Source organism: Streptomyces sp. NPDC102360, from assembly GCF_044766085.1.
GTDB lineage: Bacteria > Actinomycetota > Actinomycetes > Streptomycetales > Streptomycetaceae > Streptomyces.
In genome coordinates this window covers 240,613-352,370 of the sequence record NZ_JBIWLG010000009.1, presented here as the reverse complement: position 1 = coordinate 352,370, position 111,758 = coordinate 240,613, and the positions used below count along the sequence as shown (strand labels likewise).

103 protein-coding genes and 1 pseudogene (1 of these 104 running past the window's edge) are annotated in these 111,758 nt (G+C 70.3%); 66 read left to right on the top strand and 38 right to left on the bottom strand.

Annotated features, from left to right (window positions below; genetic code table 11):
* Positions 1-368, top strand: partial view of a PQQ-binding-like beta-propeller repeat protein gene (locus tag ACIRHA_RS31245; protein ID WP_403852799.1) — the end only. The gene continues 2,032 nt to the left of window position 1, outside the view; 368 of the gene's 2,400 nt are visible here — the last part of the coding sequence; the start codon falls outside the window, past its left edge; its stop codon occupies positions 366-368.
* A 91-nt stretch (positions 369-459) separates the two neighbouring features.
* Positions 460-951, top strand: coding sequence for a hypothetical protein (locus ACIRHA_RS31240; protein WP_403852797.1), 492 nt, complete (start codon positions 460-462; stop codon positions 949-951).
* A 6-nt stretch (positions 952-957) separates the two neighbouring features.
* Here ACIRHA_RS31240 and ACIRHA_RS31235 read toward each other — a convergent pair whose 3' ends face one another.
* The 3 genes from ACIRHA_RS31235 to ACIRHA_RS31225 form a co-directional block, all read right to left on the bottom strand.
* On the bottom strand, positions 958-1,734 hold the full coding sequence (locus tag ACIRHA_RS31235; protein WP_403852795.1) for an enoyl-CoA hydratase/isomerase family protein: 777 nt from the start codon (positions 1,732-1,734) through the stop codon (positions 958-960).
* Complete coding sequence (locus ACIRHA_RS31230) at positions 1,731-2,189, bottom strand: Zn-ribbon domain-containing OB-fold protein (RefSeq protein ID WP_403852793.1); 459 nt, start codon at positions 2,187-2,189, stop codon at positions 1,731-1,733. The genes ACIRHA_RS31235 and ACIRHA_RS31230 overlap by 4 nt, the downstream gene beginning before the upstream one ends.
* Before the next feature lie 128 nt (positions 2,190-2,317).
* A complete protein-coding gene (locus tag ACIRHA_RS31225; protein ID WP_403852791.1) occupies positions 2,318-3,466 on the bottom strand; it encodes a lipid-transfer protein in 1,149 nt (382 codons plus the stop codon).
* 108 nt (positions 3,467-3,574) lie between these two features.
* On the opposite strand from ACIRHA_RS31225, the gene ACIRHA_RS31220 reads away from it, so the two are divergent.
* The gene (locus ACIRHA_RS31220) at positions 3,575-5,143 is read left to right on the top strand and encodes a FadD3 family acyl-CoA ligase (protein ID WP_403852789.1); all 1,569 of its coding nucleotides are present in this window, start codon (positions 3,575-3,577) and stop codon (positions 5,141-5,143) included.
* Positions 5,144-5,161: 18 nt separating this feature from the next.
* On the opposite strand, the gene ACIRHA_RS31215 is transcribed toward ACIRHA_RS31220, so the two are convergent.
* The gene (locus ACIRHA_RS31215) at positions 5,162-5,527 is read right to left on the bottom strand and encodes a PH domain-containing protein (RefSeq protein ID WP_326021061.1); all 366 of its coding nucleotides are present in this window, start codon (positions 5,525-5,527) and stop codon (positions 5,162-5,164) included.
* A 32-nt stretch (positions 5,528-5,559) separates the two neighbouring features.
* Positions 5,560-7,323, bottom strand: coding sequence for an arginine--tRNA ligase (gene argS / locus ACIRHA_RS31210; RefSeq protein WP_403852787.1), 1,764 nt, complete (start codon positions 7,321-7,323; stop codon positions 5,560-5,562).
* 140 nt (positions 7,324-7,463) lie between these two features.
* On the opposite strand from argS, the gene lysS reads away from it, so the two are divergent.
* On the top strand, positions 7,464-9,239 hold the full coding sequence (lysS, locus tag ACIRHA_RS31205) for a lysine--tRNA ligase (RefSeq protein WP_403852897.1): 1,776 nt from the start codon (positions 7,464-7,466) through the stop codon (positions 9,237-9,239).
* A gap of 68 nt (positions 9,240-9,307) precedes the next feature.
* Here lysS and ACIRHA_RS31200 read toward each other — a convergent pair whose 3' ends face one another.
* From ACIRHA_RS31200 to ACIRHA_RS31190, 3 genes are all read right to left on the bottom strand, one after another.
* Positions 9,308-10,666: a DUF2637 domain-containing protein gene (locus ACIRHA_RS31200; RefSeq protein WP_403852785.1), complete on the bottom strand. Its 1,359-nt coding sequence runs from the start codon at positions 10,664-10,666 to the stop codon at positions 9,308-9,310.
* A gap of 137 nt (positions 10,667-10,803) precedes the next feature.
* Positions 10,804-11,631, bottom strand: coding sequence for a DUF3558 domain-containing protein (locus ACIRHA_RS31195; RefSeq protein WP_403852783.1), 828 nt, complete (start codon positions 11,629-11,631; stop codon positions 10,804-10,806).
* 149 nt (positions 11,632-11,780) lie between these two features.
* The gene (locus ACIRHA_RS31190; protein WP_403852781.1) at positions 11,781-12,644 is read right to left on the bottom strand and encodes a DUF3558 domain-containing protein; all 864 of its coding nucleotides are present in this window, start codon (positions 12,642-12,644) and stop codon (positions 11,781-11,783) included.
* 201 nt (positions 12,645-12,845) lie between these two features.
* On the opposite strand from ACIRHA_RS31190, the gene ACIRHA_RS31185 reads away from it, so the two are divergent.
* Positions 12,846-14,039: an RtcB family protein gene (locus ACIRHA_RS31185; RefSeq protein WP_403852779.1), complete on the top strand. Its 1,194-nt coding sequence runs from the start codon at positions 12,846-12,848 to the stop codon at positions 14,037-14,039.
* Positions 14,040-14,083: 44 nt separating this feature from the next.
* On the opposite strand, the gene ACIRHA_RS31180 is transcribed toward ACIRHA_RS31185, so the two are convergent.
* Complete coding sequence (locus ACIRHA_RS31180) at positions 14,084-14,884, bottom strand: LAGLIDADG family homing endonuclease (protein ID WP_403852777.1); 801 nt, start codon at positions 14,882-14,884, stop codon at positions 14,084-14,086.
* Between the two features lie 244 nt (positions 14,885-15,128).
* On the opposite strand from ACIRHA_RS31180, the gene ACIRHA_RS31175 reads away from it, so the two are divergent.
* Together ACIRHA_RS31175 and ACIRHA_RS31170 are read left to right on the top strand one after the other, a co-directional pair.
* Positions 15,129-15,899, top strand: coding sequence for an SDR family NAD(P)-dependent oxidoreductase (locus tag ACIRHA_RS31175; RefSeq protein WP_403852775.1), 771 nt, complete (start codon positions 15,129-15,131; stop codon positions 15,897-15,899).
* Positions 15,886-16,077, top strand: a complete 192-nt coding sequence (locus ACIRHA_RS31170) for a hypothetical protein (RefSeq protein ID WP_403852773.1) — start codon at positions 15,886-15,888, stop codon at positions 16,075-16,077. The genes ACIRHA_RS31175 and ACIRHA_RS31170 overlap by 14 nt, the downstream gene beginning before the upstream one ends.
* 23 nt (positions 16,078-16,100) lie before the next feature.
* Here the strand turns inward: ACIRHA_RS31170 and ACIRHA_RS31165 are convergent, their stop codons facing one another.
* The gene (locus ACIRHA_RS31165) at positions 16,101-16,904 is read right to left on the bottom strand and encodes a DUF6597 domain-containing transcriptional factor (protein ID WP_403852895.1); all 804 of its coding nucleotides are present in this window, start codon (positions 16,902-16,904) and stop codon (positions 16,101-16,103) included.
* A gap of 106 nt (positions 16,905-17,010) precedes the next feature.
* Here ACIRHA_RS31165 and ACIRHA_RS31160 point away from each other — a divergent pair, with 106 nt between their 5' ends.
* The 3 genes from ACIRHA_RS31160 to ACIRHA_RS31150 all read left to right on the top strand — a co-directional run bounded on the left by ACIRHA_RS31160 (position 17,011) and on the right by ACIRHA_RS31150 (position 19,459).
* The gene (locus ACIRHA_RS31160; protein WP_403852771.1) at positions 17,011-17,613 is read left to right on the top strand and encodes a TIGR03086 family metal-binding protein; all 603 of its coding nucleotides are present in this window, start codon (positions 17,011-17,013) and stop codon (positions 17,611-17,613) included.
* A gap of 98 nt (positions 17,614-17,711) precedes the next feature.
* Positions 17,712-18,815, top strand: a complete 1,104-nt coding sequence (locus ACIRHA_RS31155; protein WP_403852893.1) for an LLM class flavin-dependent oxidoreductase — start codon at positions 17,712-17,714, stop codon at positions 18,813-18,815.
* A complete protein-coding gene (locus tag ACIRHA_RS31150) occupies positions 18,812-19,459 on the top strand; it encodes a CE1759 family FMN reductase (protein WP_403852769.1) in 648 nt (215 codons plus the stop codon). Before ACIRHA_RS31155 ends, ACIRHA_RS31150 begins: the two co-directional genes overlap by 4 nt.
* A 236-nt stretch (positions 19,460-19,695) precedes the next feature.
* On the opposite strand, the pseudogene ACIRHA_RS31145 reads toward ACIRHA_RS31150, so the two are convergent.
* A pseudogene (locus ACIRHA_RS31145) lies at positions 19,696-20,907 on the bottom strand (glycosyltransferase family 4 protein); the annotation flags it as partial.
* Between the two features lie 205 nt (positions 20,908-21,112).
* Between ACIRHA_RS31145 and ACIRHA_RS31140 the strand changes: the two are divergent.
* Entirely contained in the window at positions 21,113-21,979 is an 867-nt protein-coding gene (locus ACIRHA_RS31140) for an LLM class flavin-dependent oxidoreductase (RefSeq protein WP_403852767.1), read from the top strand.
* Between the two features lie 7 nt (positions 21,980-21,986).
* Here the strand turns inward: ACIRHA_RS31140 and ACIRHA_RS31135 are convergent, their stop codons facing one another.
* Complete coding sequence (locus ACIRHA_RS31135) at positions 21,987-22,583, bottom strand: hypothetical protein (RefSeq protein WP_403852766.1); 597 nt, start codon at positions 22,581-22,583, stop codon at positions 21,987-21,989.
* A gap of 207 nt (positions 22,584-22,790) precedes the next feature.
* Between ACIRHA_RS31135 and hemL the strand changes: the two genes are divergently transcribed.
* The 7 genes from hemL to ccsB all read left to right on the top strand — a co-directional run bounded on the left by hemL (position 22,791) and on the right by ccsB (position 30,495).
* Complete coding sequence (gene hemL / locus ACIRHA_RS31130) at positions 22,791-24,116, top strand: glutamate-1-semialdehyde 2,1-aminomutase (RefSeq protein WP_403852765.1); 1,326 nt, start codon at positions 22,791-22,793, stop codon at positions 24,114-24,116.
* Complete coding sequence (locus tag ACIRHA_RS31125; protein WP_403852763.1) at positions 24,113-24,805, top strand: histidine phosphatase family protein; 693 nt, start codon at positions 24,113-24,115, stop codon at positions 24,803-24,805. The genes hemL and ACIRHA_RS31125 overlap by 4 nt, the downstream gene beginning before the upstream one ends.
* Before the next feature lie 177 nt (positions 24,806-24,982).
* Positions 24,983-26,230, top strand: coding sequence for a hypothetical protein (locus ACIRHA_RS31120; protein ID WP_403852761.1), 1,248 nt, complete (start codon positions 24,983-24,985; stop codon positions 26,228-26,230).
* A gap of 66 nt (positions 26,231-26,296) precedes the next feature.
* Positions 26,297-26,917, top strand: coding sequence for a TlpA family protein disulfide reductase (locus tag ACIRHA_RS31115; RefSeq protein WP_403852759.1), 621 nt, complete (start codon positions 26,297-26,299; stop codon positions 26,915-26,917).
* Positions 26,918-26,923: 6 nt separating this feature from the next.
* On the top strand, positions 26,924-27,688 hold the full coding sequence (locus ACIRHA_RS31110; protein WP_403852757.1) for a cytochrome c biogenesis CcdA family protein: 765 nt from the start codon (positions 26,924-26,926) through the stop codon (positions 27,686-27,688).
* Between the two features lie 3 nt (positions 27,689-27,691).
* Positions 27,692-29,416, top strand: a complete 1,725-nt coding sequence (locus tag ACIRHA_RS31105; protein WP_403852755.1) for a cytochrome c biogenesis protein ResB — start codon at positions 27,692-27,694, stop codon at positions 29,414-29,416.
* Positions 29,413-30,495 (top strand): c-type cytochrome biogenesis protein CcsB, encoded by a 1,083-nt coding sequence (ccsB, locus tag ACIRHA_RS31100; protein WP_403852753.1) that lies wholly within the window; start codon positions 29,413-29,415, stop codon positions 30,493-30,495. Before ACIRHA_RS31105 ends, ccsB begins: the two co-directional genes overlap by 4 nt.
* Positions 30,496-30,557: 62 nt before the next feature.
* Here ccsB and ACIRHA_RS31095 read toward each other — a convergent pair whose 3' ends face one another.
* Positions 30,558-31,538: an isopenicillin N synthase family dioxygenase gene (locus ACIRHA_RS31095; protein WP_403852751.1), complete on the bottom strand. Its 981-nt coding sequence runs from the start codon at positions 31,536-31,538 to the stop codon at positions 30,558-30,560.
* A gap of 112 nt (positions 31,539-31,650) precedes the next feature.
* On the opposite strand from ACIRHA_RS31095, the gene ACIRHA_RS31090 reads away from it, so the two are divergent.
* Positions 31,651-32,919, top strand: a complete 1,269-nt coding sequence (locus tag ACIRHA_RS31090) for a PucR family transcriptional regulator (protein WP_403852750.1) — start codon at positions 31,651-31,653, stop codon at positions 32,917-32,919.
* Here ACIRHA_RS31090 and ACIRHA_RS31085 read toward each other — a convergent pair.
* Entirely contained in the window at positions 32,868-33,461 is a 594-nt protein-coding gene (locus tag ACIRHA_RS31085) for a TetR/AcrR family transcriptional regulator (protein WP_403852748.1), read from the bottom strand. The two genes, ACIRHA_RS31090 and ACIRHA_RS31085, sit on opposite strands and share 52 nt — an antisense overlap.
* A 102-nt stretch (positions 33,462-33,563) precedes the next feature.
* Here ACIRHA_RS31085 and ACIRHA_RS31080 point away from each other — a divergent pair, with 102 nt between their 5' ends.
* On the top strand, positions 33,564-35,384 hold the full coding sequence (locus ACIRHA_RS31080) for a protein kinase (protein ID WP_403852746.1): 1,821 nt from the start codon (positions 33,564-33,566) through the stop codon (positions 35,382-35,384).
* A gap of 96 nt (positions 35,385-35,480) precedes the next feature.
* Here the strand turns inward: ACIRHA_RS31080 and ACIRHA_RS31075 are convergent, their stop codons facing one another.
* From ACIRHA_RS31075 to ACIRHA_RS31065, 3 genes are all read right to left on the bottom strand, one after another.
* Positions 35,481-36,884, bottom strand: a complete 1,404-nt coding sequence (locus ACIRHA_RS31075; RefSeq protein WP_403852744.1) for a purine-cytosine permease family protein — start codon at positions 36,882-36,884, stop codon at positions 35,481-35,483.
* A 99-nt stretch (positions 36,885-36,983) separates the two neighbouring features.
* Entirely contained in the window at positions 36,984-37,433 is a 450-nt protein-coding gene (locus ACIRHA_RS31070; protein WP_403852891.1) for a nucleoside deaminase, read from the bottom strand.
* Positions 37,434-37,438: 5 nt separating this feature from the next.
* Positions 37,439-37,735, bottom strand: a complete 297-nt coding sequence (locus ACIRHA_RS31065; protein ID WP_403852742.1) for a PLD nuclease N-terminal domain-containing protein — start codon at positions 37,733-37,735, stop codon at positions 37,439-37,441.
* Between the two features lie 69 nt (positions 37,736-37,804).
* Here ACIRHA_RS31065 and ACIRHA_RS31060 point away from each other — a divergent pair, with 69 nt between their 5' ends.
* On the top strand, positions 37,805-39,262 hold the full coding sequence (locus ACIRHA_RS31060; RefSeq protein WP_403852740.1) for a menaquinone biosynthesis decarboxylase: 1,458 nt from the start codon (positions 37,805-37,807) through the stop codon (positions 39,260-39,262).
* On the top strand, positions 39,262-40,167 hold the full coding sequence (mqnP, locus tag ACIRHA_RS31055; protein WP_403852738.1) for a menaquinone biosynthesis prenyltransferase MqnP: 906 nt from the start codon (positions 39,262-39,264) through the stop codon (positions 40,165-40,167). Before ACIRHA_RS31060 ends, mqnP begins: the two co-directional genes overlap by 1 nt.
* Here mqnP and ACIRHA_RS31050 read toward each other — a convergent pair.
* A complete protein-coding gene (locus ACIRHA_RS31050; protein ID WP_403852736.1) occupies positions 40,164-40,793 on the bottom strand; it encodes a rhomboid family intramembrane serine protease in 630 nt (209 codons plus the stop codon). The two genes, mqnP and ACIRHA_RS31050, sit on opposite strands and share 4 nt — an antisense overlap.
* A gap of 81 nt (positions 40,794-40,874) precedes the next feature.
* Here ACIRHA_RS31050 and ACIRHA_RS31045 point away from each other — a divergent pair, with 81 nt between their 5' ends.
* From ACIRHA_RS31045 to mqnE, 3 genes are all read left to right on the top strand, one after another.
* A complete protein-coding gene (locus tag ACIRHA_RS31045) occupies positions 40,875-41,558 on the top strand; it encodes a UbiX family flavin prenyltransferase (protein WP_403852734.1) in 684 nt (227 codons plus the stop codon).
* Positions 41,559-41,728: 170 nt separating this feature from the next.
* On the top strand, positions 41,729-42,184 hold the full coding sequence (locus ACIRHA_RS31040) for an Lrp/AsnC family transcriptional regulator (RefSeq protein WP_266712846.1): 456 nt from the start codon (positions 41,729-41,731) through the stop codon (positions 42,182-42,184).
* Between the two features lie 51 nt (positions 42,185-42,235).
* Positions 42,236-43,399 carry an aminofutalosine synthase MqnE gene (gene mqnE / locus ACIRHA_RS31035; protein WP_403852732.1) on the top strand — a complete coding sequence of 388 codons (1,164 nt, stop codon included), beginning with the start codon at positions 42,236-42,238 and terminating at the stop codon, positions 43,397-43,399.
* Between the two features lie 126 nt (positions 43,400-43,525).
* Here mqnE and ACIRHA_RS31030 read toward each other — a convergent pair whose 3' ends face one another.
* Positions 43,526-44,071 (bottom strand): GNAT family N-acetyltransferase, encoded by a 546-nt coding sequence (locus ACIRHA_RS31030; RefSeq protein WP_403852730.1) that lies wholly within the window; start codon positions 44,069-44,071, stop codon positions 43,526-43,528.
* 198 nt (positions 44,072-44,269) lie between these two features.
* Here ACIRHA_RS31030 and ACIRHA_RS31025 point away from each other — a divergent pair, with 198 nt between their 5' ends.
* The 4 genes from ACIRHA_RS31025 (at position 44,270) to ACIRHA_RS31010 (ending at position 47,884) form a co-directional block, all read left to right on the top strand.
* Entirely contained in the window at positions 44,270-44,848 is a 579-nt protein-coding gene (locus ACIRHA_RS31025; RefSeq protein ID WP_403852728.1) for a DoxX family protein, read from the top strand.
* A 143-nt stretch (positions 44,849-44,991) separates the two neighbouring features.
* Positions 44,992-45,297, top strand: a complete 306-nt coding sequence (locus ACIRHA_RS31020; protein WP_403852726.1) for a DUF4229 domain-containing protein — start codon at positions 44,992-44,994, stop codon at positions 45,295-45,297.
* A 445-nt stretch (positions 45,298-45,742) separates the two neighbouring features.
* Positions 45,743-47,062, top strand: coding sequence for a dicarboxylate/amino acid:cation symporter (locus ACIRHA_RS31015; protein ID WP_403852724.1), 1,320 nt, complete (start codon positions 45,743-45,745; stop codon positions 47,060-47,062).
* Between the two features lie 207 nt (positions 47,063-47,269).
* Entirely contained in the window at positions 47,270-47,884 is a 615-nt protein-coding gene (locus tag ACIRHA_RS31010) for a TetR/AcrR family transcriptional regulator (RefSeq protein ID WP_403852889.1), read from the top strand.
* On the opposite strand, the gene ACIRHA_RS31005 is transcribed toward ACIRHA_RS31010, so the two are convergent.
* Both ACIRHA_RS31005 and ACIRHA_RS31000 read right to left on the bottom strand, forming a co-directional pair.
* Complete coding sequence (locus tag ACIRHA_RS31005; protein WP_403852722.1) at positions 47,881-48,741, bottom strand: MaoC family dehydratase; 861 nt, start codon at positions 48,739-48,741, stop codon at positions 47,881-47,883. The genes ACIRHA_RS31010 and ACIRHA_RS31005 overlap by 4 nt on opposite strands.
* A gap of 300 nt (positions 48,742-49,041) precedes the next feature.
* Complete coding sequence (locus ACIRHA_RS31000) at positions 49,042-50,364, bottom strand: 3-oxoacyl-ACP reductase (RefSeq protein ID WP_403852720.1); 1,323 nt, start codon at positions 50,362-50,364, stop codon at positions 49,042-49,044.
* Between the two features lie 100 nt (positions 50,365-50,464).
* Between ACIRHA_RS31000 and ACIRHA_RS30995 the strand changes: the two genes are divergently transcribed.
* Positions 50,465-51,784, top strand: a complete 1,320-nt coding sequence (locus ACIRHA_RS30995; RefSeq protein ID WP_403852718.1) for an acetyl-CoA C-acetyltransferase — start codon at positions 50,465-50,467, stop codon at positions 51,782-51,784.
* 183 nt (positions 51,785-51,967) lie between these two features.
* Here ACIRHA_RS30995 and ACIRHA_RS30990 read toward each other — a convergent pair whose 3' ends face one another.
* Complete coding sequence (locus tag ACIRHA_RS30990; RefSeq protein ID WP_403852716.1) at positions 51,968-52,810, bottom strand: helix-turn-helix domain-containing protein; 843 nt, start codon at positions 52,808-52,810, stop codon at positions 51,968-51,970.
* A gap of 175 nt (positions 52,811-52,985) precedes the next feature.
* Here ACIRHA_RS30990 and ACIRHA_RS30985 point away from each other — a divergent pair, with 175 nt between their 5' ends.
* Positions 52,986-54,467, top strand: coding sequence for an MFS transporter (locus ACIRHA_RS30985; protein WP_403852714.1), 1,482 nt, complete (start codon positions 52,986-52,988; stop codon positions 54,465-54,467).
* A gap of 53 nt (positions 54,468-54,520) precedes the next feature.
* Here the strand turns inward: ACIRHA_RS30985 and ACIRHA_RS30980 are convergent, their stop codons facing one another.
* Positions 54,521-55,342, bottom strand: a complete 822-nt coding sequence (locus tag ACIRHA_RS30980; protein ID WP_403852712.1) for a helix-turn-helix domain-containing protein — start codon at positions 55,340-55,342, stop codon at positions 54,521-54,523.
* Positions 55,343-55,391: 49 nt separating this feature from the next.
* On the opposite strand from ACIRHA_RS30980, the gene ACIRHA_RS30975 reads away from it, so the two are divergent.
* Positions 55,392-55,859, top strand: a complete 468-nt coding sequence (locus ACIRHA_RS30975; RefSeq protein WP_403852710.1) for a DUF2000 family protein — start codon at positions 55,392-55,394, stop codon at positions 55,857-55,859.
* Between the two features lie 110 nt (positions 55,860-55,969).
* Entirely contained in the window at positions 55,970-57,193 is a 1,224-nt protein-coding gene (locus ACIRHA_RS30970; protein WP_403852708.1) for an MFS transporter, read from the top strand.
* Here ACIRHA_RS30970 and ACIRHA_RS30965 read toward each other — a convergent pair.
* The gene (locus ACIRHA_RS30965; RefSeq protein WP_403852706.1) at positions 57,159-57,473 is read right to left on the bottom strand and encodes an AzlD domain-containing protein; all 315 of its coding nucleotides are present in this window, start codon (positions 57,471-57,473) and stop codon (positions 57,159-57,161) included. The two genes, ACIRHA_RS30970 and ACIRHA_RS30965, sit on opposite strands and share 35 nt — an antisense overlap.
* Positions 57,470-58,213, bottom strand: a complete 744-nt coding sequence (locus tag ACIRHA_RS30960; protein WP_403852704.1) for an AzlC family ABC transporter permease — start codon at positions 58,211-58,213, stop codon at positions 57,470-57,472. Before ACIRHA_RS30960 ends, ACIRHA_RS30965 begins: the two co-directional genes overlap by 4 nt.
* An 86-nt stretch (positions 58,214-58,299) precedes the next feature.
* Here ACIRHA_RS30960 and ACIRHA_RS30955 point away from each other — a divergent pair, with 86 nt between their 5' ends.
* Complete coding sequence (locus ACIRHA_RS30955) at positions 58,300-58,878, top strand: helix-turn-helix domain-containing protein (protein ID WP_403852702.1); 579 nt, start codon at positions 58,300-58,302, stop codon at positions 58,876-58,878.
* 150 nt (positions 58,879-59,028) lie between these two features.
* On the opposite strand, the gene ACIRHA_RS30950 is transcribed toward ACIRHA_RS30955, so the two are convergent.
* On the bottom strand, positions 59,029-59,232 hold the full coding sequence (locus ACIRHA_RS30950; protein WP_100836743.1) for a cold-shock protein: 204 nt from the start codon (positions 59,230-59,232) through the stop codon (positions 59,029-59,031).
* A gap of 292 nt (positions 59,233-59,524) precedes the next feature.
* Here ACIRHA_RS30950 and ACIRHA_RS30945 point away from each other — a divergent pair, with 292 nt between their 5' ends.
* The 6 genes from ACIRHA_RS30945 to ACIRHA_RS30920 all read left to right on the top strand — a co-directional run bounded on the left by ACIRHA_RS30945 (position 59,525) and on the right by ACIRHA_RS30920 (position 66,218).
* Positions 59,525-60,397 (top strand): menaquinone biosynthetic enzyme MqnA/MqnD family protein, encoded by an 873-nt coding sequence (locus ACIRHA_RS30945; protein ID WP_403852700.1) that lies wholly within the window; start codon positions 59,525-59,527, stop codon positions 60,395-60,397.
* Between the two features lie 261 nt (positions 60,398-60,658).
* Complete coding sequence (locus tag ACIRHA_RS30940; RefSeq protein WP_403852698.1) at positions 60,659-62,296, top strand: serine/threonine-protein kinase; 1,638 nt, start codon at positions 60,659-60,661, stop codon at positions 62,294-62,296.
* Between the two features lie 32 nt (positions 62,297-62,328).
* The gene (locus tag ACIRHA_RS30935) at positions 62,329-63,039 is read left to right on the top strand and encodes a prepilin peptidase (protein WP_403852696.1); all 711 of its coding nucleotides are present in this window, start codon (positions 62,329-62,331) and stop codon (positions 63,037-63,039) included.
* Positions 63,040-63,116: 77 nt separating this feature from the next.
* A complete protein-coding gene (gene mqnC / locus ACIRHA_RS30930; protein WP_403852694.1) occupies positions 63,117-64,316 on the top strand; it encodes a cyclic dehypoxanthinyl futalosine synthase in 1,200 nt (399 codons plus the stop codon).
* A gap of 7 nt (positions 64,317-64,323) precedes the next feature.
* Positions 64,324-64,920 (top strand): imidazolonepropionase-like domain-containing protein, encoded by a 597-nt coding sequence (locus ACIRHA_RS30925; protein ID WP_403852692.1) that lies wholly within the window; start codon positions 64,324-64,326, stop codon positions 64,918-64,920.
* A 602-nt stretch (positions 64,921-65,522) separates the two neighbouring features.
* Positions 65,523-66,218: a demethylmenaquinone methyltransferase gene (locus ACIRHA_RS30920; protein WP_403852690.1), complete on the top strand. Its 696-nt coding sequence runs from the start codon at positions 65,523-65,525 to the stop codon at positions 66,216-66,218.
* A gap of 61 nt (positions 66,219-66,279) precedes the next feature.
* On the opposite strand, the gene ACIRHA_RS30915 is transcribed toward ACIRHA_RS30920, so the two are convergent.
* Positions 66,280-66,582 carry a PASTA domain-containing protein gene (locus ACIRHA_RS30915; RefSeq protein ID WP_403852887.1) on the bottom strand — a complete coding sequence of 101 codons (303 nt, stop codon included), beginning with the start codon at positions 66,580-66,582 and terminating at the stop codon, positions 66,280-66,282.
* Between the two features lie 285 nt (positions 66,583-66,867).
* Positions 66,868-67,371, bottom strand: coding sequence for a GNAT family N-acetyltransferase (locus ACIRHA_RS30910; RefSeq protein WP_403852688.1), 504 nt, complete (start codon positions 67,369-67,371; stop codon positions 66,868-66,870).
* A 96-nt stretch (positions 67,372-67,467) separates the two neighbouring features.
* Between ACIRHA_RS30910 and ACIRHA_RS30905 the strand changes: the two genes are divergently transcribed.
* Positions 67,468-68,769 (top strand): geranylgeranyl reductase family protein, encoded by a 1,302-nt coding sequence (locus tag ACIRHA_RS30905; RefSeq protein ID WP_403852686.1) that lies wholly within the window; start codon positions 67,468-67,470, stop codon positions 68,767-68,769.
* A gap of 83 nt (positions 68,770-68,852) precedes the next feature.
* Entirely contained in the window at positions 68,853-69,179 is a 327-nt protein-coding gene (locus ACIRHA_RS30900) for a putative quinol monooxygenase (protein WP_351341630.1), read from the top strand.
* A gap of 193 nt (positions 69,180-69,372) precedes the next feature.
* On the opposite strand, the gene ACIRHA_RS30895 is transcribed toward ACIRHA_RS30900, so the two are convergent.
* A complete protein-coding gene (locus ACIRHA_RS30895; protein ID WP_403852684.1) occupies positions 69,373-70,206 on the bottom strand; it encodes a C40 family peptidase in 834 nt (277 codons plus the stop codon).
* Between the two features lie 711 nt (positions 70,207-70,917).
* On the opposite strand from ACIRHA_RS30895, the gene ACIRHA_RS30890 reads away from it, so the two are divergent.
* From ACIRHA_RS30890 to recQ, 15 genes are all read left to right on the top strand, one after another.
* A complete protein-coding gene (locus tag ACIRHA_RS30890; protein WP_266712909.1) occupies positions 70,918-71,277 on the top strand; it encodes an NADH-quinone oxidoreductase subunit A in 360 nt (119 codons plus the stop codon).
* A gap of 34 nt (positions 71,278-71,311) precedes the next feature.
* Positions 71,312-71,866: a NuoB/complex I 20 kDa subunit family protein gene (locus tag ACIRHA_RS30885; protein ID WP_403852682.1), complete on the top strand. Its 555-nt coding sequence runs from the start codon at positions 71,312-71,314 to the stop codon at positions 71,864-71,866.
* Positions 71,863-72,615: an NADH-quinone oxidoreductase subunit C gene (locus ACIRHA_RS30880; protein ID WP_403852680.1), complete on the top strand. Its 753-nt coding sequence runs from the start codon at positions 71,863-71,865 to the stop codon at positions 72,613-72,615. The genes ACIRHA_RS30885 and ACIRHA_RS30880 overlap by 4 nt, the downstream gene beginning before the upstream one ends.
* Positions 72,615-73,937, top strand: coding sequence for an NADH-quinone oxidoreductase subunit D (locus ACIRHA_RS30875; protein WP_403852678.1), 1,323 nt, complete (start codon positions 72,615-72,617; stop codon positions 73,935-73,937). Before ACIRHA_RS30880 ends, ACIRHA_RS30875 begins: the two co-directional genes overlap by 1 nt.
* Positions 73,934-74,794, top strand: coding sequence for an NADH-quinone oxidoreductase subunit NuoE (gene nuoE / locus ACIRHA_RS30870; protein WP_403852676.1), 861 nt, complete (start codon positions 73,934-73,936; stop codon positions 74,792-74,794). The genes ACIRHA_RS30875 and nuoE overlap by 4 nt, the downstream gene beginning before the upstream one ends.
* Positions 74,794-76,161, top strand: a complete 1,368-nt coding sequence (nuoF, locus tag ACIRHA_RS30865; RefSeq protein WP_403852674.1) for an NADH-quinone oxidoreductase subunit NuoF — start codon at positions 74,794-74,796, stop codon at positions 76,159-76,161. Before nuoE ends, nuoF begins: the two co-directional genes overlap by 1 nt.
* A complete protein-coding gene (locus tag ACIRHA_RS30860) occupies positions 76,158-78,659 on the top strand; it encodes an NADH-quinone oxidoreductase subunit G (RefSeq protein WP_403852672.1) in 2,502 nt (833 codons plus the stop codon). Before nuoF ends, ACIRHA_RS30860 begins: the two co-directional genes overlap by 4 nt.
* Positions 78,656-80,029 (top strand): NADH-quinone oxidoreductase subunit NuoH, encoded by a 1,374-nt coding sequence (gene nuoH, locus ACIRHA_RS30855; RefSeq protein WP_403852670.1) that lies wholly within the window; start codon positions 78,656-78,658, stop codon positions 80,027-80,029. Before ACIRHA_RS30860 ends, nuoH begins: the two co-directional genes overlap by 4 nt.
* Entirely contained in the window at positions 80,022-80,645 is a 624-nt protein-coding gene (gene nuoI, locus ACIRHA_RS30850) for an NADH-quinone oxidoreductase subunit NuoI (protein WP_403852668.1), read from the top strand. The genes nuoH and nuoI overlap by 8 nt, the downstream gene beginning before the upstream one ends.
* Positions 80,642-81,469, top strand: coding sequence for an NADH-quinone oxidoreductase subunit J (locus ACIRHA_RS30845; RefSeq protein WP_403852666.1), 828 nt, complete (start codon positions 80,642-80,644; stop codon positions 81,467-81,469). Before nuoI ends, ACIRHA_RS30845 begins: the two co-directional genes overlap by 4 nt.
* The gene (nuoK, locus tag ACIRHA_RS30840; protein ID WP_003974374.1) at positions 81,466-81,765 is read left to right on the top strand and encodes an NADH-quinone oxidoreductase subunit NuoK; all 300 of its coding nucleotides are present in this window, start codon (positions 81,466-81,468) and stop codon (positions 81,763-81,765) included. Before ACIRHA_RS30845 ends, nuoK begins: the two co-directional genes overlap by 4 nt.
* A 17-nt stretch (positions 81,766-81,782) precedes the next feature.
* Entirely contained in the window at positions 81,783-83,684 is a 1,902-nt protein-coding gene (gene nuoL / locus ACIRHA_RS30835; protein WP_403852664.1) for an NADH-quinone oxidoreductase subunit L, read from the top strand.
* A gap of 5 nt (positions 83,685-83,689) precedes the next feature.
* Complete coding sequence (locus tag ACIRHA_RS30830) at positions 83,690-85,264, top strand: NADH-quinone oxidoreductase subunit M (RefSeq protein WP_403852662.1); 1,575 nt, start codon at positions 83,690-83,692, stop codon at positions 85,262-85,264.
* A gap of 8 nt (positions 85,265-85,272) precedes the next feature.
* Positions 85,273-86,937: an NADH-quinone oxidoreductase subunit NuoN gene (gene nuoN / locus ACIRHA_RS30825; RefSeq protein WP_403852660.1), complete on the top strand. Its 1,665-nt coding sequence runs from the start codon at positions 85,273-85,275 to the stop codon at positions 86,935-86,937.
* 216 nt (positions 86,938-87,153) lie between these two features.
* Positions 87,154-89,094, top strand: a complete 1,941-nt coding sequence (gene recQ, locus ACIRHA_RS30820; protein WP_403852658.1) for a DNA helicase RecQ — start codon at positions 87,154-87,156, stop codon at positions 89,092-89,094.
* Positions 89,095-89,285: 191 nt separating this feature from the next.
* Here the strand turns inward: recQ and ACIRHA_RS30815 are convergent, their stop codons facing one another.
* Positions 89,286-90,623, bottom strand: a complete 1,338-nt coding sequence (locus ACIRHA_RS30815) for a fumarylacetoacetate hydrolase family protein (RefSeq protein WP_403852657.1) — start codon at positions 90,621-90,623, stop codon at positions 89,286-89,288.
* Positions 90,624-90,911: 288 nt separating this feature from the next.
* Between ACIRHA_RS30815 and ACIRHA_RS30810 the strand changes: the two genes are divergently transcribed.
* The 3 genes from ACIRHA_RS30810 to ACIRHA_RS30800 all read left to right on the top strand — a co-directional run bounded on the left by ACIRHA_RS30810 (position 90,912) and on the right by ACIRHA_RS30800 (position 94,401).
* Positions 90,912-92,189: an ATP-grasp domain-containing protein gene (locus ACIRHA_RS30810; RefSeq protein WP_403852655.1), complete on the top strand. Its 1,278-nt coding sequence runs from the start codon at positions 90,912-90,914 to the stop codon at positions 92,187-92,189.
* A 48-nt stretch (positions 92,190-92,237) separates the two neighbouring features.
* Positions 92,238-93,440 (top strand): FAD-dependent oxidoreductase, encoded by a 1,203-nt coding sequence (locus ACIRHA_RS30805; RefSeq protein WP_403852653.1) that lies wholly within the window; start codon positions 92,238-92,240, stop codon positions 93,438-93,440.
* Between the two features lie 157 nt (positions 93,441-93,597).
* Positions 93,598-94,401: an HAD family hydrolase gene (locus tag ACIRHA_RS30800; protein WP_403852651.1), complete on the top strand. Its 804-nt coding sequence runs from the start codon at positions 93,598-93,600 to the stop codon at positions 94,399-94,401.
* Between the two features lie 174 nt (positions 94,402-94,575).
* On the opposite strand, the gene ACIRHA_RS30795 is transcribed toward ACIRHA_RS30800, so the two are convergent.
* The gene (locus ACIRHA_RS30795; protein WP_403852649.1) at positions 94,576-96,585 is read right to left on the bottom strand and encodes a CocE/NonD family hydrolase; all 2,010 of its coding nucleotides are present in this window, start codon (positions 96,583-96,585) and stop codon (positions 94,576-94,578) included.
* Positions 96,586-96,594: 9 nt separating this feature from the next.
* Positions 96,595-98,091, bottom strand: a complete 1,497-nt coding sequence (locus ACIRHA_RS30790; protein WP_403852647.1) for a peptide MFS transporter — start codon at positions 98,089-98,091, stop codon at positions 96,595-96,597.
* A gap of 224 nt (positions 98,092-98,315) precedes the next feature.
* Between ACIRHA_RS30790 and ACIRHA_RS30785 the strand changes: the two genes are divergently transcribed.
* The 5 genes from ACIRHA_RS30785 to ACIRHA_RS30765 all read left to right on the top strand — a co-directional run bounded on the left by ACIRHA_RS30785 (position 98,316) and on the right by ACIRHA_RS30765 (position 103,750).
* The gene (locus tag ACIRHA_RS30785) at positions 98,316-99,326 is read left to right on the top strand and encodes a polyprenyl synthetase family protein (protein ID WP_403852645.1); all 1,011 of its coding nucleotides are present in this window, start codon (positions 98,316-98,318) and stop codon (positions 99,324-99,326) included.
* 184 nt (positions 99,327-99,510) lie between these two features.
* Entirely contained in the window at positions 99,511-100,374 is an 864-nt protein-coding gene (locus ACIRHA_RS30780; RefSeq protein WP_403852643.1) for a CHRD domain-containing protein, read from the top strand.
* A 252-nt stretch (positions 100,375-100,626) separates the two neighbouring features.
* Positions 100,627-101,871 carry an outer membrane lipoprotein carrier protein LolA gene (locus ACIRHA_RS30775; RefSeq protein WP_403852641.1) on the top strand — a complete coding sequence of 415 codons (1,245 nt, stop codon included), beginning with the start codon at positions 100,627-100,629 and terminating at the stop codon, positions 101,869-101,871.
* A gap of 66 nt (positions 101,872-101,937) precedes the next feature.
* Positions 101,938-102,894: an ABC transporter ATP-binding protein gene (locus tag ACIRHA_RS30770; protein ID WP_403852639.1), complete on the top strand. Its 957-nt coding sequence runs from the start codon at positions 101,938-101,940 to the stop codon at positions 102,892-102,894.
* Positions 102,881-103,750, top strand: coding sequence for an ABC transporter permease (locus tag ACIRHA_RS30765; protein ID WP_403852637.1), 870 nt, complete (start codon positions 102,881-102,883; stop codon positions 103,748-103,750). Before ACIRHA_RS30770 ends, ACIRHA_RS30765 begins: the two co-directional genes overlap by 14 nt.
* Before the next feature lie 19 nt (positions 103,751-103,769).
* Here the strand turns inward: ACIRHA_RS30765 and ACIRHA_RS30760 are convergent, their stop codons facing one another.
* The 4 genes from ACIRHA_RS30760 to ACIRHA_RS30745 all read right to left on the bottom strand — a co-directional run bounded on the left by ACIRHA_RS30760 (position 103,770) and on the right by ACIRHA_RS30745 (position 108,089).
* Entirely contained in the window at positions 103,770-105,368 is a 1,599-nt protein-coding gene (locus ACIRHA_RS30760) for a hypothetical protein (RefSeq protein ID WP_403852635.1), read from the bottom strand.
* 271 nt (positions 105,369-105,639) lie between these two features.
* Positions 105,640-106,089 (bottom strand): VOC family protein, encoded by a 450-nt coding sequence (locus ACIRHA_RS30755; protein WP_403852633.1) that lies wholly within the window; start codon positions 106,087-106,089, stop codon positions 105,640-105,642.
* Complete coding sequence (rarD, locus tag ACIRHA_RS30750; protein ID WP_403852631.1) at positions 106,086-107,099, bottom strand: EamA family transporter RarD; 1,014 nt, start codon at positions 107,097-107,099, stop codon at positions 106,086-106,088. The genes ACIRHA_RS30755 and rarD overlap by 4 nt, the downstream gene beginning before the upstream one ends.
* A 132-nt stretch (positions 107,100-107,231) precedes the next feature.
* Positions 107,232-108,089, bottom strand: a complete 858-nt coding sequence (locus ACIRHA_RS30745) for an SDR family oxidoreductase (RefSeq protein ID WP_403852629.1) — start codon at positions 108,087-108,089, stop codon at positions 107,232-107,234.
* Positions 108,090-108,224: 135 nt separating this feature from the next.
* Here ACIRHA_RS30745 and ACIRHA_RS30740 point away from each other — a divergent pair, with 135 nt between their 5' ends.
* Positions 108,225-108,563, top strand: coding sequence for a winged helix-turn-helix transcriptional regulator (locus ACIRHA_RS30740; RefSeq protein WP_403852885.1), 339 nt, complete (start codon positions 108,225-108,227; stop codon positions 108,561-108,563).
* Positions 108,564-108,665: 102 nt separating this feature from the next.
* On the opposite strand, the gene ACIRHA_RS30735 is transcribed toward ACIRHA_RS30740, so the two are convergent.
* Together ACIRHA_RS30735 and ACIRHA_RS30730 are read right to left on the bottom strand one after the other, a co-directional pair.
* Positions 108,666-109,667, bottom strand: coding sequence for a 2-oxoacid:ferredoxin oxidoreductase subunit beta (locus ACIRHA_RS30735; RefSeq protein ID WP_403852883.1), 1,002 nt, complete (start codon positions 109,665-109,667; stop codon positions 108,666-108,668).
* A gap of 121 nt (positions 109,668-109,788) precedes the next feature.
* Positions 109,789-111,747: a 2-oxoacid:acceptor oxidoreductase subunit alpha gene (locus ACIRHA_RS30730; protein ID WP_403852627.1), complete on the bottom strand. Its 1,959-nt coding sequence runs from the start codon at positions 111,745-111,747 to the stop codon at positions 109,789-109,791.
* Positions 111,748-111,758 lie beyond the last annotated feature (11 nt).

Genomic DNA, 111,758 nt, shown 5'->3' with positions numbered 1-111,758 from the left:
GCATCGCGACCGAGGCCCGGCCCGCGTCGGTCGACCCTGTCCTGGTCGCCCAGGGCCACGTCCACGTCGGCTCCGGCCAGGGGCTCTACACCCTGGACGCCGTGACCGGCACCCCGAAGTGGCGCTTCCAGGCCGGCGGCGAGATCGTCGGGGCGCCCGTGGTGGCGGACGAGCGCATCCACTTCGGCTCCACGGACCACCTGCTCTACACGCTGAAGGCCGACGACGGCCGGCTGCGCTGGAAGCTCGCCACGGGCGGCGAGATCACGGGCACGCCCGTCGTCAGGGACGGCGTCGTCTACGCGTGCAGCAAGGACCGCTGCGTGTACGCGCTGGACGCGGAGAAGGGGACGGGGACCAGCAAGTGACCCCGGGGCCCGCCCCCGTGCGCCCTGCTGTGCGGCGTCCGGCCCCGATAGGGTGCCCCGCGTGATGAAACGGGGACTGAAACTGACAGCCGTGGCGACCCTGGTCGTGGTGGCCCTCACGGGGTTCACCACCGGCCGGAGCCACGGACACTCCAAGAGCCGGAGCAGCAGCAGCAGCGGTGGCGGCTGCAGCAGCTCGTCGCAGAAGCACGACTCGTCGTCGTCCGGCTACTCCGGGAGCGGCAGCGGCTACACCCGGCACACCAGGCACCGCACCCCCACGACGACCTCGTCCTCCTCCTCGTCGAACCTGCGGGACGGCAGGGTGAAGCTGATCAAGTGCGCGGACGCACGGCAGGCGTACGCGACCGTGGAGGTCACCAACCCCAAAAGCAGGCGCGCGCGGTTCGACGTCCGCGCCGAGTTCCTCGACGCGAGCGGCGCCACGGTGACCTCCGTCGGCCACGAGGTCGAGGTGCCCGCGAAGGGCAGGACGACCGCCAGGGTGCCGGTCGGCAGCGCGGATCTCGCCGCGAAGGTCGACCACTGCGACATCACCCCCGACGCCTACGTGCGGCGCTGACCGCGCTCAGCGCACCCTGAACTCCCGGTTCTGCGTACGGGAGTTGAAGAGGTCGGCCTGCCGCTCCGGCGGCAGATTGCCCAGCTTGATCAGGTCGGGGGCGTGCGCGAAGGCGCGCTCGCGGGTGGCCGCGGTGGCCGCCCAGACCGCCTTCACGGTGCCCTGGACGGCCTCCGTCGGATACGAGGCGATGGTGGTGGCGCACCGTACCGCCGCCGCCAACGCCCCGCCGGGGCCGGTGACTTCGGACACGAGACCCACCTCGTACGCCCGCCGCGCCGACATCCGTTCCGCCGAGCCCATCAGCGCGAGCCGGGCCACCTCGCCCGGCGGCATCCGTTGGGCCAGGTGGATCGCCTCGAAGGCGTTGACCATGCCGTACGTGGTGTGCGGGTCGAAGAACGTCGCCGTCTCGTCCGCGACCACGAACTCCGATTCGCCGATCAGGTAGAACGCCCCGCCGCACGCCATGCCGTTGACCGCGGCGACGACCGGTTTCCACAGGTCGTTGGCCTTCGGGCCGACCGTGGGGAGCGGATCGTCCGCCGAGTACGGGGAGCCCGGCTGCGGCACGTCCCAGCCGCGGTCGATGCCCGTGCAGAACGCCCGGTCGCCCGCCCCGGTCAGGACGACCGCCCGCACGGTGTCGTCGAAGCGGAACTCCCGCCAGGTCTGCGCCAGTTGGGCGACCGTGGCCTGATCCAGGGCGTTGTGGCGGTGCGGGCGGTCGAGGGTGACGGTGGCGACGCCCGTGCCCTTGTCGATCTCCGCGATCACGCTCATGAGCGCTCCAGCACCCAGCGCGGCACCGCCACCCCGTCGACCTCCGCGAACACCACCTGCACCCGCGCGCCGATCTTGATGCGGTCCGGGTCGACGGAGTTGAGCGGGGCGTCGGCGGCGGAGACCAGATTGCCGACGAGCCGGATCCGGGGCGCCTCCGCCAGTTCGACGACGATCGCGTTGTACGGGGCCTGGGCGGCGTAGGCGGGGAGCAGTGGCGGGTGGGGGATGACGTAGGACCAGACGCGGCCGCGGCCGCTCATCCTGCGCCATTCGCTGTCGAAGGACTGGCAGTGCGGGCAGCAGGGGCGGGGCGGGAAACGGAGTTCTCCGCAGGTGGGGTTGGCGCAGGCCTGTATGCGCAGCTCGCCGCGGGCCGCGTACTCCCAGAAGGGGGCGCCGTCGTCGTCGGGGGTGGGGGTCAGGAGTTGTGAGGTGGTCGTCGCGTCTGCCATGAGCTGTCCTCCGGTGTGACTCGTAATCCCTTGCGACGGGTGGGCAAATCAAGCCCCTGCGGCGATTGAGCAGCGGGGTCCGGGGCGGAGCCCCGCGACCGCAACACCGTCACGGCGCAAGGTGACGATCAGGCGCGCAGCAGAAGCGCCGACGTGGGCACCCCCTCGCCCGCCGTCACCAGACAGGTTTCCGCGTCCGGGACCTGCGCCGTACTGACCCCCCGCAACTGCTTCACGCCCTCGTTGATGAGGTTGAACCCGTGGACGTACGCCTCGGACAGGCCCCCGCCACCCGTGTTGATGGGAAGACGCCCGCCGATCTCGAGCGCCCCGCCCTCCGTGAACGCCGCCCCCTCGCCGCGCCCGCAGAACCCGTACCCCTCAAGGGAGAGCGGGATGAGCGGGGTGAACGCGTCGTAGATCTGGGCGACGTCGACGTCCTCGGGGGTGACGTCCGCGTTCTTCCACAGGTGGCGGGCCGCCGTCCACGCGGGCCCGGTCAGCGGGTCGTCGTTCCAGTAGTTGACCATGCCGTGGTGCTGCGCGGGCAGGCCCTGCGCCGCCGAGTGGACGTAGACCGGCTTCTGCCGGCAGTCGCGGGCCCGCTCGGCGGAGACGATGACGCAGGCCAGCGCCCCGTCCGTCTCCAGGCAGTTGTCGAAGAGGCAGAGCGGCTCGCTGATCCACCGCGAGGTCATATAACTGTCGCGGGTCATGGGGCGCTCGTACATCATCGCGGCCGGGTTCTGGTTGGCCCGGTTGCGGCAGGCGAGCGCGACGTTGAAGAGGTGGTCGCGCGTCGCGCCGTACTCGTGCATGTAGCGGCGGGCCAGCATGCCGATCTCGTCGGCCGGGCGGAGCAGCCCGTACGGCCGCGTCCACTGCGCGGGGGTGGGGAGTTGGACGGCCGTGTTCTTCCAGGGGCGCGGCCCGCTGCCGCGCTTTCGGGAGCGCCATGCGATACCGACGCTCGCCTGTCCGGTGGCGATCGCCGCGACCAGGTGGGCGACCGTCGCGCACGAACCGCCGCCCCCGTAACCGACCTTGGAGAAGAAGGTGACGTCGCCGGCCCCGATGGACTTGGCCACCTCGACCTCGTCCGTCTCCTCCATCGTGTAGGACGCGAAGGCGTCGACCTCGGACGGGGATATCCCCGCGTCGTCGAGCGCGTCGATGATCGCGCGGCACGCCAACGTCTTCTCGGATTCCGGGAGTTGCTTCGCGAACGCCGTCTGTCCGATACCGACGATGGCCGTCGCGTCCTTGAGTCCCGCCATGGGCACCCCCACTTGGTTCCGTCTGCCGCCTGTCCGGTGTGCTGACAGCGCGTCAGGCTACAGCTAATCTGACGGATAGTCAGCTACGGCGTTGTGGGAGGTCGTTCGATGCGTACGGATGGCGAGTGGGGAACGGTCCCGGAGCTGGTACGGGACGCTGCCGAACGGTACGGCGAGCGTGAGGCCGTGGTCGAGGGGCGTACCCGTATCTCGTACGCGGAACTCGGCGAGCGCGTCGAGCGGGCCGCGGCGGCGTGCATGGCGGCGGGTGTTCGGGCGGGGGACCGGATCGCGGTCTGGGCGCCGAACACGCTGGACTGGATCGTCTCGGCGCTGGGTGCGGTGAGCGCCGGGGCCGTGCTCGTACCGCTCAACACCCGCTTCAAGGGCGGTGAGGCCGCCGACATCCTGGCCCGCTCCAGGGCCCGGCTGCTGTTCGTCACGGGAACCTTCCTCGGCACGTCCTACGTGGCGTCACTGCGCCGCGCGCAGGAGGCGGGCGCCGAACTGCCCTCCCTGGAACAGGTGGTGGTGTTCGGCGACGGAGCTCCCGATGCTCCCGGCTACCGGAGCTGGAAGGAGTTCCTTGCCGCCGGCGACAAGATCACGGCGGCCGAGGTCCGCGAACGCTCCGCCGCGGTCGACCCCACCGCCCCCTCGGACATCATCTTCACCTCCGGCACCACAGGACGCCCCAAGGGCGCCGTCATCACCCACGCCCAGACGCTGCGCGGCTACGAGATCTGGGCCGACCTCGCGGGGCTGCGCGAGGGCGACCGCTATCTGATCGTGAACCCGTTCTTCCACACGTTCGGCTACAAGGCCGGGGTCCTCGCCTGCCTGATGCGGGGCGCGACGATGGTGCCGCAGCCCGTTTTCAACGTCGACACGGCCCTCGCCAACATCGCGTCCGAGCGCATCTCGGTCCTGCCGGGCCCGCCCACGCTCCACCAGTCCCTCCTCGACCACCCCTCGCGCGACTCCCACGACCTGTCGGCGCTGCGGCTCGTCGTGACGGGCGCCGCCGTGGTCCCCCTGCGCCTCGTGGAACGGCTGCGCGGCGAGCTGCACGTGGCCACGGTCCTCACCGCGTACGGCCTCTCCGAGTCCAGCGGCATCGCCACGATGTGCCGCCGCGGCGACCCGGCGGAGCTGATCGCCGAGACGTCGGGGCGGGCGATACCGGGCACGGAGGTGCGGGTCGACTCGGCAGCCCCCGGAGAGCCGGGCGAGGTCCTGGTCCGCGGCTTCAACGTCATGCGCGAGTACTTCGAGGACCCCGCCGCCACCGCAGAGGCGATCACCGCGGACGGTTGGCTGCACACCGGCGACGTCGGGGTCATGGACGCGGCCGGCTATCTCCGGATCACCGACCGCATCAAGGACATGTTCATCGTCGGAGGCTTCAACGCCTACCCGGCCGAGATAGAGCAACTCCTCGGCCTGCACCCGGAGGTGGCCGACGTCGCGGTGGTCGGCGTGCCCGACGGGCGGCTCGGCGAGGTCGGCAAGGCGTACGTGGTGCGCCGGCCGGGCGGCGTCCTCACCGAGGACGATCTCATCGCCTGGGCGCGCCGCGAGATGGCGAACTACAAGGTGCCGAGGTACGTGGAGTTCGCGGCCGACCTCCCACGCAACGCCTCCGGCAAGGTCGTCAAGGGCGAGCTGCGGGGCTGACCGCAGCTCGCCGAGACCTCAGCGTGCGACGAACTGCGTCAGAATCGCCTGCACCTCGTAGATGTCGACCCCCTTGGTGAAGGTCTTCTCGATCGGCACCGAGTTCCCCGAGATCCAGATCTTGAGTTCGGCGTCCAGATCGAAGTGACCGGCCGTCTCCACGGCGAAGTGGGAGATGCTGCGGTACGGCACCGAGTGGTACTCGACCTTCTTGCCCGTCATCCCCTGCTTGTCGATGAGGATCATGCGCCGGTCCGTGAGCAGGATCGCGTCACGTATCAACTGATAGGCGCCGTATATCTGTTCACCCTGGCCGAGCAGCCGACCGTAGTCCTGTGCCGCCTTGGCCGGGTCGATCGGATGAGCGTTGCCGAACAGTGCCATGGGAACCCCCCGTTTCGTCGTTCAGATCGTCGTCAGAGCTTTTCGGGCGTGCGGATGCCGAGCAGCGCCATGCCGCGGTGCAGCGTCCGGGCCGTCAGGTCGCACAGGAACAGGCGGTTCTCCACCTGCTCCGCCGAATCCGCCTTCAGGACCGGGCACTTGTCGTAGAACGTCGTGTAGAGGGAGGCCAGCTGGTACAGGTACGCCGCCAGCTTGTGCGGCGCGTACTCGGCGGCCGCCTCGAAGACCGTGTCACCGAACGCGTCCAGGTGCAGTCCCAACGCCCGCTCCGCCGGGGCGAGTTCGAGCTCCGCGTGCGCGGCCGGAGCCACGCCGGAGCCCGCCTTGCGCAGGATCGACTGGATACGGGCGTACGCGTACTGGAGGTAGACGGACGTGTCACCGTTCAGCGACACCATCTGATCCAGGTCGAACTTGTAGTCACGGCTCGGCGACGTCGACAGGTCCGCGTACTTCACCGCGCCGATGCCGACCTGCTGCGCCCGCTCCTGGATCTCCTCCTCGGTGAGGTCCCGCGCCTTCTCCCGTACGACCTCGGCGGCACGCTGCACCGCCTCGTCGAGCAGGTCCTCCAGGCGCACCGTCTCGCCCGCACGCGTCTTGAACGGCTTGCCGTCCGCACCGAGCACCGTGCCGTACGCCATGTTGTGCGCACTCACCTCGTCGGAGAGCCAGCCCGCGCGCCGCGCCGTCTCGAAGACCATCTTGAAGTGCAGCGACTGACGGACGTCGACCACGTAGAGGAGCGACGTGGCGTCGAGGTCCTGGACACGGTTGCGGATCGCGGTCAGGTCGGAGGCCGCGTAGCCGAAGCCGCCGTCCGCCTTCTGCACGATCAGCGGGACCGGCTGGTCGTCCTTGCCCTTGATGTCGTCGAAGAAGACCACGAGCGCGCCCTCGGAACGGACGGCGACGCCCGACTCCTCAAGCAGGCGGGCCGTCTCCGGCATGCCGTCGTTGTACGCGGACTCGCCGACGATCTCGTCGTCCCGGATCTCCATGTCGAGCTTCTCGAAGACCGAGTAGAAGTAGACCTTCGACTCGTCGACGAACCGCTGCCAGAGGGCAAGGGTCTCCTTGTCGCCGGACTGGAGATCCACGACCCGCTTACGGGCCCGCTCCTTGAAGTCCTCGTCCGCGTCGAAGACCGCGCGCGAGGCCTTGTAGATCCGGTTCAGCGTCGACATGGCCTGCTCGCCGTCGGCGTCCGCACCGGCCTTCGGCAGCTCGTCCGGGTGCTCGATCACGTACTGGATGAGCATGCCGAACTGCGTGCCCCAGTCACCGATGTGGTGCCGGCCGATCGTCCGCTCGCCCGTGAAGTCGAGCATGCCGCGCAGCGCGTCGCCGATCACGGCGGACCGCAGGTGGCCGACGTGCATCTCCTTCGCCACGTTCGGCTGTGCGTAGTCGATGACCGTCGTGCCGGGGACGTCCTTCAGCGGCACGCCGAGCCGGTCCGTGTCGGCGGCGCGTGCCGCGAGCGTTTCGGTGATCGCCTTGTCGGTGACCGTCACGTTCAGGAAGCCGGGGCCCGAGACCTCGACGTCGGCGATCAGCTCGCCGTTCGTGATCTTCTCGACGACCTGCGTGGCGAGCTCCCGCGGGTTCGCCTTCGCCTTCTTGGCGAGCGCCAGGATCCCGTTGGCCTGGTAGTCGGCCCGGTCACTACGTCGCAGCAGCGGGTCCGCGCCGCCGGCCTCCGGCAGGGCGGAGGTCAGGGCGTCGGCGAGGCGTGCGTTGACGTTGGCGGTGATGGACTTGACCGGGGCCATGTAGGGGGCTGCCGTTCTGGTCGGGGTGGGTGGAATGCACGTCCAGTATCCCAGAGCCGCGCCGCGACGCCGTAACGCGTTTTCGTTCCGCACCGGGAAGCTGGGAGAATGGGCCGGGCAGAGGTGAAGCCCCACCCCGGATTCGAAGAGAGGGACAACCGATCGTGGCCCAGAGCACAGGCGCGGAGACCCAGGACTGGGTCTCCCGATATGCGGACGATGTCATCGCCGAGTCCGAGCGTCGTGCCCCCGGCAAACCGGTCGTCGTCGCGTCCGGCCTCTCCCCGTCGGGCCCGATCCACCTCGGCAACCTCCGCGAGGTCATGACCCCGCACCTGGTCGCCGACGAGATCCGGCGCCGCGGGTACACCGTGCGGCACCTGATCTCCTGGGACGATTACGACCGGTACCGCAAGGTTCCGAACGGCGTCCCCGGCACCGACGCGTCCTGGGCGGACCACATCGGCAAGCCGCTGACCTCGGTCCCGGCCCCGCAGGGCTCCGCGTACCCGAACTGGGCGGAGCACTTCAAGGCCGCCATGGTCGAGGCCCTCGCCGAGATGGGCGTCGAGTTCGACGGCATCAGCCAGACCGAGCAGTACCAGGCCGGTACGTACCGCGAGCAGATCTTGCACGCGATGAAGCACCGCGGCGACATCGACGCGATCCTCGACCAGTACCGCACGAAGAAGGACCCGGCCAAGGCCGGTAAGAAGCAGCAGCAGAAGCCGCTCGACGAGGCCGAGCTGGAGGCCGCCGAGGGCTCCGGCGCCGCGTCCGAGGACGACGGCAGCGGCGGCGCGAGCGGTTACTACCCGTACAAGCCGTTCTGCGGCCAGTGCGGCAAGGACCTCACCACCGTCACCTCGTACGACGACGAGACGACGGAGCTGTCCTACACCTGCACGCTCGACGGCTTCACCGAGACCGTCCCGCTGTCGGAGTTCAACCGCGGCAAGCTGGTCTGGAAGGTCGACTGGCCGATGCGCTGGGCCTACGAGGGCGTGATCTTCGAGCCGTCCGGCGTCGACCACTCCTCGCCAGGGTCGAGCTTCCAGGTCGGCGGCCAGATCGTCGACCAGATCTTCGGCGGCAAGCAGCCCATCGGCCCGATGTACGCCTTCGTCGGTATCAGCGGCATGGCGAAGATGTCGTCGTCGAAGGGCGGGGTCCCCACCCCCGGCGACGCGCTGCAGATCATGGAGCCGCAGCTGCTGCGCTGGCTGTACGCCCGCCGCAGGCCCAACCAGTCGTTCAAGATCGCCTTCGACCAGGAGATCCAGCGGCTCTACGACGAGTGGGACAAGCTCGCCGCGAAGGTCGCCGACGGCACCGTGCTGCCCGCCGACGCCGCCGCGTACAGCCGCGCCATCGGCGTCGCGGGCCGCGAGCTGCCCCGCACGCCGCGCCCGCTGCCGTACCGCACGCTCGCCTCCGTCGCCGACGTCACCGCCGGGGACGAGGAGCAGACCCAGCGGATCCTCTCCGAGCTGGACCCGGCGAACCCGGTCACCGACCTGGACACCGTCCGCCCCCGGCTCGACAAGGCCGAGGCCTGGATCACCAAGTACGTGCCCGCCGAGTCCCGCACCATCGTGCGCACCGAGCCCGACGCGGAGGCGCTCGCCGCGCTCGACGAGCAGGGGCACGAGTCCATCCGCCTCCTCCTCGACGGCCTCGACGACCACTGGTCGCTCGACGGCCTGACCCACCACGTGTACGGCGTTCCGAAGGTGCAGGCAGGCTTCCCCGCCGACGCCACCGCCAAGGAACTCCCCGCCGAGATCAAGGTCGCCCAGCGCTCGTTCTTCGCGCTGCTCTACCACCTGCTCGTCGGCCGTGACACGGGGCCGCGACTGCCCACGCTGCTCCTCGCCGTCGGCGCGGACCGCGTGCGCAAGCTGCTCGGGGCGTAACCGGTCCCCGGACATACGGGAGGGGCGGCACTGGAGTCGATCCGGTGCCGCCCCTCCCGTATGTCCGCCTACGCCTCGCTCATCATGTCCTGCTCGAAGCGGACCGCGAACTGGTTCATGTACCGGGACACGTCCTCCGCCGACATCCGCACCCCGTACTGCGCCTCCGCGTTCGCCGCGAACGCCTTCGGCGTCGGCAGCCCCTCGCCCTCTATCGAGCCGCGGAACACCTGGTACAGCTCGTCGTCCGTCGGCTGCTCGACGAGGTCCGGCGCGCCGTCACCCAACGGCCGCGTCCCGCCCGCCCCATTGGGCACAGGGAACTCCGGCTCCTGGAACTGCGGCTCCGCGTACTCGGGTTCGCGGTATTGCGGCTCCGGGTACTGGGGCTCGGGCTCCCGGTACTGCGGCTGAGGCCGCGGCTCGGGCTCCGCGGCGCGGGGAGCCGGCACCGGGGCGGGGGCCTGCGCCTGCGGAACCTGCGGAACCTGCGGAACCTGCGGGGCCCGCGGGGCGCCCCGCGGCGGCTGCTCCTCGTAACGCCCCTGGTGCTCCGGCTCGGGAACGTACACCGCCGGATCGAACTCCGGGTCGTAGCCGCCGCGATACTCCTTGCGCAGCTGCCCGTTGAACGCCGGGGGAACGTAGCCGGCGTCCTGCTGCTCCACGGCCGGCGGCGCCGCGGGAGCCAGCTGCGGCGCCTCCTGCCGGGCGGGAACGGCCGGCAGCAGCGGCGCCTCGATGCCCGCCGCCGCGAGACCCTCCGGCGCGGTCTGCGCCAACGGCACCCCGTAGCGCGCAAGCCGCAGCGGCATCAGCGACTCCACCGGAGCCTTCCGCCGCCACGCCCGCCCGAACCGCGATTGCAGCCGCGCCCGGTAGACGAGCCGCTCCTGCTCCAGCTTGATGACCTCCTCGTACGAACGCAGCTCCCACAGCTTCATCCGTCGCCACAGCAGAAACGTGGGTCCCGGAGCCAGCAGCCAGCGTGTGATGCGCACGCCCTCCATGTGCTTGTCCGCGGTGACGTCCGCGATCCGCCCGATCGCGTGCCGGGCCGCCTCGACGGCCACCACGAACAGGATCGGGATCACCGCGTGCATGCCGGTGCCCAGCGGATCGGGCCAGGCCGCCGCGCCGTTGAAGGCGATCGTGGCCGCCGTCAGCAGCCACGCCGTCTGCCGCAGCAGCGGGAACGGGATCCGGATCCACGTCAGCAGCAGATCCAGCGCGAGCAGCACACAGATACCCGCGTCGATACCGATCGGGAAGACGTACGAGAAGTTCCCGAAGCCCTTTTGCAGGGCCAACTCCCGCACAGCGGCGTACGAACCGGCGAAACCGATGGCGGCGATGACCACCGCTCCGGCGATGACCACCCCCACGAGTATCCGGTGCGTCCGTGTCAGCTTCAGTGGCGCGGCCACTCCACTTCCCCTCCAAGTTCCGGCTGTTGCGGCCAACAGACTGGCACATGCACGCGCAGAGGCGCGGGCCGGTACGCGCGGAAGCCCGGCGCCCCAAGGGGGAACCGGGCTTCCGACAGGAGGTCAGCGGGCTGCGATCACGCGCCCTTCTTGGACTCCGACTCCTTGGGCTTCTTGGACTCGGAGGCCGACGGCTTCGGCGAGCCGGACGAATCCGAGGACGCGCCGCCCTTCGCTCCGCCCTTCGCGGACTCGATGACCTTGGCCACCGCTTCCTTCGCCGCCTTCTGCGCGTCCTTCGACAGCGAGCTCGCGGACGGGGCGTCATCGCCCGCGAGACCCGAACCGTTGTAGTCGACCGTCACCACGACGTTGTCCACGCGCGAGACGACCGTCTGCTGCTTGGACGTGACGGTGTCCTTCTTGTCCTTGTACTTGCGGTCGTAGCCGATCTGCGTCGCCACGTCGCCCGTCTTGGACACCGGCGCCGACTTCACGTCCTTCGCGCCCGAGGTCGCCTTGGCGTCCTTGATCTGCTTCGCGTAGTACGCCTCGGCCAGCTTGTCGCCGCTGCCCCGGTTCACATCCGAGTCGAAACGGACGAACGACGCATTGAGCCAGCGGAACTGCGAGCCCTTCACGCCGTTGTTGTCCAGGCTGGACCAGGAGCAGCTCGCGCGCGTCGACTCGTCGTCGGACGCGCCGGCCTTGCTCTCGCCCTTCGGGACCAGGTCCTTCAGCGTGCTCTTCGAGAACGCGTCGCAGGCCTGCGGCAGCTCCTTGTACGTCGCGGGCGCGACCTTCTTCGCCTTGGCGCCCGAGGTCGAGGCCGAGGCCTTCGCCTGCGAGTCGTCCTTCGCGCTGTCGGAACCGGAACCGGACGAGCAGCCGGCTACGACGAGAACCGCAGGCACGGCGGCCGCGCAGACAAGGGTGCGGGTGAGTCGCTTGGTCGGACGGTGCATGGTTCCTTCACTAGGACGCTGACAGGGCCACGGCCCCCGCACGTGATGACCATTCGACCTTCACGACTGGGGTCCGATGGGTCACCGTACGCCGTGGCCGACGCGCCCGTCTCGCCTTCACCATGCCATCGGGTCGTGCCCGAATGCCCCTAATCGCCGAACTTGCCGACCAGGTTTCCGGCCAGATTCCGCGCTGTGTCCTGCATTTCCTTGCTGTCCGGCACCTTCGCGGCGGTCGCCGACTGCACCTCGTACTGGACGGTCACCAACACATTCGACGTGCGGAACGCCACAGTCACCGTGCGGTGCCGACCGGTCGTCGGACCCGCCAGCACGTCGTCGACGAACGCCTCGTCGCCGAGGTCGTCGAGCAGCCGCGGCTGAAGATTGCCCGGCGTGACGGAGGCGCTGGGCGAGTTGTCGGCACCTGTGGACCCGGACGGGGAGCCGGAGGCGTCACCGGACGGCTCGTCCGACGCGGACGGCGACGCGGCCTCCGACTCCGACGCGGTCTCCGAAGCCTTCGCCGAGGCCGACGCCTCCGACGCCACCGGCTCCGGGAGGTGCGCCGCGTCCACCTTCGACGCGAACACCGCCGCCGCGCGGTCGTCGTCGCTCACCGCCGTGTCGTACGACACCACCCGCTCGAAGTCGAGGCTCAGCCGATGCGTGCCACCTCGCGCCGAATCGTCCTTCCACCGGCACCCGACCCGGCGATCCGTGTCGTACGTGACCGTGGCCACACCCTCGTACGCCTTCTCCCGCTGCTCCGCGTCCGGGAGCTTCTTGATGCCGGGGAGCATCTCGTCCAGCGTGCCCTGATCGGGCTGGCCGCACGGCTCGGGCAGCGTCCGGTACTTGCCCGGCTCCGCGGTCGACGCGGTCGCGCTCGGCTCACCGGGCTTCGAGTCGTCGGCCGCGCCGTCGCTGTCGGAACCACTGGTGCAGCCGGCGAGCACAGCCGCAAGGAGCACGGCGACACCCGGTACGAACGCGTACGACTTCCGCTGCACCCTGAGGCTCCTCTCGGCGCCTTGCGCCTGGTTAATCGGTTGCCGCGGCGGGGCGGCCAATGGGCACTATGTCTATCGCACGCGCCGCCGTGAACGCCGGTCCGGCATCCGATTTGCCGCGCTGGCGCCGGTATTTGCGCTACATCCATTTCGCATGTTTCACCACGTGCGGGCCAACTCATCCAATCCTCGGGGGATTTCATGTCATACGTAGAGGTTCCGGGCGCCAAGGTCCCGATCCGCATGTGGGCCGACCCGGCCACGGTCGAGGGTGCCGCGATGCAGCAGCTCCAGAACGTGGCGACGCTCCCCTGGATCAAGGGCCTGGCCGTCATGCCCGACGTCCACTACGGAAAGGGCGCCACGGTCGGCTCGGTGATCGCGATGCAGGGCGCGGTCTGCCCGGCGGCGGTCGGCGTCGACATCGGCTGCGGCATGAGCGCGGTGAAGACATCCCTGACCGCCAACGACCTCCCCGGCGACCTCTCCCGCCTCCGCTCCAAGATCGAGCAGGTGATTCCGGTGGGCCGGGGGATGCATGACGAGCCGGTGGATCCGGGGCGGTTGCATGGGTTCGCCACCGGCGGGTGGGACGACTTCTGGGGGCGGTTCGGTGGGATCGCGGATGCGGTGAAGTTCCGGGAGGGGCGGGCTGCGAGGCAGATGGGGACGCTCGGGTCCGGCAACCACTTTGCAGAAGTGAATATTTGCGATTCTGGTTCGGTCTGGCTCATGCTGCACTCCGGTTCCCGCAACATCGGCAAGGAACTGGCGGACCACCACATCGGTATCGCGCAGGGGCTGCCGCACAACCAGAACCTCGTCGACCGCGACCTGGCCGTGTTCATCTCGGAAACACCGCAGATGGCGGCGTACCGAAATGATCTGTACTGGGCGCAGGAGTACGCCCGTTACAACCGGTCGATCATGATGGCACTCTTCAAGGACGTCATCCGCAGGGAGTTCAAGAAGGCGAAGCCGACCTTCGCGCCCGAGGTGAGCGCTCACCATAATTACGTCAGCGAAGAACGCTATGACGGTATGAACCTGCTCGTCACCCGCAAGGGCGCGATCCGCGCGGGCTCCGGCGAGTACGGGATCATCCCCGGCTCCATGGGTACGGGCTCGTACATCGTGAAGGGCCTCGGCAACGCTGCGTCCTTCAACTCCGCGTCGCACGGGGCGGGCCGGAAGATGAGCCGGAACGCCGCGAAGAAGCGCTTCTCGACGCGTGACCTGGAGGAGCAGACGCGGGGCGTGGAGTGCCGCAAGGACTCCGGCGTCGTGGACGAGATCCCGGGCGCGTACAAGCCGATCGAGCAGGTCATCGATCAGCAGCGGGACCTGGTGGAGGTCGTGGCCAAGCTCAAGCAGGTCGTCTGCGTCAAGGGATGAGCCGGCGGGGTCGGCGCTGTTGCTCGATCCCGCCGACTCGTGGGCTACTGGTTGCTGGGCGGTAGCAGTCGGCCGTTCCTGAGTCGCCAGAGTCGGATGTAGCAACTCTTCTCGGTACGGTCGAGCTCCTGGGCTGTGGCTGCGGGGTCAGACGTTCTGAGCAGGATCTCGTCCTCTTGAGGCGTCCAGGAGCGGCGAGCCGGCCACTTCCTCATGCTGGCTGGACGAACCCATGAAGCAGCCGTCTCGGCCTTGACTTGCTTGCGGCCGAGCGACAGGCATCCCGGGTAGTAGAGGTTTGCGCAGAGCGACTGTGCCGCTTCCTTGTAGTACGTGACGTTGTACACCTGGTCGCGCGTGTTGCGTTTCGGCTCGCGCGTAACGCCCGTGAGTCGGCCTGCGTAGGAACACAGGTAGAGGCTGATGGCCGTGCTGGATGTCGTGAGCGAGATGAACGGCACCCCGCCTTCCGCCTCGCCGACCGACCCGTCGGCGTCGACCAGGCCGCGCAGGTAGTCGCGGTGCGAGAAGACGCCGTTCGGAGGGGCGATCTTCTTCGACTTCGGGCCGTACGGCATTCCGAGACCATTGAGGGTCGCGCGTGCCTCCGAGGAGCACAGCCGCCACGTGGCCGAGTGATAGGACTCGGCGAAGTTCGTAGATCGGATCCGCTCCGTGACGCTGCTGTCGTAGGGCGTCAACTGCTTGAATCTGTAGAGGAGATCGATGTCGCGGACGCTGACCTCGAGCGTCAGCCGGCCCTTCTGGCCCGGCCCTTGTCCGAGGTGTCCATCCGCTTGCAGGAACCCAAACATGTACGCGTAGTCGGGCATGTCGAGGTCCATGAACCGCGCCGCCCCTGCAGCGCTAGGCTCGCGTTCAGCCATGGGAAGTGTTGCCTTCCTCTTGGTCAGGCCTCCGGCCGGGACTGCAATCCCGCCGGGGGCCGTTCTGTTTTCGGTTGTCGTTCGTGACGCTAGCCCGCGCGTTCCCGGCCCGTCCGGGTGATCGAGCGGCGTCACCCGTGTGAGTGTCGCGCGTACCCTGGGGCTCGATTCCTGGATCGTCGCCGAAAGGTAGGGCAAGACCATGGCTCCCGCCCCCGCATCCCGTATCGCCGTCGTCACGGGCGCGAGCAGTGGCATTGGTGCCGCTACCGCCCGGCGGCTGGCGGCCGAGGGGTACCGCGTGGTGCTCACGGCTCGTCGGCAGGACCGGATCGAGGCGGTCGCGAAGGAGATCGAGGCTGCTGGGCACAGTGCGGTCGCGTATGCGTTGGACGTGACCGACCGGGCTGCCGTCGACGAGTTCGCTTCGGCGTTCAAGACCATTGGCGTGTTGGTGAACAACGCCGGGGGTGCGCTCGGCGCGGACTCCATCGCCACCGGGGATCCGGATCAGTGGCGGCAGATGTACGAGACGAATGTCATCGGCACGCTCAATGTGACGCAGGCGTTGCTGCCGGCCTTGACCGCGAGTGGGGACGGGACTGTGGTCGTGCTGTCGTCGACCGCTGGGCTCGGGACCTATGAAGGTGGGGGCGGGTACGTCGCCGCCAAGCATGGGGAGCACGTGCTCGCGGAGACGTTGCGGCTGGAGATCGTCGGGACGCCGGTGCGGGTCATCGAGGTCGCGCCAGGGATGGTGAAGACCGACGAGTTCGCGCTGACCCGGTTCGGCGGGGACGAGGCCAAGGCTGCCAAGGTGTACCAGGGCGTCGCCGAGCCGCTGAGTGCGGACGACGTCGCCGACACGATCGGCTGGGCCGTGACCCGGCCGCCGCACGTGAACATTGACCTGCTGGTGGTGCGGCCGCGTGCTCAGGCGTCCAACACCAAGGTGCACCGTGAGCAGTCCTAGCCCCGAGCAGGCGGGGCCGCCCGATCCGCTCGACGTGCTTCAGCGCGAGTACGACGAGCGGCGGCGCGCGGAGGAGAAGCGCGGCGAGCGGTACATGTGGTGGTACCTGGGGTACTTCCTGTTCGGGATTCATATCGTGGCGTTCGTGATGATCTTCGCGATCAACCACGCCAACTAGCACGGCGACCGGCACTGCCCGTCTCAGCCTGCGTACGCCGTCGGGGGCACCCCCACCGTCGCCGTGAAGTCCCGTACGAGGTGGGCCTGGTCCGCGTAGCCGAGGTCGGCGGCGAGTGCGGCCCAGTCGATGTCGTGCCGGGCCGCTGCCGTCTCCACGGCCTCGTGGATGCGGAAGCGCAGGATGCACCACTTGGGGCTGACGCCCACGTACGCGTGGAAGAGGCGTTGCAGCGACCGCACCGTCATGCCCTCGGCCTGCGCGAAGTCGGCGACGCGGCGGACCCCGCGGTCGGCCCTTATGCGGTCGACCAGGCCGGCCGCGAGCTCGGCCTGCGGGTCGGGTTCGGCGGGGGCCAGCGGCAGCAGGTACGCGTCGAGGACGGCGATCCGGCCGGTGTCGTCGGCGGGGGAGAGGACGGCCGCGGGATCCGTGGCCGGGAAGACCTCTTCGTAGGGCAGGACCCGGCCCGTCCACTGCGCGACCGGCGCGTCCGGTGCGAACGGCCGGAACGCCCCCGGCCGGAACTTCACCCCGCACACCTTTCCCCGCCCGTGGATCTTGCGGGTGTAGAGGCCGGGCGCGGCGACGCCGGTCAGCTCCCCGTACGGCGGCTGGTCGATGTCGTCCTGCTGGAAGGTGAGGTGCACGGACGGGTGGGGCAGCACGTTCGAGGCGTAGGGCTCCGGCAGGTCCCAGTCGATGAACCAGTAGTGCTCGACGTACCGGCGCAGCGGCCCGGCGGGCTCGTGATGGCGCAGCCGGACGCGCGTGAGCAGCGCGGTCGGGTCGACGATCCCGCGGGTGTCGGGGCGGTCCGGTGACATCTCCGGTGACATGGGAAGAGCGTAGAGCGGGGCACTGACAGTGGCCGTGGGCTCGTGCGTCGTGTTTCTTCAAGCCGGGCGGGCCGCGTGCTCGTAGCGTCGAGGTATGGACACGAACGAGAAGCAGACGCAGAAGCAGAAGCAGGCCAAGCCCCTTGGCGGGCTGCTCGCCGCGGCCGTCTCCCGGGCCGTTCCCGTCGTCGCCGGGATCGAGGACAAGGTCCTCGACGCTCGCACGCCGTGCGCGGACTACGACGTGAAGACCCTGGCCAACCATCTCCTTCACGTGGTCGTCGAGTTCCAGAAGCTCGCGGTGAAGCAGGACTCTGACTTCTCCTCGCCGCCGGACTACGTGGCGCGGGCCGGCTGGCGGGAGCGGTTCGCGCGTGAGGCGGAGGCGCTCGTCGAGGCCTGGTCCACGCCGGGTGCGTTGGAGGGGACGACCGGGGCGATGAACATGCCGGCGCGGACCGTGGGCGGTATGGCGTTGCTGGATCTGACGGCGCACGCGTGGGATCTGGCGCGGGCGACCGGGCAGTCGTACGAGGCCGATCCGGCGGTGGTGGCGGAGCTCACGGAGGTGGTGGAGCGGCTGGCGCCGACGGGCCGGGAGATGGGGGTGTTCGGGGCGGCGGTGCCGGTGGGTGCGGACGCGGATCCGTTCGCGCGCTTGCTCGCCGCTACGGGTCGGGATCCGTACGGGCACTAGCGAGCCGGGAGGGCGCGGGAATAGCGCGCGACCTCGCACCGTTCCGGAGGTATAGTTGAAGCGTCAACAACCTGCGGAAGGTGAGCAAGGTGAGCAGCATGCAGTTCGGGATCTTCACCGTCGGTGATGTCACGCCCGACCCGACGACCGGACGCGCCCCGAGCGAGCACGAGCGGATCAAGGCCATGCTCGCCATCGCGCAGAAGGCGGAGGAGGTCGGCCTCGACGTCTTCGCGACCGGTGAGCACCACAACCCGCCGTTCGTCCCGTCCTCGCCGACGACGATGCTCGGCCACATCGCGGCCCGCACCGAGAACCTGATCCTCTCCACGTCCACGACGCTGATCACCACGAACGACCCGGTGAAGATCGCCGAGGACTTCGCGATGCTCCAGCACGTCGCGGACGGCCGGGTCGACGTGATGATGGGCCGCGGCAACACCGGCCCGGTCTACCCGTGGTTCGGCAAGGACATCCGCGACGGCATCGACCTCGCCATCGAGAACTACGCGCTGCTGCGCCGCCTCTGGGACGAGGACGTCGTCACCTGGAAGGGCAAGTTCCGCACGCCGCTCCAGTCCTTCACGTCCACGCCCCGCCCGATGGACGGCGTCGCGCCCTTCGTCTGGCACGGCTCCATCCGCTCGCCGGAGATCGCCGAGCAGGCCGCGTACTACGGCGACGGCTTCTTCCACAACCACATCTTCTGGCCCGCCTCGCACACCAAGCAGATGGTGAACCTGTACCGGCAGCGCTATGCCCACTACGGGCACGGCACGCCGGAGCAGGCGATCGTCGGGCTCGGTGGCCAGGTGTTCATGCGTCGCAACTCCCAGGACGCGGTGCGGGAGTTCCGCCCGTACTTCGACAACGCGCCGGTGTACGGCCACGGTCCGTCCCTGGAGGAGTTCACCTCGCAGACGCCGCTGACCGTCGGTTCGCCGCAGGAGGTCATCGAGCGGACGCTGTCCTTCCGGGACTATGTGGGCGACTACCAGCGCCAGCTGTTCCTCATGGACCACGCGGGGCTTCCGCTCAAGACGGTTCTGGAGCAGCTCGACCTGCTGGGCGAGGAGGTCGTGCCGGTGCTGCGCAAGGAGTTCGCGAACAAGCGTCCTGCGAACGTGCCGGACGCGCCCACGCACGCGGCGCGGGTCGCGGCGGCGACTTCGGCTTCGGTTTCGGAAGGGAGCGCGGAATGAAGCTCGTCGTCGTCTCGGCGGGGCTGAGTGCCCCGTCGTCGACCCGGCTGCTCGCCGACCGGCTGGCCGCCGCGACCACGGAGCGCGTGGACGCCGAGGTCGAGGTGCTCGAACTGCGTGACTACGCCACGGAGATCGCGCAGCACTTCGTCACCGGTTTCCCGCCGGCCCGGCTCGCCGCCGCGCTCGACGCGGTGGCGGCGGCGGACGGCCTGATCGCGGTCTCGCCGGTGTTCTCGGGCTCCTACAGCGGGTTGTTCAAGTCGTTCTTCGACCTGATCGACAAGGACGCACTGACCGGCAAGCCCGTGCTGATCGGCGCGACGGGTGGCACGGCCCGCCACTCCCTGGTCACGGAGCACGCGCTGCGTCCACTGTTCACGTACCTGCGGGCGGTCGTCCTTCCCACGGCGGTCTACGCGGCGTCGGAGGACTGGGGCGAGGAGGGCCTCGCGACCCGGATCGCCCGTGCGGGCGGGGAGTTGGCGCGGCTCATGGCCCCTTCCGCGCAGACCCCCGACGTCGACACCGCCGCGGCCATCGCCCCCCGCTCCCTCCACGGCGCGATCACCTCGGTCGATCCGGAGGACGGCTTCGAGGTTGTCCCCTTCGCGGAACGACTGGAGGCGCTGCGGGTTGGCTGAGCCGTTGTCTCCCCCCACCCCGCCCCTTCCCGAAAGCCCTGCCGGACGGGCCTGCTCAATCGCCGCAGGGGCTTGATAATCAAGCCCCTGCGGCAAAATCAAGCCCCGCCGGCGTTTGAGGCGCGGAGCCCCGTGGCATGTGCGGGCGGCGTCGGCAAATCAAGCCTCGCCGGCGTTTGAGGCGCGGGGTTCGGGGCGGAGCCCCGTGGCGTAGGCGGCGCGGGGCCGGCCACTCACCGTCCCCCACGGCGGAGCCGGTTCGTGGCGCGGGCGCGGAGCCGCTGCCACGCCCGGCGCCGGCGAGTCGCCGACAGGTCCGCGAAGAGGGCCGCATAGCGGGCCACGATCGGCTCCGGGTCGTACCGGTGCGCGGAGGTGATCGCCGCCGCGCCCATCTTCCGGCGGGCCGGCTCGTCCTCGATGAGGTCCATGACCGTCTCGGCGAGCGCACTCGCGTTCCCCACGGGGACGAGCCGCCCGTCGACCCCGTCCGTGATGATCTCGGCGGGACCGAGCGGCGCGTCCGTCGAAACCACCGGCACCCCGCACCGCATCGCCTCCACCAGCGTCATCCCGAAGGACTCCGCGTCCGAGGCGCTCACCACGATCGACGCCCGCGCGAACTCCGGCTCGATCGGTGACACCGTCCCCATGAGCCGGGCCCGGCCGCCAAGACCGAGCTCGTCCACGAGAGCCCGCAGACGCGGTTCCCGCCGGCCGCCGCCGTAGATCCGCAGCTCCCAGTCCGGATGCTTCGCCGACACCGCGGAGAAGGCCTCCAGGAGCAGGTCGTAGCGCTTGCCGGGGGTGAGCCTGCCCGCCGCGGCGATGATCTTCGAGCTGCCGTCCGACGGCGGCACATCGGTCGGCGGCACGATGTTCGGCACGGAGAGGATCCGCACGCCGGGCAGCCGCATCCTGGCCCGGTACACATCCGCGTCCTCCTCCGTGACCGTGACCAGGGCGTCCAGCGCCCTGTAGCGCCGGGCGAGTGTCCTGAGCAGTCGGCCGCTGTGCGCGTCGTGCCGCAGGTGTTCCTGCGCGATCCGCAGCGCCCGCTTCGGCCCCCACTGGGCCAGGTAGACATTGAGGCCGGGCCGCGTCCCGATGACGACGTCGGCCTCGCACCGGTCCTCCAGGTACTCGCGTACCCGCAGGTCGTGCAGCAGCGTGTACTGGTGGTGGCGCTTGTCGGCGGTGGGGTAGACCCGCGCTCGTTTCCCGTACGCGGGGTGGAGCTTGTCGGGCGTACCGGCATGCAGGTCCACCAGGGGTACGAGGGTGATCCGCGGGTCGACCGGGAAGCGTGGGGTCTCCCGGTGCCGGGAGAGCGACACGATCTCCACCTCGTGGCCGCCGTGCTCGATGAGCGCGGCGGCGAGGTTGAGCGTGGTGCGCGCCGTGCCGCCGACGGCGTACACGTTGTGCAGCAGGAACGCGATCTTCATGTGCGCATGTGTTCCCCGGAAGGCGCGCGCCGCGGGTGAGAGCCGGGGAAGAAGCCCTTCGGCCGCCCACCGAACAGGCGATCCGCCGCCTCGGCCCCGACCGTGCCGCTCTCTGTGCCGCTCTCCGTGCCGCTCTCCGTGCCGCTCTCCGGGCAGGACGCGCGGCGCCCTGTCGGGCGGGCGCTCCGGCCGACATCATGGCCGCATGCGCTATTCGGTCAACATCCCGAACTTCGGTGACTTCGCCGACGCCCACACCGTCGCCCGTACGGCCGTCGCGGCCGAACAGGCGGGCTGGGACGGCCTGTTGTTGTGGGACCACGTCGTGCACGACAAGAAGGTGCAGCGCGGTAAGCCCTTCGGCGACCCGTGGATGCTGCTGACGGCGGCGGCCCTGGCCACGTCCCGGCTCAAGGTCGGCACGCTCGTCACGGCCGTGCCCCGCTACCGGCCCGAGCAACTCGCCCGCCAGGTCGCCACGTTGGACGCGCTCAGCGGTGGCCGCGTCGTGTTCGGCGCCGGTCTCGGCGGCCCCGCCGACGACGAGTACGGGAGCTTCGGCGACACCGTCGACCGGACCGTGCACGCCGAACGCCTCGACGAGGGCCTCGACTTGCTCGCCCAGTACTGGTCGGGCGCGGAGGTGGACCACGACGGCGCCCACTTCCGCGTACAGGAGACGCAGCTGCTGCCCGCGACCGTGCAGCGGCCCCGCCCGCCCGTCTGGATCGGCGGCTTCTGGCCGGCCCGGCGGCCGATGCGCCGGGCGGCCCGCTGGGACGGCGCGGCCCCGTTGTTCGCCGACGCCCTGCACGGTGTGTCGCCGCGTCCGGAGCGGTTCGCGGAGGTCGTCCGGTACGTGAACGGGCACCGGGAGTCCGCGGAGGGCCCCTTCGAGTTCGTCGTCGGCGGGCTCACGCCACCCGGTAAGGCGGCCGCGCTCGACGTCGTGGGGCCGCTGGCCGACGCGGGGGCCACCTGGTGGGACGAGCGGCAGTTGCAGACGGGCGGGTCGATCGACTCGTACGAGGCGGTGCTGCGAAGGATCGAGGCGGGGCCGCCGGAGCTGTAGGGGCCCGCTACGGCCACACCAGGCAGTACGCCTGATGCCCCGCATCGTGCAGCCGGTGGCTGAAGTCCTGCCACTCGTGCAGCAGTTGGTACACGTTGAACGCGTCGCGCGGGCCGCCGCGGTCGGGGACCGTGGACCAGATGAACGCCGCGGCGCCGACGGACTCCTCGCCGACCCCGCGCAGCGGGTCGACGACCGTCATGGGGAGCTTGACCACCGCGTAGTCGGGGTGCAGGACGACGAGTTCCAGGGGCGGGACCTTGTGCAGCGGTATGCCCTCTATGCCGGTGAGGACCATCGCGGCCATCGTCTCCGGTTTGATCTTGGTGAACATGCCGCCCATGCCCAGCTCGTCACCGCCGAGCTCCTCGGGGCGCATGGAGATCGGGACGCGGGCTGCCGTGGCGCCGTCGGGCGCGCCGAAGTATTTGTACGTCACCCCCACCCGGCCACCATTCCCGATGTCCCCGTCCCTGACGTCCCCGTCCCTGATGTCCCTGGCCGCTACGCCCTCTGCGTCCTCTTCGCGCCGGTGCTTCCCCCGCCGGGCACGCCGGGGGCCGAGGTCACCGGTCCCCTCGCCCAGTCCGCCACCGCGATGCATATCTCCACCCGACTGCTGTTCCCCAGGGCGCACAGGCCCCTTTTGTAGGCCGCGCGACCACCTGCGCGCAACCCGATCATCGTGTCAGTGACCTCCCCCACGGTCCCCCGCCGAAACGTGTCGCCGCGGTGTGGCGCGAGGCAGAGTCTAGAGTCCCCGCGGGTCCGCGCGCCGGGGCGCGAGAGGGTGGGCCGTACGCTGAGAGGTATGGCAGAGGCGAACAACACTCCCTATCCCTATGAGGCACCCGCGTCGCAGGGGCTTTTCGACCGTGCGGAAGCGGTCACGCCCGGTGGCGTGAACTCGCCCGTGCGCGCGTTCCGTGCGGTGGGCGGAACGCCCCGGTTCATGGTGTCCGGTAACGGTCCGTATCTCACCGATGCCGACGGGCGCGAGTACGTCGACCTCGTGTGCTCGTGGGGGCCGATGATCCTCGGCCATTCCCACCCCGAGGTCATCGCGGCCGTGCAGGAGGCCGTCGCGCGCGGCACCTCCTTCGGTACGCCGGGCGCGGGGGAGGTCGAGCTGGCCGAGGAGATCGTCCAGCGGATCGACCCCGTCGAGCAGGTGCGGCTCGTGTCCTCCGGGACGGAGGCGACCATGTCGGCGATCCGGCTCGCCCGCGGGTTCACGGGTCGGGCGAAGGTCATCAAGTTCGCCGGGTGCTACCACGGGCACGTCGACGCGCTGCTCGCCGCCGCGGGTTCCGGCGTCGCCACGCTGGGCCTGCCGGACACTCCGGGTGTCACGGGCGCGCAGGCCGGCGACACGATCGTCCTGCCGTACAACGACATCGAGGCCGTGCGGGCCGCGTTCGCCGCGCACCCCGGCGAGATCGCCTGCGTCATCACGGAGGCCTCGCCCGGCAACATGGGCGTCGTGCCGCCCAAGGCGGGCTTCAACCAGGGGCTCAAGGACGTGTGCGCCGAGAACGGCGCGCTGTTCGTCTCCGACGAGGTGATGACCGGCTTCCGTACGTCGAAGGCCGGCTGGTTCGGCGTCGACGGTGTGGTGCCCGACCTGATGACCTTCGGCAAGGTCATGGGCGGTGGCTTCCCCGCCGCCGCGTTCGGTGGCCGTGCCGACGTGATGGCGCACCTCGCCCCGGCGGGCCCTGTCTACCAGGCGGGCACGCTGTCCGGTAACCCCGTCGCCACCGCCGCGGGCGTCGCCCAGCTGCGGCTGCTCGACGACGCGGCGTACGCCAAGGTGAACGCGACGAGCGAGCAGCTGCGTTCGCTGGTCTCGCAGGCGCTCACCAAGGAAGGTGTCGCGCACCGCGTGCAGAACGCGTCCAACATGTTCACCGTGTTCTTCACGGAGAACGAGGTCACCAACTACGAGGACGCGAAGCGGCAGGACGCCTTCCGCTTCGGCCCGTTCTTCCACTCGATGCTGGAGCAGGGCGTGTACCTGCCGCCTTCGGCCTTCGAGTCCTGGTTCGTCTCGACGGCCCACGACGAGCGGGCGATCGCGCGCATCGAGGCCGCGCTGCCGGCCGCCGCCCGCGCCGCCGCGAAGGCCACGGCATGAGCGCCCCGAAGTCCGGCGACGACATCACCGTCGTCCATCTGATGCGCCACGGCGAGGTGCACAACCCGGACGGCATCCTGTACGGGCGCCTGCCCGACTACCACCTCTCCGACCTCGGCCGCCGGATGGCCGACCGGGTCGCCGAGCACCTCTCCGCGCGCGACATCACGCACGTCGTGGCGTCCCCGCTGGACCGGGCGCAGGAGACGGCGACGCCGATCGCGAAGGCGCACGGCCTCGACCTGGACGGCGACGAGCGGCTCATCGAGGCGGGCAACGTCTTCCAGGGCAAGACCTTCGGCGTCGGCGACGGCGCGCTGAAGAACCCGGAGAACTGGAAGCACCTGGTCAACCCGTTCAAGCCGTCCTGGGGCGAGCCGTACGTCGACCAGGTCGTGCGGATGATGGGCGCGCTCGACGCGGCGAAGGACGCGGCGCGCGGGCACGAGGCGGTGTGCGTCAGCCACCAGCTGCCCATCTGGATCGTGCGGTCGTACGTCGAGAAGCGGCGCCTGTGGCACGACCCGCGCAAGCGGCAGTGCACGCTCGCCTCGCTGACGACGTTCACGTACCAGGGCGACAAGATCGTGTCCGTGGGCTACAGCGAGCCCGCCATCGATCTCGTCCCGGCTCATCTGCGGGCGGGCGCGAAGCCGGTCAAGGGCAAGGACAAGGCCTTCGGGGCCTGAGCCCGGGGAAACGGCTCGGCAACAACTCCGCGAAAGGCCGCCGTCAACACGGCGGCCTTTCGCGTACCTCTTCAAATCGCCGCAAAACCGGACCGTTTACCGGAACCCGCGTGTTCCACATGCCCTCTTCCCGGGCGCCCCTGTGAATGGGGTGGCGTGAGGAATGGGGACAACGGTATGTGGGACGTGGGTCGCAGGGGACTGCTCGGACTCGGCGCGGGCGCTGCGGCAGGGGCGCTGCTCGCCGGGTGCGGTACGGGCGGTACGGGCGGTGCGTCGAGGGTCGGTCCGGAGCGGCACGGCAAGGCGGGCCCGCCCGGCCGGAAGCAGTTGAGACCCATCGGCGACGGCTCGACGGCGTACACCGGGCCCCAGCCCCACCAGCCTGGCAGGCCGGAGCGGCTCGAACCCGGCCAGAAGCCGCCGCAGTTCGTGGTCTTCTCCTGGGACGGCGCGGGTGAGGTGGGCAATGGTCTCTTCCCGCGCTTCCTGAAGCTCGCCGAGGACCACGGCGCGCACATGACGTTCTTCCTCTCGGGCCTGTACCTGCTGCCCGAGTCGAAGCAGCGCCTCTACCGTCCGCCGAACAACCCGGTGGGCGCCTCCGACATCGGTTACCTGACCGACGCGCACATCAAGGAGACCCTGAAGTACGTCCGCCGTGCCTGGCTCGAAGGGCACGAGATCGGCACGCACTTCAACGGGCACTTCTGCGCGGGATCCGGATCCGTCGCCAACTGGACGCCCGCGCAGTGGCGCGACGAGATCGAGCAGGCCACGTCCTTCGTGAAGAAGTGGCGTACGCACACGGGCTGGGAGGACCTGCCCGCGCTGCCCTTCGACTACGACAAGGAACTCGTCGGCGGCCGCACGTCCTGTCTGCTCGGCCAGAACAGCCTGCTGCCCACCGCCCGCGAACTCGGCTGGCGCTACGACGCGTCCTCGCCGGGCGGCGTGCAGCGGTGGCCGGACAAGCGGCTCGGGGTCTGGGATCTGCCGTTGCAGGCCGTCCCGTTCCCCGGCCGGAGCTTCGAGGTCCTGTCGATGGACTACAACATGCTGGCCAACCAGTCCCTCAACTCCACGCGCGCGCCCGCCGCCAACTACCCGGGCTGGAGACGGCAGTCCACGCAGGCGTACATCCAGGGATTCAAGCGGGCATACGAGACGAACCGGGCGCCGTTCTTCATCGGCAACCACTTCGAGGAGTGGAACGGCGGCATCTACATGGACGCCGTCGAGGACGCGCTGAAGCACATCGCGGGCACCGCCGAGAAACACCGTGACGTGCGGCTCGTCTCCTTCCGGCAGTTCGCCGACTGGCTCGACGCGCAGGACCCGAAAACGCTGGCGAAGCTGCGTACGCTCGACGTGGGACAGCGGCCCTCCGAGGGCTGGCGCACGTTCCTCGCAAACCCCTCCTGAAGTGGGATTTTCCCAGCGCGAGGGGGGTGCGGAAGATCCCCTAAACAGACATGCGAAACTTTTCACATGAGTGCCGCCTCCCGCACCCCCCGCACCACCGCGACGAAGCGCCGCGCCGCCAAGCTGACCGTAGGTGCCGCCGTCGCGGCCCTCGCGCTGACGGCCTGCGGCTCCGGCGGTACGTCGGGCGGCGGCAACAACACCAACTTCGTCACCGGGTCCGGCGGCATCGCCACCGTCAAGAAGGGCGAGCGGCACGACGCCCCCTCCCTGAAGGGCAAGGACCTCGAGGGCAAGCAGCTCGACATGTCCGACTACAAGGGCAAGGTCGTCGTCCTCAACGTCTGGGGCTCCTGGTGCCCGCCGTGCCGCGCCGAGGCCCCGAACTTCGTGAAGGTCGCCAAGGACACCGAGAAGCAGGGCGTCCAGTTCCTCGGCATCAACACCCGGGACCCCCGCACCAGCCCGGCCAAGAAGTTCGAGGAGGCCTACGGGGTCCCGTACCCGAGCTATTACGACCCGACGGGCCGGCTGCTCCTCAAGTTCGAGAAGGGCACGCTCAACCCGCAGGCCATCCCCTCGACGATCGTCGTCGACCGCGAGGGGAAGATCGCCGCGCGTTCGCTCAAGCCACTCAGCGAGAAGGCCCTGCGCAAGATGGTCGCGCCGGTCATCGCGGAGAAGTGAGCGAAGGTGAGCTCCTCCCTCGTCACACTCGCCGCCGGTGACACCGTCACGGACGGCGCGCTGCTCCTGGCCGTCCCCGTGGCTCTCCTCGGCGGCCTGGTCTCCTTCTTCTCGCCGTGCGTACTGCCCCTCGTCCCCGGCTACCTGTCGTACGTGACCGGCATCACCGGCACCGACCTGATGGAGCAGCGGCGGGGCCGGATGGCGGCGGGCGCCAGCCTGTTCGTGCTCGGATTCACCGCCGTCTTCGTCTCCGGCGGCGCGCTGTTCGGCTTCTTCGGGCAGACGCTCCAGGAGTACCAGGGGGTGCTGAGCAAGGTGCTCGGCGTCCTCATGATCCTCATGGGCGTCTTCTTCATGGGCTTCATGCCCTGGGTGACGCAGCGGGAGATCCGCTTCCACAAGAAGCCCGCCGCCGGCCTGGCCGGAGCCCCGGTCCTCGGCGCGCTGTTCGGCATCGGCTGGACGCCCTGCATCGGCCCGACCCTCGCCTCCGTGATCGGCCTCTCCTCGGTGCAGAGCACCGCCGGCCGCGGGGCCATACTGACCATCGCGTACTGCCTCGGTCTCGGCCTGCCCTTCGTGCTCGCCGCGATCGCCTTCCGCAAGGCGCTCGGCGCGTTCGGCTGGGTCAAGCAGCACTACACGTGGGTGATGCGCATCGGCGGCATCATGATGATCCTGACCGGAGTTCTTCTGCTCACGGGCGCGTGGGACGCCCTCGTGGGGCAGATGCGGACCTGGTCCACCGGCTTCCAGGTGGGAATCTGATCCATGAGCAAGACGACCGACGACGTCCAGAGCGGTGGCGACCCCACTGAGCTCGAAGCCGCGTCACAACTGAGCACCGCTCCACAAGAGGACCGGTCGCCCACCCTGCCCAAGCTCGGTGTCATCGGCTGGGTCCGCTGGTTCTGGCGGCAGCTCACCTCGATGCGGGTCGCCCTGATCCTGCTGTTCCTGCTCTCCCTCGGCGCCATCCCCGGCTCCCTGATCCCGCAGGAGGGCACGGACCCGACCAAGGTCGCCGACTTCCGCGAGGCCCACGGGACGCTCGCGTCGGTCTACGACAAGATCGGCTTCTTCCACGTCTACGGCTCGGTGTGGTTCTCCGCGATCTACCTGCTGCTGTTCATCTCCCTCATCGGCTGCATCGTGCCGCGCACCTGGCAGTTCGTCGGGCAGCTGCGCGGCCGCCCGCCGGGTGCGCCCAAGCGGCTCGGCCGGCTGCCCGCGTACGCGACGTGGCGGACCGGGGCCGACCCCGAGCAGGTGCGCACCGCCGCCCTCGCGATGATGAAGAAGCGCCGCTACCGCGCGCACCTCGCGGGCAACGCGGTCGCCGCCGAGAAGGGGTACCTGCGCGAGGTCGGCAACCTCGCCTTCCACATCGCGCTGATCGTGATGCTGATCGCCTTCGCCTGGGGCCAGCTGTTCAAGTTCGAGGGCGGCAAGCTCGTCACCGAGGGCGACGGGTTCGCCAACACCCTCACCCAGTACGACGACTTCAAGTCCGGCAACCTCTTCGACAGCGACCACGACCTGTCGCCGTTCAGCTTCACGCTCGACAAGTTCACGGCCACGTACGAGCGCACCGGGCCCGAAAAGGGCACGCCGCGCGTCTTCCGTGCGGATGTCAACTACACCGAGGGTTCGGGCGACAAGACGAAGAAGGCGAAGATCGAGTCCAACCACCCGCTGGACATCGACGGCACCAAGATCTTCCTCAACGGGCACGGCTACGCGGTCCCCGTCACGGTCCGCGACGGCAAGGGCAAGGTCGTCTCGGAGCAGACCGTGCCGATGCTGCCGATCGACTCCAACATCTCCTCGCAGGGCGCCATCAAGGTGATGGACGGCTACCGCGACGCCAAGGGCAAGAAGGAACAGCTGGGCTTCGCCGCCTGGTTCGTCCCGACGTTCGCGGGCGCGGGCAAGGGCACGATGCTGTCCCAGTTCCCCGGGCTCGACTACCCCGTCCTCGCGCTGAACGCGACCCACGGCGACCTCGGCGTGGACGCCGGCCTTCCGCAGAACGTGTACCAGCTGGACACCTCGCACATGAAGGCCTTCAAGGACTCCAAGGGCAAGGCGCTCAAGCAGCGGCTGCTGCCCGGCGAGACGATGAAGCTGCCGAACGGGGCGGGCTCCATCACGTTCGACAAGGACATCAAGGAATGGGTCACCTTCCAGATCTCCCACCAGCCCGGTGACACCTGGGCACTCGGCGGCGCCATCGCCGCGATCTTCGGCCTCGCCGGGTCCCTGTTCATCCAGCGCCGCCGCGTCTGGGTGCGCGCCGTCGAGGGCCCCGACGGGGTGACCGTCGTCGAGATGGCGGGCCTCGGCCGCAGCGAGTCCGCGAAGCTGCCGGAGGAGCTGGGCTCCTTGGTCGAGCAGCTGCACAACGAGGCGCCGAGCGCCCCCGCCCCCAGTCAACCCACAGCAACCTCCGCATCAACCACCGCTGTTCCTGCCGCCGAAGGGGCTGAGAAGTGACTCTCGCCGCCGCAGTCAACGAGAACCTGGCTCACACCAGTAACGTCCTCATCTACTCGTCGATGGCCGTGTATCTGCTCGCGTTCTTCGCGAACATGGCCGAGTGGATCTTCGGTAGCCGCAGCAAGGTCGGCCGAACGGCCGCCGCGCTGACCGGCAAGGCCGAGGAGAAGGCCGCCGCGCCCGCCGTCACGGTCCAGCAGAAGGGCTCCACGGCCGTCCTCGACCGGCCGCAGGTCGTCACCCGTGCCGCCGCCGGCGCGCGCGATGTGCCTGACGGGCCCGGCGCCGCCGCCGGTGACGCGCAGGGCGACCTGTACGGGCGCATCGCCATCTCTCTCACGGCCCTTGCGTTCATCATCGAGTTCGGCGGCGTGCTCACGCGCGCGCTCTCGGTGGAGCGGGCCCCGTGGGGCAACATGTACGAGTTCTCCATCACCTTCTCCACCGTGGCCGTCGGCATCTACCTGGTGCTGCTCGCGCTGAAGAAGAACGTGCGCTGGCTCGGCCTGCCCCTGGTCATCACGGTCCTGCTCGACCTCGGCCTCGCCACCACCGTGCTGTACACGTCCAGCGACCAACTGGTGCCGGCGCTGCACTCGTACTGGCTGTACATCCACGTCTCGACGGCGATCTTCTGCGGCGCGGTCTTCTACGTCGGCGCGGTCGGCACGCTCCTGTACCTCTTCAAGGACTCCTACGAGAACAAGCTCGCGACCGGCGGACAGCCCGGCCGGTTCGCGACCTCCGTCATGGAGCGGCTGCCCGCCTCGCAGTCCCTGGACAAGTTCTCGTACCGCGTGAACGCGGCCGTCTTCCCGCTGTGGACGTTCACGATCATCGCGGGCGCCATCTGGGCCGGCGACGCGTGGGGCCGCTACTGGGGCTGGGACCCCAAGGAGACCTGGTCGTTCATCACCTGGGTCGCCTACGCCTGCTACCTGCACGCCCGCGCGACCGCCGGCTGGAAGGGCCGCAAGGCCGCCTACCTGGCGCTGATCGCCTTCGGCTGCTGGATCTTCAACTACTACGGCGTGAACATCTTCGTCACGGGCAAGCACTCGTACGCCGGGGTGTGACCCCCCCCTCAGCGCAGTGGTGAAAGGCCGGTCCCGCGGGGCCGGCCTTTCGCGTACGCGGGTCAGACCACCGTGATCGCGTCCAGCTTCCCGCGCAGATACGTGTGCGAGTCCACCGGCTCGTACGCGACGCGGCCCTTCGGGGCGGGCAGCGGCTCGACCCTCGTGCGCGGGTCGCACTCGTAGAAGTAGACGAGCGACATCAGCTCCTCGGCGGGCGTGTCCGCCGGCGGCGGCAGGACGCGGTGCCGGCCGGAGCGCCAGCGGTCGCCGGTCCAGCGGGCCATCAGATCGCCGATGTTGATGGTGAAGGCGTCCGGATCGTACGGGGCGTCCTCCCAGCCGCCCTCGTCCGTGAACACCTGGAGGCCGCCCTTCCCGGCCTGCCGGTCGAGCACCGTCACCGTGCCGAAGTCGGTGTGCGGGCCGATCCGGAACTGGCCGGGCTCCGGGGTGCCGACGACCTCCGTGCCCGGATACCAGTTGATGTTGAAGCCCCAGGTGGGGTGCGCGGTGTGCCGGGTGAAGAAGTCGGCGGGTTCGGCGAGGGCGACCGCGAGGAGTTCGAGCAGCCGGTCGGAGAGCGTCCGCATCTGCTCCAGGTACGTCTCCACGAGTGCGCGCAGCTCGGGCGATTCGGCCGGGAAGACGTTCTCGCCCGACCACTCGGCGCGCACCGCCGGGTCGTCGAAGGCCGTCGCCGTGGCGAAGGACAGGGACTCCTTCAGGTCGGGCGGTGTCTCGGTGCCCTCGGAGTAGCCGTTGGCTTCGGCGCCCGGGCCGAGCCAGCCGCGGCCGCCGACCTGGACGCTGTACGGCTCCTTCACGGACGCGGGCAGCCGGAAGAAGCCGCGGGCCGCGTCCCGGATCCGGGTGCGCAGGCCCGGGTCGACGCCGTGGCCGGTGACCAGCAGGAACCCGGCCGTGCGCAGCGCGTCGTCGACGGTGGCGGCGATCGCGTCACGGGCCTGTGGATCGCCGGACATCCACGGCAACAGGTCGATGGTCGGAATGCGGGGCGCGGCGCCCGGGGAAGCGGTCATGTGGTCCACTCTCGTGGCGCCGAAACACCGGGGCAACGTGCGGGGCGTACTGTCCCGGCCGTCCCCACCCCGACGGAATGTCCGCACGCGCGCGTGCCCACCGGGAGGCCCCGTGTCCGCTCTCACGCTCCGCGAGATCCTGCGCCTCGACGTCGTCGGCGGCGCCGAACCCGAACTGCTCGCAGGGGAGGGCGGGTTGGACCGGCCCGTGCGCTGGGTGCATTCCAGCGAGGTGTACGAAGGTGCGGGCTTCCTGGACGGCGGGGAGCTGCTGCTGACGAACGGGTTCGCGTTCCTCGACGCCGACGAGGGTGCGCTGCGCCGCTACGTACGGGAGTTGACGGCGCGCGGGGCGGTGGGCCTCGCCGTGGAGGTGGGGCGGTCCCTGGAGCGTATGCCGTCCGAAGTGGTGGCAGCGGCACGGGAGTTGGGTTTCCCGTTGGTCGCGTTGCGGCGGGTCGTGCCGTTCGTGCGGATCGCGGAGGCCGCGAACCGGGCCATCGTCACCCACGGGCTCGCCGCCCGCCCCGCGGTGACGCTGCGGGGCGCCGACCACTCGGCCGCGCTGCTCGCCGACCTGGCCGAGCGGCAGGCGCTCAACCAGCCTGAGGTGCAGGCGCGTTCGGCGCTCGCCGGGTTCCGGCCGGGGCCCGGGGTGCGGCTCGTCGGGGTCTCCGTGCACGGTCCGGCGGCGGCGGCCCGTGCGGCGGTCGACCGGGTGGCGGGGCAGGGCGCGCTGTGTGCGGCGTTCCCCGGTGACGTGCTCGCGCTCGTGGCGGGGCCCGCGGGGCGGGACACGGTGCGCGCGGTCCTCGACGCCTTCCGTGGGGCGGCCGCGCCGGGGCTCACGGTGGCGGTCGGTCCCGCGGTCGCCGCGGACGACGGGTGGCTGCGCTGGAGCGACACGCTGCGCACGGCCCGTACGACGCTGGAGCTGGCGCTGACCGTACCTGCGGCCGAACCGGCGCTCGCCGAAGGGCCGTTGGTGACGTCCTCGCGGTCGCTCGCCCTGGAGCGGGAGCTGACCCGGGGCGGTGTGGAGGCCAACCGGGAGCGGCTGACGCGGCTCGTCGGCGATGTCCTCGGACCGCTCCTCCAGTGGCAGGCGGCGTACGGCAGCGACCTCGTGCGCACCCTGGAGGTGCATCTGCGGCACGGCTGCAGCCCCACGCGTACCGCCGCGCTCCTGCACATCGGACGGCAGTCCTTCTACCAGCGCCTGGAGCGCATCGAGTCGCTGCTCGGCGCGGAGGTCGGCGACCCGGAACTGCTCGGTGAGCTACTTCAGGCGGCGTGCGCGGCCCGGGTCGTGCGGGCCGGGCGGGCCGGTCAGGGGGCCAGCGAGCGCCAGATCCGCTCCGACAGGACGCGCGCGGCGTGATCGAGGTCGGTCTCGTGCGTCCCGGCGAGCCAGCCGCGCGCGAGGCCGACGACCGGGCCGAGCACCAGCGCCTCGATGAGCGGCGCGGGCAGCGGGGCGATCGCTCCGGAGTCGACGTGCTGCCGCATCCACTCGGTGAGCGGGGAGAGCCGGGCCTCCTGCGCGTCGCGCAACTGGCGGGCCTGCGCCATCCCCAGCCGGTCCGCGTACGAGGAGTGCAACAGGCGGGAGGCATCGGGGTGTTCGCGGATGAAGCGCAGATACGTTTCGACCACCGCGCGGATCCCGGTGCGCGGGGCGCGGGAGCGTTCGAGGGCCGCGGTGAGTTCGTCGAGGAGCCGGCCGAGCCAGCGCAGCAACAGCGCCTGCATCAGCCCGTCGACGCTGCCGAAGTGGTGGTACAGGCTGCCGGGACTGGCCCCGCCCGTGTGCGTCAGGGAGCTGACGGTGATGCCCTGCTCGCCCGCGTCCGCGTAGACGCGCAGCGCGGCATCCAGGAGGCGGTCGACGGTTTCCGCGCCGCGCTGTTGCTTGGGGCTCATGTCGACGACCAGCCTAAGGCACCATCCGGAAGCCTGTGTTTCTATAGTGAATTTCTAGAAAGTCACTCCAGTTCAGTAGGGTGCTGAGCCACACTGATCTCCGTGTCGGACAACGGGTTGGAGTTATCCGGCAGCGGTGCGGAGCCGCTGCTGGCGCGGGATCCACGGGCCATCGGTTCGATCCCGCTGGTGGGGCGGCTCGGTGCCGGTGGCATGGGGCGGGTGTATCTCGGCGTCGTGGACGGAAGGTTCGCGGCGGTCAAGCAGATGCTCGCGTCCGTGGTCGCCGAGGACCACGGCTTCGTGCGCCGCTTCGGGCAGGAGATGGACAATCTCGCCCGGCTGCCCGCCGAGGCCACCGCGCCGCTGCTCGCCAGCGACCGGGAGGCCGACCCGCCGTGGTTCGCCACGGAGTACGTCCCAGGGATCACCCTGGCCGAGGCCGTCGAGCGGCACGGGGGACCGCTCGACGGCCCCGGCCTGTGGTCGCTTCTGCGGGAGGCGGCCGCGGGCCTGCGGGCCGTGCACGCGCGCGACATGGTGCACCGGGACCTCAAACCGTCCAACGTGATGCTCACCGGTGCCGGTGTCACCCTCATCGACTTCGGGATCGCGCGGGCCGCCGAGCAGAGCCAGCTGACCCGGACCGGCCTCGTCGTCGGCACCCCGGCCTACATGTCGCCCGAACAGGCCTCGGGATCACGGCGGTTGACCAGCGCGTCCGACGTGTTCGCGCTCGGCCTGCTCCTCGCGTACGCGGCCGGCGGGCGCTGGCCGTTCGGGGACGGGGACGCGGGCAGCCCGCTGTACCGGATCGTGCACGACGAGGCAGACCTGGAGCCGGTGCGGGAATGCGATCCGCGGCTCGCGGAGGTGGTCGCCTCGTGCCTGGGCAAGGCCCCGGAGGGGCGGCCGAGCGCCGCCGAACTCGTCGAACTCGCGGGCGGTGACGACGCGTTGGGCGCTCCCGCCTGGTCGCCGGCCGTTCTTGACCTGCTCGCCCAGCGGGCGGGGTTCGCGGCGCGGGTGCCGGAGGGGACACTCGCGCCGCCCGAAGCCCCCGCCGTGCCGGACGAGCCGGAGGTGACGCCGCGCGAGCCGGTGCGGACGAAGCGAACGCGGGAGGAACGGCGGCGCAGGCGCGTCCTGTTCGCCGTCATTCCCGTGGTCGTGGTGGTGTCGGGGGCCACGCTCGCCATCAGGAACCTTCCGTACGGCAGCGAGGGCGACCGCGCGGCCGGCCCTTCGCCGTCGGTCTCCGTCCCCGCGTCGGCCGGGGCGCCGGGGGAGTCGCCGAAGGAGTCGGCGTCGGCGAAGAAGCGGAAGGGCTCGCCGAAGCCGGATTCGGAGAAGTCCGAGGCGAAGGAGAAGCCGGACGGCTCGCGGTCGCCCGCCGCCGACGAGGGGCGGGGTGGCGCGGCCGGGGGAGCGGGGGCCGGGGGAGGTGACAACTCCGCTGGTGACGGCGGGAGTTCGTCGGGCGGCGGTGGGACCGGTACATCCGGCGGTGGTTCGGCTTCTGGGGGCAGTGGTGGCGGGAGCGGCTCCGGAGTGACCGGGCCGACGTCCGGTACGTACCAGCTGAGGAACGCCTCCAACGGCAGCTGCATGGTCCGTACGTCGGGGCCCAGCGTCGCCATGGGCGGCTGCTCGGGCGCCGACGCCGACTGGAAGCTCCTGAGCAGCGGCGGCAGCTTCCGGCTCTACAACGCGTCGACCGACATGTGCCTCACGAACGCCTACGACGGGCAGAGCGTGACGGTGGCCGGGTGCTCGGGCCTCGGCATCGTGTGGAACTGGGGGAAGAACGGCTCACTGGTCAGCACGAAGACCGGCGGCTGCCTGGACCCTGCCGGGTATGGCGATGGGGTCACGACGGCGTCCTGCTCCGGCGGCACCGGTCAGCGCTGGACACCGGCGTGAAGCCGCGGGGCTCCGCCCCGGACCCCGCTGCTCAATCGCCGCAGGGGCTTAAAGGGCGCTCCTCAAACGCCGGAGGGGCTGAATGATCCGGTCGCGTCAGCGGCGTGCGGCGGACAGGCGGCAGACGGTCGCGTACACCACCGCGCTCACGGCGAAGCCGGCCAGGCAGGTCACGTCGCCGAGTGAGGGCCAGTGCCGTGCTGCCCAGCCGACGTACCGCTCCTGGTTCGAGAAGAGCGGGACGGAGACCGCGATGCCCGCCAGCAGGGCGGCGAACCCTGGCCAGTTGGAGAAGCCGGGGTTCGCGAGGCGGCCGGCGAGCTCGGCCTCGGCCGTGCGCCGCGAGCGCCACCGCTCCGTGAGCACCACGCCCAGCCAGGGCGCGATCCAGTACGCGATCACCAGCAGGAACGTCTCGTACGCGTGCCCCGCGTCGGAGAGCGAGGACCACGCGGCGGCCGTGCCGGCGCAGCCCGTGAGGACGACCAGCGCGCCGCGGCCGAGCCACCGGGGCAGCCGCAGGCCGCTGGAGGTGATCGACATGGCGGACGAGTAGATGTTGAGGGCGTTCGCCGAGACCGCGCCCAGGATGATCGCCAGCAGCACCAAGTGGGCGAGCCAGGACGGGAGATGGCCGGTGAACGCGGCGGTGGGCGACGCCCCCGCGGGCGCCGCGATCGTCGCCGAGGCCGCGCCGGTCAGCGCCACGACCGAGACCGAGAGGAACAGGCCGAGCGCCGGATACAGCACCGTACGGAAGCGGTTCGCGGTGCGCGGCAGATAGCGCGAGTAGTCCGACGCGTTGGGGTTCCAGCCCGCCGCGTACCCCCACGCCGAGCTGAACGCGAGCAGGAACCCGCCGATGCCGCCCCCGCCGCCGGCCGCCGAAAGATCCGCCTCGCCGAACGTCCAGACACCCGCCGCCAGGAAGACGACGGCGAGCACCGGGAACGCGTACCGCTCGAAGGCGTGCACGAAGTTGTGGCCGATGAAGCCGATGAGGATCTCGGCCGCGACCACCAGGAGGAGGGAGGGGAGCGGCCGCAGGCCGGTCAGCGTGTTCAGCGCGAAGGCCGCGCTGACGCTGTTCACGGCGAACCAGCCGACGCCCGCCACCAGCGCGTTGACCCCCGCCGGCAGTGCATTGCCCCGGAAGCCGAAGGCGAGGCGCCCGATCGCCATCTGCGGCACGCCGAACCGCGGTCCGTCCAGCGAGAGGATTCCCTGCGTCAGTGCGCCGAGCGCGGTGCCGAGCAGCAGGGCCGCGGCCGCCTGCCAGAAGCTGAGGCCGAAGAACAGCACGGAGATCACGCCGATGTAGACGGTCGCGAACTCGATGTTCGGCGAGGCCCAGGTCCACAGCAGCTGCCGTGGCCCGCCGTGCCGTTCGGCATCGGGGATCGGCTCCGCCCCGGCCGTCTCCACGGCGACGATCTTGTCGCCGTAGGCGGGCGGCGGCGTGGGCGTGCCGCTGGGAGCGGTACCGGAGGCGGTGGTCATGCCCCCTGAGTGTCCGCGTGCCCGGCCGCACCGGCCAGAGGCGCACTGTCCGCATCAGGAGGCGCGCAGACGTACACCTTGTACGCGCCCCCTCAACGGCTACTCGCCGATGTCCTCGTTCCACAGCTCCGGCTTCGCCGCGATGAAGTCCGCCATCATGCCGACGCACTCGGGGTCGTCGAGGAGGACGACCTCCACGCCGTGCTCGGCGAGCCAGTCGTGCCCGCCGTGGAAGGTGCGCGCCTCGCCGATGATCACGCGCGAGATGCCGAACTGCCGCACCAGGCCCGAGCAGTACCAGCAGGGGCTGAGCGTGGTCACCATCGTGGTGCCCTTGTACGTGCGCTGCCGGCCCGCCCTGCGAAAGGCGTCGGTCTCCCCGTGCACGGACGGGTCGGCGTCCTGCACGCGCCGGTTGTGGCCGCGGCCGAGCACCTTGCCGTCGGCGGAGTACAGGGCGGCGCCGATCGGGATGCCCCCTTCGGCGAGGCCGTCCCTCGCCTCCTCCACGGCGGTGGCGAGCCAGGTGCGGGCGAGATCGGGATCCATGGTGCTCATTCGTCCTTTTTGTCGTCGTCCCTCAGGGACCGCAGGAACTCGGGGTTGTCGTCGGGTGCGACGAACCGCGCCCTGCCGCCCGCCGGGGCGCGCCGCGGCCTGCCCGCCACCAGCCAGGCGATCGGGCCGAGCAGTACCTGGCCGAAGAGCAGGATGATGAAGACCCAGGCCAGCTTGGGCAGGCCCCGCACCTCTTTCTCCGGGGTGTTCAGACAGTCGATGAACGTGTAGATCCAGAGCGCAAGGACCAGCAGGAACGGCAAGTAGCGCAGCATCGTGTCGCGGTCCCCCAAGGAGCGGAACGGGGCACATCGGGCCCCCGGTGACTCGGCCAGGGTACTGGTTGCCCGATACTGGAACGCATGGCTTACGACGATCTTCGCTCCCTGCTCAGGGCTCTGGAGCGCGAGGGCGACCTGAAGCGCATCAAGGCCGAGGTCGACCCGTACTTGGAGGTCGGTGAGATCGTCGACCGGGTGAACAAGGCCGGCGGCCCCGCCCTCCTCTTCGAGAACGTGAAGGGCGCGTCGATGCCCCTCGCGATGAACGTGTACGGCACCGACCGCCGGCTCCTCAAGGCGCTCGGACTCAAGTCGTACAACGACATCAGCGACAAGATCGGCGGCCTGCTGAAGCCGGAGCTGCCGCAGGGCTTCGTCGGCATCCGCGAGGCGTTCGGCAAGCTCGGCGCGATGACCCACGTACCGCCGAAGAAGGTGAAGTCGGACGCGGCCCCCGTTCAGGAGGTGGTGCTGCACGGCGAGGACGTCGATCTCGACAAGCTCCCCGCGCTCTTCACCTGGCCCGAGGACGGCGGCTCCTTCTTCAACCTGGGGCTCACGCACACCAAGGACCCGGAGTCCGGCGTGCGCAACCTCGGGCTCTACCGGCTGCAGCGCCACGACAAGCGCACCATCGGCATGCACTGGCAGATCCACAAGGACAGCCGGAACCACTACCAGGTGGCCGCCAAGCGAGGCGAGAAGCTGCCCGTCGCCATCGCCTTCGGGTGCCCGCCGGCCGTGACGTACGCGTCGTCGGCCCCGCTGCCCGGTGACATGGACGAGTACATGCTGGCCGGGTTCATCCAGGGCAAGCGCGTCGAGATGGTCGACTGCAAGACGGTGCCGCTCCAGGTCCCGGCCAACGCCGAGGTCGTCATCGAGGGCTGGCTTGAGCCGGGCGAGATGCTGCCCGAGGGCCCCTTCGGCGACCACACCGGTTTCTACACGCCGCAGGAACCCTTCCCGGCGCTGAAGATCGACTGCGTGACGATGCGGAAGCGTCCGCTGCTCCAGTCGATCGTGGTGGGCCGCCCGCCGACGGAGGACGGCCCGCTCGGCCGCGCCACGGAGCGCTTCTTCCTGCCGCTGCTCAAGGTGATCGTCCCGGACATCGTGGACTACCACCTGCCGGAGTCCGGCGGCTTCCACAACTGCGCGATCGTCTCGATCGACAAGAAGTACCCGAAGCACGCCCAGAAGGTGATGAGCGCGATCTGGGGCGCGCACATGATGTCGCTGACGAAGCTCATCGTCGTCGTCGACTCGGATTGCGACGTGCACGATCTTCATGAAGTCTCGTGGCGCGCGCTCGGGAACACGGACTACGCCCGTGACCTGACCGTGGCCGAGGGGCCTGTCGACCACCTCGACCACGCCTCGTACCAGCAGTTCTGGGGCGGCAAGGCGGGCATCGACGCGACGAAGAAGTTGCCCGAGGAGGGCTACACGAGGGACGGAGGCTGGCCCGAGATGGTCGTCTCCGACCCCCGTACGGCGGCCCTGGTGGACCGCCGTTGGAAGGAGTACGGACTCTAGTGACCAGCGCTTCAGCAGCAATCCCGCAGCAGCCGGGACGGACCAGGGCGTTTCTGCGCCTGGTCATGATCGAGCATTCGGTCTTCGCGCTGCCCTTCGCGTACATCGCCGCCCTGACGGCGATGTTCCAGCTGGACGAGAACATCCACTGGGGCCGCCTCCTCCTGGTCACCATCTGCATGGTCGGCCTGCGGACGTTCGCGATGGCGGCGAACCGGATCATCGACCGCGAGATCGACGCCCGCAATCCGCGCACCGCGCACCGTGAGCTGGTGACGGGCGCGGTGTCGGTGAAGTCGGCGTGGACCGGCGCACTGATCGCCGTGGTCGTCTTCTTGGGCTCGGCGGCGCTCCTGAACCCGCTCTGCCTGGCCCTCGCGCCCATCGCGGTGATCCCGATGGTCGTCTACCCGTACGGCAAGCGGTTCACGAACTTCCCGCAGGCGATCCTCGGCCTCGCCCAGGCGATGGGCCCGATCGGCGCGTGGATCGCGATCACGGGCGAGTGGTCCTGGACCGCGGTGATCCTCGGCCTCGCCGTCGGCATCTGGATCGGCGGCTTCGACCTGATCTACGCCTGCCAGGACGTGGAGACGGACCGCGAGGTCGGCGTGAAGTCGGTCCCGGCGCGCTTCGGTATCCCGGGAGCGATCTGGGGCGCGCGCGTCTGCCACACCCTCACGACGGCCCTGTTCGTCTGGTACGCCCTGGCCACCGACGCGGGCACCTTCTTCTGGGTCGGCCTCGTGATCGTCGCGGGCGCCTTCCTCTACGAGCACACGATCGTGAAGCCCCACGACCTCTCCCGCCTGAACCGCGCGTTCTTCCAGGTCAACGGCTTCATCGGCATCGCACTCTTCGTGTGCGCGCTGCTGGATCTGCTGGTGCGGGGGCTGACGGTCTAGGCTGGTCCCGGCCGGTCCAGGTCCGACGGGCGGCGGCGGAACACGAACGCCGCCGCCACCCCCGCCGCGAGCCCGATCAGATGCCCCTGCCAGCTCACCCCGTCGTTCGTGGGGGAGAGCCCCGCCAGGAACGACGTGCCCCAGTACGCGGCTATGAGCACGCCGACGACGATGCCGAGCGGGCGGCGCTCCACGAAGCCGGACAGGACGACGAAGGCGAACAGGCCGAATATGAGGCCCGACGCACCCGCCGTGTTCGTGTGGGACGGGGCCACCAGCCACACCCCGAGGCCGTCCGCGACGACGATCAGGGCGCAGGCCAGGAAGAAGCGGCGCAGGCCGCCGAGGGCCGCGACGAAGCCGAGGACCAGCAGGGGTATCGAGTTCGCCGCGACGTGGGCGAAGCCGAAGTGGATGAAGGACGCCGGGACGACGTCGATCAGCTCGGAGGCCTCGCGCGGCTGAATGCCGAAGGTGTCCAGCGCGTGGCCCGATGCCGCGTCGACCGCTTCGAGGAGCCAGAGCAGCGCCACCCAGGCGAGCATCACCTTGCCCGCCGTCAGCGCCCGCTCGCGCGTCGGCCGGCGCCGCACCGCCGCTCGGCCCGATCCGTCCTCGTACGTCATCCCAGCCCCCGCCCGTCATGGAAAGAACGCTCGTCGCCCCTGCGCAAGTTCCCCTCCGGGGCCGCCGGATAGGCTCGTGGTGTGGAGCACGTCAAAGCAAGCAGCCGCAGGCCCTGGGTCGTCGGGGTGTCCGGAGCGTCAGGTACCCCGTACGCCGCTTCCGTGCTGCGCGCGCTGCTCGCGGCGGGCGAATCCGTGGACCTCGTCGTCTCACGCGCCTCGCGGCTCACGCTGCTCGACGAGACGGGGATCCCCCTGCGGGACGCGCACTGGCGCGAGGACCTGGCGGAGTGGCTGGCGCGCGGCGCCGACGGCAAGCCGGACACGTTCGCCGGCATCGGCCTCGACGACGTGCGGTACTGGCCCGCCGGTGATCTCGCGGCCGGTCCTTCCTCCGGCTCGTACCCGGTCAAGGGCATGATCATCGTGCCCGCCTCGACGGCGTGCGTGGCCGGTGTCGCGCTCGGGCTCTCGAAGGACCTGCTGCAGCGCGCGGCGAGCGTGACGCTCAAGGAACGGCGGCCGCTGATCGTCGCCGTACGGGAGACGCCGCTGAACGGGCAGACGCTCAAGCACCTGGTGACGCTCGACGAGGCGGGCGCCGTGGTGCTGCCCGCCTCACCGGCGTTCTACGCGGGGGCGACGCACATCCAGGATCTCGTGGACTTCGTCGCGGGGCGGACGCTCGACGCGGCGGGAGTGCCGCACACGCTGTACCGCCGCTGGGAGGGCGAGCTCGGGGGAGGCTCCCGTGAACCCGAGTGACGCGGACCGGGAGGCCGGTCTCGGTGCTTCTCGGCGGGGGACCCGGTATCCGATGGATCTTCACTGATCCAAACGATGGACTTTAGATTTCGCGGGGACAAACCCTAGCGCGCCTTCGATCGCACACATAAGCTCGCGTCAACGCTGAACAATGAAAGGCATTGGACCTTATGGACGCCGTGGACAGGCAGCTCATCCAGGCCCTGCGCGAGAACGGCCGCGCCTCGTATGCGGAGTTGGGCCGGCTCGTCGGTCTGTCCGGACCCAGTGTCACGGACCGTATCAACCGCCTCGAGGCGGCCGGCGTGATCACCGGCTACCGCGCCACCGTCGACTCCGCCTCGCTCGGCCTCGGCGTCACCGCCCTCATCGGCATCTCGCTCTCCGACGCGGCCGACCACGAGGACGTGGCGCACCGCCTGCGCGATCTGCACGAGATCGAGGACTGCTGGTTCATCGCGGGCGACGACTCGTACATGCTGAAGGTCCGCGCGGGCGACGTCGACAGCCTGGAGCGGACGATCCGTCGCCTCAGCGGCACGAAGGGCGTGTCCCGGACGCGCACCACGATCATTCTCTCCACGAAGTGGGAGAACCGGGTGGGGGAGCTTCCCGAAGAGGTGTGAGCCTCGGGGCGTACGGTGGGCTGGTCTGTTGAGTTGAGGGAAGGTACGGGCATGGACGCAGGGCTCAAGCGCGAGCTGGAGCAGAAGGTCAGGGACGGTGAGCGGCTGTCCCGCGAGGACGGCATCGCGCTCTACGAGTCGGACGACCTGGCCTGGCTCGGCGGCCTCGCCCACGAGGTGCGCACGCGTAAGAACGGCGACGTCGTGCACTTCAACGTCAACCGTCATCTGAACATGACGAACGTGTGCACCGCTTCGTGCGCCTACTGCTCCTTCCAGCGCAAGCCCGGCGAGAAGGACGCCTACACGATGCGCATCGAGGAGGCGGTCAAGCTCGCCCAGGCGATGGAGTCGGAGAACCTCACGGAACTCCACATCGTCAACGGGCTGCACCCGAACCTTCCGTGGCGCTACTACCCGCGCTCCCTGAAGGCCCTCAAGGAGGCCCTGCCGAACGTCGGGCTCAAGGCCTTCACGGCGACCGAGATCCATCACTTCGAGAAGATCTCCGGGATGAGCGCGAGCGAGATTCTCGACGAGCTGATCGAGGCGGGGCTCGAGTCCCTCACCGGTGGCGGCGCCGAGATCTTCGACTGGGAGATCCGGCAGCACATCGTCGACCACGACACCCACTGGGAGGACTGGTCGCGGATCCACCGACTCGCGCACGAGAAGGGCCTCAAGACGCCCTCGACGATGCTGTACGGGCACATCGAGGAGCCCCGGCACCGCGTCGACCACGTGCTGCGGCTGCGTGAACTGCAGGACGAGACCGGCGGTTTCCAGGTCTTCATCCCGCTGCGCTACCAGCACGACTTCGTCGACATGAAGGACGGCAAGGTCCGCAACAAGCTGCAGGCGCGGACGACGATGGCCACGGGCGCGGAGGCGCTGAAGACCTTCGCCGTGTCGCGGCTGCTGTTCGACAACGTGCCGCACGTGAAGTGCTTCTGGGTCATGCACGGTCTGCACACCACGCAGCTCGCGCTGCAGCACGGGGCGGACGACATGGACGGCTCGGTCGTCGAGTACAAGATCACGCATGACGCGGACAATTACGGTACGCCGAACAAGATGACGCGTGAGGATCTGCTCGATCTGATCCGGGACGCGGGGTTCCGGCCGGTGGAGCGCAATACGCGGTACGAGATCATCCGGGAGTACGAGGGGGCCGACGCCGGGCGGCGGGATGAGCCGCAGCCGATGCGCGTGTGATGTCGGCGGGCGACCGTCCACCGGCCACGGGGCTCCGCCCCGGACCCCGCTGCTCAATCGCCGCAGGGGCTTGATAACAGCCCCGCCGGCGTTTGAGGCGCGGGGTCCGGGGCGGAGCCCCGATCTTTAGAGCGGCAGCAGCATGTGGACGTCGTCGCGGTCGTCGCCGGGGGCCACCCGGATCGCGCCGGGGACGCGGCCGACCTCCTTGTAGCCGCACGCCGCGTAGAACGCATCCGCCCCCGTCCCCCCGCGACAGGTGAGGCGGATGGCCTCGATGCCCTCGAAAGAGCGGGCGAAATCCGCGGCGGCCGACATCAGCGCGCGACCGTACCCCTTGCCCTGGTGACCGGGGTGAACCATCACCGTGTAGAGCCACAAGTGGTGCTTCATCAGGCGGTGTTGGTTGTACGCGAGGAAGGCCGACGCCGCGACCCGCCCCTGCTCGTCGCGGCCCACGAGGAGCCGGGTCCGGCCCCCGGCGAGGTCGGCGAGGCGCTTGACCAGCTCGGGGCGTATGTCCTCCGGCGTGACCGGCGGGACGAAGCCGACCGCGCCGCCGGCGTTCGTGACGTCCGACCACAGGGCGAGGAGCCCGTCGCGCAGGTCGGGGTCGACGGCCGGGTCGAGTTCGAAGGTGAGGGGAGGTGTGAGGGGAGTCGTGGTGCGCATGCGCCCGAGCGTAACCAGAGGCGAGGTCGTGACGTTCGGACGTCCGTATCGGGACCTTCGGCCGTAGGGACGGGCTAAGTACCGGGCGTAGCTTGTGAATGTATTCACGAGCGAACGCACCGCACGGCACCGAGCACACGGCACCGCGCACACCGCACCGCGCACACCGCACCGCGCACAAGGAAGAAGGCAACGGTCATGGCTCTCCACGCATCGGACAGTCCCGCCCGACACGGCGCCACGGGCGCCCCACGCCGGAGCGCCGGCAGCCAGGACGACGTCGTCGTCCGTGCACCCGCCGCCCGCGGCATCCTCGCCGCGTCCCGCGTCCTCGTCGGCTTCTACTTCCTGTGGGCCTTCCTGGACAAGACCTTCGGCTTCGGGAAGGCGACGCCCTCCAGCGGAAGCTGGCTGAACGGCGGCAGCCCCACCGAGGGCTTCCTGCTGCACGGCACGACCGGCCCCTTCGCCCACATGTTTGACTCCGTGGCCGGCGCCTGGTGGCTCGACCTGGTCTTCATGCTCGGCCTGCTCGGCGTCGGCCTCGCCATGGTCCTCGGCATCGGCATGCGGGTCGCGGCCGCCGCGGGCACGCTGATGATGGCCTTCATGTGGCTCGTCTCGCTGTGGCCCGACAGCAACCCGTTCATGGACGACCACTGGATGATCGCCCTCGTCCTGCTGATCACCGCGGCGACCGGGGCCGGCCGCTACTACGGCTTCGGTGGGGTGTGGGCCCAGCTGCCCGCCGTCCGCAAGAACCGCTGGCTGATCTGACGCGCCGCTTCCGGGCGCGCCGATCCGGGCGCGCCGATCCGGCGCCGCGAGCCCCCGCTGGAATCGGGTGCCCCTCCCCGTGCTTCACTGGAGGGGCGCTCGTCCTGTAAGGACACCATTTCGGAACGGAAGAGTGGATTGACATGCTCCGCTACACGCTGATGCGGCTCGGGATCTTCGTGGGCTGCTTCCTCGTCGTCTGGGGTCTCGTCGCCACCGGCATCGTGCCCGCTGGCATCGGTGGCTCCTACTGGCTGTGGATCGCGCTGCTCGGCCTGGTGATCTCCGCGCCCATCAGCTACATCGTGCTGCGCGGTGAGCGCGACCGCGCCTCCAGGAAGGTCGTCGACCGCGTGGACCGCGCCAAGGCGAACATGGCGGCCAACCGCTCCATGGAGGACGACGCGGACGACGCCGCGCGCACCCGCGCCCACACGCAGGAGGCGTGAGCGCCCCGCTCGCTCGCCTGTCGCTGCCCCGTAGGGCGCTGTAGGGCCCGCGTAAGCTTCCTCACAGTCAGTACGACCCCGGCACCGCATCAGGTGCCGGGGTCGCCTGCGTTTTCAAGGTAAATGCCGCTTTGGGCCCGTACGGGCACCTCATCTGTCCCAAAGAAGCCCTTTGATGTTCTCAAAGTTGCAGTGTTAACGTTCCTGTCATGAAGACATCAGTTGCGCCTCGAACCGCCATGAGCGTCGCGCTCGTGGAGCGCCTGCATGTCGATCTCTGCCGCTGCATGTCCGCGGCCTGTCGCGCCTGATCGCTCAGTTTCGACTCTTCCGGCCGAAGCGATGCAGCGGCGCCGTCGATCACGTTCGCGGTCGCCGCTCCTGTACGTCCCCGTCTTGTCTGTCTTGTCTGTCTTGTCCCGCGCGTCCTCACTGGAGTGCCTCCGTGTCCGCGAACACCCCCGCAGCCGAACAGAAGTCCGGCTTCCGAATATCCAAGATCCCGTTCTGGGCGCAGATCCTGGGCGGCCTCGTCCTGGGTGTGCTGCTCGGCTGGCTGGCCCGCAGCCAGGACATCTCCTGGCTCGTCACCACCCTGCAGAAGGTCGGCGACACCTTCATCCAGCTGCTGAAGCTGGCCGTCGCCCCGCTGGTCTTCTTCGCGATCCTGGTGTCGATCACCAACCTTCGTAAGGTCAACAACGCCGCCAGGCTCGCCTCGCGCACGCTGCTCTGGTTCATGATCACGTCGCTGATCGCGGTCGTCATCGGCCTCGCGATCGGCCTGCTGACGAACCCGGGCGCCGGTACGGGCCTGACCGCGAAGGACGGCGCCAAGCCGGAACAGGCCGGCTCCTGGATCGACTTCCTCACCGGCATCATCCCGACGGACATCATCACGCCGTTCACCGAGCTGAACGTGCTGCAGATCGTCTTCATGGCCGCCGTCGCCGGCATCGCCATCCTGAAGGTCGGCGAGAAGGCCCAGCCGATCCTCACGCTCTCCGAGTCGGTTCTCGAACTCCTCCAGAAGGCCCTGTGGTGGGTCATCAAGCTGGCGCCCATCGGCACCATCGGGCTCATCGGCAACGCCATCGCCACGTACGGCTGGAACCTGATCAGCAAGTACGCGACGTTCACCGTCGACATCTACGTCGGTTGCGCCCTGGTCCTCTTCGGCGTCTACCCGCTGCTGCTGTGGTCGGTCGCGAAGCTCAGCCCGCTGCAGTTCTTCAAGGGCGCCTGGCCCGCGATCCAGCTGGCCTTCGTCTCCCGCTCCTCCGTCGGCACGATGCCGCTCACGCAGCGGGTCACCGAGCGCCTCGGCGTCCCGAAGGAGTACGCGTCCTTCTCCGTCCCCTTCGGTTCGACGACCAAGATGGACGGTTGCGCCTCGATCTACCCGGCGATCGCCGCGATCTTCGTCGCGCAGATCTTCAACATCGACCTGAACGTGGGTGACTACCTGCTCATCGCGTTCGTGTCGGTGATCGGCTCCGCCGCCACCGCCGGTCTGACGGGCGCCACGGTCATGCTGACGCTGACCCTGTCGACGCTCGGCCTGCCGATGGAGGGCGTCGGCCTGCTCCTCGCGATCGACCCGATCCTGGACATGATGAGGACGGCGACGAACGTCGCGGGTCAGGCCCTCGTCCCGGTGATCGTCTCCGCCCGCGAGAAGATCCTCGACCGCGACGCCTACGCCAACGCGACGTCCTCCCCGGTGGACGAGCCGCAGGAGGTGGCCGTGACGGCCGCCGCCTGACGTCCCCCGGCTCGCTCCACCACCTACGTGGTCCCGCCCCTGCTTCCTGGGGGGGCGGGACCACGTGCGTTTCGGCCCGTGGCGGGGCCGCGCGCCTGCGGTCGGACGGAGCCGGTGGGCTGCGTACGCTGAACCGTGCGGATCGTGCGAGGGAAGGTGGCCGGGGTGGGTGGCGAGGGGCGGGCCGGGGTGGTGCGGCAGAAGAGGATGCCGCGGGCCGAGCGGGAGCGGCAGATGATGGACGCCGCGGTGCGGGTGTTCGGGGAGCGGGGGTACCGGGCCGCGTCGATGGACGAGATCGCCGAACTGGCGGGCGTGTCCAAGCCGTTGGTGTATCTGTACCTGAACTCGAAGGAAGACCTGTTCAGCGCGTGCATCCGGCGGGAGGCCAAGGCGCTGGTCGACGCGGTCCGGGCGGGTGTCCGCGCGGACGCGGCCGCCGACCGGCAGCTCTGGGAGGGCCTCACCGCCTTCTTCGCGCACACCGCCGAGCGGCCCGACGGGTGGGCGGTGCTGCACAGCCAGGCGCGCTCCGGCGGGGACCCGTTCGTGGCGGAGGTCGTCGCCATGCGCGAGGAGATCGTGGCGTTCGTGACCCATCTGATCGCGGAGGCCGCGCGCGAGGCGCACGACAATCCGGAGCTGGCCGAGCGGGAGGTCGCGGGCCTCGCCCAGGCCCTGGTCGGCGCGGCGGAGGCGCTGGCCGGCTGGGCGAACGGCGACGCGTCCGTGTCCGCGAAGGAGGCCGCCACGACGATGATGAACTTCGCCTGGTCGGGCCTCGGCAATCTGATGGACGGGGAGCGCTGGTCGGCCCGTTAGTCCGCCAGCCCGTGCACCTCGCCCGTGAGGTGCACCCGGTCGTCCTTGGTGGACCGCAGTTCAAAGGCCGGGCCCTGCGCCGCGAACACCACTTCGCCCGGCAGCAGCACCGGCGCCTTGAACCGGGCCTGTACGTGGACGGGCCCGTGCGCCTTGTGCTCCGCGAGGCAGCGGGCCACCGTCCACATGCCGTGCGCGATGGCGCGCGGGAAGCCGAAGAGGCGGGCCGTGAGCGGGTGCAGGTGGATGGGGTTGCGGTCGCCGGACACGGCGGCGTAGCGGCGGCCGAGGTCGTCGGGGAGCCGCCAGTCGGCGAGCTCGGGCAGCGGTTCGGCGGGCTCCTGCGGTGCCTCGGACGGGGCCGGCGCGGACGTCTTGTGCCGGGCCAGATACGTACTGGTCGACTGCCACACCGGTTCCGGGTCCCCTTGAGCGTGCAGCTCAGTGACGACGACGGCTTCCGTGCCCCGCCGGTGGGGCTGCAACTCCTTGACGTGGACGAGGAGTTCGTACGTGTCCGTGGGCGACAGGTCGCGTTGCTGCGTGATCGCGATCGAGGTGTGGACGAGGCCGAGCAGCGGCAGCGGGAACGCGCGCTCCGACATCAGCCGCATGGCCAACGGGAAGCCCAGGACGTGCGGGTACGTGAGCGGCAGCTCGGGCCTCTCGGTCGCGAAGCCGCAGACCCGCTCGTAGGCGGTGAGGTGGTCCTGCGCGATGCGGAGGCCGGGGACGGTGAGCCGGGTGCCGGCGAACGGTGCGCCCGGACGCGGCCGCTTGAACGGCGAGAGGACTGCGCCGCGCAACATGAGGGGGAGCAGGGAGGGGGCAGCGTCGAGGGCGATGGTGCGCGTCATGACGGGTCCTAGGGGAGGGGCGGGCGGGCAGATCAAGCTCGGTGGCACGGCGGGCAAGTCAAGCTCGGTGGTGGGTGGGCAAATTAAGCTTGGCGGCGCGGTGGGCAAGTCAAGTTCGGTGGTGGGTGGGCAAATCAAGCTTGGCGGCGCGGTGGGCAAGTCAAGTTCGGTGGTGGGTGGGCAAATCAAGCCCCGCCGGCGATTGAGGCGCGGGGTCCGGGGCGGAGCCCCGTGGGCGGAGGACGGCGGGCCGGTTGCATCCGGTGCCGGGCACATCCGAACCCGCCCCCCCCGGAGGGGTTACGCGCCCAACAAAGACTGTCCGCAGACCCGGACGACCTGCCCGTTCACCGACCCCGACCCCGGGGACGCGAACCAGGACGTCGTCTCCGCCACGTCCACCGGAAGCCCACCCTGCCCAAGGGAGTTCATGCGGCGTCCGGCCTCCCGGATGAACAGCGGAACGGCCGCCGTCATCTTGGTCTCGATGAACCCGGGAGCCACCGCGTTCACGGTCACCCCGTGCTCCGCGGCCGCCCGCGGCGCCAGCGACCGCACGAGCCCGACGATGCCCGCCTTGCTCGCCGCGTAGTTGGTCTGCCCGGCGTTCCCCGCGATCCCGGCGATGGACGCGGTCGCGACGATCGACCCGCCGCGCCGCACGGCCCCCGCCTTGAGCAGCGCGTCCGTCGTCCGCAGCACGCTCGCGAGGTTGACTTCGAGCACCGAACTCCACCGCTCGGCAGGCATGTTGGCGAGGCGCCGGTCGCGGGTGATGCCCGCGTTGTGCACGAGTACGTCCAGGCCGTCGGGCACGAACTCCGCGATCCGCTCACCCGCGTCGGCCGCCGTGATGTCCAGCGGCAGCGCGCGCCCGCCGAGCCGCTCCGCCACCTTCGCGAGGTCGGCCTCGGCCGACGGCACGTCGAGCAGGACGACCTCGGCACCGTCCCGTACGAGGGTCTCGGCGACGGCCTCGCCGATGCCGCGCGCGGCGCCGGTGACGAGCGCGGTGCGGTCGGCGAGGGGCTGGTCCCAGTCCTCGGGAAGAGTCAACTCGGCGTCCGTGGCGCCTACTTGTACGACCTGCCCGCTGACGTACGCCGACTTCGGCGACAGCAGGAAGCGCAGGGTCGACTCGGCGCCGGCCACCGGGCCGGCGACGCGCACCAGGTTCACGGTGCGGCCGCGCCCGATCTCCTTGCCGAGCGAGCGCACGAAGCCTTCGAGGCCCTGCTGCACGGCCGCCTGGTGGTGGTCGTCGGGCGACGGCGGCGCGCCGAGGACGACCACGCGGCCGCCGGTCGCGAGGGAGCGGACGACCGGGTGCAGCGCGGCGTGCACCTTGGCGAGGGTGTCCAGGTCGTCGGCGGCGGTGGCGTCGACGACGACGGCCGTGGGCCGCTCGGCGCTCGATGTGACCTCGAGTCCGGTGCGGCCGAGCAGCTGGGCGAGGGGCTCGCGGTGGGTGGAGTCGCCCGCCGTGAGGTGCAGCAACTTCCCTTCCAGGCGCGGGTGTTCGGGACTGAAGCGGTGCAGCGGTGCGGGCTGCGGCAGGCCGAGGCGGCGCGTCAGGAAGCGGCCCGGGGCCGTGCCGGTGAAGTTCAGATAGCGGTCGGCCATTGTCCAGCTCCCAGCTCGGTCGTAAATTTACTACAGAGTAAGGTTACTCATAGGTCAGTACTTGTCGAGAGACCCAGCGAGAGCTCAGGAGCTGCCGAACATGGCACGAACCCCGAAGGGCCCCGCCGCCCCCGTCCTTGGAAATGCCCCGCGTCGTGTCGCCGTCGTCGCCGGCAACCGCATCCCGTTCGCGCGCTCCGACGGCCCGTACGCGACCGCGTCCAACCAGGACATGCTGACCGCCGCGCTGGACGGCCTCGTAGGGCGGATGAAGCTCCACGAGCCCGGCGCCGTGGGCGAGTTCGTGGCCGGCGCCGTGCTCAAGCACAGCCGCGACTTCAACCTCGCGCGCGAGACCGTGCTCGGTTCGATGCTGGACGCGCGCACGCCCGCGTACGACATCCAGCAGGCCTGCGGCACCGGTCTGCAGGCCGTGATCGCCGCCGCCAACAAGATCGCGCTCGGCCAGACCGAGAGCGCGATCGCGGGCGGCTCCGACACCGCGAGCGACGCCCCGCTCGGCGTCAACGACGAGCTGCGCAAGATCCTGCTTGAGGCGCGGCGGGCGAAGTCGGCGGGCGGCCGGCTGAAGGCGCTCGCCAAGGTCAGGCCTGGGCACCTGGTCCCCGACATCCCGCGCAACGCCGAGCCGCGCACGCGGCTGTCCATGGGTGAGCACGCCGCCGTCACCGCGCGCGCGTGGGGCATCGCCCGCGAGGCCCAGGACGAGCTGGCCGCCACCAGCCATCAGCGTCTTGCGGCGGCGTACGAGCGTGGGCTCCTGGACGACCTCGTCGTGCCGTACCGGGGGCTCGAGCGCGACCAGAATCTGCGGCCGGGGTCGACCGTCGAGAAACTCGCGAAGCTGAAGCCGGTGTTCGGGGTCGGGGGCGACGATCCGAACCCGACCATGACGGCCGGGAATTCGACGCCGCTGACGGACGGCGCGGCGGTGGTGCTGCTCGCGAGCGAGGAGTGGGCGGCGGCGCGCGGGCTTGAGCCGCTCGCGTATCTGACCGCGTACGAGACGGCGGCGGTGGACTTCGTCGAGGGTGATGTCACGGGCGGGGGCGGCGACGGGCTGCTCATGGCGCCCGCGTACGCCGTGCCGCGGATGCTGGAGCGGGCCGGGCTCGGGGTGGAGGACTTCGACCTGGTCGAGGTGCATGAGGCGTTCGCCTCGCAGGTGCTGGCGACGCTCGCGGCGTGGGAGAAGGCGGGGCTTTCGCCGGTCGACCGGGGGCGGTTGAACGTGGCGGGGTCGTCGCTCGCGACCGGGCATCCGTTCGCGGCGACGGGGGCGAGGATCGTTGCCACGTTGGCCAAGTTGCTTGCGGAGCGGGGTGGTTCGGGCCGCGGCCTGATCTCGATCTGCGCGGCAGGCGGCCAGGGCGTCACGGCTGTGCTGGAACGTGCTTGACGCCACGGGGCTCCGCCCCGGACCCCGCTGGCTCTCGTCACAAGAGCGGGGCTTGAAAGGCCTGCTCAATCGCCGCAGGGGCTTGAAATATCAAGCCCCGCCGGCGATTGAGGCGATCTTTCCAGCCCCGCCGGCGTTTGAGGCGCGGGGTCCGGGGCGGAGCCCCGGGACCTCAGGCACGGTTCAGGGCGAGGAGGCCGGGTCCAGCTTCAGGACCGCCGCCTCGTCCGGCGACCCCGCAGGGGCCTGGTAGACGACGAGGCGCTGGCCGCCCGTGCGGGCAAGACGCATCACCTCGAACGTGAGAGTCATCGCGCCGACCTTCGGATGGGCGAAGGACTTCGTGCCGCCGCTGCGCTCCTGCACGTCGTAGCGGTCCCAGATGCGCGTGAAGTCCGGCGACTTGAGGGTGAGTTCACCGACGAGCGCGGTCAGACGCGGATCGTCGGGATCGGTGCCCGCGATGGCCCGCAGATGCGCCACCGACGCGGTCACCGTCTCCTCCCACGGCACGTACAGCTCACGGCCCGTCGGGTGCAGGAAGAGGTAGCGCGTGATGTTGCGCTGCTCGTCCGGCCAGTCCCACAGGCCCGGCAGCAGTCGGCGGCCCGGCGGGTTCGCGGCCAGCACGTAGTTGTGGCGGCTGACGACGTACGCGGGCAGCGGACGCAGCGCGTCCAGCATCCGCAGCACCGAGGGGCGGACCGTGTCATCGGCGGTGGGGCGCGGTTCGCTGGGGCGTCCGGAGGCCAGTTCCGCCAGTTCGTGGAGGCGCTCGTAGGAGTCGCCGCGCAGCCGCAGGGCGCGGGCGATGGCGTCGAGCACGGCGGGGGACGGGTTGGTCTCGCGGCCCCGCTCCAGGCGCGTGTAGTAGTCGACGCTGACGCCCGCGAGCGTGGCCAGCTCCTCGCGGCGCAGCCCTGGTGTGCGGCGCAGGCCCGTACCGGCGGGCAGGCCCGCGTCGGCCGGTGTCACCTGCCCCCTGCGGGCCCGCAGATAGCGGCCCAGTTCCGTGGTCTCAGCCATACGTGCATTGTCCATGTTCGTCGAGCGCGGTGGGGGGCCGTCTCAGGGCCAGGAACGCGGCACCCCGGTGGAGTGCGGCCTGCCACCTTTCGCCGCGCGGCCGCAGAGTTGTCCTCGCTGCGGGTGGCCGGCAGCCGATGGCCCTTCTCGTAAGGGCCTCGGGCCCAGGGAGTGCATGTCACAGGGCCGCGGCCCGTGGCTGCCGCCCACCCGCACTTCGTACACCGCGCCCCAGGAGGACAGCGTGACCACCGTCGCCGCCAGAGCCCGTACCCGTACGCGACCCGTACTCGAATCCGCCGCGGCCGCACCCGGCCGCGGCGGCCGGACCCCCGCTCTCCTCGCCGCGCTGCTCGGCTTCGCCGTGATCACGATCGATGTGTCGGCGGTGAACATCGCCCTGCCCGGCATCCGCGACGACCTGCACAGCGGGATGACCGGGCTGCAGTGGGTGGCGGACGCGTACACGCTGATGTTCGCCGGTCTGATGCTGTCGGCGGGTGCGCTGTCCGACCGCACGGGCGCCCGCCGCGCCTACGTCCTCGGCACCGCCCTCTTCACCCTCGCCTCGCTGGCCTGCGCCGTCGCGCCCGGACTCGGTGCGCTGATCGCGGCGCGGGTCGTGCAGGGCGGGGCGGCGGCGGTGCTCATGCCGGCCTCGCTCGCGCTGATCCGGGAGGCGTACGACGACGCGCGGCAGCGGGCGCGGGCGATCGCGCTGTGGACGGTCGGCGGTTCGGTGTCGATGGCGGCGGGTCCCGTGCTCGGCGGCGTACTGACCGAACATGTCGGCTGGCGTGCGGTGTTCTTCCTCAACCTGCCCGTCGGCGCGGCGATCCTGGCGCTGCTCGTGAAGGTCGCCCCCTCGCCCCGCCGCCCTGCGCCGCTCGACGTCCCCGGCCAGATCACGGCCGTCCTCACGCTGGCGGGCCTGACCTTCGCGGTCATCGAGGGCGGTGGCACGGGTCTCGTGGCACTGGTGGTCGCGGTCGTCTCGGCATTCGCCTTCTACGTCACGGAGAAGCGCCACCGTGCCCCGATGGTCCCGCTGACCATGCTGCGCGACCGCACGGTGTCCGTGTCCCTCGCGGTCGGCTTCGCCGTCAACGTCGGCTTCTACGGTGTGGTGTTCCTGCTCGGCCTCTACCTCCAGCAGCTCCGGGGCATGTCCGCGACGGCGGCGGGCCTGGTCTTCGTACCGCTTGCCGTGCTGATCACCTGCACGAACCTGATCTCGCCGCGGGTGGCCGAACGCTTCGGGCGCCGGCCGGTCGTCGTCATCGGCCAACTCGTCCTGGCGCTCGCCATGTTCGCGCTGCTGCCGCTGACCGCGCACACGCCGATGTGGCTGCTGCTGACCCTGCTCGTCCCGACGGGTCTGGGCGGCGCGTTCGCGATCCCCGCGGTGACGGCGATGCTGATGGACGCGGTTCCGGGGCCGCGGGTGGGTACGGCCTCCGGCCTCCTCAACGCCCTGCGCCAGACCGGCGGGGCGCTGGCGGTGGCCCTCTTCGGCACGTTGCTCGCGGGGGCGGGCGAGAGCACGTTCTCCCTGGCCGGGATGCGGGTGAGCCTGGTACTTGCGGGCACTCTGCTGGCCGCCACGGCGACGCTGAGCGCTGTGCTGCTGCGCACATCAAGCCCCTGCGGCGATTGAGCAGCGGGGTCCGGGGCAGCGCCCCGGGGCGTCAACCACGGTGGGGCGCAACGTCACCGGCCCCGCGCGAAGCGCCCCGGCGGCACCCCCACCACCCGCTTGAAGCACCGCGTCAAATGCGACTGGTCGTAAAACCCACAGGCCTCCGCCACCTCCGCCGGCGCCTGCCCACCCAGCAACAACCCCCGCGCCCGATCCACCCGCCGCGCCATCAGGTACTGATGCGGAGCAATCCCGTACGCGGCCCCGAAGGACCGCACCAGATGCGCCGGATGCGCATGCACAAGCCCCGCCGCCTCCTTCAGGTCGACCCCCTCGACCACCCGCGCATCGAGCAGCTCCCGCAACGAGGCCGCCACCCGTCGATCCGGCACAGGCTTACGGACCTCCGCAAGCGCCGGCCGAAGCCGCTCACGGAGCCGCTCCCCGACGAGCGCGAGCCGCCCCGCGGCCTCCAGCTCGTCCCCGGGACCCGCGAGCGCACCGTGCAACTGCCCGATCCGCCGCCGCAGCAACGGATCCACCAGGTCGGGCCGGTCCACGGCGGCCCCGATGAAGGAGGCGTCGAGCGGCCCGTCGGCACCGGCCGCCAGGTACAGCACCCGCTTCCGGAACCCCTCCGGCGTCGCGGCCTGCCCATTGTGCGGAACGTGCGGCGGCAGCAGCGAGACCGTGCCGAGCGGCGTCCCGTGCTCGTGCCGCTCCAGGTCGTAGCGGACCGCGCCCTCGTCGACGATGAGCAGCGTCCAGGTGTCGTGCACGTGCATCGGGTAGGCGTGCCGCGTGAAATGGGCGTGGAAGACCTCCGTGACGCCCGGCACACCGGGCCGCCACGCGCTGATCTCCTCGCCGGAACCGGGACCGCTGACCGCCATGCAAAAAACGTACAAGACCAGCAGGGAAGGCGACCGGCAGTCTCAAGCCATGAGCACCGAGACCACCGCCACCACAGCTACAGCCACCGCCCCCGCCCCGGCCCCCGTCCGCTTCGACACCAAGATCGCCGTGCTGCTCCGCGACGACCTGGAGACCTGGCAGCGCCTGAACGTCACGGCCTTCCTCGTCAGCGGCCTCGGCCCCCAGCTGCCCGAGGTGATCGGCGAACCGTACGAAGACGCGGACGGCACCCCGTACCTGCCGATGTTCCGCCAGCCGGTGCTGGTCTTCGAAGGCGGCAAGGACCTCCTGAAGGCCGCCCACGAACGCGCCCTGCGCCGCGCCCTGCCCCGCGCCGTCTTCACGTCCGACCTGTTCGCCACCGGCCACGACGCCGACAACAGGGCAGCGGTACGCGCCGTGTCCGCCGCCGAACTCGACCTGGTGGGCCTCGCGGTCTACGGTCCGCGCAACGCCGTGGACAAGGTCCTGAAGGGCGCCCGGATGCACCCGTGACGCGTGATGCGTGACCCGTGGCAGGACCAGGCGAGAGAGGCGATTGGCCCAGTCGCCCGACCCACAAGTTGCCTACCTCCTCAGGGGAGTTGGTCCATACCGTGGGGCATATGCCGCCTCGCGTCCGCGCCCTTGCCGCAGCACAGTTGGTCAACTCCGTCGGAGACGGCGTCTACTACGTCACGTCCACCCTCTACTTCACCCGTGTCGTCGGCCTCTCACCCACCCGCATCGGCCTCGCCCTCACGGTGGCGTGGGCCGTCGGCGCGGTGGCCGGGGTGCCGCTGGGGGCGGTCGCCGACCGGCGCGGACCGCGTGGCGCCTCTGTGGTGCTGGCCTTCGGTACGGCGGCGGCCGTGCTGTCCTTCCTCGTCGTCCGCTCGTACGCGGCGTTCCTGATCGCGGTCGTCGGGTACGCGGTCGCGCAGTGCGGCCTCGCGGCGGCCCGGCAGGCGCTGCTCGCGGGCCTGGTGGAGCCGGGGGAGCGGACCGGCGCCCTGGCGCGGCTGCAGTCGGCGCTCAACGCGGGCCTCGCGCTGGGCGCCGGAATCGGCGGCCTCGCCCTCCAGCACGACACGGCCACCGGCTATCTCGTAGTCCTCGCCCTCGACGGCGCCGGGTTCGTGGTCTGCGCGCTGCTCCTGGCCCGGCTGCCCGCGATTCCGCCCACCCCGGCGCGGGCGGCGAAGGAGCCGCGCCTCGCGGTGCTCCGCGACCGCCCGTACGCCGTCGTGACCCTGCTCAACGCGGTGCTGCTGCTGCGCATGCCGCTGCTGTCGGTCGCGCTGCCGCTGTGGATCGTGACGCACACGGCGGCGCCCGGCTGGTCGGTCTCGGTGCTGTTCGTGCTCAACACCCTCGGCGTGACGGCCTTCCAGGTGCGTCTCGCGCGCGGCGTCGACGGGCTGACCCCCGCCGTCCGGACCGTGCGCCGCTCCGGTGTCGTGCTGCTGGCGTCGTGCGTGGTGTTCGCCGCTTCGGGCACGGGCGGCCTCGGCGCGTGGGGCGCGGTCGCGGTGCTCGTCGCGGCATCGGCGCTCCAACTCGTGGGGGAGATGCAGCAGTCGGCGGGATCGTGGCAGCTGGCCTTCAGCCTGGCCCCCGCCCATCAAGTCGGCCAGTACCAAGGGTTCTTCGGCACGGGAGTGCCCCTCGCCCGCACGGTCGGCCCGCTCGTCCTGACCGCGCTCCTGGTGGCCTGGGGCGTGCCCGGGTGGCTGGTGCTCGGCGCCCTGTTCCTCGGGGCGGGCGCGGCGATGGGCCCTGTGGCCCACTGGGCCGATACCGCGCGCGGCACGCCTACGGCAGCCCGGCCAGCCGCAGCAGCCCGGTGACCGCCGCCGCTCCCACGACCACCACCGCGAACGGCGCCCGTCGCCACGCCAGCACCCCGCCCACCAGCACCCCGGCGGGCCGGGCCCAGCCGGCGAACTCCTGGCCCGCCATGAGGGCGCCGGTGGCGAGGAGGGCGACGAGCAGGACCGTCGCACCGTCGGTGAGCAACTCCTGTGCGCGTACGGGGAGTTGGACGCGGCCGTGCAGCAGTGGCCCGGCCAGTCGGAAGACGTAGGTCCCGGCGGCGAGTGCGAGTACGGCGATCAACTGGGCGCTCACGACGGCCTCCTGGCGGAGGACCCCGCGGGGGTCCTGGTGAACAGCAGCCCGGCCGGCGCGAGCAGCACCGGCACGCCCGCAGGCAGGAACGGCGTCGCGGCGACCGCGAGCACGGCGCCCGCCGCCGCGGCCCGTCGCACCCCGTGGCCGTCCCGCAGCGCGGGCAGCACCAGGGCGAGCAGCACCGCGGGGAAGGCCGCGTCGAGCCCGAACCGGTCGGTGTCGCCGAGCGCGGACCCGGCGAGCGCCCCGGCGAGGACGCTCACGTTCCAGGCGACGAAGAGGCCGACGCCCGAGACCCAGAAGGCGGTGCGCCGACGGGCCGGGTCCTTCTCCGCCATCACGAACGCGGCCGTCTCGTCGGTCACCAGGTGCGCGCCGACGAGCCGCGCGGGCCAGGACGGGCCGAGCGCGTCGGACACGGCCAGGCTGAAGGCGGCGGTGCGGGTGTTGAGCAGCAGCCCGGTGGCGGCCGCGGCGACGGGCCCGCCCCCGGCGGCGAACACTCCCACGGCGCTGAACTGCGCGGATCCCGCGAACACGAGCAGCGACATCGCGACGGGCACCCACGTGGGCAGCCCGCTCGCCACCGCCACCGCACCAAAGGACACCCCGACGACGGCGTCGGCGAGCCAGACGAGGGCGCAGTCGCGGAGCAGGCGGGGGTCGATGGCGGGTAGGGGTGTGCGACCTGGGGGTGTTCGGCCTAGCGGGCTTGGTGTTCGGTCTGGCGAACGCATGGCAGGAGCATGCGCGTACCGCCGCGCGTTCGTCAAGCCGAACGATAGGCTTGCTGCAGCGAACGATGAACGACGGGAGCCCACGCATGACCGAGCCGACCGGTGAGGGCGCGCCCACCCGCCTCCCCCTCGACCGCATCGCCGCGGCGCTGCGCCGCGAACGTACCCGCGCCGGGCTCTCCCTCTCCGAGCTGGCCAAGCGGGCCGGCATCGCGAAATCCACGCTGTCCCAGCTGGAGGCCGCGCACGGCAAGCCTGGCCTGGAGACCATGTGGGCGCTGAGTGTCGCCCTGGATGTCCCGCCGAGCGTCCTCCTCGACCCGCCGCGCACCGCCGTGCACGTCATCCGCGCGGGCCAGGGTCCGGCCGTCCCCTCCGAAGTGGCCGACTACGCCGCGACGTTGCTCTCCGCGAGCCCGCCCGGTGCCCGCCGCGACCTGTACTTCCTCCAGGTCGAGCCGGGAAGCCCGCGCGACTCGGACGCGCATTCGCCCGGCACCACGGAACACCTGATCGTCGCGACGGGCCGGGTCCTCGCGGGCCCGACGGAGGACCCGGTCGAACTCGCCCCCGGCGACTACCTCTCGTACCCCGGCGACGCGCCCCACACGTGCCGGGCGCTGGAGCCGGGGACCACCTGCGTACTGGTGATGCAACACACGTAGGGCGGCGGCGGGGCCCTTGCTTCCCCACCGACCCGTAGCCGCACTCACGTAGAAAAGGCAGGAGCCCCGCTGCCGTGAGGCGCGGGGCTCCTTGGGTACTGCGCTAGGTTCCGGATCAGATCACGGCAACTACCGTGCGATCGCGAAGGATCAGACGGGGGTGACGTTCTCCGCCTGCGGACCCTTCGGGCCCTGCGTGACGTCGAAGTTCACGGCCTGGTTCTCCTCAAGGGAGCGGAAGCCGCTCGCATTGATCGCGGAGTAGTGGACGAAGACGTCCGGGCCGCCGCCTTCCTGGGCAATGAAGCCAAAGCCCTTTTCAGCGTTGAACCACTTCACGGTTCCGGTAGCCATAAGCCCTCCTATGGGCCAAAGGGTTGCCCTGTTCCAGAACCTGCAAATGCACTTGCGAACAATGCAAAAGTCTGAAAACGACGAGAGCCCGCGGTCACATGCTCCGCAGGCTCTGTACTGCAAGGGAAACCAAACTGCAACTTGCGATGGAGCCTAGCACGCAGGCAGCCGAAAGCAATAGAGGCCAAGATCACGTCACTCGCAGGTTTGACAGGGGCTCCGTGAGGGTTGACCGCGATGTCGTACCTGACCCGGATCACGCACCGTACCGCATGGGGTTTAGTCTCGCGATGTGGACAATTCTCCCGAGACCCTGAAGGCCGCGCGGCGCACTCGTCCGCGAGTGGGCCACATCCAGTTCCTGAACTGCATGCCTCTGTACTGGGGACTTGCCAGGACGGGCTCGCTCCTGGACTTCGAGCTGACGAAGGACACGCCGGAGAAACTGAGCGAGCAGCTGGTGAACGGTGACCTCGACATCGGTCCCATCACCCTCGTCGAGTTCCTCAAGGCGGCCGACGACCTCGTCGCGTTCCCGAATCTCGCCGTGGGCTGCGACGGCCCCGTGATGTCCTGCGTGATCGTCTCGCAGGTCCCCCTCGACCAGCTCGACGGCCGGCGTGTGGCCCTCGGGTCCACCTCCCGTACGTCGGTCAGGCTGGCGCAGCTGCTGCTGGCCGAGCGCTTCGGCGTCCAGCCCGACTACTACACGTGCCCGCCCGACCTGGGGCTGATGATGCAGGACGCGGAAGCGGCCGTGCTCATCGGGGACGCGGCGCTGCGGGCCAATCTGCACGACGCCCCGCGGCTCGGTCTCCAGGTGCACGACCTGGGTGCGCTGTGGAAGGAGTGGACGGGGCTGCCGTTCGTCTTCGCGGTGTGGGCGGCGCGCAAGGAGTACGTGGAGCGCGAGCCGGAGATCACTCAGAAGGTGCACGAGGCATTCCTCGCCTCGCGCGACGTCTCCCTCGAGGAGGTCGCCAAGGTCTCCGAGCAGGCGGCGCGCTGGGAGGTCTTCGACGAGAAGATCCTCGAGGAGTACTTCACGACGCTCGACTTCCGCTTCGGTCCCGCACAACTGGAAGGCGTCACGGAGTTCGCGCGGCGGGTCGGTCCCACGACGGGATTTCCCGCGGATGTCCGGGTCGAGCTGCTGATGTCGTGAATTCCCCCTGAGTGCGCTCGCGGGTCGGCGCACTTCTGCGTTCTCTCCCGGCGCGGGATTCTTGGAACCTGGTACGGGAATTCTGCGTCGGTGGGTGAAGGTGGGTGAATTCGGCATGAATTCACGGTGATCCGCCCGGTGTTCCCGATCTGTTCCCGATGTGTTCCGGATGTGTTCCGCACCTTTCGAGAGGCGTGTGCGCGGACGAGGCGCGGGGCTACGCTGCTGGTGCGTGCGTGCACATTGGGGGAGGTCCGCATCATGCAGCCGCTTCAGGCCGGCGAACCCACGGAGGTGGGGCCCTACCGGTTGCTCGGCAGGATCGGTTCGGGCGGCATGGGCCGGGTGTATCTGGGCCGCAGCGCGGGCGGGCGCACCGTCGCCGTGAAGATCGTGCATCCGCACTTCGCGCTCGACGACGAGTTCCGGGCGCGCTTCAAACGTGAGGTGCGGGCGGCCCGCCGGGTGGGCGGGGCCTGGACGGCGCCGGTGCTCGACGCCGACCCGGACGCCGAGGTGCCGTGGGTGGCGACGGGATACATCGCGGGCCCCTCGCTCACCCAGGCCGCGGGCGAGGGCGCGGGCCTGCCCGAGTATTCGGTACGGGTCCTGGGGGCCGGCCTCGCCGAGGCGCTCGCGGCCGTGCACGGCCTGGGGCTCGTCCACCGCGACGTAAAGCCGTCGAACGTGCTGCTGACCCTGGACGGTCCGCGGCTCATCGACTTCGGCATCGCACGGGCCACCGACGGTACGGCCTCGCTCACCTCCACCGGCGTCTCCATCGGCTCGCCCGGCTACATGTCGCCCGAGCAGATCCTCGGTAAGAGCGTCACGGGCGCCGCGGACGTCTTCTCGCTCGGCGCCGTCCTCGTGTACGCGGCCGTGGGGTCGTCCCCCTTTCCCGGTGACTCCTCGGCCGCGCTGCTCTACAAGGTCGTCCACGAGGAGCCCGAACTGGGCTCGCTGGCCGGGGAACTGCGCGAGGTCGCCGCGGCCTGCCTCGCGAAGGACCCGGCCGCGCGCCCCGCTCCCGAGGAGGTCGCCCGGCGCCTCGCCCCGGACGGCGCGGCGCGTCTCGTGCAGGCGGGGTGGCTGCCGGGGCCGATGGTGGAGGAGGTCTCGCGCGGCGCGGTGCGGCTCCTGGACCTGGAGGGAGCACCCGCCGACGTCCCGCACTCGGGGCCCGTCGGCTTCAGCGCCCCTGCGGTGACCGGGAGTTCGGAACCGGCCGGCGTCTTCGGGCCGCCGGATCCCGCGTACGCGCGCGTGCTCACGCCCCATACGGAGGGGCCGCCTGCCGAGGAGTCGAAGCGGGACGCCGTACCGGGCCGTCTCTCGGTCTCCGTGACGGCGAGCTCGACCCCCGACAAGCCGAACGGGCGGGGGCGCAGGGTGAGTTGTTCGGTGGCGCTCGCTGTGGCGGGCTCGCTGGCGGCGGTGACGGTGGGCGGGGTGGTCCTGTTGAACGTGTTGCCGGGTGACGGCGGCGGCGACCAGGGCAGTGCGAGCGATGCCGGGCCCACCGAGTCCGCCGGGTCGAAGGCGCCGGGCGTACCGCAGTTCTACGTAGGGGCGTGGGACGGGCCCGCGAAGCAGGCGGGGGTCTCCTTCGGCACGTTCCGCGTCGACCTGAAGCAGGCCAGGGCCGGCCAGCGGGTCGGCAAGGTGACGTCGACGGATCCGCTCGGCATCCGGTGCGTCGACGTACTGACCCTGAAGTCCGCCGACGGCAAGGCACTCGTGGCCGCGGGGAAGGCCGCGCCCGGCAATCCGGGCACCTGCGCGAGCGGCACGCACACCGTGCGCCTCAGCCGGGAGGGCAAGTCCCTCACGTACACCTCGCAGTACCCGGCCGCCGGCAATCCGACGGCGGACCTCGACCGGGTCAAGGGCGGCTGAGACGGCGTGGGGGAGACGGGGTGCGGGGAGACGTGGTGCAAGAGGGCCCGCTGATCGCCACCGAGGCCGGTGCGCCGGTCGCGCTGGTCGTGCTCGCCGCTCTGTGGGGCGCGGCCACCGGGCTGCTGTTGCCGCGGCCCGCGCACCGGCTGTCCGTCGAGCCGGGGGAGCCGTGGCGGCCGGGGCGCGGCTGGGCGGGGGCCGGGCCCGGTTCCGTTCGGCTGGCCCTGGTCACCGGCGCCGCCTGCGCGCTGCTCGCCACCACCACAGGCACCCGGCCCGAGCTCGGCGCCTGGCTGCTGCTCGCGCCGCTCGGCGTACTCCTGGCCACCGTCGACTTCGCGGTGCACCGGCTGCCGGACGTGCTCACGCTGCCGCTCGCCGGGCTCACCGTGCTCGCGCTCGGCGGGGCGGCGCTGCTGCCGGAGGCCGGCGGGGCGTGGAGCGGCGCACTGTGGGGCGCGCTCGGACTCGGCGGCGGATATCTGCTGCTTCTGCTCGCCTACCCGAAGGGGATGGGCTTCGGGGACGTGAAGCTGGCGGTGGGGCTCGGGGCGGCGCTCGGCTGGTACGGGTGGGGCGTGCTGTTCCTGGGCGCCTTCGCGGGCGTGCTGTTCAACGGTCTGTACGCGCTGGTCCTGGTGGTCGCGCGGCGGGCCGGGCGGAGGACCGAGATCCCCTTCGGCCCCTTCATGATTCTGGGCGCCCTCGCGGGGGTTCTGCTGGGTGGCCTGGGTGCCTGACGTACGCTGAGATTTCAGCTCAGACTCGTCGAGATTCCAGCTCGGACTCGTCAGAATCCTCGAAAGGGGCTCGCCCGGTGACCGAGAAGGCCGCGCTTCAGTCCGTCCTCGACCGCGCCGCCGACGGTGGGCGGATCACCCCCGAAGAGGCCGTCGCCCTCTACCGCGACGCCCCGCTGCACGCGCTCGGCGCCGCCGCCGACGCGATCCGCCGCCGCAAGTACGCGGGTATCGAGCACATCGCGACGTACATCATCGAGCGGAACATCAACTACACGAACGTGTGCGTCACGGCGTGCAAGTTCTGCGCCTTCTACGCCGCCCCGAAGGACACCAAGAAGGGCTGGTCCCGGGACCTCGACGACATCCTGCGCCGCTGCGCGGAGACGATCGAGCTCGGCGGCACGCAGATCATGTTCCAGGGCGGGCACCACCCGGACTACGGCGTCGAGTACTACGAGGAGCACTTCTCCGCCATCAAGAAGGCGTACCCGCAGCTCGTCATCCACAGCCTGGGGGCTTCGGAGATCGAGCACATGGCGCGGATCTCCAAGGTGTCGGTCGAGGAGGCGATCCAGCGGATCCACACCGCGGGTCTCGACTCCTTCGCGGGTGCCGGCGCGGAGCTCCTTCCGGCCCGTCCGCGCAAGGCTATCGCGCCGCTGAAGGAGTCCGGCGAGCGCTGGCTGGAGATCATGGAGACGGCTCACCGGCTGGGTGTCGAGTCGACGTCCACGATGCTCATGGGCACGGGCGAGACCAACGCCGAGCGCATCGAGCACCTGCGCATGATCCGTGACACGCAGGACAAGACGGGCGGCTTCCGCGCCTTCATCCCGTACACGTACCAGCCGGAGAACAACCACCTGAAGGGCCGCACGCAGGCGACGCTCTTCGAGTACCTCCGGATGATCGCGATCGCCCGGATCTTCCTGGACAACGTCCAGCACATCCAGGGCTCGTGGCTGACGACGGGCAAGGAGGTCGGCCAGCTGTCGCTCCACTACGGCGCCGACGACCTGGGCTCGATCATGCTGGAGGAGAACGTGGTCTCCTCGGCCGGTGCCAAGCACCGTTCCAACCGCATGGAGATCATCGAGCTGATCCGCAAGGCGGGCCGCGTCCCGGCGCAGCGCGCCACGACGTACGAGCACCTCGTCGTGCACGACGACCCGGCGAACGACCCGGTCGACGACCGCGTCAGCTCGCACATCTCGTCGACCGCGATCGACGGCGGGACGGCTCACCCCGAGCTGAAGCTCGTCTCCACCAACTGAGCGCGTCTTGGCGACACTTCACGTCACCGAGGCCGATGGGGCGGCCGTCCTCGTCGAGGGCGAGACGGTCACGGCGCTCGGCTCGTACGAGGAGCTGGCCGAGGCCCACCCTTCGGCGCGGGTGCGGCGCTGGCCCGGCATCCTGACGCCGGGTCTCCTCAACCCGTACGGTCCCGAGATCCTCGAGCACACGTACCACCCGGATCCGCGTGAGGCGGACACGTACGGGACGGTGCCGATCGGTGGGGAGCGGGCGCGGGAGATCTTCCGCGCGGACCCGTCCCGGCTCGGCGCGAGTGCCCGGCGGGGCGTGCAGAGGCTGTTCGCGCACGGGACGGTGGCCTTGGCGGGCGAACTGCGCGCCAAGCCCGTCCTGGAGGTGGCGCAACGCTCGGGGTTGGTCTTCGGCGGCAGGCCCGACCGGCTGCCGGGACCGGTGTCCCTGTCCCCTAAGCCCTTGGTGCTGTTGCCCGGGCTGGTGGTGGGCGGCGCGGCGAGGTTCGCGATCTTCGACGTCACGGACCGCGCCGAACTGGTGGCCAAGGGGGCGGCTACGTGTGTGGCGACGGTGGTCGGTGGGCGGCTGGTGTACCGGCGGCGCTGACACCCGCTGCTGCGCGTGCCGGCCCGGTCCTACGCCACGGGGCTCCGCCCCGGACCCCGCGCCTCAATCGCCGGCGGGGCTGGGAAGGCCTGCTCAATCGCCGCAGGGGCTGGGAAGGCCTGCTCAATCGCCGCAGGGGTTTGATTTTGCCCGCCTGCCCGCAGGCAATCGCCCGGGCGTCCCGCCCATCTCCCACCCACCCGCCCCCTCCGGGGGCGTCGGCCCGCCGGGGTGCCGCACTCCGCCGCCCGTCGCACCCACCCACCCGTTGCGGCCGACGCCGCGCCGCATTGGGCACTCCGCCACCGGCACGGCTCTCACCCGTTGCGGTCGACGCCGCGCCGCTATGGGTAATCCGCCGCCCCCTTGGGCAATCTGGCGCCGGCACGGCTCCCACCCGTTGCGGTCGACCGCCGCCGCCTTGGGCAATCTGCCGCCTTGGGCGGCAGGGTGGGCAAGGCGGCACCACGGTGCGGCGCAACGGGGATGGAGGGCGTGACCTCGTGGCGGCTCACGCGCCGGTGTGGCGCAACACGCAGGGGGCCGGGCGCCGCCCCGCCCCGGCCCCCGGCCCACCGGGCGCCCGGTGCCACAATGGGCGGGTGACCCGTGCATCCCTGGACAAGCAGCCCCACGAAGTCGCCTCGATGTTCGACGACGTGGCGGAGAAGTACGACCTCACCAACGACGTGCTGTCCCTGGGACAGACCCGCCTCTGGCGCAAGGAGGTCGCCAAGGCCGTCGCCGCCCGCCCCGCGCAGAAGGTCCTCGACCTCGCCGCCGGCACCGCCACCTCCTCGCAGCCCTTCGTGCAGGCCGGCGCCTACGTCGTCCCCTGCGACTTCTCCCTCGGCATGCTGCGCGTGGGCAAGCAGCGCCACCCGTGGATGCCGTTCACGGCGGGCGACGGCACGAAACTGCCGTTCAAGGACGACACGTTCGACGCCGTGACCATCTCCTTCGGGCTGCGCAACATCCAGGAGACCGAGGTCGCGCTGAGCGAGATGCACCGCGTCACCAAGCCGGGCGGCCGCGTCGTCATCTGCGAGTTCAGCCACCCGACGTGGGCCCCCTTCCGCACCGTCTACACCGAGTACCTGATGCGCGCCCTGCCGCCGGTCGCCCGCGCGGTGTCCTCGAACCCGGACGCGTACGTCTACCTCGCCGAATCCATCCGCGCCTGGCCCACGCAGCCCGAACTGGCCGCGCTGATGCAGAACGTCGGCTGGCAGCAGGTGGCCTGGCGGGACCTCACCGGCGGCATCGTCACGCTGCACCGGGGCTACAAGAAGGCGTGACCGGGTCCCACGGACACGCACTGCGTCACGGGCACCGACTGCCTCACGGACACCGACCGCCTCACGGGCACCGGCTGAACGACCCGGTGCGTGTGGGCGGCTCGTCCGGTTCGCCGAGCTCCCTGCGCATGCCACCGCCCCGCGGCCCCGGCGCCCGCGGCACCCGCACACCCGCGCCGCCACCGCCCTCGCCCTCACCGAGGTCGAACCACACCGTGACGACGGCGTCCCGCGGCACCTCGACGCCGGGCAGCGGGTACTGGCGCACCACGTACTCCACCACCACCCGGTCGACGTCGTCCCGGTCCGCCGCCACGATCAGCACGCCCTGCTCACGCGCCGCCTGCCGGGCGTCGACCGCCATCAGACCGACGAGCTTCGGCACCGGCACGTCCGGCGGCCCGGCATCCGGAATCTTGGGCGTCTTGGGTGTCTTCACCACAGATGTCACCCCCAGGAGGTACCGGAAGGGTAGCTCCTGGGGTGTGGTGTCCGGAAGGTCCGGTCAGCGCCCCTGCGGACCGGATCAGGGACTCAGGCGGAGGTAGCGCTCTGGAGGGCCGTGCCGCAATTCCTCGCCGGGACAGCGCCCCCTCGGGCCGTATCGGAATTCCTGGACGAGGCAGCGCCCCCGCAAGCCGGGTCCGGGTCAGAGCTCCAGGCGGAAGCAGTGCCCCTGCTTCCCGGTCGGCGTCACGAACGTCTCGGCCAGCTCCATGCCGAGCCGCCGGGTCACCGCGATCGAGCGCTCGTTGCGCGCGTCCACCATCGCGACGACGCTGGGCAGCCCCGCCGCCCGCACCTGATCCAGCGTCAGGCGCGCCGCCGCCGTCGCGTACCCCTGCCCCCAGTACGCCCGCCCGAGCCGCCAGCCGATCTCGATCTCGCCCACCGGGCCCCACGTGCCCGGCCAGGGCTGCGCGCCCGTGAACCCGACGACGTCCCCCGCGCCGTCGGTCATCGTCCACAGGCAGAAACCGTGCTCCGCCTCGTGTCTGCGCTGCCGCGCGGTCAGCTCCTCGTACACGGAGAGCTCCGCCGACGCGCCTCCGTGGAACTCCATGACATCGGGGTGGTCGAACACCCTGTGCCAGGCGAGCGCGTCCTCATGGGTGGGGACGCGCAGATCCACGGCGGGCAGAACTCGACTCATGGGCTGGCCCTTCGGCTGAGTGACGGATGCCGCTGAATAGACTGCCCATGTCCGTGCCGGACGGCACACTGTTTTCGAGCCTGGGGAGAACCCGCCGTGACCGAGCAGCTCAAGCGACTCGCCGACAACGCTGAGCACAGCGCGGACGTGATCGTCGTCGGGGCCGGACCCGCCGGTTCGACGACCGCCTATTACCTCGCCAAGGCCGGCCTCGACGTCCTGTTGCTGGAGAAGACCGCCTTCCCGCGCGAGAAGGTGTGCGGCGACGGCCTCACCCCGCGCGCCACGAAACAGCTCGTCTCCATGGGGATCGACATCTCCGAGGAGGCCGGCTGGCTGCGCAACAAGGGCCTGCGCATCATCGGGGGCGGCGTCCGCCTCCAGCTCGACTGGCCCGACCTCGCCTCGTACCCGGACTACGGCCTGGTCCGCAAGCGCGACGACTTCGACGAGCAGCTCGCGCGGCAGGCCCAGAAGGGCGGCGCCCGCCTGTACGAGCGGTGCAATGTCGGCGCCCCGATCATCGACGAGCGCACGGGCCGCATCACGGGCGTGCACGCGAAGCTGGGCGAGGAGAAGACCCCGGTCACGTTCCACGCCCCGCTGGTGGTCGCGGCCGACGGCAACTCCACGCGGCTCTCGCTCGCGATGGGCCTGCACCGCCGCGAGGACCGCCCCATGGGTGTCGCCGTCCGTACGTACTTCACGTCGCCCCGCCACGACGACGACTACCTGGAGTCCTGGCTGGAGCTGTGGGACCGGCGCGGCGCCGAGGACCGGCTGCTGCCCGGCTACGGCTGGATCTTCGGCATGGGCGACGGCACGTCCAATGTGGGCCTCGGCATCCTCAACTCCTCGAAGGCGTTCAAGGAGTTGGACTGGCGCGAGGTCCTCAAGGCCTGGTGCGCCTCGATGCCGGAGGACTGGGGGTACACCCCGGACAACATGACGATGCCGATCCGCGGCGCCGCCCTCCCCATGGCCTTCAACCGCCAGCCGCACTACACCAAGGGTCTGCTCCTGGTCGGTGACGCGGGCGGCCTGGTCAACCCGTTCAACGGTGAGGGCATCGCGTACGCCATGGAGTCCGGCCAGATCGCGGCCGACGTCATCGTGCAGGCCCACGCGCGTGCCACCGACTCCCAGCGTGAACTGGCCCTCCAGCGCTACCCGAAGGTCCTCAAGGACACCTACGGTGGCTACTACACGATGGGCCGCGCCTTCGTGAAGCTCATCGGCAACCCGAAGGTCATGAAGATCGCGACGCAGCGTGGTCTGACCCACCCGATGCTGATGAAGTTCACGCTGAAGATGCTGGCGAACCTGACGGACCCGACGGGCGGCGACGCGATGGACCGGGTCATCAACGGTCTGACCAAGGTGGCGCCGAAGTCCTGACCCGGCCGCGGCCGCGGCCCCGGCGCCGTGCTGCCCGCAGACCCGGCTTTGCCGGGCCGGGCGGCTCGGGGCAGGGTGGACCCATGATTTTCATCGCCGTGAAGTTCACCGTCCGTCCCGAGCACGCCGACACGTGGCTGGAGAAGACCGCCGCGTTCACCGAGGCCACCCGCGCCGAGGAGGGCAACCTCTTCTACGACTGGTCGCGCAGCGTCGACGACCCGAACCAGTTCGTCATCCTGGAGGGCTTCCGCGACGCCGCCGCGGGCGCCGTGCACGTCAACTCCGACCACTTCAAGGCCGGCATGGAGACCATGGCTCCGCTTATCGCCGCCACCCCGGAGATCATCAACGCCGAGATCCCGAACGAGGGTTGGGGCGAGATGGGCGAGCTCTCCCCGCAGGCCTGAGCCGCAGTTCCTACGCAACGCTGTCCCGGTTTTTCCGGACAAACACCGAAGGCCGCCGCATCCTCTCAGGGGAGCGGCGGCCTTCGGCCTTGCGTGCGGTGAAGCCCTCAAGGGGCCTCAGGCGGCTGTGTGCGGCCTTTGAGTGCCGCGGGGTCCCCAGGGGACCCGGAAGTTCACGGAACCTCGCAGAGGCTCAGAGAACGCGCACCGCGCCGGTCGGCTGGTCGTAGGAGAGCGGCTGCTCGACGACACCGGTGGAGGAGTTCTGCGCGCCGACGAACTTGCCGCCGCCCACGTAGATCGCGACGTGGTAGGCGCTGCCGGAGCCGCCCCAGTAGAGGATGTCGCCGGCCTGCAGGTTGTCCAGGCCGACCTGGGTGCCCTGCGTCGACTGGTCCTGCGAGACGCGCGGCAGGTCGACACCGGCCTGCTTGTACGCGGCCTGCACCAGACCCGAGCAGTCCCACGAGCTGGGGCCCGTGCCACCGGACACGTAGGCGTCGCCGATGTGCGACTTCACGAACGACACGACGGCGGCGGCCGAGCCGCTGGCGGGCGCCGCGACGTCGTCGGAGGACGAGGACGCCGAGGTCGCCTGCAGCGTGGTGCGCTCGCTGGAGCGGGAGGCGGCGGCCTTCTCGGCGGCCTCGCGCTTGGCGGCGGCCTCGGCCTTGGCCTTCGCTTCGGCCTTCTTCTTGGCCTCGGCCTTCTTCTCGGCGGCGACCTGGTCCTTCTTCGCCTGGTCCGCGGCCTTGTCGAAGGCGGCGTCGCGTTCGGCCTGGACCTGGTAGTTGGCCGCGGCCTGCTGGGTGGCGTCCGCGGACTGGGCGACCTGGGAGGAGAGGTCGGTCGTGAGCGTGGGCATCTCGATGGTCTGCGTCACGGGCTCGGCCGCGCTGGCCGAACCCGCCGCACCAGCGATCGCCAGGGTGCTGAGGACGCCACCGGTAACTCCGGCGCGCAGGGCCTTCTTCGAGGCGCTGTTGCGGGGCTTCCGGTGGCTGGGTATGTGAGCGGTGTGGGACATGAGACCAACCGGTATCAGGGCCTCCCCGATCCCTTCAAGAAACGTGTGGTGCGCCACAGTTGTGGAGCAGGGGGGTCGAAACCCGTGCCCGACAGGCTTTATTGACGCCGTAACGGTCAAAGCGGACAGCCCCTCGAACGCCCCTGAGCATGGGTTTTCTGCAATACGCCCGAATTGCCCGACGCTTACCACCCGTTGAGGCAGTTGGCCAAGCCCGGTTTCTGACGGTGTGGTAGGTGCGTGACGCAGGTCACAAGTGGACCCCTAGGGGACGCGATGCACACGCGATGGACACAACTCGCGTCCACTTCCATTCACACCGGTCCCTCCAACGTGTGAACGCCGTCCACTATCAGCCAACCGCGTCCAGCGCCAATTTGCTTGCGGTCTCCACGTCTTGATAGTGAACGCACCTCTCCGACCAGGGGTGACGCGTCAACTTGTCACCACTGGTGATCACTCAGGTGCTTCGCGCGTGAAGATCACCGCTCATCCGACTTCATGATCCTTCGTCAGGTGGTGGAGATCACAAAGTAGTTGGCGCACCCCGTGTCGCAGATCACAGAGTTGCAGGCATAGGATGCGGGGCAAGTTGGGCTTGTGACCCGCTTCACATGTAGGCGATCTTCGACTGTTCGCAGGACGTGGGGGGCGGGGCGCGAGCTCATGCAACCGCCAGCAGTCAGTGCCGACTGAGAGGAGCGAGGAGCGGTGAACGCCTATGCGCCCATCCTCGTACTGGGAGCCCTCGGGGCAGGCTTTGCGATCTTCTCCGTGATCATGGCCTCCCTGACCGGCCCGAAGCGGTACAACCGGGCCAAGCTCGAGGCCTATGAGTGCGGGATCGAGCCCACCCCCACGCCGGCCGGTGGCGGGCGCTTCCCCATCAAGTACTACCTGACGGCGATGCTCTTCATCGTCTTCGACATCGAGATCGTCTTTCTCTACCCCTGGGCCGTCACCTTCGACGCCCTGGGGGTGTTCGGGCTCGTAGAGATGCTGCTCTTCGTGCTCACCGTCTTCGTCGCGTACGCGTACGTATGGCGGCGCGGCGGCCTGGAATGGGACTGAGCCCCGTATAGGGGAGACCAGGAGCCACAGACCAATGGGACTCGAAGAAAAGCTGCCGAGCGGATTCCTGCTGACCACCGTCGAGCAGGCCGCGGGCTGGGTGCGCAAGTCGTCCGTGTTCCCCGCCACGTTCGGTCTCGCCTGCTGCGCCATCGAAATGATGACGACGGGCGCGGGCCGCTACGACCTGGCGCGGTTCGGCATGGAAGTCTTCCGCGGATCACCTCGCCAGGCGGACCTGATGATCGTGGCCGGGCGGGTGAGCCAGAAGATGGCGCCCGTCCTGCGCCAGGTCTACGACCAGATGCCGAACCCCAAGTGGGTCATCTCCATGGGCGTCTGCGCATCCTCCGGCGGGATGTTCAACAACTACGCGATCGTGCAGGGCGTCGACCATGTCATCCCGGTCGACATCTATCTGCCCGGCTGCCCGCCCCGGCCCGAGATGCTGATGGACGCGATTCTCAAGCTCCATCAGAAGATCCAGACCTCCAAGCTCGGCGTGAACGCCGAGGAGGCGGCCCGCGAGGCGGAGGAGGCGGCGCGCAAGGCGCTCCCGACGATCGAGATGAAGGGGCTGCTGCGGTGAGCGACGCGCACAGCGACAAGGGATCGAACGGGGTCAACCCCGAAAAGGACCTCAGCGCCTCCAACCTCCCGGGGCAGCGCGGCGATCAGGGCGAGGAGATCCGCGTCCAGCGCGGCATGTTCGGCGCCAACAACGGCGGTGACACCTCCGGCTACGGCGGCCTCGTCCGCCCGGTCCGGCTGCCCGGCGAATCCTCCCGCCCCTACGGCGGTTGGTTCGACGAGGTGGCGGACGAGCTGGAGGGCGCCCTGGAGGAACAGGGGCTCGTCCCCGAGAACGCCATCGACAAGACGGTCGTCGACCGCGGCGAGCTCACCTTCCACATCGAGCGCGAGCACCTGGTCCGCGTCGCCCGCACCCTGCGCGACGACCCGGCCCTGCGCTTCGAACTGTGCACGGGGGTCTCGGCGGTGCACTACCCGGGGGACAAGGGCCGCGAGCTGCACGCCGTCTACCACCTGCGCTCGATCACCCACAACCGGCTGATCCGCCTCGAGGTCTCCGCGCCCGACGCGGACCCGCACGTCCCGTCGCTGGTCCCGGTGTATCCGACGAACGACTGGCACGAGCGCGAGGCGTACGACTTCTTCGGTCTCGTCTTCGACGGCCACCCCGCGCTGACGCGGATCATGATGCCGGACGACTGGCAGGGCTTCCCGCAGCGCAAGGACTATCCCCTCGGCGGCATCCCCGTCGAGTACAAGGGCGCCCAGATCCCGGCTCCGGACCAGCGGAGGTCGTACTCCTGATGACCACTTCTTCTGCCTCCCCGCGCGAGACCACCGAAGGCACCGTCTACACGGTCACCGGAGGTGACTGGGACGAGGTCGCCCAGGCGGCGGCCAAGTCCGACGACGAGCGCATCATCGTCAACATGGGGCCGCAACACCCGTCCACACACGGGGTGTTGCGTCTGATCCTGGAGATCGACGGCGAGACGGTCACCGAGGCCCGCTGCGGCATCGGCTACCTCCACACCGGCATCGAGAAGAACCTCGAGTACCGCACGTGGACCCAGGGCACCACGTTCGTGACGCGCATGGACTACCTGACGCCGTTCTACAACGAGACGGCGTACTGCCTCGCCGTCGAGAAGCTCCTCGGCATCGAGGACGAGGTCCCGGACCGCGCCAGCATCATCCGCGTGCTCCTCATGGAGCTGAACCGGATGTCCTCGCACCTGGTGGCCATCGCCACCGGCGGCATGGAGCTCGGCGCCACCACGATCATGATCTACGGATTCCGCGATCGTGAACTCGTTCTCGACGTCTTCGAGTTGATCACCGGTCTGCGGATGAACCACGCGTTCATCCGGCCCGGCGGACTCGCCCAGGACCTGCCGCCCGGCGCGGTGGACCAGCTCCGCGAGTTCGTGAAGAAGATGAAGAAGAACCTTCCCGAGTACGACAAGCTCGCCACCGGGAACCCCATCTTCAAGGCCCGCATGCAGGACGTCGGCTACCTCGACCTCGCCGGCTGCATGGCCCTCGGCGCCACAGGACCGGTCCTGCGCTCCGCCGGCCTGCCGCACGACCTGCGCAAGGCGCAGCCGTACTGCGGCTACGAGAACTACGAGTTCGACATCCCGACCGCCGACACCTGCGACTCCTACGGGCGCTTCCTGATCCGCTTGGAGGAGATGCGCCAGTCGCTGCGCATCGTCGAGCAGTGCCTGGACCGCCTGGAGCCGGGTCCGGTCATGGTCGGCGACAAGAAGATCGCCTGGCCCGCCCAACTGGCCCTCGGTCCGGACGGTCTCGGCAACTCGCTCGATCACATCAAGAACATCATGGGCACCTCCATGGAGGCCCTCATCCACCACTTCAAGCTGGTGACCGAGGGCTTCCGCGTCCCGCCGGGACAGACCTACACGGCCGTGGAGTCGCCCAAGGGCGAGCTGGGTGTGCACGCCGTGTCCGACGGCGGCACCCGCCCGTTCAGGGTCCACTACCGCGACCCGTCCTTCACCAACCTTCAGGCCATGGCGGCGATGTGCGAGGGCGGCCAGGTCGCCGACGTCATCGTCGCCGTCGCGTCCATCGACCCCGTGATGGGAGGCGTCGACCGGTGACCACCAGTTCTTCGGAGCAGGGCGTGAGTCTGGGCATGCCACAACTGCCCGCGCCCGCGTACCCGGACGACGTCCGAACCCGCCTGGAGACGGACGCGAAGGAGATCATCTCCCGCTACCCCGGCTCCCGCTCGGCGCTGCTTCCACTGCTGCACCTCGTGCAGTCGGAGGAAGGGCATGTCACGCGCACCGGAATGCAGTTCTGCGCGGACATGCTCGGCCTGACCACCGCCGAGGTCACGGCCGTCGCGACCTTCTACACGATGTACCGCAGGAAGCCGAGCGGCGACTACCAAGTGGGCGTCTGTACCAACACGTTGTGCGCCGTCATGGGTGGCGACGCCATCTTCGAGTCGCTCCAGGAGCACCTCGGCGTCGGCAACAACGGGACGACGGACGACGGCAAGGTCACGCTGGAGCACATCGAGTGCAACGCCGCTTGTGATTTCGCTCCCGTGGTGATGGTCAACTGGGAGTTCTTCGACAACCAGACGCCCGATACCGCCAAGCAGCTGGTCGACGACCTGCGCGCGGGAGCGGAGGTGTCACCCACGCGCGGCGCTCCCTTGTGCACCTTCAAGGAGACCGCGCGCATCCTGGCCGGGTTCCCCGACGAGCGCGCCGGTGCCGTCGAGGCCGGCGGCAGCGCGGGGCCCGCCTCGCTGATCGGGCTCCGCCTGGCGAAGGGCGAGACGGAGCCGGCGCGCGTGGTCCACCCGCGCGGCGAGGGCATCGAGGGCGAACCGGCCCACGACCCGTCGCCCACCGAGCACTTGAGCTCGCACGACGCGCCGCAGGACACGTCGGCCTCCGACCCGCAGCACCCAGCGGGACCGACCGCCGAGGAGGGGGAGTGATGACCTTGGCAGCCGAGATCGACAACAACGACACCAGCCCGGAGAAGCTGCTCTCTCCGGTCCTGTCGGCCTTCTGGGACCAGGACAAGTCCTGGTCTTTGGATGTGTACCGCCGGCACGAGGGATACGAGGGGCTGCGCAAGGCCCTCGCCATGGCACCGGACGACCTGATCGCGTATGTGAAGGACGCGGGGCTCCGCGGGCGTGGTGGCGCCGGGTTCCCGACGGGGATGAAGTGGCAGTTCATCCCGCAGGGAGACGGCAAGCCGCACTATCTAGTTGTCAACGCCGACGAATCGGAGCCGGGGACCTGCAAGGACATCCCGCTCCTCTTCGCGAACCCGCACAGCCTCATCGAGGGCATCGTGATCGCCTGTTACGCGATCCGTTCCGAGCACGCGTTCATCTACCTTCGCGGTGAAGTGGTCCCCGTACTGCGGCGCTTGCACGAGGCCGTGCGCGAGGCCTACGCCGCGGGGTATCTCGGGCAGAACATCCTGGGCAGCGGTCTCAACCTTGAACTCACCGTGCACGCCGGCGCGGGCGCGTACATCTGTGGTGAGGAGACCGCACTCCTGGACTCGCTCGAAGGCCGCCGTGGTCAGCCGCGACTCCGTCCCCCCTTCCCTGCGGTCGCGGGCCTCTACGCCTGCCCCACTGTGGTGAACAACGTCGAGTCCATCGCGTCGGTTCCCGCAATCATCAATCGGGGGAAGGACTGGTTCAAATCGATGGGGAGCGAGAAGTCGCCCGGCTTCACGCTCTACTCGCTCAGCGGCCACGTCGTGAGCCCCGGCCAGTACGAGGCCCCGCTCGGCATCACGCTGCGCCAGCTGCTCGACATGAGCGGCGGCATGCGTCCTGGCCACCGCCTCAAGTTCTGGACCCCGGGCGGCAGTTCGACCCCGATGTTCACCGAGGAACACCTCGACGTGCCCCTCGACTACGAGGGGGTCGGCGCCGCCGGATCGATGCTCGGCACCAAGGCGCTGCAGTGCTTCGACGAGACGACCTGCGTCGTGCGCGCGGTCACGAGGTGGACCGAGTTCTACGCCCACGAGTCCTGCGGCAAGTGCACGCCGTGCCGTGAAGGCACGTACTGGCTCGTGCAGTTGTTGCGCGACATCGAGGCCGGCAAGGGCACCATGTCCGACCTCGACAAGCTGAACGACATCGCCGACAACATCAACGGCAAGTCGTTCTGCGCCCTCGGCGACGGCGCCGCCTCGCCGATCTTCTCCTCGCTCAAGTACTTCCGCGAGGAGTACGAGCAGCACATCACGGGCAAGGCCTGCCCCTTCGACCCGGCCATGTCCACGCTCTGGGCCGGCCGGGGCGACAAGCACCGCACGGAGGTGAACGCGTGACCGTCACGACCAACGCTCCCTCCGGGGGCGGCGAGGCGGCTGTTCCGCCCGAGGACCTCGTCTCCCTCACCATCGACGGCATCGAGATCAGCGTCCCCAAGGGGACCCTGGTCATCCGTGCCGCCGAGATGCTCGGCATCGAGATCCCGCGCTTCTGCGACCACCCGCTGCTCGACCCGGCGGGCGCCTGTCGGCAGTGCATCGTGGAGGTGGAGGGCCAGCGCAAGCCGATGGCGTCCTGCACCATCACCTGCACCGACGGCATGGTGGTCAAGAGCCAGCTCTCCTCCCCGGTCGCCGAGAAGGCGCAGAAGGGGGTCATGGAGCTGCTGCTCATCAACCACCCCCTCGACTGTCCGGTCTGCGACAAGGGCGGCGAGTGCCCGCTGCAGAACCAGGCCATGTCGCACGGCCAGGCCGACTCGCGTTTCGAGGGCAAGAAGCGCACCTACGAGAAGCCGGTCCCGATCTCGAAGCAGGTGCTGCTCGACCGCGAGCGGTGCGTGCTGTGCGCCCGCTGCACCCGGTTCTCCAACCAGATCGCGGGCGACCCGATGATCGAGCTGATCGAGCGCGGCGCGCTCCAGCAGGTCGGCACGGGTGAGGGCGACCCCTTCGAGTCGTACTTCTCCGGGAACACGATCCAGATCTGCCCGGTCGGCGCGCTGACCTCGGCGGCGTACCGATTCCGCTCCCGCCCCTTCGACCTCGTGTCGTCGCCGAGCGTGTGCGAGCACTGCGCGGGCGGCTGCGCGACCCGCACCGACCACCGGCGCGGCAAGGTCATGCGCCGCCTCGCGGCCAACGACCCCGAGGTCAACGAGGAGTGGATCTGCGACAAGGGCCGCTTCGGCTTCCGCTACGCGCAGAGGCCCGACCGGCTCACCCACCCCCTCGTACGGGACGCGGAGAGCGGTGAACTGCGGCCCGCTTCCTGGCCGGAGGCGCTGGAGACCGCCGCGCGCGGGCTCGCCGCCGCCCGCGGCCGGACCGGTGTGCTCACCGGTGGCCGCCTCACCGTCGAGGACGCGTACGCGTACAGCAAGTTCGCGCGCATCGCCCTCGACACGAACGACATCGACTTCCGCGCGCGCGTGCACAGCAGCGAGGAGGCCGACTTCCTGGCGGCACGTGTCGCCGGTCGTGGCCGCGATCTGGACGGCAGCGGGGTCACGTACACCAAGCTGGAGAAGGCTCCGGCCGTGCTCCTGGTCGGGTTCGAGTCGGAGGAGGAGGCGCCCGGCGTCTTCCTCAAGCTCCGCAAGGCTTGGCGGGGACACGGACAGAAGGTCTATTCGCTCTCTACGTATGCGACGCGCGGCCTGGAGAAGGCGGGTGGCACGCTGCTGCCGGCCGCTCCCGGTACCGAGCCCGAGTGGCTGGACGCGTTGGCCTCGGGGGTCGGCCTCGAGGGCGGGGGAGCGGACGCCGCGCAGGCGCTGCGCGGCGAAGGCGCCGTGATCGTCGTCGGCGAGCGGGTCGCGGCCGTGGCGGGCGGTCTCACCGCCGCGGTACGGGCCGCGTCCGCGACCGGGGCCGAGCTGGTGTGGGTTCCGCGCCGGGCCGGTGAGCGCGGCGCCGTCGAGGCGGGCGCGCTGCCCTCGCTGCTGCCGGGCGGCAGGCCCGCGACCGACCCGCGCGCGCGGGACCAGGTCGCCGCCGCCTGGGGCGTGGCCGAGCTGCCGCACCGCTTCGGGCGGGACACCGGGCAGATCGTGGAGGCCGCGGCCACCGGTGAACTGGGGGCTCTTGTGGTGGCCGGGGTCGAGGTCGCCGACCTGCCGTCCCCGGCACGCGCGCGTGAAGCCCTTCACGCGGTGGGTTTCCTGATCTCCCTGGAGCAGCGGCCCAGCGAGGCCACCGACCACGCCGACGTCGTTCTTCCGGTGGCCGCGGTCGCCGAGAAGGCGGGCACGTTCCTCAACTGGGAGGGCCGCGCCCGGATGTTCGAGGCCGCGCTGAAGCCCGACCAGATGACGCGGCGCGTCGCGCCCACGGACGCGCGCGTGCTGCAGATGGTGGCGGACGCCATGGACGTTCACCTGGGGCTGCCCGATCTGCGGTCGCTGCGCGGCGAGTTGGACCGGCTCGGCAACTGGGACGGACCGCACGCGACCGAGCCTCTGGAGACGACAGGTCAGCTGCCGCGCCCCTCCTCCGGAGAGGCCGTCCTCGCAGGACACCGACTGCTGCTCGACCAGGGCCGCCTCCAGGAGGGCGACGACGCGCTCGCCGGGACCCGGCACGCCGCCCACGCGCGCGTGTCCGCCACGACCGCCGCGGAGGCGGGCGTGAAGGACGGCGACGTACTGACGGTCACCGGGGCGCTGGGCAGCGTCGCGTTCCCGCTCCAGGTCACCGAGATGCCCGACCGCGTCGTGTGGCTGCCGCTCAACTCCGAGGGCGGCGGCGTCGCTTCGGACACGGGGGCCGTCCCCGGTGACCTGGTGAAGATCGGCCCGGCCGTCGCCGCCGGAGCCCCGGAGGTGCAGTCATGAACCCACTCGCGTTGGAAGACCTGTCGATGTTCGGCCGCGACCCCTGGTGGCTCGTCGTCGTCAAGGCGGTCTTCTGCTTCGCCTTCCTGATGGTGACCGTGCTGTTCTCCATCGTGTGGGAGCGCAAGGTCGTCGCCTGGATGCAGCTGCGCATCGGTCCGAACCGGCACGGCCCCTGGGGCATGCTCCAGTCGCTCGCCGACGGCATCAAGCTGATGCTCAAGGAAGACGTGATCGTCAAGCGTGCGGACAAGGTGGTCTACATCCTTGCGCCGGTCATCGCCGCGATCCCCGCCTTCATGGCGATCGCCGTGATCCCGTTCGGCCCCGCGGGCAACGAGGTCTCGATCTTCGGCCACCGCACGACGATGCAGCTCACCGACCTGCCGATCGCGATGCTCTACATCCTCGCGGTCGCCTCCGTCGGCATCTACGGCATCGTCCTCGCGGGCTGGTCGTCCGGGTCGACGTACCCCCTGCTCGGCGGATTGCGTTCCTGCGCGCAGATGATCTCGTACGAGATCGCGATGGGCGCGGCCTTCGCCTCGGTGTTCCTCTACTCGGGCTCGATGTCGACGTCGGAGATCGTCGCCCAGCAGCACGACCGCTGGTACATCGTGCTGCTGCCGGTCTCGTTCCTGATCTACATCGTGACGATGGTCGGCGAGACGAACCGCGCGCCGTTCGACATGCCGGAGTCCGAGGGCGACCTCGTCGGCGGCTTCAACACCGAGTACTCGTCCATCAAGTTCGCGATGTTCATGCTCGCCGAGTACGTGAACATGGTGACGGTCTCGGCGGTGTCCGTGACGCTCTTCCTGGGCGGCTGGCGCGCACCGTGGCCGGTCTCCACGTTCTGGGAGGGCGCGAACCACGGCTGGTGGCCGATGCTCTGGTTCGTCATCAAGGTCCAGCTGCTGCTGTTCTTCTTCATCTGGCTGCGCGGAACGCTGCCTCGTGTCCGCTACGACCAGCTGATGAAGCTCGGCTGGAAGGTCCTCATTCCGGTCTCCGTGGTGTGGCTGATGCTGGTGGCGACCGTGCGGACGCTGCGCAACGAGAACTACGACTTCGCCTCCATCGCCCTGTACGTCGGCGCCGCGATCCTTGTGATCCTGCTCCTGTCGTTCGTCGTGGACATCTTCCGCGACCGCGGGGCCAAGCAGCGGGAGGCCGCCGAAGAGCCCGCCGCCTTCGACCCGATGGCGGGCGGATTCCCCGTGCCGCCGTTGCCAGGACAGACGTCGCCACCCGTGCCGCGCAGGCGTTCCCGCCGGGAGCGGGAGCTGATTGTCAGTGGTGGCCCCGATACTCAGAGTGACGAGTCGCTCGGCGGATCTCACGAAGGAAAGGAGGCGTCCGATGGCTGAAGAGACCAACTCCGGCCAGGGGAAGGACACCGAGCCGGGGTTCCAGAATCCCGTCGCCGGCTTCGGTGTGACCTTCAAGGCCATGTTCAAGAAGCGGCTGACCGAGCAGTACCCGGAGGAACCGAAGACCACTGCTCCCCGCTTCCACGGCAGGCACCAGCTCAACCGCCATCCGGACGGCCTGGAGAAGTGCATCGGCTGCGAGTTGTGCGCCTGGGCCTGCCCGGCGGACGCGATCTACGTGGAGGGCGCGGACAACACGGAGGAGGAGCGCTACTCGCCGGGTGAGCGCTACGGCCGCGTCTATCAGATCAACTACGCCCGCTGCATTCTGTGCGGACTGTGCATCGAGGCGTGCCCCACGCGCGCGCTGACGATGACGAACGAGTTCGAGCTGGCCGACAGCAGCCGCGCCAACCTCATCTACACCAAGGAGCAGCTGCTCGCCGGGCTCGACGAGGGCATGGTCGACAGCCCGCACTCGATCTTCCCCGGCACGGACGAGCAGGACTACTACCGGGGTCTCGTCACCGAGGCGGCGCCCGGCACGGAGCGCCAAGTGGCCCTCTCCAAGGGCGAGAAGCCCTCTGAGGACGCAGAGGAGGCGGACGTATGAGCGCGCAGCTCGCCGCCTCCGTTACCTCCACTGGTGAGGCCTTCCAGTTCTGGATCCTCGGCACGGTCGCCGTCATCGGCGCCCTGTGCACGATCCTGATGAAGAAGGCCGTGCACAGCGCCCTGTGCCTGGCCGGCACCATGATCATCCTGGCGATCTTCTACCTGGCCAACGGGGCGTACTTCCTGGGCATCGTGCAGATCGTCGTCTACACGGGCGCGATCATGATGCTGTTCCTCTTCGTGGTGATGCTCGTCGGCGTCACCGCCGCCGACTCCCTGACCGAGACCATCAAGGGGCAGCGCTGGCTCGCCGCCCTGTGCGGGCTCGGCTTCGGGGTGCTGCTCATCGCGGGGATCGGCCAGGCCTCGCTGACGCAGTTCAACGGACTCGGCAAGGCGAACGCCGGGGGGAACGTGGAGGGCCTCGCGTCCCTCATCTTCACCAAGTACGTCTTCGCCTTCGAGATCACCGGCGCCCTGCTGATCACGGCCACCGTCGGCGCGATGGTGCTCACGCACCGCGAGCGCACCGAACGGGCCAAGACGCAGCGCGAGTTGGCGGAGGAGCGGGTGCGCGAGGGCAAGCACCTCCCGCCGCTGCCCGCCCCGGGTGTCTACGCCCGGCACAACGCGGTGGACATCGCGGGCCTGCTGCCCGACGGCACCCCGTCGGAGCTCACGGTCATGCAGACGCTGCGCGAACGCGGTCAGATCCGGGATGTCTCCGGTGAGGCGATGAGTGATCTGAAGGCTCTGGAGCAGCGGTCGTCCGACCGCCTGGAGCGCTCGGACCACGACCGGGCCGAGGAGGCGTCGAAGTGAATCCGGTCAACTACCTGTATCTCGCCGCCCTGTTGTTCACGATCGGCGCCACCGGCGTGCTCATCAGGCGGAACGCGATCGTCGTGTTCATGTGCATCGAGCTGATGCTGAACGCGTGCAACCTCGCGTTCGTCGCGTTCTCCCGGATGCACGGCAATCTCGACGGCCAGATCATCGCGTTCTTCACGATGGTCGTCGCCGCCGCGGAGGTCGTGGTCGGGCTCGCGATCATCGTGTCGCTGTTCCGTTCCCGCCACTCGGCCTCGGTCGACGACGCCAGCCTGATGAAGCTGTAAGGGGTCGCTGAACCGCTATGAATGCAGAGAACCTGATTGCGCTGCTTGTCGCAGCGCCACTGCTCGGAGCGGCCGTACTGCTGTGCGGTGGGCGGGCGTTGGACCGGGTGGGTCATCTGCTCGGCACGCTGCTCGCGGCCGTCTCCTTCGTGGTCGCCGTCCTGCTCTTCACCGACATGCTCGGCAAGGGCCCGGAGGACCGCACGCTCAGCCAGCACCTGTTCAGCTGGATCCCCGTCGAGGGCTTCCAGGCGGACGTCGCCTTCCAGCTGGACCAGCTGTCGATGACGTTCGTCCTGCTGATCTCCGGCGTGGGCACGCTGATCCACCTGTACTCGATCGGGTACATGGAGCACGACGAGCGGCGCCGCCGCTTCTTCGGCTACCTGAACCTGTTCGTCGCGGCGATGCTCCTCCTGGTCATCGCCGACAACTACCTGCTCCTGTACGTCGGCTGGGAGGGCGTGGGCCTCGCCTCGTACCTGCTCATCGGCTTCTGGCAGCACAAGCCGAGCGCGGCCACGGCCGCGAAGAAGGCGTTCCTGGTCAACCGTGTCGGCGACATGGGTCTGTCGATCGCGATCATGCTGATGTTCACGACCTTCGGAACCTTCGCCTTCGGGGACGTCCTGGGGGCGACCGGTGACACGTCCGAGGGCAAGCTCACCGCCATCGGCCTGATGCTGCTGCTCGCCGCCTGCGGCAAGTCGGCGCAGGTGCCGCTGCAGTCCTGGCTCGGGGACGCGATGGAGGGCCCGACCCCGGTCTCGGCCCTCATCCACGCCGCGACCATGGTGACCGCGGGTGTCTACCTGATCGTCCGCTCCGGAGCGATCTTCAACGCTGCGCCCGACGCGCAGTTGGTCGTCACCATCGTCGGCGCCGTCACGCTCCTCTTCGGTGCGATCGTCGGTTGCGCGAAGGACGACATCAAGAAGGCCCTGGCCGGTTCGACGATGTCGCAGATCGGCTACATGATCCTCGCCGCGGGCCTCGGCCCCATCGGCTATGTGTTCGCGATCATGCACCTGGTCACGCACGGCTTCTTCAAGGCGGGCCTGTTCCTCGGCGCCGGTTCGGTCATGCACGGCATGAACGACGAGGTCGACATGAGGAAGTTCGGCGGCCTGCGGAAGTACATGCCGGTCACCTTCGTGACGTTCGGGCTCGGGTATCTGGCGATCATCGGATTCCCGGGCCTGTCCGGCTTCTTCTCCAAGGACAAGATCATCGAGGCGGCGTTCGCGAAGGGCGGCACAGAGGGCTGGATCCTCGGGGGCGTCGCCCTCCTGGGCGCGGCCATCACCGCGTTCTACATGACCCGCGTGATGATCATGACCTTCTTCGGCGAGAAGCGCTGGCAGCCCGACGCGGAAGGCCACGAGCCGCACCCGCACGAGTCGCCGTCCTCCATGACGATCCCGATGATCGTGCTCGCGGTCGGCTCGGTCTTCGCCGGTGGCTTCTTCTCCATCGGGGACCGCTTCCTGCACTGGCTGGAGCCCGTCACCGGGCACGACCACGGGCACGCGCCCATCAGCGCGGGCGTGGTCACCGGAGCCACCATGGTGTGCCTGGTGATCGGCGTGGGTCTCGCCTGGTTCCAGTACGGGCGCCGCGAGGTTCCCGCCGTCGCCCCGCGCGGCTCGCTGCTCACCCGCGCCGCTCGGCGCGACCTGCTCCAGGACGACTTCAACCACGTCGTCCTGGTGCGCGGCGGCGAGCACCTGACGCGCTCCCTCGTATACGTCGACCACACCCTGGTCGACGGGGTGGTCAACGGGACGGCGGCCTCGGTCGGCGGCCTCTCCGGTCGGCTGCGCAAACTCCAGAACGGCTACGTGCGCTCGTACGCCGTCTCGATGTTCGGCGGCGCGGCGCTCATCGCCGCGGTGACCCTGCTGATGAGGGCGGTCTGATACCGATGTCCTTTCCTCTGCTGACAGCGACGGCGGTACTGCCGGCCGTGGGCGCGATCGCCACGGCCGCCGTGCCGGCGAAGCGGCGCACCGCGGCCAAATGGCTCGCGCTGTTGTTCTCGCTCGCCACTCTGGTCCTCGCGGCGGTGGTCGCGGTCCGCTTCGACCCGGGCGGCGGACGCTTCCAACTCACCGAATCGCACGCGTGGATCGCCGACTTCGGGGTCCGCTACGAGCTGGGTGTGGACGGCATCGGGGTGGCGCTCATCGCGCTGACCGCGCTGCTGATCCCGTTCGTGATCCTCGCGGGCTGGCACGACGCCGACCCGCAGGAGACGGGCAGCACACGGTGGCGGCCGACGCAGGGCTTCTTCGCCCTGATCCTCCTCGTCGAGGCGATGGTGATCATCTCCTTCGAGGCCACCGACGTCTTCGTGTTCTACATCTTCTTCGAAGCCATGCTCATCCCGATGTACTTCCTCATCGGCGGCTTCGGGGACCGGGCGGGCCCGCACGGTGAGAAGGAGGCCGCGACCCAACGCTCGTACGCGGCGGTCAAGTTCCTCCTCTACAACCTGGTCGGCGGCCTCATCATGCTGGCGGCCGTCATCGGTCTCTACGTAGTGGCGGGCACCTTCTCGCTCTCGGAGATCGCGGAAGCCCGCGCGAGCGGCTCGCTCGACATGGCGACCAACACCGAGCGCCTCCTCTTCCTGGGCTTCTTCTTCGCCTTCGCGGTGAAGGCCCCGCTGTGGCCGCTGCACACCTGGCTGCCGAACGCGATGGGGGAGGCCACCGCCCCGGTCGCCGTACTGATCACGGCAGTTGTCGACAAGGTCGGCACGTTCGCGATGCTCCGCTTCTGCCTCCAGCTGTTCCCGGAGGCGAGCAAGTGGGCGACGCCGGCGATCCTGGTGCTCGCCCTGATCAGCATCGTCTACGGCGCGTTGGTCGCGGTCGGCCAGCGCGACATCAAGCGCCTTGTCGCCTACGCGTCGATCTCGCACTTCGGCTTCATCATCATGGGCATCTTCGCGATGACCAGCCAGGGCCAGTCCGGCGCGACGCTCTACATGGTCAACCACGGGATCTCGACGGCGGCGCTGATGCTGGTCGCCGGCTTCCTGATCTCGCGACGCGGCTCGCGGCTCATCGCGGACTACGGAGGCGTGCAGAAGGTCGCTCCCGTGCTCGCCGGTACGTTCCTGATCGGCTCCCTCGCCACCCTCTCACTGCCGGGCCTCGGGCCCTTCGTGAGTGAATTCCTGGTCCTGGTCGGCACGTTCACGCGCTACCCGGTGATCGGCATCATCGCCACCTTCGGCATCGTGCTCGCCGCGCTCTACACCCTGGTGCTCTACCAGCGCACCATGACGGGCCCGGTGAAGCCGTCGACCGAAGGCATCGCGGACCTGAAGGTGCGTGAGCTCGCGGTCGTGGTCCCGCTGATCGGCGTACTGATCTTCCTGGGCGTCTACCCGAAGCCGGTCACCGAGCTGGTGAACCCGGCGGTCAAGCACACCCTGTCCGACGTCCACAAGAAGGACCCGAAGCCGGAAGTGGAGGCGGCTCACAAATGAGTGCACTGGTGAGTGCTTCTTCTGTCCACAGCCTGTGGACAACGACGGCCACTGCGCCCCTTCAAGAGGGGATCTCCAAGATCGACGCACCGAAGATCGAGTACGCGCAATTGTCGCCGACCTTGATCGTCATCGGTGCCGCCGTCCTGGGGATCGTGGTCGAGGCATTCGTGCCGCGCCGGTCCCGCTACTACGTGCAGGTGTTCCTCGCCGTCGTCGCGCTCGCGGCCGCCTTCGCGGCGGTCGTGGGGCTCGCGGCCGGCGGGTACGGGACGACGAAGGCACATATCGCGGCCATGGGCGCGATCGCCGTCGACGGCCCGGCGCTGTTCCTGCAAGGGGTCATCCTGCTGTCCGGGCTCGTCGCGATCTTCACGTTCGCCGAGCGGCGGCTCGACCCTGAGGCGCACGGCAACCGCGTCGACTCGTTCGCCGCGCAGGCTGCTTCCGTGCCCGGCAGCGACAGCGAAAAGGCCGCCATAAAGGCGGGGTTCACCACCACCGAGGTGTTCCCGCTGGCGCTTTTCGCGATCGGCGGCATGCTGGTCTTCCCCGCGGCGAACGATCTGCTGACGCTGTTCATCGCCCTGGAAGTGTTCTCGCTCCCGCTGTACCTGCTGTGCGCCGTGGCCCGTCGCAAGCGGCTCATGTCGCAGGAGGCCGCGGTCAAGTACTTCCTGCTCGGCGCCTTCGCCTCCGCCTTCACCCTGTTCGGCATCGCGCTCCTGTACGGCTACGCGGGCTCCGTCTCGTACGCCACGATCGCGAGCGTCGTCGACGGCTCGATCCAGAACGTGGACCCGGCCCTCGCCGACACCATGGGCAACGACGCGCTGCTGCTCATCGGCATGGCGCTGGTCGGCATGGGCCTGCTGTTCAAGGTCGGCGCCGTCCCGTTCCACATGTGGACGCCGGACGTGTACCAGGGCGCGCCGACGCCGGTGACCGGGTTCATGGCGGCGGCCACGAAGGTCGCGGCCTTCGGCGCGCTGCTGCGGCTGCTGTACGTCGTCCTGCCGGGGATGCGCTGGGACTGGCGTCCTGTCATGTGGGCCGTCGCCATCGTCACGATGCTGGGCGGCGCGATCGTCGCGATCACGCAGACCGACATCAAGCGACTCCTCGCGTACTCCTCGATCGCGCACGCCGGCTTCATCCTCGCCGGTGTCATCGCGACGACGCCCGAAGGCGTCTCGTCCGTCCTCTTCTACCTGGGCGCGTACTCCTTCGTGACCATCGGCGCCTTCGCCGTGGTGACGCTGGTGCGCGACGCGGGGGGCGAGGCGACGCACCTGTCGAAGTGGGCGGGGCTCGGGCGCAGATCGCCACTGGTGGCGGCGGTCTTCGCGGTGTTCCTGCTGGCCTTCGCCGGCATCCCGCTCACCTCCGGGTTCGCGGGCAAGTTCGCCGTGTTCAAGGCGGCGGCCGAGGGCGGCGCGGGCGTGCTCGTCGTGGTCGGTGTCGTGTCCTCGGCGATCGCCGCGTTCTTCTACATCCGTGTGATCGTCCTCATGTTCTTCAGCGAGCCGAAGACGGACGGGCCGACCGTGGCCGTGCCGTCGCCGCTGACCATGACGACGATCGGAGTGGGGGTCGCGGTCACCATCGTGCTGGGGCTCGCGCCGCAGTACTTCCTGGATCTGGCGGGCCAGGCCGGGGTGTTCGTGCGGTAGCGGTACCGCCGCCGTCGCGCGTGGTGGAGGCCCGGTCCCTGGGAGGGGGCCGGGCTTTCGCGCGTACGGTTCGCGCGGCGGGCGCGGCATCCGGGCCCGCTCGCACCCCCAGCCTGTGGATAACTTTCCGGAGTGTCGGTCCGGACCCCTATCGTTACTGGAGAAGTCGAGACGAGCTGGACGCACGGGGGCAGGGCGATGGACGGGACACAGGGTATGAGCGAGGTGACCGGGAGCGAGGCGCTAGCCACGCTCCACCGGGTCTTCGGGTACGACGCCTTCCGCGGTGAGCAGGAAGCGATCATCGAGCACGTGGTGGGCGGTGGGGACGCCGTCGTGCTCATGCCGACCGGTGGCGGCAAGTCGCTGTGCTACCAGATCCCGGCGCTGGTCAGAGCCGGTACGGGGATCGTCGTCTCGCCCCTGATCGCGCTGATGCAGGACCAGGTGGACGCGCTGCGGGCGCTCGGGGTGCGCGCCGGGTTCATGAACTCGACGCAGGACTTCGAGGAGCGCCGCCTGGTGGAGGCGGAGTTCCTCGCGGGCGAGCTCGACCTGCTCTATCTGGCGCCGGAGCGGCTGCGTCTCGACTCCACGCTCGGGCTGCTGTCACGCGGCAAGATCTCCGTCTTCGCGATCGACGAGGCGCACTGTGTGGCGCAGTGGGGCCACGACTTCCGCCCCGACTATCTGACCCTGTCCGTACTCGGCCAGAACTGGCCCGACGTGCCGCGCATCGCCCTGACCGCGACGGCGACGCACGCCACGCACCAGGAGATCACCCAGCGCCTGGGCATGCCGGACGCCAAGCACTTCGTGGCGAGCTTCGACCGGCCCAACATCCAGTACCGGATCATCGGCAAGGCCGAGCCGAAGAAGCAGCTGCTCGGCTTCCTCCAGCAGGAGCACGAGGGCGACGCGGGCATCGTCTACTGCCTGTCCCGCAAGTCCGTGGAAGCGACGGCCGAGTTCCTCAGCAAGAACGGGATCGAGGCCGTGCCGTACCACGCGGGCCTGGACGCGGGCACGCGTGCGCGGCACCAGTCGCGGTTCCTGCGCGAGGAGGGCCTCGTCGTCTGCGCGACCATCGCGTTCGGCATGGGCATCGACAAGCCGGACGTGCGGTTCGTCGCCCACCTCGACCTGCCGAAGTCCGTCGAGGGCTACTACCAGGAGACGGGCCGCGCCGGGCGGGACGGCCTGCCGTCGACGGCGTGGATGGCGTACGGGCTGCAGGACGTGGTCCAGCAGCGGAAGCTGATCAACATGGGGGAGGGGGACGAGGCGTTCCGGCGCCGCGCCTCCGCCCACCTCGACTCGATGCTGGCGCTGTGCGAGACGGCGCAGTGCCGCCGGTCCCAGCTGCTCACGTACTTCGGGCAGGAGGGCGCCGAGGCCTGCGGCAACTGCGACACCTGCCTGTCGCCGCCCGAGACGTGGGACGGCACGGTCGCCGCGCAGAAGATCCTTTCGACCGTGGTGCGGCTTGAGAGAGAGCGGCGGCAGAAGTTCGGCGCGGGCCAGATCATCGACATCCTGCTCGGCAAGCGCAGCGCCAAGGTCATTCAGTTCGACCACGACCAGCTCTCCGTCTTCGGTATCGGGGAGGAGTTGGCGGAGGCCGAATGGCGGGGCGTGGTGCGGCAGTTGCTGGCGCAGGGGCTCATCGCGGTCGAGGGCGAGTACGGGACGCTGGTGCTCACCGAGGAGAGCGGCACCGTGCTTGGGCGGCAGCGGGAGGTGCGGCTGCGCAAGGAGCCGAAGCCGGCGCCTCGTGCGGCGGCGGCCCGTGAGCGCAAGGCCAAGTCGCCCGCGGTCGAGCTGCCGGCGGAGGTGGCGCCGGTCTTCGAGGCGCTGCGGGCCTGGCGGGGGGCGCAGGCGAAGGAGCACGGGGTGCCGGCGTACGTCATCTTCCAGAACGCGACGCTCAGCGAGATCGCGTTGCAGCAGCCCACGTCGCTTGCCCAGTTGGGGACGATCGGCGGGGTCGGGGAGAAGAAGTTGGCGACGTGGGGCGAGGGGGTGCTTGGTGTTCTGGCGGGCTTGAGAGGTGACGTGGCGCCCTCCGGGGCGGCGGCGCGGGACGACGGGCCGTGGCCCGATGAGCCGCCGCATGACGACGAGTACGAGCCCGTCCCGGAGGATGTCGGCTGGTGATGCGGCGCCGTCCCCACGCCACGGGGCTCCGCCCCGGACCCCGCGGGCTCTCGTCGGAAGAGCGGGCTTTAAAGGCCTGCTCAATCGCCGCAGGGGCTTGATGTGCGCGGCTCCGTCTGCCACGGTGCCTTGGTGCCGCGCGCCCATGACCACAGGCGTCGACCCCGGCGCCCGCCGCCGGGTGACAGGCGTCAGGCCCCCGCCACGATCCGGCCCGTGACCTCGCCCAGTTGGACTTTCGCTCCGTCCGGGCCGGGGGCCCAGGCGGAGAGGGTGACCACGTCGTCGTTCTCCAGGAAGCCGCGTTTGCCGGTGGGGAGGTCCAGGGGCTGTTGGCCGTTCCAGGTGATCTCGATGAGGGAGCCGCGCTCGTTGTCCTCCGTGCCGCTGATCGTGCCCGAGCCGTAGAGATCGCCGGTGCGCAGAGAGGCTCCGTTGACCGTCATATGGGCGAGCATCTGGGCGCCCGTCCAGTACATACCCGAGAAGGGGGGTTCGGAGATGACCTGGCCGTTGAGGGTGACCGTGATGCGCAGGTCGTAGCCGGCCGGGTCGGCGGCCGCCCCGGGGCCGCTGTCGTCCAGGTACGGCAGCAGCGGCACCGTCCGCTCCGGCGGGGGCACCCGGGCCGCGTCCAGGGCTTCGAGCGGCGTGATCCACGCGGAGATCGACGTCGCGAACGACTTGCCGAGGTGCGGGCCGAGCGGCACCGTCTCCCAGTTCTGGATGTCGCGCGCCGACCAATCGTTGAGGAGGCAGAGGCCGAAGACGTGGTCCCGGAAATCCGTCAGCGGTACCGAGGTGCCCTGCCGCGACGGGACGCCGACCACGTAGCCGACCTCCGTCTCGATGTCGAGGCGGACGGACGGGCCGAAGACCGGAGCCGGGTCGGCCGGGGCCTTGCGCTGGCCCGAGGGGCGCACCACGTCCGTGCCGGAGACGACGACCGTGCCGGAGCGGCCGTGGTAACCCACCGGCAGGTGCTTCCAGTTGGGCTTCAGGGGCTCCTCGTCGGGACGGAAGAGGCGGCCGAGGTTCGAGGCGTGGTTCTCGGACGCGTAGAAGTCGACGTAGTCCGCGACCTCGAAGGGGAGGTGCAGGGTGACCGAGGACAGGGGGTGCAGGAAGGGGCGGACGGTCTCGCGGTGGGCCGGGGCCGTGACCCAGGCCGTCAGGGCGCGGCGCACGTCCGACCAGGTCGTACGACCGGCGGCCAGCAGGGAGTTGAGGCTCGGGCGGGCCAGGACCGTGACGTACGGGGAGCCGAGGGCAGCGGCGGCGGCGCCCGCGTCCAGGACGTGATCCCCGATCCGGACGCCCACAGAGCGCTCGCCGTCGCCTGAAGCGTCACCCGAGGCGTCCCCCGAGGTGTCACCCGAGAGATCGCCCGAGGTGTCGTCGACCAGGGAGAAGACGCCGTACGGAAGGTTGTGCGGGCCGAAGGGGTGGCCTTCGGGGAGGTCGAGTGGGTCGAGTCCGTCGAGCGGGGTGTGCTCGGACGCGGACTCGGAGGTGGCTGCGGGTGCCATGCCTGCGGGCCTCACTTTCCATTCGGGTGCGCCACATTGGGCGCGCCGCATCGGGTGCGCCACATGGGGTGCGCCACACGTTACGTGGGAGGTACCGGTTTGCGGCAGTGCCTAAAGAGTTCGCAATGTCCGAATGACCCGTTGATGGAGTGGTGGGTTCCGGCTTAGCGTGATTGTCCGGTGGGCACGGACGGGGCTGGGGCCCCGTATTCAAGGTCCGGGTCCAAGGGGGGACACGTGGGGGGACCCGTGGCCAGGAGCGCCGGGAGTGTCAGTGGTGCCGCAAGCATGCCGTTCGCCGTGGACCGTGATGTCCCGGGCCTGATCGTGAAGTTCGGCGACTACCCGCTGCACCACGGAGGGGTGGGCGCGATCCGCAGCCTGGGGCGGCTCGGCGTTCCGATGTACGCGATCACCGAGGACCGCTACACGCCCGCGGCGGCCTCGCGCTATCTGTGCCGGGCCTTTCCCTGGCGTACGACGGGGACGGAGGAACCGGAGCGGCTCGTCGACGGACTGCTGCGCGCCGCCCGCCGGATCGGCCGGCCGGCGGTGCTGATCCCGACGGACGAGGAGGCCGCGGTCCTCATCGCCGAGCATCAGGACCCGCTCGCCGCCGCGGGCCTGCTCTTCCCGCGGGTGGAGCGGGAGTTGCCGCGCCGCCTCGCGAGCAAGCAGGGCCTGCACGAACTCTGCGTGGAGCACGGCATCCCGTCGCCGACGGCCGCGTTCCCGGCGTCGTACGCGGACATCGAGGAGTTCGCGGTGAAGGCCCGGTTTCCGGTCGTGGCGAAGAACCGGGAGGCGTTCACGCGCCGCTCGCGGCCCGCCGTCAACGGGACCACGAAGATCGAGACTCCGGACGGGCTGCGCCAACTCGCCCTGGAATGGGGCGAGAAGCCCGGTGTGATCCTCCAGGAGTATCTGCCGCGCGAGGACGCCGAGGACTGGATCGTGCACGCGTACTTCGACCAGGACTCCACGCCGCTCGCGATGTTCACCGGGGTCAAGGTCCGCTCCTGGCCGCCGCACGCGGGCATGACGGCGAGCGCGTACGTCGTCGACAATCCGGAACTCGCGGACGTCGCCGCACGTTTCATCAAACAGATCGGCTTCACCGGAATCATCGACCTCGACCTGCGCTTCGACCGGCGCGACGGACAGTACAAGCTGCTCGACTTCAATCCGCGGATGGGCGCCCAGTTCCGCCTCTTCGAGAACGAGGCGGGCGTCGACGTCGTCCGTGCCATGCACCTCGCACTCACCGGCCGCACCGTTCCGGAGGGGGAACAGCGGGCGGGACACCGCTACGTCGTCGAGAACATCGACCTGCCGGCCCTGCTGGCATACCGGCGCAGCGGCTATACGACCCCGCACGCCCCGTCCCGCGCGAGCGGGACGGAGCTGGCGTGGTGGGCGGCCGACGATCCGCGGCCGTTCTTCACGATGCTCGCCCGGTTCGTACGGCCGGGGGCGAGGCATCTGTACCAGCTGTGGCGGACCAACCGCCGCGGTAGCAGTACCGGTTCGGGCGGCGGACGCGGCGGACGCGGCAGCCCGGCCTGACCGGGGCAGCGAAGTAGGTGACGCGGCGTCGTCCTGGGGAGGGGCTTCGTGAATCATCCGGTAGCAGTCATAGGGGCGGGCCCCTACGGCCTGTCCACCGCGGCGCACTTGAGGGCGCGCGGCATACCCGTCAGGGTCTTCGGGGAACCCATGGTGAGCTGGCGCTCGCACATGCCCGAAGGCATGATCCTCAAGTCCGTGCCGTCCGCGTCGAACATCGACGCGCCGCAGCGTGGGCACAAGCTGGTCGACTACTGCGATGCGGCCGGGATCAAGCGGCTCGTCACGGACGAGGACCTGATATCCGCCGACACGTTCGTGGCGTACGGGGACTGGTTCCAGAAGAAGCTGGTGCCCGACCTGGAGCGGGTACGGGTGGTCTCCGTGGACCGGCGCGGGCGCGAGGGCTTCGAGCTGAAGCTGGACTCGGGCGAGCAGTTCACGGCGCGGGCGGTGGTCGTCGCCACCGGCCTGTCCGGCCTGGAGCACCTGCCGGGGGAGTTCACCGCGGCCGTGCCTGACGGACCCGCCCCCACGGGCCCGGTCTCGCACAGCGCGCAGCACCACGACCTGTCCCGGTTCGCGGGCAAGGAGCTGATCGTCGTCGGGGCGGGCCAGTCCGCCCTGGAGACGGCGGCGCTCGCGGCGGAGGCGGGCGCGAGCGTGACGGTGGTCGCGCGCGGCAAGGGCCGGGTGCGTTTCGGGGCGCCGCCGTGGCATCAGCCGAAGTTCCGCCCGGAAACGCCGTTCGGCAACGCGTGGTCGCTGTACGCGCTCACGTACTACCCGCACCCGTACCGTCATCTCCCGCCGCAGGCACGGCACTTCCTGGTCAGGAGGGTGCTCGGGCCACTGGGCGCGTGGTGGCTGAAGGAGCGGTTCGAGGGCAAGGTCGCGGTGCGCGACGTCGCGGGGGTCGAGCGGGTGACGGTGTCCCACGGCGCGCCGGTCGTGAGCGTGCGGACGCTCGGCGGCCGCGCCGACGACCTGTCCGCCGACCATGTCATCGGGGCGACGGGGTACCGGGTGGACCTGGCGGCGATGCCGTTCCTGGGGGAGGGGCTGCGCACGCGGCTCGCCTCCAGTCGGGGCACTCCGCGGCTCGGCGCCGGCTATGTGTCGTCCGTCACCGGCCTGTACTTCACGGGCATGCTGGGCGGGTCCTCGTACGGCCCGGTCATGCGCTTCGTCTGCGGCACGGAGTTCGCCTCGCCTCGGCTCGCGGGGCATCTGGCGCGGGCGCACGGTTGACCGGTGTCACCGGCAACTACCAGCGTGCTCACCTCGGTTGACCCTGTCGGGCAGTAACCCGAACAGATGACATCACCGCGTCGTGACCGGCCGTTCCTCGCCAGGGCGGCCGGAACTCGACGGGTCGGGGGCCCGGCCGGTCCGTATTCTTCGGATCATGCCCGCACCCGCATATGCACTCATCGCCACTGACCTGGACGGCACGCTGCTGCGCGGCGACGACACGGTCTCCGACCGGACCCGCGACGCCCTGGCGGCGGCCGTCGCCGCGGGCGCCCGGCACATCGTGGTGACGGGGCGGCCCGCGCCCCGCGTGAAGCCGATCCTCGACGACCTCGGCGGGAGTGGGCTCGCCGTGTGCGCGCAGGGGGCGCAGCTGTACGACGGCGTGGCGGACCGGCTGCTGTGGTCGCTGACGATCGACCGGGACCTCGCCGAGCAGGCCCTCGGGAAGATCGAGGCCGAGGTCGGTCAGGTGTACGCGGCCGTCGACCAGGACGGGGTGGAGGGCCTCACGCTCATCGAGCCCGGCTACCTCATGCCGCATCCGACGCTGCCCGCCGTACGGGTCCGGGGGCGCGCCGCGCTCTGGGAGCGGCCGATCAGCAAGGTGCTGCTGCGCCATCCGTCCCTGTCCGACGACGAGTTGGCGGCGGTGGCGAGGGCCGCGGTGGGGCCGCTCGCGACCGTCACCATGTCCGGGCCCGGGACGGTCGAGCTGCAGCCGCGCGGCGTGACCAAGGCGACGGGGCTCAGCCTTGCGGCGGAGCGGGTCGGGGTGGGGGCCGCCGACACGATTGCCTTCGGCGATATGCCGAATGATGTGCCGATGTTTGTGTGGGCGGGGTGGGGGGTGGCGGTGGCCAATGCGCATCCTGAACTCAGGGCGGTCGCTGACGAGGTGACTTCGTCGAATGAGGAGGACGGGGTGGCGGTGGTCCTGGACCGCCTCTACCGGTAGCCCGTCCCCCGGCCACGGGGCTCCGCCCCGGACCCCGCGCCTCAAACGCCGGCGGGGCTATTTATAGCCCGGCGGAGCTATTTATAGCCCCTGCAGGGGGCACCTCCCAGCGTTAGCTGGGGGAGATTGAGCAGGCCCGTCCGGCAGGACATTCGGGAGTGCCCCGCTCCCGGTTCAGCCCGACGTCCGCGGAATCCGGCGCTCCCACGTCCGGTGGAACACCACCTCCTCGCCGTCGCGGCACACCACCTCGCTCGACGTGATGAACTCCCGGTCCGTGCAGGTGATTTCGGACCGGGTGGAGACCCTCGCGTCCCAGCCCGCGTCCGGGCGGTGCAGGCGGATCGTCCAGTCCGAGCGGGTGCGGGCGGACAGCGGGTCGGACTCGTTGATGACGTAGGTCTCCAGCGCGTCCTCGGTGAACTCCAGGCCGTCCGGGTACAGGCGCGTGCCGCCGTAGCGCGGGTCGACCTCCAGCTTCCACTCGCCCTTGGCCACATCCCGGACGACGAGGCGCTCGGGGCGCGGCCCCTCCAGAGTCTCGGGGTAGACGACGCCGAGGGGCTCCGACTGCTCCGGTTCGGCGAAGGAGATCTCCGCGCCGGGCCCACCGCCCCGTACGGGAAGTTCGAGGGCGCTGCCCACCGGGTCGAGCGTGAAGCCGGCCTCCGAACCCGGCTGCGGCCAGATCCACGGCCAGTACGCGGACGAGACCGCGAGCCGGATGCGGTGGCCTGCCGGGAAGGCGTGGCCGATGCCGTTCAGCTCGAAGGTGACGTCCTCCGTGGTGTCCGGGTCCCACGGCACGTTCTCGGACCGGCCGTGCCGGGAGGACAGGTTGAGGACGCCCCGCGTCACCAGCGTCGAGGAGCCGTCCGGCGCCACGTCGCACACCCGCGCCACGACCTGCCCGCGCTCCACCGGGCACGTCAGCCGCAGCGTCACGCGCGGCCTGCCGAGGACCCGTACCTCCTGCGGCACCTCGAACTCGAAGCACGCCGACTTGGCGTCCTCCTCCCGCTGGTCGGGCGGCAGGTCCGCGTCGTTCCCGAACGGGAAGAAGCGGCCCGCGTCCAGGCCGGTGTGCTGCGGCGAACGCACGATCTGGGGCGGGCCCTGAAGTGCGTACGAGACGGGGGCGACGTTCGGCGACGGCCACGACGTGTCGCCGACCCAGCGGCCCGGCAGCTCGTCGTAGACGGTGGCCGGCGGGTGCGAGTCGCTGATCCAGGAGCGGAGCTTGGGCTCGGCCATCACGCCCGTGTCCTCGCCCTTGAGCCAGTGGTCCCACCAGCGCAGCGTCTCCTGGAGGAAGCCGATGGCCGGGCCCGGCGGCAGGCCGCGGTCCGGGTACTGGTGCGACCAGGGGCCGATGATGCCGCGCATCTGCTCGGCCGGGAGGTGCTCGGCGAGCCGCAGCACCGTGTCCCGGTACGGGTCGTGCCAGCCGCCGACCGCGAGCACGCCCGCCTTGATCGCGGAGTAGTCCTCGCAGACGCTGCCGTGCCGCCAGTAGTCGTCGCGGGTCTGGTGGTCCAGCCATGTGTGGATGAAGGGGTCGACCGACTCCAGGCGCTTCGTCCACATGTCCTTCCAGCCGTCGCCCACGTACTTCGGGTCCGGCGGGCGCGACACGAACGCCAGCATCGTCGCCGCCCACGCGTGCATGTCCACGGCGAGCACGGAGCCGCCCATGTAGTGCACGTCGTTGTCGTAGCGGTCGTCCGCCGAGCAGACGGTCACGATCGCCTTCAGCGGCTCGGGGGCGAGGGCCGCGATCTGGAGGGAGTTGAAGCCGCCCCAGGAGATGCCGAACATGCCGACCTTGCCGGAGGACCACGGCTGCGCGGCCAGCCAGTCGACCACTTCCACGCCGTCGGCGAGCTCCGTCTCGGAGTACTCGTCGGTCGGCATGCCCTCGCTGTTGCCGTGCCCGCGCACGTCCACGCGTACGGAGGCGTAGCCATGACCCGCGTACCAGGGGTGCCGCTGCCAGTCGCGCGGCGCCGTCCAGTCGGAGAGCCGGTAGGGGAGGTACTCCAGGAGCACCGGCACGGGATCGTCCGTCGCCGGGCGCCATACGCGGGCGAAGAGAGTCGTCCCGTCGGACAGGGGTACGCGGATGTCCTCGCGGACCGTGCCGAACGGGAACTCGGTCTGGATGCGGGGGGAAGCAGGGCTCATGGGAGTACCTCAGTGAACGGGGTGCATGGTGCGGCGCAGCCACGGCGCCAGGGCGATGACGGCGATACCGACCGCGACCGCGATCGCGCCGTTGACGCCGAAGTAGGCGGGGTTCGAGACCTCGCCGTAGAGCTTGACGACCTGGGCCTGGATTCCGTTCGCAAGCGCGAGCGAGAGGAACCACAGGGCCATGGTCTGGCTGGCGAAGGCCTGCGGGGCGAGCTTGGTCGTCGCGGACATGCCGGACGTCTCCAGGAGGATGTCGCCGAGCCCGAGCAGCAGATACGAGCCGACGATCCACCAGGCGGCCATCTTGTACGTGCTGTCGCTGTGCCCCGACGTCGGAATGACCATCAGCAGGAACGACAGGCCGCCCAGGATCACGCCGATCGCGATCTTGTTGGAGGCGTGCGGCTGGCGGGGGCCCATCCGCGCCCACACGGCGGCCACGACGGGCGCGAGCGCCACCTCGAAGGCGCCGAGCGCGGAGGCGTACCAGCTGGCGGGGAACTCAAAGCCCAGGATGCTCGTCTCGGCGTTCGACGCGGCCAGCAGCATCATCGTCGAGTACGCCTGGAACAGGATGAAGTTGAAGGCGACCGAGGCGATGAAGAGGACCAGGTAGGGCCGCAGGCGGCCGCGCTCCTCCGCCGTGACCCGGGGGCTCCTGAACATCACCACGAAGTACACGACCGGCGCGATCACCGAGATGTACGTGAGGACGTCGACGAAGCGGCCCATCGTCAGCCACCCGGCAAGCGCCAGGGCCACCGCGACCGCGGCCACCACGACCGCGCCCACGATCATCAGCCGCACCGCCCGGCGCATCCCCTCGGGCGGCAGCGCGTACTCGGCGGCGTCGGTGCGCCCGGCCAGGTGACGGCGGCCCGCGACGTACTGGATGAGGCCGAACGTCATGCCGATGGCGGCGGCCGAGAAGCCCCAGTGCCAGCCCTTGTGGTCGCCGAGCCAGCCGGTGATCAGCGGTCCGGCGAACGCGCCGATGTTGATGCCCATGTAGTAGAGCGCGAAGCCGGCGTCGCGGCGCTCGTCGGCGGTCCGGTACAGCTTGCCGACCATCGAGGCGACATTCGGCTTGAGCAGGCCGGTACCGGCACTGATCAGGCCGAGCCCGACCCACGTCATCGTGGGCGTGGGCACCGCCATCGAGTAATGTCCGCAGGCGATGAGGATGCCGCCCCACAGGACGGCGCGGTACGAGCCGAGGATCCGGTCGGCGAGCCAGCCGCCCGCGACCGAGACGAGGTAGACGAGCGTGCCGTACGCCGCCGAGACCGAGGCCGCGTTGCCGGGGTCCATGCCCATGCCGCCGTGCGCGACGGTGTCGGCGAAGTACAGGACGAGGATGGCCTGCATGCCGAGGAACGAGAACCGTTCCCAGACCTCCAGGCCGGAGAGGGTGAGCAGACCCCTCGGCTGGCCGAAGAAGGCCGCGTCGTCACCAGGGGGCGGTGCGCTGCCCGTGTCGTTCTCGGTGCGGGACAAAGTACGTACTCCAGGTCGTCTGTGCTGATCAAGAACATACCGGTGGTGTCGCGAAGCCGCCTGGTCCGGGGTGTTCGGGCGGGCGCCACCTGTGATCGAAACGCGACCGGATACGCTGACTTGAGTGATGGCAGCGACACATCGACAAACCGTGTCATCGACCGAATGATCGACCGAGTTCGCCATGTGAGCGTCGTGATCGTCAGCAGACAGGAGAACCTCTCGTGACCGTCGTCGGGACTTTCGGTCTGAGCGTGCGGGACCAGGCCCTCGAGGCTGATGTTCAGGCTGGTTTGGCGGCTGTCGAGGAGGGACTGCTCGAAGCCACCAAGAGCGAGGTTCCCTTCATCACGGAGGCCGCCCAGCACCTGGTACGCGCAGGTGGCAAGCGGTTCAGGCCGCTGCTCGTGACCCTCGCGGCCCAGTTCGGCGACCCGTACGCGCCCGGGATCGTGCCCTCCGCCGTCGTCGTCGAGCTCACCCACCTCGCGACGCTGTACCACGACGACGTGATGGACGAGGCGGACGTACGGCGCGGGGTGCCGAGCGCCAACCAGCGCTGGGGCAACTCGGTGGCCGTGCTCACCGGCGACTTTCTCTTCGCGCGCGCGTCGCACACCCTCGCGGACCTCGGTCCCGACGCGGTCCGGATCCAGGCGGAGGCGTTCGAGCGGCTCGTCACCGGCCAGATCCTGGAGACGGCCGGGCCGGCCGACGGGCGGGACCCGGTCGACCACTATCTGGACGTGCTCAGCGGGAAGACCGGTTCGCTCATCGCCGTGGCGTGCCGCTTCGGCGCGATGATGTCCGGGGCGGACGAGACCGTGGTGGATGTGCTCACCCAGTACGGGGAGCGGCTCGGCGTCGCCTTCCAGCTCGCCGACGACGTGCTCGACATCGCGTCCGACTCGCACGAGTCCGGGAAAACGCCCGGGACGGATCTGCGGGAGGGGATCGCTACGTTGCCGGTCCTGCGGTTGCGGGAGCGGGCCGAGCGGCTCGGGCTCGCCGAGGACAAGGAGCTGGTCGAGCTTCTGGACTCGGATCTCGGGGACGACGAGCGGCTTGCCGAGGCGGTTGCGCGGTTGCGGGTGCATCCTGCGTTGGAGCAGGCGCGGCGGGACACGGTTCGCTTCGCGGAGGAAGCGCGGGCGGCGTTGGCGCCGTTGCGGGAGTGTGAGGCGAAGGTGGCGTTGGTGGAGTTGTGCGATGCGGTGGTGCATCGGGCGGGTTGACCGTCCGCCGGTCGCGGGGCTCTGCCCCGGACCCCGCTGCTCAATCGCCGCAGGGGCTTGAATTGGTTGAGGTTGAGCCCGGATGCGGCCGTACTCATCCCTGAAGGCCGACGCAGCAGGTGTCGGCTCGGTAGGGGGAGAGTTGAATATGGGCACGTTGGGTACACGTGTGATCGCGGTTGCCGTGGCTGTCGGGGGTGCGGCTGTCACCGGGGTCGTCGCGCCGCAGGCGTTCGCGGGTGGTGCGCTGGAGACCGTCCTCGCCACGAGTCTGGGCGGTGCCAACGAAGTGAGCGGTGGTGACCGGGACGGCTCCGCTCTGGAGTTCGTGCGGGTCAAGGGGGATCAGGTGTCCGTCGCCGTGAAGTGGCGGGGCATCGGGAAGCCCACCGCGCTGCACCTCCACGAGGGCGCCAAGGGTGCGAACGGCGACGTACGGGTCGACTTCACCAAGGTGCTCGGCGGCGCCAAGGACCACCGCGCCACCGGCACCGTCACCGTCAAGGACGCCGCGCTCCTCGGCCGGCTCAGCGGCGACCCCGGTGCCTTCTACGCCAATCTGCACACGGCCGCCTTCCCCGACGGCGCGGTCCGCGGTCAGCTCCACCGGGTCACCGAACCGACCGACTTCGGCCACGCCCTCGACAACTTCCAGGCGTCCGTCGTGCGCGGCCGGCAGATCTACGAGTGCAAGACGGACACCGCCACCGGAAAGGCGGCCTTCGCACAGCGCGATGTGAGCGCCGTGCTCGCGGGGCACATCCGACACTCCTTCACCGCGCCCAACTCCGGTGTGCCGCAGTGGCGGGCGCCCGACGGCAGCGCCGTGACCGGGGCGGTCGTCTCCCGGACGCCGAACGGCGCGGGCAACATCCCCGAACTGGACCTCAAGGCCACCCAGTCGGGGAAACCGCGGGGCCTGCTCGCGGACACCGCCGAGATCCTGCGCCTCAACACCGTGGGTGGAGTGGCCCCTTCGGGCAGCTGTGACCTCGGGGCGATCGTGGGCGTGCCCTACAGGGCGGACTACGTGTTCTTGAACGGCTGAGCACGGCCGGTCCACGTCACGCGGTCGGCGGCGTCGCCCCCTACGGGTCGGGGGTGGCGTCGCCGCTGTGTGTCATCCCGTAGGCGTACGCGGAGTTGATCCCGGGGTCTGACGCTTCCTTGTGGCCGGTTTGGTCAGATTGGGTACACCACTCCAGACCAATCCGGGTGAGAATGGCGGCTCGGGGTGGACACAGAGGGACGAGTGCACAGGACGGTAAGCCGCCGCCGATCACGGAGGTAGGGCAAGAAGATGGCACCGTACGCATCCGAAGACAACGGAGACAACGGAGACACCGAGAGCGGCCCGCGCCGGAAGGCTCTCCGCTACGCGGTCCCCGTGGCCGTGGTGGGGGTGGCCGCGGCGACGATCGGGCTCGTTCCGGCGCTCGCCAGCTCGGGCGACCCGGACCTTCCGAAGGTCACAGCGCGGCAGCTCATCGAGAAGATCGCGAAGTCGGACACCCAGCAGCTCTCGGGCACCGTGAAGATCAACACGGACCTGGGCCTGCCCTCGGTCGGCGGCGCCGCCGGCGGCGGCCTGATGGGCGGCGGCAGTGAGGGTGGCGGTGCGGGCGGCTCCTCGGCCGACCCGCAGTCGAAGCTGACCGAACTGGCCACCGGCTCGCACACGCTGCGCGTCGCGGCGGACGGCGCGGACCGGCAGAAGCTGTCGGTGCTCGACGACACATCCGAGTACAGCGTGATCCACAACGGCGACGACGTGTGGGCCTACGACAGCAAGTCGGACGAGGCGTACCACGCGAAGCAGAAGCAGGGCGCGCACGCGGACGGCTCGGGCGACCACGCGAAGAAGGCCCCGAAGGGCGTCTCGGCCACGCCGAAGGAGCTCACGGACGAGATCCTCAAGGCCGGCGGCGACACGACGTCGTTCTCGGTCGACGGCACCTCGCAGGTCGCGGGCCGGGACGCGTACCGGCTGCAGATCAAGCCGAAGCAGTCCGGTTCGACGGTCGGCGCGGTCACCGTGTCCGTGGACGCGAAGACCGGTACGCCGCTCAAGTTCAGCCTGACCCCGGCGGGCGGCGGCGCGGCCGTGGTCGACGCGGGCTTCACCACGGTCGACTTCGCGAAGCCGGCCGCCTCCACCTTCGACTTCAAGCCGTCGAAGGGCACGAAGGTCACCGAGGCCGACGAGATGAAGAAGGCGCCGCACCGCGAGGGCGCCGTCAAGCCCGACGACCTCAAGGCCGGCGGTCTCGACGACCTGAACGTCATCGGCAAGGGCTGGACCTCGATCGCCGAGCTGAAGCTGCCGAAGGAGGCCAGTGGCCTGGCCGCGGGCAAGGGCTCGGCGGAGATGCCGCCGGACGCGCAGAAGTTCCTGAGCTCCCTGGGTGACCAGGTGAAGGGCGAGTTCGGCTCCGGCACCGTCTACTCGACCCGCCTCGTGAACGTACTGATCACCGAGGACGGGAAGGCGTACGCCGGTGCGGTCACCAAGGGCGCACTGGTGAAGGCGGCCAACGCGGGCTGAGCCGGCGGTGGTTCACGGTGAGGGGGTGGTGCGCACCACCCCCTCACCCGTATGCGGAGGAGGGGCATGGAGGAGCAACCGGTCACGGATCCGGCCATCGAGACGCGGGAGCTCAGCAAGCGGTACCGGGGCGGGCAGCTCGCCGTCGACGGGCTCAGTCTGAGGGTCCCGCAGGGCGCCGTCTTCGGCTTCCTCGGGCCGAACGGCTCCGGGAAGACCACCACCATCCGGATGCTGATGGGCCTGATCGAGCCGAGCTCGGGGGCCGCCCGGGTCCTCGGCCACCCCATGCCGCGCGCGGTGCGGACGGTGCTGCCGCAGGTGGGCGCGCTGATCGAGGGACCCGCCCTGTACGGCTTCCTCACCGGCCGGGACAACCTGCTGCGCTACGACTCCGCCGATCCGACCGCCGACCCCCGCACCCGCAGGGCGCGGGTCGAGCAGGCCCTCGACCGGGTGGGCCTGGAGGCGGCGGCGGGCAAGAAGGCCAAGGCGTACTCGCTCGGCATGAAGCAGCGGCTCGGTCTCGCCGCGGCCCTGCTCACACCGCGGCGGCTGCTCGTCCTCGACGAGCCGACGAACGGACTCGACCCGCAGGGCATGCGGGAAATCCGAAGCTTGGTACGGGAGTTGGCGTCCGACGGCACCACCGTCTTCCTCTCCTCGCACCTTCTCGACGAGATCGAGCAGGTCTGCACGCACGCGGCAGTCATGGCCAAGGGGCGCCTCCTGACTCAGGGGCCCGTCGCCGAACTGGCCGCGGGCGTACGGGGAAAGCTCGCCGTCACGACCCCGGACCCGGCCGACGCGGCCCGCGTACTCAAGGAACACGGGCTGACCGTCCTCGACATGGAGGACGAGCGGGTCACGGCCGAACCGCCGCCTCCCGAAACGGATCTGGCGGAACTGAACACGGCACTGGTCACCGCGGGCGTGCGCGTGCGCGGCTTCGGCGTCGAGCGGGCCTCGCTGGAGGACGCGTTCGTCGCGCTGACGGGGGAGGGCTTCGATGTCGCGGGTTGAGACGCTTCAGGCGCCCCGGCCGAAGGCCTTGTGGACCCTCGGCCTGCTGCGCAGCGAGCTGACCGTGACCCTGCGCCGCTGGCGCACCCTCGCGCTGCTCGCGGTCCTCGCCGGTGTGCCGATCCTGATCGGTGTCGCCGTGAAGATCGAGACGGGCGGGGACGGGGCGGCCGGCGGGGGCGGTGGTCCCGCCTTCATCGCGCAGATCACCAACAACGGCCTGTTCCTGGTGTTCACCGCGCTCGCCGCGACGCTCCCGTTCTTCCTGCCCATGTCGGTCGGCGTCGTCGCGGGCGACGCCGTGGCGGGCGAGGCGAACTCCGGGACGCTGCGCTATCTGCTGGTCGCCCCCGCGGGCCGGACCCGTCTGCTGCTCACCAAATACGCGACCGTGCTCGCCTTCTGCCTGCTCGCGACGCTGGTGGTGGCGGTCTCCGCGCTCCTCACCGGGGCGCTGCTGTTCCCGCTCGGCGAGGTGGTCACCATCTCCGGCACCCGGATCGGCTTCGGCGAAGGGCTGTGGCGGGCGTTCCTGATCGCGCTCGTGGTCGCGGCGTCCCTGGTCGGCATCGCGGCCGTCGGTCTTTTCGTCTCGACGCTCACCGGCAGTGGCATCGCGGCGATGGCGACGACGGTGGGCCTGCTGATCACCGTCCAGATCCTCGACCAGATCCCGCAGCTGCACGCGATCCAGCCCTACCTGTTCTCGCACCAGTGGCTGTCCTTCGCCGACCTGATGCGCGCACCGGTGTACTGGGACGACGTGGTCGAGAACCTTGAACTGCAGGCCCTGTACGCGGCGGTGTTCGGCTCCGCGGCGTGGGCGCGGTTCACGGCGAAGGACATCACGTCGTGAACCGCGCCGGCGGCACCGCTCAGCCGGCCCTGGTGGGGTACGGGGCCTCGGCCGGGGCGGCGCTCCGCGGCGGCTGGTCGCCGCGCCGGGGCCGGGCGAGCAGGAAGCCGACGGGGGCGCTCACCAGGACCGAGGAGTAGAACGGCCAGAAGCTCCAGTCCATGCCGGGGAAGACCGCGTACGGGTTTCCCGAGACCGAGGGGGAGAAGAAGGTGGCGACCAGGATCGCCACTGTGCTCCCGTAGACGCAGCGCTTCATGGCCGCCGCGGACATGGGGCGGTCGCTGCGCAGCGAGTGGATCACGATCGGGAGGACCGACGAGGTCGTCACCGTGTAGGACAGGACCAGCCAGAACATCGGGCTGACGTCGGGAGTGAGGGCGGCGAGCAGAATGCTCACCCCGCCGACGATGCTCATGGTGAGGCGGGCGCGGCCCGCGCTGATGCTCGTCGTGCCGTCGGCCTTGAGTCCTTCCGGCTTGGCCACCGGGCCGCCGGCGCCGAGGTCGCGGACGACGGAGGCGGCCGTGGACAGCAGGAGGACGGAGGCGGCCGCGAGGACCGTCAGGAAGGTGGTGCAGAGCCCGAACAGCAGCCACTTGCCGAGCCCGTCCTCCGAGCCGTCCAGGGCGATGGCGAGGCGGGTGATGATGTTTCCGCCGAACTGCCCCTGGGACACGAGGTCCTTCTGGGGCACGAGGGCCGCCGCGCCGAAGCCGATGAGGGCCGCCAGGGCGCACAGCGGGGCGATGACGGCGAAGCCCACGCCTGCGACGCGGCGGGCGGCGCGCGGATGCGGAGCGTCGGTGAAGCGCGCGATGAGGTACGGCATGAAGGCCGCGCCCGTCAGTACGCAGGAGCAGAACGCGGCGAGGTCGATGAATCCGATGGGGCCGTTGCCGAAGAGCTGGCCCATCTCCAGGAAGCCGGCCGATCCGGTCCGGTGCTGGTCGGCGGCGTCGAAGATCGCGCCGAAGCTCCCGTCGAACCTGATCAGGACCAGCAGGCCGAGGAGCGGCGCGATGAGCATCAGCCCGCCGATCTTGACGAGCTGCAGCACGGTCGCGCCCCGAGTGGCGCCGATCGCCGCGCAGGCGACGATCAGGGCGCCCATCAGCACGATGAGGATCTGCCGGGTCGCGAGGTCGTCGATGCCGACCATCCGGGCCGTGTCGCCGATGGGTTGCAACTGGGCGGTGATCAGCGGCACCGTCGCGGTGAGCAGGGCGACGCCGGCGGCACGGCGGCCGGGCCCCGGGGGCAGATGACGGGTGACGGTCTCGCCGAACGACCGTCCGCCGATGCCCGCGAGGCGCTTCGCCAGCCACTGCCGCATCAGGAGCGGTGAGAGTGCGGCGCACGTGGCGACGGCGACACCGTCGCCGCCGGCCACGGCCACGACCCCGACGAGGAACATGACCGCGGCGGCGTTCGCGATGTCACCGGCGTAGGCGAGCCCGGTCAGGCGGGCCCCGAGTCGGTTGCCTTCGCCGACGCGGAAGAACTCGTCGCCGACGCGGAGGTCGGGGCTGGCCCACATCGACAGGAACAGGCAGGCGCCGATGAAGAGAAGGAACAGGAGCAGGGCGACGGTGAGGCTGCCGTTGAAATCCCCCATCAGGCACCGCCCCCGTGGTCCGGGCGCGGGCCGGTGGCGCCCAGGAGGCGTCCGTAGGTCAAGGCTCCTCCAGGAGCAGAACAAGTGGCTTCAGGCGCGGGCGGGACGCGACTGAGGCATCGACCGCCCGTAGGGTCGAACACAGGTTACTGGCGGTTAGGAGGAGTGTTGAGAGTCGAACGGAGGGGATTCGGCGAAGAGTTGGTGACCGGCGGATCTGCCGCCGGTCGAGCGGCTGCCCGTCGGGTTACTGGAGCGGCTGCCCGCCGGGTTACTGGACGCAGAACTCGTTCCCCTCGGGGTCGGCCATCACCAGCCACTCCCCGCCCTGCGCCTTCACCTCGTTCAGGAGGCGCGCGCCGAGGCCGGTGAGCCGCTCGGCCTCGGCTGCCCGCTGTCCGGCCTGTGCGTGTACGTCGATGTGCAGCCGGTTCTTGCCGTTCTTGGCCTCGGGCACCCGCTGGAACAGGATCCGGCGGCCGAGCCCGGTGCCGGTGTCCGCGTCCACCGGGTCGTCGGGGTGGCGGACGGCGACCAGGTCACGGAAGGACCGGCGTCCCCACCGGGTCACGGTGTCCGCCTCGGCCACCGCGCCGAACCCGAGGAGGCGTTCGATCAGTGCGGCGTTGTCCTCGATCTCGTAGCCGAGGGTGGCCGCCCAGAACTCGGCCTGTGCGTGCGGGTCGGCGGCGTCGACGACGAGCTTCCAGTGCAGGGTCATGCCCCAGTTATAGGCCGAACTTCCTCCGCGCGGGCGGAAGTTGGCGTCTGGCGCGCCGCTTCCGCCGCCGCCTCGGCCAGCCGGGCCCGGTTGATCCGCGCCGTGCGCAGCGCGTCCCAGGTCAGCACGGCGAGCGCCAGCCACACCAGGGAGAACCCGGCCAGCCGCTCGGCGGGCATCGCCTCGTGGAAGTACCAGACCCCCAGCACGAACTGGAAGACGGGCGTCAGGTACTGCAGGAGTCCCAGCGTCGACAGCGGCACCCGGATCGCCGCCGCGCCGAAGCACACCAGCGGAAGGGCCGTGACGAGCCCGGACGACGCGAGCAGCGCGGCGTGCCCCACGCCCTCCGTCCCGAAGGTCGACCGCCCCTGCGCCGCCAGCCACAGCAGATAGGCGAGTGCGGGCAGGAACTGCACGGTGGTCTCGGCGGCGAGCGACTCAAGGCCGCTCATGTTCACCTTCTTCTTCACGAGCCCGTACGCGCCGAACGAGAACGCGAGGACCAGCGAGATCCACGGCGGCTGCCCGTACCCGACGGCGAGCACCAGGACGGCGACGACGCCCGTCCCGACGGCCGCCCACTGCGCGGGCCGCAGCCGCTCCTTCAGGAGCAGCACGCCGAGCGCGATCGAGACGAGCGGGTTGATGAAGTACCCGAGCGAGGCCTCGACGACGTGGCCGGAGTTCACGGACCAGATGTAGACGCCCCAGTTGACCGTGATGACGGTCGCGGCGATCGTGACGAGCCCCAGCCGCTTCGGCTGTCGGATCAGCTGGCGCGCCCAGTCCCACTTCCGTACGAAGAGCAGCGCGAGGCCCACGACGACCAGCGCCCACACCATCCGGTGGGCCAGCACCTCGACGGCGCCCGCGGGCTTGAGCAGGGGCCAGAACAGCGGGACGAGGCCCCACATCCCGTACGCCGCGAACCCGTTGAGGAGCCCGGTGCGCGCCTCTTTCCGGCCCTCGTCCCGCCCGTCCGGTGCCGCGCCCGCTCCGTCCTGCATGAACCCTCCCTCGTGACACACGGCAGCCCCGCGGCGGCCTCAACGAAGGTAGCGCCGCGGGGCACCTGACGTCATGCCCGTATCGCCATACGGTCCTGACGCCTGTGCCGGGGCGGGGCGGGGTGGTGCCTGCTAACGCAGCGCGGCGGCGATGGCGTCGGCGATCGGGGTGGTGGGCCGGCCGATGAGCCGCGCCAGGTCGCCGTTCTGCCGCGAGAGCAGCCCCTGCCCGATCGCGGTGTCCACGCCCACGAGGATGTCGGCGAAGGGGGCGGGCAGGCCCGCGCCGAGCAGGATCTCCCGGTTCTGCTCGGGCGTGACGTTCCGGTAGGCGATCTCCTTGCCGGACTGCCGCGCGACCTCGGCGGCGTACTCGGCGAGCGACCACGCGACGTCGCCGCTCAGCTCGTACGCCTTGTTCTCGTGGCCCTCGCCGGTCAGTACGGCGACGGCCGCCGCGGCGAAGTCGGCGCGCGAGGCGGAGGCGATCCGGCCCTCGCCCGCGTTGGCCACGACGGCGCCGTGCTCCAGGACCGGGGCCAGGTTCCCGGTGTAGTTCTCGTGGTACCAGCCGTTGCGCAGGAACGTGTACGGCAGGCCGGAGTCGAGGATCGCCTGCTCGGTGACCTTGTGCTCGGCGGCGAGCCCGAAGTCGGCGTCCGGGCCGCCGAGCACTCCGGTGTACGCGAGCAGGGCGACGCCCGCCGTCTTCGCCGCGTCGATCACTGCCTGGTGCTGGGCGACGCGCTGCCCGACCTCGCTGCCGGAGATCAGCAGCACGCGGTCGCCCGCGCGGAAGACCCCGTCGAGCGTCTCGGGCGCGCTGTAGTCGGCGACGCGCAGCTCGACCCCGCGGCCGGCGAGGTCGGCGGCCTTGTCCTTGTCCCGCACGACGGCGGCGATCTCGGCGGCGGGGACACCCGCGTCGAGCAGTTGCGCGACGACAAGGCGGCCGAGGTGGCCGGTGGCACCGGTGATGACGAGGCTCATGTCTGAAATCTCCTTGATGAGGCGGTTCTCCTCCACCGTAGATCCGGTACTAAGAATTCGTAAGTACCCACTTTGGAGTAAGGTACTGGTGTGACGGTAAGCAGGGTGCGGGAGTGGACGACGACCGACGCGGGCATGTGTCCGCAGCGACTGGTCCTGGAGCACGTGACGAGTCGGTGGGGCGTCCTCGCGCTGATGGCGCTGGAGGAGCGCTCGTACCGGTTCAGTGAGCTGCGCCGGGAGATCGGCGGGGTCAGCGAGAAGATGCTCGCGCAGACGCTGCAGACCCTGGAGCGCGACGGTGTCGTCCATCGCGACGCCAAGCCGGTGATCCCGCCCCGCGTCGACTACTCGCTCACCGATCTCGGCCGCGAGGCCGCCGCGCAGGTCCGCGCGCTCGCGGACTGGACGGACCGGCGGCTGCCCGAGGTGCAGGCGGCGCGCCAGGCGTACGACGAGGTCAGGGCCCCGTAGACGTAGACGTGGACATGGACACGCGAGGTCAAGGCCCGTGAAGCGCGCGAGGCCCGGACGCGGAATTCCGCGTCCGGGCCTCGTCGGCTACCTGCGGGGTACTCAGCCCACGACGGTCCAGGTGTCGCCGCCGGCGAGCAGCGCGCCCAGTTCGCCCTTGCCTTCCCGCTCGATGGCGGCGTCGAGCTGGTCGCTCATCTGCACGTCGTAGACGGGCCGTTCGACATCGCGCAGGACGCCGATCGGGGTGTGGTGCAGGGTGTCGGGGTCGGCGAGCCGGGAGAGCGCGAAGGCCGTGGTCGGGGACGCCGCGTGGGCGTCGTGGACCAGGATGTCCGCCTTGTTGTCCTCCGTGACCGGCACGACCGTGAGGTCGCCGGTGGCCGTGTCCCGCACGACGCCCTTCGAGGCCTCGGCCCCGAAGGTGATCGGCTGCCCGTGTTCGAGCCGGATGACCGCCTCCTCGGCCTGCTGCTTGTCCTTGAGGACCTCGAAGGCGCCGTCGTTGAAGATGTTGCAGTTCTGGTAGATCTCGACGAGCGCCGTGCCCTGGTGGTCGGCGGCCGCCCGGAGCACCGACGTGAGGTGCTTGCGGTCGGAGTCGACGGTGCGGGCGACGAAGGATGCCTCGGCGCCGATGGCCAGCGAGACCGGGTTGAAGGGCGCGTCGAGCGAGCCCATGGGCGTCGACTTGGTGATCTTGCCGACCTCGGAGGTCGGGCTGTACTGGCCCTTGGTGAGCCCGTAGATCCGGTTGTTGAACAGCAGGATCTTCAGGTTCACATTGCGGCGCAGGGCGTGGATGAGGTGGTTGCCGCCGATGGACAGCGCGTCGCCGTCACCGGTCACAACCCACACGCTCAAGTCCCGCCTGGAGGAGGCGAGTCCGGTCGCGATGGCCGGGGCGCGGCCGTGGATGGAGTGCATCCCGTACGTGTTCATGTAGTACGGGAAGCGGGACGAGCAGCCGATCCCGGAGACGAAGACGATGTTCTCCTTCGCCAGACCGAGCTCGGGCATGAAGCCCTGCACGGCGGCGAGGACCGCGTAGTCGCCGCAGCCGGGGCACCAGCGCACTTCCTGGTCGGACTTGAAGTCCTTCATGGACTGCTTGGCCTCGGCCTTGGGGACCAGCGACAGAAGCGTGTCCGCGCCGTCCCCGGCCTCTCCCGGAGCCTCTTCCGCGGCCTGGCCGCCGGCCTCCCGGGACTCCCTGGTCTGCGTATCAGCCATCGATGGCCTCCTTGAGAGCGGTGGCGAGCTGCTCAGCCTTGAACGGCATTCCGTTGACCTGGTTGTAGCTCTGCGCGTCCACCAGATACTTCGCCCGTACGAGCGTGGCGAGCTGACCGAGGTTCATCTCGGGGATCACCACCTGGTCGTAACGCTTCAGGACCTCGCCCAGATTCCGCGGGAACGGGTTGAGGTGGCGCAGATGGGCCTGCGCGATGTGCTCACCGGCCGTGCGCAGGCGGCGCACGGCGGCCGTGATCGGGCCGTAGGTCGAGCCCCAGCCGAGGACGAGCGTGCGGGCGCTCTTTTCGTCCGGGCCGGTGGGGTCGTCGACCTCGATGTCGGGCACGTCGATGCCGTCGATCTTCGCCTGCCGGGTGCGGACCATGAAGTCGTGGTTGGCCGGGTCGTAGGAGATGTTGCCCGTGCCGTCCTGCTTCTCGATGCCGCCGATCCGGTGCTCAAGGCCCGGCGTGCCGGGGATCGCCCAGGGGCGCGCGAGGGTCTGCGGGTCGCGCTTGTACGGCCAGTAGACCTCGGCGCCGTCCTCGGTGGTGTGGTTCGGTCCGGAGGCGAACTGGACGCGCAGGTCCGGGAGTTCGTCGACCTCGGGGATGCGCCACGGCTCCGAGCCGTTGGCCAGGTAGCCGTCCGAGAGCAGCATGACCGGGGTGCGGTAGGTGACCGCGATCCGGGCCGCCTCCAGTGCCGCTTCGAAGCAGTCGGCGGGTGTGCGGGGGGCGACGACCGGGACCGGGGCCTCGCCGTTGCGCCCGAACATGGCCTGAAGCAGGTCGGCCTGTTCGGTCTTGGTCGGCAGCCCGGTGGAGGGGCCGCCGCGCTGGATGTCGATGACCAGGAGCGGCAGTTCGAGACTGACGGCGAGGCCGATGGTCTCGGACTTGAGCGCGACGCCGGGGCCACTCGTCGTCGTGACGGCGAGGCTGCCGCCGAAGGCAGCGCCGAGCGCGGCGCCGATCCCGGCGATCTCGTCCTCGGCCTGGAAGGTGCGCACACCGAAGTTCTTGTGCTTGGACAGCTCGTGCAGGATGTCGCTCGCCGGCGTGATCGGGTACGAGCCCAGGTACAGCGGCAGGTCCGCCTGCTTCGAAGCGGCGATCAGCCCGTAGGACAGGGCCAGGTTCCCGGAGATGTTGCGGTACGTGCCGGTCGGGAAGGCGGTGGAGGCGGGCGCGACCTCGTAGGAGACCGCGAAGTCCTCGGTCGTCTCGCCGAAGTTCCAGCCCGCGTGGAACGCCGCCAGGTTGGCCTTCATGATCTCGGGCTTCTTGGCGAACTTGGCCTTGAGGAACTTCTCCGTGCCCTCGGTCGGCCGGTGGTACATCCACGACAGCAGCCCCAGCGCGAACATGTTCTTGGAGCGCCCCGCGTCCTTGCGCGAAAGCTCGAACTCCTTCAGCGCCTCGACCGTCAGCGTCGTCAGCGGCACCGGGTGCACGTGATACCCGTCGAGCGAACCGTCCTCCAGGGGGCTCTCCGCGTAGCCGACCTTCTGCATCGCCCGCTTGGTGAACTCATCGGTGTTCACGATGACTTCGGCGCCGCGCGGCACATCGGCGATGTTCGCCTTCAGGGCGGCCGGGTTCATCGCCACCAGCACGTTCGGCGCGTCGCCCGGCGTGAGGATGTCGTGGTCGGCGAAGTGCAGCTGGAAGGAGGACACGCCCGGCAGCGTCCCTGCGGGGGCGCGGATCTCGGCCGGGAAGTTCGGCAGCGTGGACAGGTCGTTGCCGAACGACGCGGTCTCGGAAGTGAAGCGGTCCCCCGTGAGTTGCATGCCGTCACCGGAGTCACCCGCGAACCGGATGATCACCCGGTCCACGCGCCGTACGTCCTTGCTCGATTGTCCCGCCGACGTGCGCTGCCCGCCGAGAACAGCGCTGTCGGTCCCGTCGGCCTGCTCGGTGGTGCTACTGACCTGGCTGGTCACTGAACTGGACC

What these genes read in the sequence shown, in the direction of transcription:
- ACIRHA_RS31235 (WP_403852795.1), bottom strand. Translation starts at nt 1,734, where the DNA reads ATGAGCGTGATCGCGGAGATCGACAAGGGCACGGGCGTCGCCACCGTC.
- ACIRHA_RS31230 (WP_403852793.1), bottom strand. Translation starts at nt 2,189, where the DNA reads ATGGCAGACGCGACGACCACCTCACAACTCCTGACCCCCACCCCCGAC.
- ACIRHA_RS31225 (WP_403852791.1), bottom strand. Translation starts at nt 3,466, where the DNA reads ATGGCGGGACTCAAGGACGCGACGGCCATCGTCGGTATCGGACAGACG.
- ACIRHA_RS31220 (WP_403852789.1), top strand. Translation starts at nt 3,575, where the DNA reads ATGCGTACGGATGGCGAGTGGGGAACGGTCCCGGAGCTGGTACGGGAC.
- ACIRHA_RS31215 (WP_326021061.1), bottom strand. Translation starts at nt 5,527, where the DNA reads ATGGCACTGTTCGGCAACGCTCATCCGATCGACCCGGCCAAGGCGGCA.
- argS (WP_403852787.1), bottom strand. Translation starts at nt 7,323, where the DNA reads ATGGCCCCGGTCAAGTCCATCACCGCCAACGTCAACGCACGCCTCGCC.
- ACIRHA_RS31195 (WP_403852783.1), bottom strand. Translation starts at nt 11,631, where the DNA reads ATGCACCGTCCGACCAAGCGACTCACCCGCACCCTTGTCTGCGCGGCC.
- ACIRHA_RS31185 (WP_403852779.1), top strand. Translation starts at nt 12,846, where the DNA reads ATGTCATACGTAGAGGTTCCGGGCGCCAAGGTCCCGATCCGCATGTGG.
- ACIRHA_RS31180 (WP_403852777.1), bottom strand. Translation starts at nt 14,884, where the DNA reads ATGGACCTCGACATGCCCGACTACGCGTACATGTTTGGGTTCCTGCAA.
- ACIRHA_RS31175 (WP_403852775.1), top strand. Translation starts at nt 15,129, where the DNA reads ATGGCTCCCGCCCCCGCATCCCGTATCGCCGTCGTCACGGGCGCGAGC.
- ACIRHA_RS31165 (WP_403852895.1), bottom strand. Translation starts at nt 16,904, where the DNA reads ATGTCACCGGACCGCCCCGACACCCGCGGGATCGTCGACCCGACCGCG.
- ACIRHA_RS31160 (WP_403852771.1), top strand. Translation starts at nt 17,011, where the DNA reads ATGGACACGAACGAGAAGCAGACGCAGAAGCAGAAGCAGGCCAAGCCC.
- ACIRHA_RS31155 (WP_403852893.1), top strand. Translation starts at nt 17,712, where the DNA reads ATGCAGTTCGGGATCTTCACCGTCGGTGATGTCACGCCCGACCCGACG.
- ACIRHA_RS31150 (WP_403852769.1), top strand. Translation starts at nt 18,812, where the DNA reads ATGAAGCTCGTCGTCGTCTCGGCGGGGCTGAGTGCCCCGTCGTCGACC.
- ACIRHA_RS31140 (WP_403852767.1), top strand. Translation starts at nt 21,113, where the DNA reads ATGCGCTATTCGGTCAACATCCCGAACTTCGGTGACTTCGCCGACGCC.
- ACIRHA_RS31135 (WP_403852766.1), bottom strand. Translation starts at nt 22,583, where the DNA reads ATGCATCGCGGTGGCGGACTGGGCGAGGGGACCGGTGACCTCGGCCCC.
- hemL (WP_403852765.1), top strand. Translation starts at nt 22,791, where the DNA reads ATGGCAGAGGCGAACAACACTCCCTATCCCTATGAGGCACCCGCGTCG.
- ACIRHA_RS31125 (WP_403852763.1), top strand. Translation starts at nt 24,113, where the DNA reads ATGAGCGCCCCGAAGTCCGGCGACGACATCACCGTCGTCCATCTGATG.
- ACIRHA_RS31120 (WP_403852761.1), top strand. Translation starts at nt 24,983, where the DNA reads ATGTGGGACGTGGGTCGCAGGGGACTGCTCGGACTCGGCGCGGGCGCT.
- ACIRHA_RS31115 (WP_403852759.1), top strand. Translation starts at nt 26,297, where the DNA reads ATGAGTGCCGCCTCCCGCACCCCCCGCACCACCGCGACGAAGCGCCGC.
- ACIRHA_RS31105 (WP_403852755.1), top strand. Translation starts at nt 27,692, where the DNA reads ATGAGCAAGACGACCGACGACGTCCAGAGCGGTGGCGACCCCACTGAG.
- ACIRHA_RS31095 (WP_403852751.1), bottom strand. Translation starts at nt 31,538, where the DNA reads ATGACCGCTTCCCCGGGCGCCGCGCCCCGCATTCCGACCATCGACCTG.
- ACIRHA_RS31085 (WP_403852748.1), bottom strand. Translation starts at nt 33,461, where the DNA reads ATGAGCCCCAAGCAACAGCGCGGCGCGGAAACCGTCGACCGCCTCCTG.
- ACIRHA_RS31075 (WP_403852744.1), bottom strand. Translation starts at nt 36,884, where the DNA reads ATGACCACCGCCTCCGGTACCGCTCCCAGCGGCACGCCCACGCCGCCG.
- ACIRHA_RS31070 (WP_403852891.1), bottom strand. Translation starts at nt 37,433, where the DNA reads ATGGATCCCGATCTCGCCCGCACCTGGCTCGCCACCGCCGTGGAGGAG.
- ACIRHA_RS31060 (WP_403852740.1), top strand. Translation starts at nt 37,805, where the DNA reads ATGGCTTACGACGATCTTCGCTCCCTGCTCAGGGCTCTGGAGCGCGAG.
- ACIRHA_RS31050 (WP_403852736.1), bottom strand. Translation starts at nt 40,793, where the DNA reads ATGACGTACGAGGACGGATCGGGCCGAGCGGCGGTGCGGCGCCGGCCG.
- ACIRHA_RS31040 (WP_266712846.1), top strand. Translation starts at nt 41,729, where the DNA reads ATGGACGCCGTGGACAGGCAGCTCATCCAGGCCCTGCGCGAGAACGGC.
- mqnE (WP_403852732.1), top strand. Translation starts at nt 42,236, where the DNA reads ATGGACGCAGGGCTCAAGCGCGAGCTGGAGCAGAAGGTCAGGGACGGT.
- ACIRHA_RS31030 (WP_403852730.1), bottom strand. Translation starts at nt 44,071, where the DNA reads ATGCGCACCACGACTCCCCTCACACCTCCCCTCACCTTCGAACTCGAC.
- ACIRHA_RS31025 (WP_403852728.1), top strand. Translation starts at nt 44,270, where the DNA reads ATGGCTCTCCACGCATCGGACAGTCCCGCCCGACACGGCGCCACGGGC.
- ACIRHA_RS31020 (WP_403852726.1), top strand. Translation starts at nt 44,992, where the DNA reads ATGCTCCGCTACACGCTGATGCGGCTCGGGATCTTCGTGGGCTGCTTC.
- ACIRHA_RS31010 (WP_403852889.1), top strand. Translation starts at nt 47,270, where the DNA reads ATGCCGCGGGCCGAGCGGGAGCGGCAGATGATGGACGCCGCGGTGCGG.
- ACIRHA_RS31005 (WP_403852722.1), bottom strand. Translation starts at nt 48,741, where the DNA reads ATGACGCGCACCATCGCCCTCGACGCTGCCCCCTCCCTGCTCCCCCTC.
- ACIRHA_RS31000 (WP_403852720.1), bottom strand. Translation starts at nt 50,364, where the DNA reads ATGGCCGACCGCTATCTGAACTTCACCGGCACGGCCCCGGGCCGCTTC.
- ACIRHA_RS30995 (WP_403852718.1), top strand. Translation starts at nt 50,465, where the DNA reads ATGGCACGAACCCCGAAGGGCCCCGCCGCCCCCGTCCTTGGAAATGCC.
- ACIRHA_RS30990 (WP_403852716.1), bottom strand. Translation starts at nt 52,810, where the DNA reads ATGGCTGAGACCACGGAACTGGGCCGCTATCTGCGGGCCCGCAGGGGG.
- ACIRHA_RS30985 (WP_403852714.1), top strand. Translation starts at nt 52,986, where the DNA reads ATGTCACAGGGCCGCGGCCCGTGGCTGCCGCCCACCCGCACTTCGTAC.
- ACIRHA_RS30980 (WP_403852712.1), bottom strand. Translation starts at nt 55,342, where the DNA reads ATGGCGGTCAGCGGTCCCGGTTCCGGCGAGGAGATCAGCGCGTGGCGG.
- ACIRHA_RS30975 (WP_403852710.1), top strand. Translation starts at nt 55,392, where the DNA reads ATGAGCACCGAGACCACCGCCACCACAGCTACAGCCACCGCCCCCGCC.
- ACIRHA_RS30970 (WP_403852708.1), top strand. Translation starts at nt 55,970, where the DNA reads ATGCCGCCTCGCGTCCGCGCCCTTGCCGCAGCACAGTTGGTCAACTCC.
- ACIRHA_RS30960 (WP_403852704.1), bottom strand. Translation starts at nt 58,213, where the DNA reads ATGCGTTCGCCAGACCGAACACCAAGCCCGCTAGGCCGAACACCCCCA.
- ACIRHA_RS30955 (WP_403852702.1), top strand. Translation starts at nt 58,300, where the DNA reads ATGACCGAGCCGACCGGTGAGGGCGCGCCCACCCGCCTCCCCCTCGAC.
- ACIRHA_RS30950 (WP_100836743.1), bottom strand. Translation starts at nt 59,232, where the DNA reads ATGGCTACCGGAACCGTGAAGTGGTTCAACGCTGAAAAGGGCTTTGGC.
- ACIRHA_RS30940 (WP_403852698.1), top strand. Translation starts at nt 60,659, where the DNA reads ATGCAGCCGCTTCAGGCCGGCGAACCCACGGAGGTGGGGCCCTACCGG.
- ACIRHA_RS30915 (WP_403852887.1), bottom strand. Translation starts at nt 66,582, where the DNA reads ATGGCGGTCGACGCCCGGCAGGCGGCGCGTGAGCAGGGCGTGCTGATC.
- ACIRHA_RS30910 (WP_403852688.1), bottom strand. Translation starts at nt 67,371, where the DNA reads ATGAGTCGAGTTCTGCCCGCCGTGGATCTGCGCGTCCCCACCCATGAG.
- ACIRHA_RS30900 (WP_351341630.1), top strand. Translation starts at nt 68,853, where the DNA reads ATGATTTTCATCGCCGTGAAGTTCACCGTCCGTCCCGAGCACGCCGAC.
- ACIRHA_RS30895 (WP_403852684.1), bottom strand. Translation starts at nt 70,206, where the DNA reads ATGTCCCACACCGCTCACATACCCAGCCACCGGAAGCCCCGCAACAGC.
- ACIRHA_RS30885 (WP_403852682.1), top strand. Translation starts at nt 71,312, where the DNA reads ATGGGACTCGAAGAAAAGCTGCCGAGCGGATTCCTGCTGACCACCGTC.
- ACIRHA_RS30875 (WP_403852678.1), top strand. Translation starts at nt 72,615, where the DNA reads ATGACCACTTCTTCTGCCTCCCCGCGCGAGACCACCGAAGGCACCGTC.
- nuoF (WP_403852674.1), top strand. Translation starts at nt 74,794, where the DNA reads ATGACCTTGGCAGCCGAGATCGACAACAACGACACCAGCCCGGAGAAG.
- nuoH (WP_403852670.1), top strand. Translation starts at nt 78,656, where the DNA reads ATGAACCCACTCGCGTTGGAAGACCTGTCGATGTTCGGCCGCGACCCC.
- nuoI (WP_403852668.1), top strand. Translation starts at nt 80,022, where the DNA reads ATGGCTGAAGAGACCAACTCCGGCCAGGGGAAGGACACCGAGCCGGGG.
- ACIRHA_RS30845 (WP_403852666.1), top strand. Translation starts at nt 80,642, where the DNA reads ATGAGCGCGCAGCTCGCCGCCTCCGTTACCTCCACTGGTGAGGCCTTC.
- nuoL (WP_403852664.1), top strand. Translation starts at nt 81,783, where the DNA reads ATGAATGCAGAGAACCTGATTGCGCTGCTTGTCGCAGCGCCACTGCTC.
- ACIRHA_RS30830 (WP_403852662.1), top strand. Translation starts at nt 83,690, where the DNA reads ATGTCCTTTCCTCTGCTGACAGCGACGGCGGTACTGCCGGCCGTGGGC.
- recQ (WP_403852658.1), top strand. Translation starts at nt 87,154, where the DNA reads ATGAGCGAGGTGACCGGGAGCGAGGCGCTAGCCACGCTCCACCGGGTC.
- ACIRHA_RS30815 (WP_403852657.1), bottom strand. Translation starts at nt 90,623, where the DNA reads ATGGCACCCGCAGCCACCTCCGAGTCCGCGTCCGAGCACACCCCGCTC.
- ACIRHA_RS30810 (WP_403852655.1), top strand. Translation starts at nt 90,912, where the DNA reads ATGCCGTTCGCCGTGGACCGTGATGTCCCGGGCCTGATCGTGAAGTTC.
- ACIRHA_RS30800 (WP_403852651.1), top strand. Translation starts at nt 93,598, where the DNA reads ATGCCCGCACCCGCATATGCACTCATCGCCACTGACCTGGACGGCACG.
- ACIRHA_RS30795 (WP_403852649.1), bottom strand. Translation starts at nt 96,585, where the DNA reads ATGAGCCCTGCTTCCCCCCGCATCCAGACCGAGTTCCCGTTCGGCACG.
- ACIRHA_RS30775 (WP_403852641.1), top strand. Translation starts at nt 100,627, where the DNA reads ATGGCACCGTACGCATCCGAAGACAACGGAGACAACGGAGACACCGAG.
- ACIRHA_RS30770 (WP_403852639.1), top strand. Translation starts at nt 101,938, where the DNA reads ATGGAGGAGCAACCGGTCACGGATCCGGCCATCGAGACGCGGGAGCTC.
- ACIRHA_RS30765 (WP_403852637.1), top strand. Translation starts at nt 102,881, where the DNA reads ATGTCGCGGGTTGAGACGCTTCAGGCGCCCCGGCCGAAGGCCTTGTGG.
- ACIRHA_RS30760 (WP_403852635.1), bottom strand. Translation starts at nt 105,368, where the DNA reads ATGGGGGATTTCAACGGCAGCCTCACCGTCGCCCTGCTCCTGTTCCTT.
- ACIRHA_RS30755 (WP_403852633.1), bottom strand. Translation starts at nt 106,089, where the DNA reads ATGACCCTGCACTGGAAGCTCGTCGTCGACGCCGCCGACCCGCACGCA.
- rarD (WP_403852631.1), bottom strand. Translation starts at nt 107,099, where the DNA reads ATGCAGGACGGAGCGGGCGCGGCACCGGACGGGCGGGACGAGGGCCGG.
- ACIRHA_RS30745 (WP_403852629.1), bottom strand. Translation starts at nt 108,089, where the DNA reads ATGAGCCTCGTCATCACCGGTGCCACCGGCCACCTCGGCCGCCTTGTC.
- ACIRHA_RS30740 (WP_403852885.1), top strand. Translation starts at nt 108,225, where the DNA reads ATGTGTCCGCAGCGACTGGTCCTGGAGCACGTGACGAGTCGGTGGGGC.
- ACIRHA_RS30735 (WP_403852883.1), bottom strand. Translation starts at nt 109,667, where the DNA reads ATGAAGGACTTCAAGTCCGACCAGGAAGTGCGCTGGTGCCCCGGCTGC.